99 protein-coding genes and 6 pseudogenes (2 of these 105 only partly in view) are annotated in these 112163 nt (G+C 71.8%); 49 read left to right on the forward strand and 56 right to left on the reverse strand.

Annotated elements, in window-relative coordinates; translation table 11 throughout:
- On the forward strand, positions 1–547 hold the final stretch of the coding sequence (locus ACIQ1J_RS16215; protein WP_403557606.1) for a sensor histidine kinase. It extends 659 nt beyond the left edge of the window; only the last 547 of its 1206 coding nucleotides appear in the window; the start codon falls outside the window, past its left edge; the stop codon is at positions 545–547.
- Between the two features lie 24 nt (positions 548–571).
- On the opposite strand, the gene ACIQ1J_RS16220 is transcribed toward ACIQ1J_RS16215, so the two are convergent.
- The 7 genes from ACIQ1J_RS16220 to ACIQ1J_RS16250 all read right to left on the reverse strand — a co-directional run bounded on the left by ACIQ1J_RS16220 (position 572) and on the right by ACIQ1J_RS16250 (position 5958).
- Positions 572–742, reverse strand: coding sequence for a hypothetical protein (locus ACIQ1J_RS16220; RefSeq protein ID WP_107291848.1), 171 nt, complete (start codon positions 740–742; stop codon positions 572–574).
- A complete protein-coding gene (locus tag ACIQ1J_RS16225; RefSeq protein WP_403557337.1) occupies positions 673–1314 on the reverse strand; it encodes a septum formation family protein in 642 nt (213 codons plus the stop codon). The genes ACIQ1J_RS16220 and ACIQ1J_RS16225 overlap by 70 nt, the downstream gene beginning before the upstream one ends.
- Positions 1314–1520: a hypothetical protein gene (locus tag ACIQ1J_RS16230; RefSeq protein WP_403557338.1), complete on the reverse strand. Its 207-nt coding sequence runs from the start codon at positions 1518–1520 to the stop codon at positions 1314–1316. The genes ACIQ1J_RS16225 and ACIQ1J_RS16230 overlap by 1 nt, the downstream gene beginning before the upstream one ends.
- 58 nt (positions 1521–1578) lie before the next feature.
- Positions 1579–2529, reverse strand: a complete 951-nt coding sequence (locus ACIQ1J_RS16235) for a cytochrome c oxidase assembly protein (protein WP_210959622.1) — start codon at positions 2527–2529, stop codon at positions 1579–1581.
- Positions 2530–2728: 199 nt separating this feature from the next.
- Complete coding sequence (locus ACIQ1J_RS16240; protein WP_403557339.1) at positions 2729–3754, reverse strand: 6-phosphofructokinase; 1026 nt, start codon at positions 3752–3754, stop codon at positions 2729–2731.
- Positions 3755–3967: 213 nt separating this feature from the next.
- Positions 3968–4696: a type 1 glutamine amidotransferase gene (locus ACIQ1J_RS16245; RefSeq protein WP_403557340.1), complete on the reverse strand. Its 729-nt coding sequence runs from the start codon at positions 4694–4696 to the stop codon at positions 3968–3970.
- Positions 4697–4719: 23 nt separating this feature from the next.
- Positions 4720–5958: a MurT ligase domain-containing protein gene (locus tag ACIQ1J_RS16250; RefSeq protein ID WP_210959620.1), complete on the reverse strand. Its 1239-nt coding sequence runs from the start codon at positions 5956–5958 to the stop codon at positions 4720–4722.
- A 169-nt stretch (positions 5959–6127) separates the two neighbouring features.
- On the opposite strand from ACIQ1J_RS16250, the gene def reads away from it, so the two are divergent.
- Entirely contained in the window at positions 6128–6667 is a 540-nt protein-coding gene (gene def, locus ACIQ1J_RS16255; RefSeq protein WP_403557341.1) for a peptide deformylase, read from the forward strand.
- A 146-nt stretch (positions 6668–6813) separates the two neighbouring features.
- Here def and ACIQ1J_RS16260 read toward each other — a convergent pair whose 3' ends face one another.
- Complete coding sequence (locus ACIQ1J_RS16260; protein WP_403557342.1) at positions 6814–7470, reverse strand: TetR family transcriptional regulator; 657 nt, start codon at positions 7468–7470, stop codon at positions 6814–6816.
- A 169-nt stretch (positions 7471–7639) separates the two neighbouring features.
- Here ACIQ1J_RS16260 and ACIQ1J_RS16265 point away from each other — a divergent pair, with 169 nt between their 5' ends.
- Positions 7640–8866: an acyl-CoA dehydrogenase family protein gene (locus tag ACIQ1J_RS16265; RefSeq protein WP_403557343.1), complete on the forward strand. Its 1227-nt coding sequence runs from the start codon at positions 7640–7642 to the stop codon at positions 8864–8866.
- Here the strand turns inward: ACIQ1J_RS16265 and ACIQ1J_RS16270 are convergent.
- The 7 genes and pseudogenes from ACIQ1J_RS16270 to ACIQ1J_RS16300 all read right to left on the reverse strand — a co-directional run bounded on the left by ACIQ1J_RS16270 (position 8863) and on the right by ACIQ1J_RS16300 (position 14837).
- Positions 8863–9446 (reverse strand): annotated as a pseudogene (locus ACIQ1J_RS16270) (cupin domain-containing protein). The gene ACIQ1J_RS16265 and the pseudogene ACIQ1J_RS16270 sit on opposite strands and share 4 nt — an antisense overlap.
- Positions 9443–10013, reverse strand: a pseudogene (locus tag ACIQ1J_RS16275) (cytochrome P450); the annotation flags it as partial. The pseudogenes ACIQ1J_RS16275 and ACIQ1J_RS16270, both read right to left, overlap by 4 nt.
- 13 nt (positions 10014–10026) lie before the next feature.
- Positions 10027–10263 carry a DUF6213 family protein gene (locus tag ACIQ1J_RS16280; RefSeq protein WP_193776641.1) on the reverse strand — a complete coding sequence of 79 codons (237 nt, stop codon included), beginning with the start codon at positions 10261–10263 and terminating at the stop codon, positions 10027–10029.
- A 25-nt stretch (positions 10264–10288) separates the two neighbouring features.
- A complete protein-coding gene (locus ACIQ1J_RS16285) occupies positions 10289–11674 on the reverse strand; it encodes an NADP-dependent succinic semialdehyde dehydrogenase (RefSeq protein ID WP_403557344.1) in 1386 nt (461 codons plus the stop codon).
- A 111-nt stretch (positions 11675–11785) separates the two neighbouring features.
- Positions 11786–12247 (reverse strand): NUDIX domain-containing protein, encoded by a 462-nt coding sequence (locus ACIQ1J_RS16290; RefSeq protein WP_403557345.1) that lies wholly within the window; start codon positions 12245–12247, stop codon positions 11786–11788.
- Positions 12244–13782 (reverse strand): ATP-dependent DNA ligase, encoded by a 1539-nt coding sequence (locus ACIQ1J_RS16295; RefSeq protein WP_403557346.1) that lies wholly within the window; start codon positions 13780–13782, stop codon positions 12244–12246. The genes ACIQ1J_RS16290 and ACIQ1J_RS16295 overlap by 4 nt, the downstream gene beginning before the upstream one ends.
- 95 nt (positions 13783–13877) lie before the next feature.
- A complete protein-coding gene (locus tag ACIQ1J_RS16300; RefSeq protein WP_403557347.1) occupies positions 13878–14837 on the reverse strand; it encodes an NAD(P)/FAD-dependent oxidoreductase in 960 nt (319 codons plus the stop codon).
- A gap of 77 nt (positions 14838–14914) precedes the next feature.
- Between ACIQ1J_RS16300 and ACIQ1J_RS16305 the strand changes: the two genes are divergently transcribed.
- The 6 genes from ACIQ1J_RS16305 to ACIQ1J_RS16330 all read left to right on the forward strand — a co-directional run bounded on the left by ACIQ1J_RS16305 (position 14915) and on the right by ACIQ1J_RS16330 (position 20177).
- Positions 14915–15487, forward strand: a complete 573-nt coding sequence (locus tag ACIQ1J_RS16305) for a helix-turn-helix domain-containing protein (protein ID WP_403557348.1) — start codon at positions 14915–14917, stop codon at positions 15485–15487.
- Positions 15488–15573: 86 nt separating this feature from the next.
- Complete coding sequence (locus tag ACIQ1J_RS16310; protein ID WP_403557349.1) at positions 15574–16554, forward strand: NADPH:quinone oxidoreductase family protein; 981 nt, start codon at positions 15574–15576, stop codon at positions 16552–16554.
- The gene (locus ACIQ1J_RS16315) at positions 16551–17732 is read left to right on the forward strand and encodes an acyl-CoA dehydrogenase family protein (RefSeq protein ID WP_403557350.1); all 1182 of its coding nucleotides are present in this window, start codon (positions 16551–16553) and stop codon (positions 17730–17732) included. The genes ACIQ1J_RS16310 and ACIQ1J_RS16315 overlap by 4 nt, the downstream gene beginning before the upstream one ends.
- Positions 17729–18817 (forward strand): acyl-CoA dehydrogenase family protein, encoded by a 1089-nt coding sequence (locus ACIQ1J_RS16320; RefSeq protein WP_403557351.1) that lies wholly within the window; start codon positions 17729–17731, stop codon positions 18815–18817. Before ACIQ1J_RS16315 ends, ACIQ1J_RS16320 begins: the two co-directional genes overlap by 4 nt.
- 184 nt (positions 18818–19001) lie before the next feature.
- Complete coding sequence (locus tag ACIQ1J_RS16325) at positions 19002–19865, forward strand: phosphatidylinositol-specific phospholipase C/glycerophosphodiester phosphodiesterase family protein (protein ID WP_403557352.1); 864 nt, start codon at positions 19002–19004, stop codon at positions 19863–19865.
- A 117-nt stretch (positions 19866–19982) separates the two neighbouring features.
- The gene (locus tag ACIQ1J_RS16330; protein WP_121750342.1) at positions 19983–20177 is read left to right on the forward strand and encodes a hypothetical protein; all 195 of its coding nucleotides are present in this window, start codon (positions 19983–19985) and stop codon (positions 20175–20177) included.
- A gap of 69 nt (positions 20178–20246) precedes the next feature.
- Here the strand turns inward: ACIQ1J_RS16330 and ACIQ1J_RS16335 are convergent, their stop codons facing one another.
- Positions 20247–20615, reverse strand: coding sequence for a DUF779 domain-containing protein (locus ACIQ1J_RS16335; protein WP_403557353.1), 369 nt, complete (start codon positions 20613–20615; stop codon positions 20247–20249).
- 127 nt (positions 20616–20742) lie between these two features.
- Between ACIQ1J_RS16335 and ACIQ1J_RS16340 the strand changes: the two genes are divergently transcribed.
- Positions 20743–21216 (forward strand): MarR family winged helix-turn-helix transcriptional regulator, encoded by a 474-nt coding sequence (locus ACIQ1J_RS16340; RefSeq protein ID WP_403557354.1) that lies wholly within the window; start codon positions 20743–20745, stop codon positions 21214–21216.
- Between the two features lie 123 nt (positions 21217–21339).
- Complete coding sequence (locus ACIQ1J_RS16345) at positions 21340–22941, forward strand: MFS transporter (protein WP_403557355.1); 1602 nt, start codon at positions 21340–21342, stop codon at positions 22939–22941.
- A gap of 51 nt (positions 22942–22992) precedes the next feature.
- Here the strand turns inward: ACIQ1J_RS16345 and ACIQ1J_RS16350 are convergent, their stop codons facing one another.
- From ACIQ1J_RS16350 to ACIQ1J_RS16380, 7 genes and pseudogenes are all read right to left on the reverse strand, one after another.
- Positions 22993–23382, reverse strand: a complete 390-nt coding sequence (locus ACIQ1J_RS16350; RefSeq protein WP_403557356.1) for a luciferase family protein — start codon at positions 23380–23382, stop codon at positions 22993–22995.
- 135 nt (positions 23383–23517) lie between these two features.
- On the reverse strand, positions 23518–24615 hold the full coding sequence (locus ACIQ1J_RS16355) for a lytic polysaccharide monooxygenase (RefSeq protein WP_403557357.1): 1098 nt from the start codon (positions 24613–24615) through the stop codon (positions 23518–23520).
- A 152-nt stretch (positions 24616–24767) separates the two neighbouring features.
- Positions 24768–25904 (reverse strand): cellulose binding domain-containing protein, encoded by a 1137-nt coding sequence (locus tag ACIQ1J_RS16360; protein ID WP_403557358.1) that lies wholly within the window; start codon positions 25902–25904, stop codon positions 24768–24770.
- A 224-nt stretch (positions 25905–26128) separates the two neighbouring features.
- Positions 26129–27166, reverse strand: a complete 1038-nt coding sequence (locus ACIQ1J_RS16365; protein ID WP_403557359.1) for a LacI family DNA-binding transcriptional regulator — start codon at positions 27164–27166, stop codon at positions 26129–26131.
- A 110-nt stretch (positions 27167–27276) separates the two neighbouring features.
- Positions 27277–28464, reverse strand: a pseudogene (locus tag ACIQ1J_RS16370) (AAA family ATPase); the annotation flags it as partial.
- Between the two features lie 186 nt (positions 28465–28650).
- Positions 28651–29751, reverse strand: coding sequence for a MerR family transcriptional regulator (locus ACIQ1J_RS16375; protein ID WP_403557360.1), 1101 nt, complete (start codon positions 29749–29751; stop codon positions 28651–28653).
- Positions 29752–30191: 440 nt separating this feature from the next.
- The gene (locus tag ACIQ1J_RS16380) at positions 30192–31184 is read right to left on the reverse strand and encodes a LacI family DNA-binding transcriptional regulator (RefSeq protein WP_403557361.1); all 993 of its coding nucleotides are present in this window, start codon (positions 31182–31184) and stop codon (positions 30192–30194) included.
- A gap of 262 nt (positions 31185–31446) precedes the next feature.
- Between ACIQ1J_RS16380 and ACIQ1J_RS16385 the strand changes: the two genes are divergently transcribed.
- The 12 genes and pseudogenes from ACIQ1J_RS16385 to ACIQ1J_RS16440 all read left to right on the forward strand — a co-directional run bounded on the left by ACIQ1J_RS16385 (position 31447) and on the right by ACIQ1J_RS16440 (position 46415).
- A complete protein-coding gene (locus ACIQ1J_RS16385; RefSeq protein WP_403557362.1) occupies positions 31447–32373 on the forward strand; it encodes a carbohydrate ABC transporter permease in 927 nt (308 codons plus the stop codon).
- A gap of 5 nt (positions 32374–32378) precedes the next feature.
- Positions 32379–33323, forward strand: coding sequence for a carbohydrate ABC transporter permease (locus ACIQ1J_RS16390; protein WP_403557363.1), 945 nt, complete (start codon positions 32379–32381; stop codon positions 33321–33323).
- 88 nt (positions 33324–33411) lie between these two features.
- Positions 33412–34746 (forward strand): ABC transporter substrate-binding protein, encoded by a 1335-nt coding sequence (locus tag ACIQ1J_RS16395; RefSeq protein ID WP_403557364.1) that lies wholly within the window; start codon positions 33412–33414, stop codon positions 34744–34746.
- 53 nt (positions 34747–34799) lie between these two features.
- Positions 34800–36851 carry a beta-galactosidase gene (locus ACIQ1J_RS16400; RefSeq protein WP_403557365.1) on the forward strand — a complete coding sequence of 684 codons (2052 nt, stop codon included), beginning with the start codon at positions 34800–34802 and terminating at the stop codon, positions 36849–36851.
- 248 nt (positions 36852–37099) lie between these two features.
- Positions 37100–37177, forward strand: a pseudogene (locus ACIQ1J_RS16405) (DNA-binding response regulator); the annotation flags it as partial.
- Between the two features lie 1078 nt (positions 37178–38255).
- Positions 38256–39590, forward strand: coding sequence for an ABC transporter substrate-binding protein (locus tag ACIQ1J_RS16410; RefSeq protein WP_403557366.1), 1335 nt, complete (start codon positions 38256–38258; stop codon positions 39588–39590).
- A gap of 79 nt (positions 39591–39669) precedes the next feature.
- On the forward strand, positions 39670–40614 hold the full coding sequence (locus tag ACIQ1J_RS16415; protein WP_403557367.1) for a carbohydrate ABC transporter permease: 945 nt from the start codon (positions 39670–39672) through the stop codon (positions 40612–40614).
- Positions 40615–40636: 22 nt separating this feature from the next.
- Entirely contained in the window at positions 40637–41617 is a 981-nt protein-coding gene (locus ACIQ1J_RS16420; protein WP_403557368.1) for a carbohydrate ABC transporter permease, read from the forward strand.
- A 123-nt stretch (positions 41618–41740) separates the two neighbouring features.
- Complete coding sequence (locus tag ACIQ1J_RS16425) at positions 41741–43345, forward strand: glycoside hydrolase family 13 protein (RefSeq protein WP_403557369.1); 1605 nt, start codon at positions 41741–41743, stop codon at positions 43343–43345.
- A 924-nt stretch (positions 43346–44269) separates the two neighbouring features.
- Complete coding sequence (locus ACIQ1J_RS16430; protein ID WP_403557370.1) at positions 44270–44968, forward strand: nitroreductase family protein; 699 nt, start codon at positions 44270–44272, stop codon at positions 44966–44968.
- 30 nt (positions 44969–44998) lie between these two features.
- Positions 44999–45607, forward strand: coding sequence for a 6-phospho-3-hexuloisomerase (gene hxlB / locus ACIQ1J_RS16435; protein ID WP_403557371.1), 609 nt, complete (start codon positions 44999–45001; stop codon positions 45605–45607).
- A 64-nt stretch (positions 45608–45671) separates the two neighbouring features.
- Positions 45672–46415 (forward strand): triose-phosphate isomerase, encoded by a 744-nt coding sequence (locus ACIQ1J_RS16440; RefSeq protein ID WP_403557372.1) that lies wholly within the window; start codon positions 45672–45674, stop codon positions 46413–46415.
- A 308-nt stretch (positions 46416–46723) separates the two neighbouring features.
- Here the strand turns inward: ACIQ1J_RS16440 and ACIQ1J_RS16445 are convergent, their stop codons facing one another.
- The 5 genes from ACIQ1J_RS16445 to xylB all read right to left on the reverse strand — a co-directional run bounded on the left by ACIQ1J_RS16445 (position 46724) and on the right by xylB (position 53627).
- Positions 46724–48247, reverse strand: coding sequence for an aldehyde dehydrogenase family protein (locus tag ACIQ1J_RS16445; protein WP_403557373.1), 1524 nt, complete (start codon positions 48245–48247; stop codon positions 46724–46726).
- 136 nt (positions 48248–48383) lie between these two features.
- A complete protein-coding gene (locus ACIQ1J_RS16450; protein ID WP_403557374.1) occupies positions 48384–49643 on the reverse strand; it encodes a GAF domain-containing protein in 1260 nt (419 codons plus the stop codon).
- 121 nt (positions 49644–49764) lie between these two features.
- Positions 49765–50370 (reverse strand): N-acetylmuramoyl-L-alanine amidase, encoded by a 606-nt coding sequence (locus ACIQ1J_RS16455; RefSeq protein ID WP_403557375.1) that lies wholly within the window; start codon positions 50368–50370, stop codon positions 49765–49767.
- Between the two features lie 384 nt (positions 50371–50754).
- Entirely contained in the window at positions 50755–51963 is a 1209-nt protein-coding gene (locus ACIQ1J_RS16460; protein ID WP_403557376.1) for an ROK family protein, read from the reverse strand.
- A 218-nt stretch (positions 51964–52181) separates the two neighbouring features.
- Positions 52182–53627 carry a xylulokinase gene (gene xylB, locus ACIQ1J_RS16465; protein WP_403557377.1) on the reverse strand — a complete coding sequence of 482 codons (1446 nt, stop codon included), beginning with the start codon at positions 53625–53627 and terminating at the stop codon, positions 52182–52184.
- Positions 53628–53814: 187 nt separating this feature from the next.
- Between xylB and xylA the strand changes: the two genes are divergently transcribed.
- On the forward strand, positions 53815–54978 hold the full coding sequence (xylA, locus tag ACIQ1J_RS16470) for a xylose isomerase (RefSeq protein WP_403557378.1): 1164 nt from the start codon (positions 53815–53817) through the stop codon (positions 54976–54978).
- 322 nt (positions 54979–55300) lie between these two features.
- Here xylA and ACIQ1J_RS16475 read toward each other — a convergent pair whose 3' ends face one another.
- Positions 55301–56569, reverse strand: coding sequence for an SWF or SNF family helicase (locus ACIQ1J_RS16475; RefSeq protein WP_403557379.1), 1269 nt, complete (start codon positions 56567–56569; stop codon positions 55301–55303).
- Entirely contained in the window at positions 56566–59433 is a 2868-nt protein-coding gene (locus tag ACIQ1J_RS16480) for a DEAD/DEAH box helicase (protein WP_403557608.1), read from the reverse strand. Before ACIQ1J_RS16480 ends, ACIQ1J_RS16475 begins: the two co-directional genes overlap by 4 nt.
- Before the next feature lie 261 nt (positions 59434–59694).
- On the opposite strand from ACIQ1J_RS16480, the gene ACIQ1J_RS16485 reads away from it, so the two are divergent.
- Entirely contained in the window at positions 59695–59877 is a 183-nt protein-coding gene (locus ACIQ1J_RS16485; protein ID WP_210959562.1) for a hypothetical protein, read from the forward strand.
- A 4-nt stretch (positions 59878–59881) separates the two neighbouring features.
- Here ACIQ1J_RS16485 and ACIQ1J_RS16490 read toward each other — a convergent pair whose 3' ends face one another.
- The 3 genes from ACIQ1J_RS16490 to ACIQ1J_RS16500 all read right to left on the reverse strand — a co-directional run bounded on the left by ACIQ1J_RS16490 (position 59882) and on the right by ACIQ1J_RS16500 (position 62888).
- Positions 59882–61321 carry a tannase/feruloyl esterase family alpha/beta hydrolase gene (locus ACIQ1J_RS16490; RefSeq protein ID WP_403557380.1) on the reverse strand — a complete coding sequence of 480 codons (1440 nt, stop codon included), beginning with the start codon at positions 61319–61321 and terminating at the stop codon, positions 59882–59884.
- Positions 61322–61489: 168 nt separating this feature from the next.
- Positions 61490–62422, reverse strand: a complete 933-nt coding sequence (locus ACIQ1J_RS16495) for a hypothetical protein (RefSeq protein WP_403557381.1) — start codon at positions 62420–62422, stop codon at positions 61490–61492.
- 139 nt (positions 62423–62561) lie between these two features.
- Positions 62562–62888 (reverse strand): hypothetical protein, encoded by a 327-nt coding sequence (locus tag ACIQ1J_RS16500; protein ID WP_403557382.1) that lies wholly within the window; start codon positions 62886–62888, stop codon positions 62562–62564.
- 104 nt (positions 62889–62992) lie between these two features.
- Here ACIQ1J_RS16500 and ACIQ1J_RS16505 point away from each other — a divergent pair, with 104 nt between their 5' ends.
- On the forward strand, positions 62993–63853 hold the full coding sequence (locus ACIQ1J_RS16505) for an oxygenase MpaB family protein (RefSeq protein ID WP_403557383.1): 861 nt from the start codon (positions 62993–62995) through the stop codon (positions 63851–63853).
- A gap of 83 nt (positions 63854–63936) precedes the next feature.
- Here ACIQ1J_RS16505 and ACIQ1J_RS16510 read toward each other — a convergent pair whose 3' ends face one another.
- Positions 63937–64536 carry a class I SAM-dependent methyltransferase gene (locus ACIQ1J_RS16510; protein WP_403557384.1) on the reverse strand — a complete coding sequence of 200 codons (600 nt, stop codon included), beginning with the start codon at positions 64534–64536 and terminating at the stop codon, positions 63937–63939.
- A 166-nt stretch (positions 64537–64702) separates the two neighbouring features.
- On the opposite strand from ACIQ1J_RS16510, the gene ACIQ1J_RS16515 reads away from it, so the two are divergent.
- From ACIQ1J_RS16515 to ACIQ1J_RS16535, 5 genes are all read left to right on the forward strand, one after another.
- The gene (locus ACIQ1J_RS16515; protein WP_403557385.1) at positions 64703–65476 is read left to right on the forward strand and encodes an MHYT domain-containing protein; all 774 of its coding nucleotides are present in this window, start codon (positions 64703–64705) and stop codon (positions 65474–65476) included.
- A 63-nt stretch (positions 65477–65539) separates the two neighbouring features.
- A complete protein-coding gene (locus ACIQ1J_RS16520) occupies positions 65540–68245 on the forward strand; it encodes a nitrate- and nitrite sensing domain-containing protein (RefSeq protein ID WP_403557386.1) in 2706 nt (901 codons plus the stop codon).
- A complete protein-coding gene (locus ACIQ1J_RS16525; RefSeq protein ID WP_403557387.1) occupies positions 68242–68679 on the forward strand; it encodes a roadblock/LC7 domain-containing protein in 438 nt (145 codons plus the stop codon). The genes ACIQ1J_RS16520 and ACIQ1J_RS16525 overlap by 4 nt, the downstream gene beginning before the upstream one ends.
- An 18-nt stretch (positions 68680–68697) precedes the next feature.
- Positions 68698–69111, forward strand: coding sequence for a DUF742 domain-containing protein (locus ACIQ1J_RS16530; protein ID WP_403557388.1), 414 nt, complete (start codon positions 68698–68700; stop codon positions 69109–69111).
- Between the two features lie 64 nt (positions 69112–69175).
- Positions 69176–69781 (forward strand): GTP-binding protein, encoded by a 606-nt coding sequence (locus ACIQ1J_RS16535; protein WP_403557389.1) that lies wholly within the window; start codon positions 69176–69178, stop codon positions 69779–69781.
- Positions 69782–69909: 128 nt separating this feature from the next.
- Here ACIQ1J_RS16535 and ACIQ1J_RS16540 read toward each other — a convergent pair whose 3' ends face one another.
- A complete protein-coding gene (locus ACIQ1J_RS16540) occupies positions 69910–70338 on the reverse strand; it encodes a PPOX class F420-dependent oxidoreductase (RefSeq protein WP_210959546.1) in 429 nt (142 codons plus the stop codon).
- 106 nt (positions 70339–70444) lie between these two features.
- On the opposite strand from ACIQ1J_RS16540, the gene ACIQ1J_RS16545 reads away from it, so the two are divergent.
- Positions 70445–70858 carry a roadblock/LC7 domain-containing protein gene (locus ACIQ1J_RS16545; RefSeq protein WP_403557390.1) on the forward strand — a complete coding sequence of 138 codons (414 nt, stop codon included), beginning with the start codon at positions 70445–70447 and terminating at the stop codon, positions 70856–70858.
- 137 nt (positions 70859–70995) lie between these two features.
- Positions 70996–71943, forward strand: coding sequence for a DUF6397 family protein (locus ACIQ1J_RS16550; protein WP_403557391.1), 948 nt, complete (start codon positions 70996–70998; stop codon positions 71941–71943).
- A 1-nt stretch (position 71944) separates the two neighbouring features.
- Here ACIQ1J_RS16550 and ACIQ1J_RS16555 read toward each other — a convergent pair whose 3' ends face one another.
- Positions 71945–72811, reverse strand: coding sequence for an acyl-CoA thioesterase II (locus tag ACIQ1J_RS16555; RefSeq protein ID WP_210959541.1), 867 nt, complete (start codon positions 72809–72811; stop codon positions 71945–71947).
- A 19-nt stretch (positions 72812–72830) separates the two neighbouring features.
- Positions 72831–75344 carry a DEAD/DEAH box helicase gene (locus ACIQ1J_RS16560; RefSeq protein ID WP_403557392.1) on the reverse strand — a complete coding sequence of 838 codons (2514 nt, stop codon included), beginning with the start codon at positions 75342–75344 and terminating at the stop codon, positions 72831–72833.
- A gap of 145 nt (positions 75345–75489) precedes the next feature.
- Here ACIQ1J_RS16560 and ACIQ1J_RS16565 point away from each other — a divergent pair, with 145 nt between their 5' ends.
- On the forward strand, positions 75490–76284 hold the full coding sequence (locus ACIQ1J_RS16565) for a metal-dependent hydrolase (protein WP_403557393.1): 795 nt from the start codon (positions 75490–75492) through the stop codon (positions 76282–76284).
- A 23-nt stretch (positions 76285–76307) separates the two neighbouring features.
- Here the strand turns inward: ACIQ1J_RS16565 and ACIQ1J_RS16570 are convergent, their stop codons facing one another.
- The 4 genes from ACIQ1J_RS16570 to ACIQ1J_RS16585 form a co-directional block, all read right to left on the reverse strand.
- A complete protein-coding gene (locus tag ACIQ1J_RS16570) occupies positions 76308–76580 on the reverse strand; it encodes a type B 50S ribosomal protein L31 (protein WP_210959535.1) in 273 nt (90 codons plus the stop codon).
- A 63-nt stretch (positions 76581–76643) separates the two neighbouring features.
- The gene (locus tag ACIQ1J_RS16575) at positions 76644–77114 is read right to left on the reverse strand and encodes a DUF5709 domain-containing protein (RefSeq protein WP_403557394.1); all 471 of its coding nucleotides are present in this window, start codon (positions 77112–77114) and stop codon (positions 76644–76646) included.
- A 396-nt stretch (positions 77115–77510) separates the two neighbouring features.
- Positions 77511–79292, reverse strand: coding sequence for an ABC transporter ATP-binding protein (locus ACIQ1J_RS16580; RefSeq protein ID WP_403557395.1), 1782 nt, complete (start codon positions 79290–79292; stop codon positions 77511–77513).
- Entirely contained in the window at positions 79289–81289 is a 2001-nt protein-coding gene (locus tag ACIQ1J_RS16585) for an ABC transporter ATP-binding protein (RefSeq protein WP_403557396.1), read from the reverse strand. The genes ACIQ1J_RS16580 and ACIQ1J_RS16585 overlap by 4 nt, the downstream gene beginning before the upstream one ends.
- Positions 81290–81472: 183 nt before the next feature.
- Here ACIQ1J_RS16585 and ACIQ1J_RS16590 point away from each other — a divergent pair, with 183 nt between their 5' ends.
- Positions 81473–82231, forward strand: coding sequence for a L,D-transpeptidase family protein (locus ACIQ1J_RS16590; protein WP_403557397.1), 759 nt, complete (start codon positions 81473–81475; stop codon positions 82229–82231).
- Between the two features lie 17 nt (positions 82232–82248).
- Here the strand turns inward: ACIQ1J_RS16590 and ACIQ1J_RS16595 are convergent, their stop codons facing one another.
- Positions 82249–82710: a MarR family winged helix-turn-helix transcriptional regulator gene (locus tag ACIQ1J_RS16595; RefSeq protein ID WP_403557398.1), complete on the reverse strand. Its 462-nt coding sequence runs from the start codon at positions 82708–82710 to the stop codon at positions 82249–82251.
- A 139-nt stretch (positions 82711–82849) separates the two neighbouring features.
- Here ACIQ1J_RS16595 and ACIQ1J_RS16600 point away from each other — a divergent pair, with 139 nt between their 5' ends.
- Positions 82850–84652, forward strand: coding sequence for an ABC transporter ATP-binding protein (locus ACIQ1J_RS16600; RefSeq protein WP_403557399.1), 1803 nt, complete (start codon positions 82850–82852; stop codon positions 84650–84652).
- 43 nt (positions 84653–84695) lie between these two features.
- The gene (gene mltG, locus ACIQ1J_RS16605) at positions 84696–85562 is read left to right on the forward strand and encodes an endolytic transglycosylase MltG (protein ID WP_403557400.1); all 867 of its coding nucleotides are present in this window, start codon (positions 84696–84698) and stop codon (positions 85560–85562) included.
- 12 nt (positions 85563–85574) lie between these two features.
- Here the strand turns inward: mltG and ACIQ1J_RS16610 are convergent, their stop codons facing one another.
- On the reverse strand, positions 85575–86654 hold the full coding sequence (locus tag ACIQ1J_RS16610) for an NAD(P)-binding domain-containing protein (RefSeq protein WP_403557401.1): 1080 nt from the start codon (positions 86652–86654) through the stop codon (positions 85575–85577).
- A 172-nt stretch (positions 86655–86826) separates the two neighbouring features.
- Here ACIQ1J_RS16610 and ACIQ1J_RS16615 point away from each other — a divergent pair, with 172 nt between their 5' ends.
- Together ACIQ1J_RS16615 and ACIQ1J_RS16620 are read left to right on the forward strand one after the other, a co-directional pair.
- The gene (locus ACIQ1J_RS16615; RefSeq protein WP_210959524.1) at positions 86827–87249 is read left to right on the forward strand and encodes a YjbQ family protein; all 423 of its coding nucleotides are present in this window, start codon (positions 86827–86829) and stop codon (positions 87247–87249) included.
- A gap of 206 nt (positions 87250–87455) precedes the next feature.
- Positions 87456–87866, forward strand: coding sequence for a four-helix bundle copper-binding protein (locus ACIQ1J_RS16620; protein WP_403557402.1), 411 nt, complete (start codon positions 87456–87458; stop codon positions 87864–87866).
- A gap of 158 nt (positions 87867–88024) precedes the next feature.
- On the opposite strand, the pseudogene ACIQ1J_RS16625 reads toward ACIQ1J_RS16620, so the two are convergent.
- The 6 genes and pseudogenes from ACIQ1J_RS16625 to ACIQ1J_RS16650 form a co-directional block, all read right to left on the reverse strand.
- Positions 88025–88577: pseudogene (locus tag ACIQ1J_RS16625) on the reverse strand (methyltransferase domain-containing protein); the annotation flags it as partial.
- A gap of 31 nt (positions 88578–88608) precedes the next feature.
- Positions 88609–88683: pseudogene (locus ACIQ1J_RS16630) on the reverse strand (hypothetical protein); the annotation flags it as partial.
- A 54-nt stretch (positions 88684–88737) separates the two neighbouring features.
- On the reverse strand, positions 88738–89958 hold the full coding sequence (locus ACIQ1J_RS16635; protein ID WP_403557403.1) for a metallophosphoesterase: 1221 nt from the start codon (positions 89956–89958) through the stop codon (positions 88738–88740).
- 285 nt (positions 89959–90243) lie between these two features.
- Complete coding sequence (locus ACIQ1J_RS16640) at positions 90244–91743, reverse strand: tripartite tricarboxylate transporter permease (RefSeq protein WP_210959521.1); 1500 nt, start codon at positions 91741–91743, stop codon at positions 90244–90246.
- A 1-nt stretch (position 91744) separates the two neighbouring features.
- A complete protein-coding gene (locus ACIQ1J_RS16645) occupies positions 91745–92293 on the reverse strand; it encodes a tripartite tricarboxylate transporter TctB family protein (RefSeq protein WP_403557404.1) in 549 nt (182 codons plus the stop codon).
- On the reverse strand, positions 92290–93276 hold the full coding sequence (locus ACIQ1J_RS16650; protein WP_210959519.1) for a tripartite tricarboxylate transporter substrate binding protein: 987 nt from the start codon (positions 93274–93276) through the stop codon (positions 92290–92292). The genes ACIQ1J_RS16645 and ACIQ1J_RS16650 overlap by 4 nt, the downstream gene beginning before the upstream one ends.
- A gap of 298 nt (positions 93277–93574) precedes the next feature.
- Here ACIQ1J_RS16650 and ACIQ1J_RS16655 point away from each other — a divergent pair, with 298 nt between their 5' ends.
- Together ACIQ1J_RS16655 and ACIQ1J_RS16660 are read left to right on the forward strand one after the other, a co-directional pair.
- Entirely contained in the window at positions 93575–95221 is a 1647-nt protein-coding gene (locus tag ACIQ1J_RS16655) for an ATP-binding protein (RefSeq protein WP_403557405.1), read from the forward strand.
- The gene (locus ACIQ1J_RS16660; protein ID WP_403557406.1) at positions 95218–96000 is read left to right on the forward strand and encodes a response regulator; all 783 of its coding nucleotides are present in this window, start codon (positions 95218–95220) and stop codon (positions 95998–96000) included. The genes ACIQ1J_RS16655 and ACIQ1J_RS16660 overlap by 4 nt, the downstream gene beginning before the upstream one ends.
- Here ACIQ1J_RS16660 and ACIQ1J_RS16665 read toward each other — a convergent pair.
- Positions 95963–96553 (reverse strand): TetR/AcrR family transcriptional regulator, encoded by a 591-nt coding sequence (locus ACIQ1J_RS16665; protein WP_403557407.1) that lies wholly within the window; start codon positions 96551–96553, stop codon positions 95963–95965. The two genes, ACIQ1J_RS16660 and ACIQ1J_RS16665, sit on opposite strands and share 38 nt — an antisense overlap.
- Before the next feature lie 297 nt (positions 96554–96850).
- Between ACIQ1J_RS16665 and ACIQ1J_RS16670 the strand changes: the two genes are divergently transcribed.
- From ACIQ1J_RS16670 to ACIQ1J_RS16685, 4 genes are read left to right on the forward strand one after another with little or no spacing between them, the layout of a single operon-like run.
- Positions 96851–97450 (forward strand): 2Fe-2S iron-sulfur cluster-binding protein, encoded by a 600-nt coding sequence (locus ACIQ1J_RS16670; RefSeq protein WP_403557408.1) that lies wholly within the window; start codon positions 96851–96853, stop codon positions 97448–97450.
- Complete coding sequence (locus tag ACIQ1J_RS16675; protein WP_403557409.1) at positions 97447–98439, forward strand: FAD binding domain-containing protein; 993 nt, start codon at positions 97447–97449, stop codon at positions 98437–98439. The genes ACIQ1J_RS16670 and ACIQ1J_RS16675 overlap by 4 nt, the downstream gene beginning before the upstream one ends.
- On the forward strand, positions 98436–100586 hold the full coding sequence (locus ACIQ1J_RS16680) for a xanthine dehydrogenase family protein molybdopterin-binding subunit (RefSeq protein WP_403557410.1): 2151 nt from the start codon (positions 98436–98438) through the stop codon (positions 100584–100586). The genes ACIQ1J_RS16675 and ACIQ1J_RS16680 overlap by 4 nt, the downstream gene beginning before the upstream one ends.
- Positions 100579–101709, forward strand: coding sequence for an XdhC family protein (locus ACIQ1J_RS16685; RefSeq protein ID WP_403557411.1), 1131 nt, complete (start codon positions 100579–100581; stop codon positions 101707–101709). Before ACIQ1J_RS16680 ends, ACIQ1J_RS16685 begins: the two co-directional genes overlap by 8 nt.
- Positions 101710–102050: 341 nt before the next feature.
- Here ACIQ1J_RS16685 and ACIQ1J_RS16690 read toward each other — a convergent pair whose 3' ends face one another.
- The 3 genes from ACIQ1J_RS16690 to ACIQ1J_RS16700 form a co-directional block, all read right to left on the reverse strand.
- Positions 102051–102881 carry a polysaccharide deacetylase family protein gene (locus ACIQ1J_RS16690; RefSeq protein WP_403557412.1) on the reverse strand — a complete coding sequence of 277 codons (831 nt, stop codon included), beginning with the start codon at positions 102879–102881 and terminating at the stop codon, positions 102051–102053.
- A 72-nt stretch (positions 102882–102953) separates the two neighbouring features.
- Positions 102954–103859: a DMT family transporter gene (locus ACIQ1J_RS16695; protein ID WP_403557413.1), complete on the reverse strand. Its 906-nt coding sequence runs from the start codon at positions 103857–103859 to the stop codon at positions 102954–102956.
- 27 nt (positions 103860–103886) lie between these two features.
- Positions 103887–104741, reverse strand: coding sequence for an SDR family NAD(P)-dependent oxidoreductase (locus tag ACIQ1J_RS16700; protein WP_403557414.1), 855 nt, complete (start codon positions 104739–104741; stop codon positions 103887–103889).
- A gap of 253 nt (positions 104742–104994) precedes the next feature.
- Here ACIQ1J_RS16700 and ACIQ1J_RS16705 point away from each other — a divergent pair, with 253 nt between their 5' ends.
- From ACIQ1J_RS16705 to ACIQ1J_RS16715, 3 genes are all read left to right on the forward strand, one after another.
- Positions 104995–106263 (forward strand): galactosyldiacylglycerol synthase, encoded by a 1269-nt coding sequence (locus tag ACIQ1J_RS16705; protein WP_403557610.1) that lies wholly within the window; start codon positions 104995–104997, stop codon positions 106261–106263.
- Between the two features lie 113 nt (positions 106264–106376).
- On the forward strand, positions 106377–106763 hold the full coding sequence (locus ACIQ1J_RS16710; protein WP_403557415.1) for a DUF2267 domain-containing protein: 387 nt from the start codon (positions 106377–106379) through the stop codon (positions 106761–106763).
- 86 nt (positions 106764–106849) lie between these two features.
- Positions 106850–107389, forward strand: coding sequence for a DUF1360 domain-containing protein (locus ACIQ1J_RS16715; protein ID WP_403557416.1), 540 nt, complete (start codon positions 106850–106852; stop codon positions 107387–107389).
- A gap of 99 nt (positions 107390–107488) precedes the next feature.
- Here ACIQ1J_RS16715 and ACIQ1J_RS16720 read toward each other — a convergent pair whose 3' ends face one another.
- Positions 107489–107896 carry a DUF5997 family protein gene (locus tag ACIQ1J_RS16720; RefSeq protein ID WP_210959494.1) on the reverse strand — a complete coding sequence of 136 codons (408 nt, stop codon included), beginning with the start codon at positions 107894–107896 and terminating at the stop codon, positions 107489–107491.
- An 83-nt stretch (positions 107897–107979) separates the two neighbouring features.
- Here ACIQ1J_RS16720 and ACIQ1J_RS16725 point away from each other — a divergent pair, with 83 nt between their 5' ends.
- Complete coding sequence (locus ACIQ1J_RS16725; RefSeq protein WP_403557417.1) at positions 107980–108786, forward strand: LysR family substrate-binding domain-containing protein; 807 nt, start codon at positions 107980–107982, stop codon at positions 108784–108786.
- Positions 108787–108820: 34 nt separating this feature from the next.
- Here the strand turns inward: ACIQ1J_RS16725 and ACIQ1J_RS16730 are convergent, their stop codons facing one another.
- Together ACIQ1J_RS16730 and ACIQ1J_RS16735 are read right to left on the reverse strand one after the other, a co-directional pair.
- Positions 108821–109561 carry a DUF4142 domain-containing protein gene (locus ACIQ1J_RS16730; protein ID WP_210959490.1) on the reverse strand — a complete coding sequence of 247 codons (741 nt, stop codon included), beginning with the start codon at positions 109559–109561 and terminating at the stop codon, positions 108821–108823.
- Between the two features lie 174 nt (positions 109562–109735).
- On the reverse strand, positions 109736–112163 hold the 3' portion of the coding sequence (locus ACIQ1J_RS16735) for a beta-L-arabinofuranosidase domain-containing protein (RefSeq protein ID WP_403557418.1). It continues 401 nt past the right edge of the window; the window shows 2428 of its 2829 coding nt (coding positions 402–2829); its start codon lies off the right edge, out of view; the stop codon is at positions 109736–109738.

The following is a 112163-nucleotide window of genomic DNA, read 5'->3' on the forward strand; positions in this document are numbered from 1 at the left end:
GCGCGCCCGTGAGCTGCTCCTGGAGTTCGCCGACTTCACCCGCTACTCGTTCCGGCGGCACGGCGACTTCACCACCCTCGCCGACGAACTGCACGCCATCGACCACTACCTGGCACTGGTGCGGGCCCGCTTCGGCGACCGCCTCGCCGTCACCCTCCAGGTGGCCCCCGAGGTGCTGCCGGTCGCGCTGCCCTTCCTGTGCCTCCAGCCGCTCGTCGAGAACGCCGTCAAGCACGGCCTGGAGGGCAAGTCCGACCGGTGCCGCATCCAGATCACCGCGCAGGACGCGGGCGCCGAGGCCCTGGTCGTCATCGAGGACGACGGCGCCGGAATGGACCCCGGTCTGCTGCGCCGCATCCTCGCGCGCGAGGTCAGCCCGTCGGGCGGAATCGGGTTGTCCAACGTCGACGACCGGCTCCGCCAGGTCTACGGAGACGACCACGGCCTGGTCATCGAGACGGCCGTCGGCGCGGGCATGAGGATCACGGTCCGGCTGCCGAAGTACCAGCCGGGCGTGCACTCGGCGGGCCGGCTCGGCCGCGAGTGAGTCGTGGTGCGCCCCGCGTGGGGCTCAGGCGCTGCGCGTGGCCACCATCCCCAGGGTGATCAGGCCCAGCACGACCCAGCCGAACCACAGCCAGCCGTTGCTCCCTAGCGCCACCGTGTAGGCCGTCACCGCGACCAGGCCGCCGATGGTGAGCGCCCCCATCGTCTTCGTGGAACTGTCCGTGGAACCGGGCATCGCAACACCCTCCTCATGGTCCGTTCCCCTCCATGGTGCCCCCGGTTCTGCCTCCCTACGGTGCGGACGGCGAGATGTGCGCCGGATTTCCAGGTCCCCGCCGACGTCCGGGAGCCGGCCCTGTACACGGAGGGGTCGAAGCCGTAGTCCCGCGGCGGCACCTTCCGCGCACACGCGCGGTCCGCCGCCGCGGGCGCCTCGGCGAGAGAGACGTCGGAGGCCAATCGGGTGAACCCGAGCACCTGGGCGTCGTACCGGCCCGCGCAGGACACCAGCCGGACCTCCCGCCCGGAGCGCACGTCCAGGCAGTCCCGGCGCTGCATGGTCGCGGTGTCCGCGAACACCGAACCCGGCTCGCGATGCCGCGCGAGCGGCCCGTACACCGGCCCGTGCGCCCCCAGCACCAGGCAGGCGGTGCGCCTCCGGGCGGTCTCGAATCCGCCGTCGGCCGGCACCACCGCCACACCGCGCACCCCGGCCAGCCGGCCCCGGACCTCCCTGGTCCGCTCCTCGCACCGCGCCGGCCCCAGCTCGCGGGCCACCTCGGCGGAGGAGGCGGGCACGGACGCCATCACCCGGCCGTCGGGCGCCCCGCCCCGGCACCCCGGGATGGTCGCGGCCGTGGCAGGTCCCGGGTCCCGGGGCGTACGGCCTTCAGCGCCACCTCGCGGCCCAGCCGCTGATCGTGCGCGAGCCACACCCGGTCCGACCCGCCGTCGCCGAGCGGGCACAGCAGCAGATGGCGGCCGGCGACGACCCGGCCCACGTGACGTGTCATACCGCTCCCCCCGGGCGGTTCCCCCGACGCGCCACATGCAACTGAACGGAGCCGCCGATCAGCCGCCGCGTGTGTTCAGTGAGGCCAGATAGGCGTTGTACGCCTGAAGTTCCTTGTCACCGTCGCGGTCGGCGGCCCGGTCGCTGCGCCGGGCCTGCCGCTCCTCCGAGGCGTACCACTGGAACAGCAGCGCGAGCAGCACCAGCACGGACGGGACCTCACTGAAGGCCCAGGCGATGCCGCCCGCCGCGTTCTGGTCGGAGAGCGCGTCGATGCCGAGCGACGCGGACGGGTTCTTGAACGTCTCGACCATGGGCGAGGACGCCATCATCAGCGCGATGCCGAAGAACGCGTGGAACGGCATGCCCGCGAACAGCTCCAGCATCCGCATCAGATAGCCCGGCCGGTGCGGGCCCGGGTCGACGCCCATGATCGGCCAGAAGAACACCAGCCCGACGGCGAGGAAGTGCACCATCATTCCGATGTGTCCGACCTTGGACCCCATCAGGAAGTCGAAGAGGGGAGTGAAGTACAGCCCGTACAGGCTCGCGATGAACAGCGGGATGGTGAACGCGGGGTGCGTGACGATCCGCATGTAGCGGCTGTGCAGCAGCATCAGCAGCAGCTCGCGGGGCCCCTTGCTGCCACGGGCCGCCGGGGGCAGCGCGCGCAGGGTCAGCGTGATCGGCGCGCCGAGCAGCAGCAGGATGGGCGACACCATGCTGATCATCATGTGCTGCACCATGTGCACGCTGAACATGACCATGCCGTAGTCGTTGAGCTTGGTGCACATCATCAGCCCGATGCTCAGCACACCGACGACGAAGGACACGGTCCGGCCCACCGGCCACTTGTCACCGCGCCGGGTCAGCCTGACGACGCCCCACCCGTACAGCGCCAGTCCCAGGAGACAGGCGATCAGGAAGAAGGGATCCGCCGACCACGCGAGACCTCGCCCCAGCGTGAACGGCGGCAGATCCATCGTCATGCCGTGCCCGCTGTGATCCATCCGCCGGCTCCTGTTTCGTGGGGGTTGAGCGCGATTGAGCGCCGTCTGTCCGAAGCAAGACTAGAACCGCCCCCGGCCACTGTTGTGACCGGGGGCGGCGAAGCGCCCCGTAGGGGGCGCGAGGAACTGCGCGATGAACCAGGCACGGCCCGCAGCCCGCGACGAAGGGTGGCCCCGAGCGCTCAGCGGCCCCGGGAAATCACAGCACGCACTCCGCTTCCGCGTACCGCGAGTCCGGCACCGTCTTCAACGACTCCACCGCCTCGGCGAGCGCCACCATCCGGATGTCCGTCCCCCGCAGCGCCGTCATCATCCCGAACTCACCCCGGTGCACGGCCTCCACCGCATGCCACCCGAACCGCGTCGCCAGCACCCGGTCGTACGCCGTCGGCGTACCGCCGCGCTGGACGTGGCCGAGGATCACCGGCCGGGCCTCCTTGCCGAGCCGCTCCTCCAGCTCGATCGAGAGCTGGCGGGCGATTCCGGCGAAGCGCTCGTGACCGTAGACGTCCTTGCCGCCCTCGTCGAAGGCCATGGTGCCGGCCTTCGGCTTGGCACCCTCCGCGGCGACCACGATCGCGAACCGCTTGCCCGCCGAGAACCGCTCGCCGACCTTCGCGGTCAGCTCGTCGATGTCGAAGGGCCGCTCCGGCACGACCACGGCGTGCGCGCCGGCCGCCATGCCCGAGTGCAGCGCGATCCAGCCGGTGTGCCGCCCCATGACCTCGACGATCAGCACCCGCTGGTGGGACTCGGCGGTGGTCTTCAGCCGGTCCAGGGCCTCGGTGGCGACGGTCACGGCCGTGTCGAAGCCGAAGGTGACGTCGGTGACCGCTATGTCGTTGTCGATGGTCTTCGGCACGCCCACGATCGGCAGGCCGTTGTCGGACAGCAGCCGGGCGGCCTTCAGCGTGCCCTCGCCGCCGATCGGGATGATCGCGTCCAGGCCGAGTTCCTCGACGTGGCCGCGGGCGCGCTCGACGCCGTCCCGCAGATGCTCGGGACGGACCCGGGAGGAGCCGAGGATGGTGCCGCCGCGGGCCAGGATGCCGCCGACCGCGTCCAGGTCGAGCTTGAGGTAGTCGCACTCCAGGAGGCCCTTCCAGCCGTCCCGGAAGCCGATGACCTCGTCGCCGTGGTCGACGACGGCACGATGCACGACGGACCGGATGACGGCGTTCAGGCCGGGGCAGTCGCCGCCGGACGTGAGGACACCAATGCGCATAGCCCGAAATACCTTCTCAAGTGGCACGGGTCCGGACCGCGCTGTCCGGCTCGATCCCCGCCACCCTAGCGGCACCGGGCGGCGGGACCGAACCGTGCGTCCGCCTACTGGACGTGCCCGCTCACCTGTGCGGATGAGCCATCAGACGGGCCCGCCCCGGGAAGGCCAGGCAGGCCCGCGGCGGTGCCTGCGCAGGCTGCTGCGCAGCTGTGCCTACGCAGGCTGCTCCGCAGCCGCGATGCGCTCGTTGCGCAGCGCCTCGTACCAGCGGTCGTCGGTCGGCGGCAGCGCGTTCACGTCGAGGGCCAGCTTCAGCAGCAGGTCCGCGATCTGCGGGTTGCGCGCCAGCACCGGGCCGTGCATGTACGTGCCGAAGACCGTGTCGTTGTACGCGCCCTCCGTACCGTCGCCCGTGCCGTTGCCGTTGCCGAAGCGGACCTGGGCGAGCGGGCGGGCGCCGGGGCCGATGTGGGTGATGCCCTGGTGGTTCTCGAAGCCGGTCAGCGGCGGCAGGCCCAGGCGCGGGTCGATGTCGCCGAGGACGTCGCCGACGCACCGGGCGCCCTCGCCGCGGGTGGAGACCACGTCGAGCAGGCCGAGGCCCGGCTCGCGCTGGCCCAGGTCGTTGATGAACTCCTGGCCCAGGATCTGGTAGCCGGCGCAGACGGAGAAGACGATGGCGCCGTTCTCCACCGCCCGGTACAGACCGCCGTCCCGGCGCAGCCGCTCGGCCGCGAGCCGCTGCGGGCGGTCCTCACCGCCGCCGATCAGGTAGATGTCGCCGGAGGTCGGGATCGGCTGGTCGCTGCGCACGTCGAGCCGGGCCACGTCGAGGCCGCGCTGGCGGGCCCGGCGCTCCACGACGAGGGCGTTGCCCTGGTCGCCGTACGTGCTGAGGAGGTCCGGGTAGATCCAGACGATCCGCAGTTGGTTGTCGCTCACGAAAGTCCCCTGAAGTCTCGCGGTCAGTTGCCGACGCGGCGGCGCAGATCCTGGAAGGCGGTGTAGTTCGCGATGACCTCGATGCGTCCCGGCGGGCACAGCTGCACCGCCTGGTCAAGGTCCTCGCACACCTGGAACTGCTGGTTCGCGACCTCCAGGCGCACCGCGAGGTCCAGCTTCCGGTCCCCGATCACGCAGATCGGGTGGCCGGTCAGCCGGGTGTAGTCCACGTCCCACAGCCAGGAGGTGTCGGTGCCGTCGGCGCCGCGCGCGTTCACCGAGAGGATCACCGGGGTCGGCGGCGGGTCGATCAGGGAGAAGGTCTCCAGCCAGCCCGCCGGGTTCTTGGCGAGCAGCAGACGCAGGTCACGGCCCTGGAACTGGACGACGTCGTAGCGTCCGGCGACCGCCTGCACCTGGTACATGCGCTCCAGGGCGACCTGCGGCGGCACCCCGAAGACGGCGGCGACGGCGGCCGAGGAGGCGGCGTTGGCCTTGTTGGCGCGGCCCGGCAGCTGGAGGTGGATCGGCCAGGCGGAGCCGTGCGGGTCGAGGACGTGGTCGCCGGAGAGCGCCCAGCTCGGCGTGGGACGCCGGAAGCCGCACTCGCCGCAGAACCAGTCGTCACCGGGGCGCTGCATCACGCCGCCGCACGCCGGGCAGGACCAGGCGTCGTCCTTCCACATCTGCCCGGCGGCGACCCAGATCACGTTGGGGGAGGAGGACGCGGCCCACACCACCAGCGGGTCGTCGGCGTTGGCGACGATCACGGACTTGGAACCGGTCAGGCCCTCGCGCCAGTTCTCGGCGAGCATCCGGGTCTCGGCGGCGCGGTCCAGCTGGTCCCGGGAGAGGTTGAGCAGGGCGATGCACTTCGGCTCGGTGGCCTGAGCGACGCCGACGAGGTACTTCTCGTCGACCTCGATGACGCCGTACCGGGCTTCGGAGCCGGCCGCGAGGGCCGAGGTGATGCCGGCCGGCATATTGGCGCCGAGCGCGTTGGAGACGACCGGTCCGGCCGCCTTGAGCGCCTCGGCGATGAGCCGGGTGGTGGTGGTCTTGCCGTTGGTCGCCGAGACCAGGATCACGTCCAGGTGCTGGGCGAGCCTGGCGAGGAGGTCGGGATCGAGTCGCAGCGCGACCTTGCCGCCGATCACCGAACCGCTGCCGCGCCCCGCGGCACGAGATGCCGCCGCGACCGCCTTGCCCGCGGTCACGGCGATCTTGGCCCGGGGCGAGAGCGGGTCCGAGTTGCCTGCCATCAGTTCTCGATCCTCCTTGCGTACGCGCCGCGCCTGAAGCCTGACGGCCACGTGGTGTGGACCTCAGCCTATCGAGATCCGTTCGCACTCCCGAATCGCGGCACCGGCCACGGGGTTCCGGCGGTGGGCGCGGGCCGCCGGGGGACACAGGGACCTTACTCTTGCCGCCATGCGACACGGCTCCATCCCGGGCGCCCACGGGCGCGTCCGCCCCCTCGGCCTCCTCGGCGACCCCGTCCTGCACGCACCCTGCGACGAGGTGACGGACTTCGGTCCGGAACTCGCGGCGCTCGTGGAGGACTTGTTCGCGACCATGTACGCCGCCCACGGCGTGGGCCTGGCCGCGAACCAGATCGGCGAGCCGGTACGCGTCTTCGTGTACGACTGCCCGGACGACGAGGACGAGCGCCACCTCGGCCACGTGGTGAACCCGCGGCTCGTCGAGACGGACGGGGTGGTGGTGCGCGGCCCGGAGGGCTGCCTGTCGCTGCCGGGACTGGAGGCCGGGACCGAGCGTCACGACCACGCGGTCGTGGAGGGCTTCACGGTGACGGGGGAGCCGGTCACCGTGCACGGGACGGGGTTCTTCGCCCGGTGCCTCCAGCACGAGTGCGATCACCTGGAGGGCCGGTTGTACGCCGACCGCCTGACCGGCCGACGGCACCGGAAGCTGATGCGGCAGGTGGCGCGGGCGTCCTGGCACCGCTGAGCGGTCCGGCCGGGGGCTGCGGCCGGGCGGTTCCGGCGGCGAGGCTGGAGCAGTGGGCCGTATCGGCGTGGTGGCGCAGACGGGGGCGTGCCGGCAGGTGGCTCCGGCGTGCGGCCACGCCGGTCCGCGGACACCGCCCGCGGCCGTCAGAACCCCGGGCCGCCCGCCTTGTCCCCGGCCGCGGCGAGGCGGCCCCACAGCAGGTCGGCCAGGGTGCGGACCAACTCCGCCCGGGAGCAGGGGCGTTCGCCAAGCCACCAGTCCCCGGCGGCGTGCATCATGCCGACGATTCCGTGCCCCCACACCCGGGCCAGCTGCTGGGTGCTCGGTCCGGCGTCGAGGCGCTCCTCGATGACCTGGGCCAGTTCCTCGCCCATGCGGCGCAGCAGCGGTGCCGAGTGCTTGCCGACGTCGAAGCCCTGGTCGGCCTGGTCGCCCGGTGTGGTGGTGCCCTCCGCCGGATGCATCAGGAAGCGGTACACCTGCGGGCGTGCCTCTATGGCCGCCAGATAGGTGTCCAGGGTGGCCTCGACGCGTTGCCGCCGCTCCGCCGGAGCGTCCAGAGCGGCCCGCAGCGAGGCGAGGAGGGCGTCCGTGTGCCGCACGGCCAGGGCGGCGTACAGTCCGCTCTTGTCGCCGAAGTGGCGGTAGAGGATCGGCTTGGTGATGCCGGCCTCGGCGGCGATGGCGTTCATCGAGGCCTGTGGGCCGTCGCGCAGCACCACCCGGTCGGCGGCCTCCAGCAGCTCGCGCCGTCTGCGGTCGGCGGACCGCTGCTGATCGGTCCGCTGCGTGGTGTCCATGTGCTCTCCCCACCCGTGCTGGTTCGGTGACGCCTGCGCAAACTAACACCCGGTGGGCACCGGGCATCGAACGGGAAGGCGACGGGGGCTCGGGAGTTGACTTTTCCTACCCGCCGGTAACAGACTCGGGTTACCGCAAGTAACACGCACGTGCGTCACTGGAGGGGACATGGCCGAGTTCACCATGGAGCTGAGCGACGAACAGAAGGAGGTCCGGGACTGGCTGCACGGCTTCGCCGCCGACGTCATCCGCCCCGCGGCCGCCGAATGGGACGAGCGTGAGGAGACTCCCTGGCCGGTCATCCAGGAGGCCGCCAAGGTCGGCATCTACTCCCTCGACTTCTACGCCCAGCAGTACTTCGACCCCACCGGTCTCGGCATCCCCATGGCGATGGAGGAGCTGTTCTGGGGGGACGCCGGCATCGCGCTGTCCATCGTCGGCACCGGCCTCGCCGCCGTCGGCGTCCTCGCCAACGGCACCGAGGAGCAGATCGGCACCTGGATCCCGCAGATGTACGGCGACGCGAACGACGTGAAGGTCGCCGCCTTCTGCTCCTCCGAGCCGGACGCGGGCTCCGACGTGGCCGCCATGCGCACCCGTGCCGTGTACGACGAGGCCAAGGACGAGTGGGTGCTCAACGGCACCAAGACCTGGGCGACCAACGGCGGCATCGCGGGCGTCCACGTCGTCGTCGCGGTCGTGGACGCGGAGCTGGGCTCCAAGGGGCATGCCTCCTTCATCATCCCGCCGGCCACCCCGGGACTGTCCCAGGGCCAGAAGTTCAAGAAGCACGGCATCCGCGCCTCGCACACCGCCGAGGTGATCCTGGACAACGTGCGCGTCCCCGGCTCCTGCCTGCTCGGCGGCAAGGAGAAGCTGGACGCGCGCCTGGCCCGAGCCCGGGAGAAGGTCAGGAAGGGCGGGGAGCGCGTCAAGAACGCGGCGATGGCCACCTTCGAGGCGTCCCGCCCGGCGGTCGGCGCCATGGCGGTCGGCACCGCCCGGGCCGCGTACGAGGTCGCGCTGGAGTACGCGCAGACGCGGGAGCAGTTCGGGCGGCCGATCATCGACAACCAGGGCGTCGCCTTCCAGCTCGCGGACATGCGGACGTCCATCGACGCGGCGCGGCTGCTGGTGTGGCGGGCCTCCTGGATGGCGATCAACGGCAAGCCGTTCACGGCGGCCGAGGGATCGATGTCCAAGCTGTTCGCGAGTGAGACGGCGAAGAAGGTGACCGCCCAGGCGATCCAGATCCTGGGCGGCAACGGCTACACGCGTGAGTACCCGGTGGAGCGGATGCACCGCGACTCCGCCATCTACACCATCTTCGAGGGCACCAGCGAGATCCAGCGGCTGGTGATCGCGCGGACCCTGGCGGGGATGCCGATCCGCTAGGACGGACCGGATGGCTGGGGCGGGCCCGGTCGGTGCCTGAGCGGCGTCAGCCGCTCGACGTCGTACTCGGCCCGCAGCGCCTCGATGGCCTCGTGGTCCGGGGGCCACCCTCGCCGAGGATCTCCAGGGAGTTCCTCGAAGTAGCGTTCGTGGTCCGGGGGCGGGCTTGCCTGGAAGAACATCTCGGCGGGCTCGCCCGTCGGGTTGGCGAAGGCGTGGCAGCCGGGAGGTACCACGACGACCGTGCCCGGAGTCGCGCGCACCACCCGGTTGCCCGAAGACGACTCCCGCTTCTGCCAGTTGTCGGGAGTACGGATCTGCCAGTTGTCGGGGGTATGGATCCTCGGCTCGAAGGCGGGCACGTCCGGCTCGCCCTCCAGCACTGGGAACAGCTCCTCGCTGCGAGTGTGCACGTGGGCGCCGACATCGAGACCCGGCGGCACGATCACCTCGAAGGTGGAGGCCACGCGCGAGTGCGAACCGGTCACCTCGAAGGTCACGTGCTGGGCGGGCGCCCGCACGCCCTCCCGTGCCCCGGCGGCACCAGCAGTCCCTCCGACACCGCCGCGAGGCCGCTCACCACGTCACCGGCAGTGCCTCGGGCCCGCGGATGAGCGCCCCCTTCTTGAAGGGCACGTCCTCGGGCGGCACCGCGAGCTCCAGCCCCGGCATCCGGTCCAGGACCGTGTCGACGAGCAACTCGGACTCCGGCCGGGTCAGCATGCCGCCGGGGCAGTAGTGCGGGCCGAAGCCGAAGGACACGTGCGGGTTGGGGCTGCCGGTGAAGTCGATCGTGTCCGGGTCGGGAAAGACCCCCGGGTCTCGGTCGGCGGCCAGGTACGACGCGTAGACCGCGTCCCCCGCCCGCATCCGCGCCCCTCTGACCGCCACGTCCTCCAGGACGATCCGGGACAGCCCGGCCGCGTTGCGATGGGGAATCCAGCGCAGCAGCTCGTCGATGGCCCGGAGGCGGATCTCCGGTTCGGAGCGCAGGCGTTCGGCGAGTTTGGGGACGGGTCAGCAGCAGGTGGAACACCTGCCCGCTGTTGTTCGTGACCGCCTCACCGCCGGTCTGGAGCAGGACGGCGAGCCCGACGGCCTCCTCCAGGGTGATCTCGTCCCGGCCCACCGCGGCGCCCAGCAGCGAGGCGCGAGGGGCGTCAGGAGGACTGGCCGCTGCTGTGGGCGATGCACGCCACGTCGATCCGGTCGGCCAGCTTGGCGAGCTCGATGGTGAGGGCCGCGACCGTGTCCTCGTCCAGACTCACCTCGCCGGCCTCCACCAGCCGCAGCCATCGCCCGCCCACCGTACGCAGCAGTTTGCTCACGTCGGACGCGGCGACCTGTAAAGTACCGCGGTCGTCGACGATCAGAGGCAGGGTCACTTCGCGGTTCACAAAGGGGATCGTAGTCGCGGAAGGCTCACGCTCCGTGCCATACGGTGGTGATGTTGCAGAACTCCCGGATTCCGTGCCCGGACAGCTCACGTCCGTAGCCCGACCGCTTGACCCCGCCGAACGGGAACGCGGGGTGGGACGCGGTCATCCCGTTGACGTACACGCCGCCCGCCTCCAGATCCCGTACGAAGCGGTCCACGTCGGCGTCGTCGCGGGTCCAGACGTTGGAACTGAGGCCGAAGTCCGTGTCGTTGGCGATGAGCACCGCCTCGTCCAGGTCGGCCGCGCGGTACAGCGTGGCTACCGGGCCGAAGGCCTCCTCGCGGTGGATCCGCATGTCGCGGGTGACGCCGGCCAGCACGGTCGGCGGGTAGTACCAGCCGGGCCCGTCCGGGCGTTCGCCTCCGCACAGCACCTTCGCGCCGCCGCGCCGCGCGTCGTCGACCAGTTCGACGAGGTCGTTCACGCCCTGCTCGCTGGAGAGCGGACCCACCTCGGTCTCCTCGTCCATCGGGTCGCCGACCGTCAGCGCCTTCATGCCCTCGGTGAAGCGTTCGGCGAAGGCGTCGTACACGTCCGAGTGCACGATGAACCGCTTGGCGGCGATGCAGGACTGCCCGGCGTTCTGCGTGCGCGCGGTCACCGCCACCTGGGCGGCCCGCTCGACGTCGGCGGACGGCATCACGACGAACGGGTCGCTGCCGCCCAGCTCCAGCACCGTCTTCTTGATCATCTCCCCGGCGGTGGAGGCGACCGCGCGGCCGGCGGGCTCGCTGCCGGTGAGGGTGGCGGCCCGCACCCGCTCGTCGCGCAGGATGTCGTCGACCGCGGCGGAGCCGATCAGGAGGGTCTGGAAGCAGCCCTCGGGGAAGCCCGCCCGGTGGAACAGGTCCTCCAGGTACAGGGCGGTCTGCGGCACGTTCGACGCGTGCTTGAGCAGCCCGACGTTGCCCGCCATCAGCGCCGGCGCCGCGAACCGGATCACCTGCCAGAGCGGGAAGTTCCACGGCATCACCGCGAGCACCGGACCGAGCGGCCGGTAGCGGACCAGGGCCCGGGTCGCGCCGGAGTCCTTCACGTCCGACTCGGCGGGCTCCTCGTCGGCGAGCAGCTCCGCCGCGTGGTCGGCGTACCAGCGCATCGCCTTGGCGCACTTGGCGGCCTCCGCGCGGGCCTGCTTGACCGGCTTGCCCATCTCGGTGGTGATGACCTTGCCGATCTCCTCCTGGTCCTCCTCCAGGAGGTCGGCGGCACGGTGCATGAGCCGGGCCCGCTCGTCGAACGCCGTCGTCCGGTACGTGCGGAAGGTGGCCTCCGCGAGCTGGAGTCGGCGCTCGGTCTCCTCCTCGCCCATGGCCTCGTACGTCCTGAGCGTCTCGCCGTTCGCCGGGTTCACCGTCGCGATGGGCATGGCCGACCTCCCTGGGTGCGGACTCGTGCTTCGACCTTGGCGCGCGGCGTGGGGTACCGCAACGCGGACGGTTCCCGCGGGTTGCCGTCCCGGGGTCCTCGTCCCTTCTCGTCAGTGCGAGTGCTCAGCCAGCCGGTCGAGAAACGCGGCCTGCGCCGTCACGATCACCTCACGGGCCCGGTCCACCGTGAACCACGCCACCCGGTCCAGCTCGGGGAACTCCTCGATCCGTCCCGACCTCGGCGGCCACTCCATGCGGAAGGTGCCGGGAACGACCGCCGACGGGTCGAGATCGGCCTCTACGGCCCACACCGTGACGACCTTCCCGCCCGCCTGCCGGACCTCGCCGAGCAGAACGGCGTCGCCGTCGGGCGGCGGCACCCCCAGCTCCTCCTCGAACTCCCGCCGGGCTGCCTCCCAGGCCGGCTCGGCGGGGTCGTACTCGCCCTTCGGGACGGTCCACGCGCCGGCCTCGCGCCGGGCGTGGAAGGGGCCGCCCATGTGTCCGAGGAGTACCTGGCGGTCCTGGTCGGGGCCACGCCGGTGCAGCAGGAGGCCCGCACTGCGCCTCACGGGGCCGCCTCGGGGTGCGCGGCGAGCAGGGTGTCCACCGTGTCCGCCTCCTCGGGGCGCTTGTCCTCGCGGTAGCGGACCACGCGGGCGAAGCGGAGGGTGACGCCGGCCGGGTAGCGGGTGGAACGCTGGAGGCCGTCGTAGGCGATCTCCACGACGAGTTCGGGGCGTACGGTCACTCCCCAGCCGTGCTCCTCGACGGCCAGCTCGCTCAGACGCTCCGTCTGCCAGGTCAGCAGCGCGTCGGTCATGCCCTTGAAGGTCTTGCCCAGCATGGCGAAGGAGCCGTCGGCGGTGCGGGCGCCGAGGTGGAGGTTGGAGAGCTTGCCGGTGCGGCGGCCATGGCCCCACTCGGCCGCCAGTACCACCAGGTCGAGGGTGTGGACGGGCTTGACCTTCAGCCAGGAAGCGCCGCGCCGGCCCGCGCTGTAGGCGGCGTCGAGCCCCTTGGCCACGACGCCCTCGTGGCCGCGTCGCAGGGTCTCGGCGAGGAACTCCTCGGCGGCCTCCGTCTCCTCGGGTCCGGGCACCAGCATGCGCCGCACGCGGGCCGGCTCGGGTACCAGCCGGGCCAGCCTCGCGTGCCGCTCGGTCAGTGGCAGGTCGAGCAGGTCGTGGCCGTCGACGGACAGCGCGTCGAAGAACACGACGGAGACGGGCACCGCCCGCGCGGCCGTGGCCACGTCCGTGCGGGAGCCGACCCGCCCGGCGGTCTCCTGGAAGGAGCGGGGGCGCCCGCCCTCGTCGAAGGAGATCACCTCGCCGTCCAGGATGAACCGCTCGCCGGGCAGTGCCAGGGCAGCGGCGCTGACCTCGGGGAGCCGGTCGGTGATGTCGTCCAGGGTGCGGGTGTAGAGGCGTACGGCGTCGCCGTCCCGGTGCACCTGGACGCGGATGCCGTCCAGCTTCTCCTCGACGGCCGCCGCGCCGAGCTTGCCGACCGCCTCGGCGACCGAGGAGGCGCTGTGGGCGAGCATCGGCAGCACCGGTCGGCCGACGGTGAGCCGGAACCGTTCCAGGGCGCCTGGCCCGTCGGCGAGCAGGCCCTCGGCCACCGTCTGCAGCGAGCCCGCGAGCATCACCGCCCGCCGTACGTCCGCGGTCGGTGCGCCGGTCGCCGCCGCCAGGCCCTCGACGGCGGCCGCGTCCAGGGCGCCCTGCCGGACCTCTCCGGTGAGCAGCCCGATCAGGAAACGCTGCTCGTCCTCGGTGGCCGCGCCCATCAGCTCGCCGACCTGGCGCGTCCGCTCGGCCTGCGAACCGGCGCCGGACACCGCACCGAGCCGCGTGAGCCGGGCGTCCACCTCGCGCACGGTCAGGGTCGGCCCGGCGGCCGGCGTGACCGGGCGGCTCAGCACCTTCCAGCCGACGCCGATCCGGCCCTGGGGGAGCCGTCCCGCCAGATACGGGATGACGATCGGCACGTCCGCCGCCTCCGCCTCCCGGAACAGTTCCGCGAGCAGGGCGGTCTTCCGGGACCGCGCCGAGGTGGCGGCGACCTCCCGGGACACCTGGGCCAACCGGGCAAGCAGCATGCAGCCATGGTGCACCGGCAAGGGCGGGACCACACACCGGTCGGCCCGCTGCCCGCGCGGCGGCATCCCCCGGCAGGACCCGGGACAGCACACCCCTACTGGGTGTGCCGTCCCGGGATGGCCGCGTCCAGGTCCGACATGACCAGGTCGCCGACGACGGCCGCCGCCGCGCGGTAGCCGCCGCTCGCCGCGTGGACGACCTGCTCGGCGAACCCCATCGCGTTGCCGGCCGTCCACACACCGGGCACGCTGGTCCGGCCCGTCGGGTCCACTACGGGGTACGCGCCGAACGGGGTCTCCCGGAGTTCGGCGCCCAGCCGCTCCATGAGGCCGGTCCGCGGTGCGGCCCTCGGGCCGACGAACACCACCGAGCGGTCGTGCGCCGTGCCGTCCGCCAGCTTGACCCCGGTGAGCCGGTCGTCCTCGACCCGCAGGCCCGCGACCGCGCCGGGCACCACCTTCACCCCGGCCGCGGCGAGCCGGCGCAGGTCGTCGTCGGACAGTTCCTCCTCGGCGACCGTGTGCAGGAAGAGGGTCACGTCGTCCGACCACTGGGACACCATCAGCGCCTGGTGCACGCTGAGCGGGCCGGTGGCGAGGACGCCGAAGCGCTCGTCGCGCACCTCCCAGCCGTGGCAGAACGGGCAGTGCAGCACATCCCGCCCGAACCTCTCGGCGACACCGGGCACCGCCGGCAGTTCGTCCTTGAGCCCGGTCGCGACGATCAGCCGGCGGGCGTGCGCGGTCCGCCCGCCGGCCAGCTCCACGGCGAAGTCCGCGCCCCGCGTCACGTCCACCGCCCGGTCGCGGACGAGTTCCACGCCGTACCGCGCGATCTCCTCCCGGCCGAGCGCCAGGAACTCGGCCGGCGACATGCCGTCCCGCGTCAGGTAGCCCTGCATGTGGTCCGAGGGCGCGTTGCGCGGCTCACCGGCGTCGACGACCAGGGTGCGCAGCCGCGCGCGGCCCAGGACGAGCGCGGCGGACAGTCCGGCCGCACCGCCGCCGACCACCACCACGTCGTACTTCTCGGTCAGGTCCTGGTTCTGGGTCATGGTGACCACCTCCACGTAGAAGGTCGCGCGGACCCTACGGGATTGACAAATACATTTGCCGGTTCTGCAATAAGGGCATGACTGCAGACGATGTTCTCGCCGGTGTCGGACCGAGGCTCCGCCAGGTGCGCAAGGAGCGAGAGGTGACCCTGGCGGCGCTGTCCGAGACGACCGGCATCTCGGTGAGCACCCTGTCGCGCCTGGAGTCGGGCCTGCGCAGGCCGAGCCTCGAACTGCTGCTCCCCATCGCCCAGGCCCACCAGGTCCCGCTGGACGAACTGGTCGGCGCCCCGCCGGTCGGCGACCCCCGGGTGCGCGCCAAGCCGATCGTGCGCCACGGCCGCACCCACTGGCCCCTCACCCGCCAGCCGGGCGGGCTCCAGGCGTTCAAGGTGCTGGAGCCCCAGCGCGACGAGGAGCCGGACCCGCGGACCCACGAGGGGTACGAGTGGCTGTACGTCCTCTCCGGCCGGCTGCGACTCGTGCTCGGCGACCACGACGTGGTGCTGTCGGCGGGGGAGGCCGCCGAGTTCGACACCCGGGTGCCGCACTGGTTCGGGTCGACGGGAGAGGGGCCGGCGGAGTTCCTCAGCCTGTTCGGCCCGCAGGGGGAGCGCATGCACGTACGGGCGCGGCCCACCCGGGCGTGACTCCGCGCAACTTGTTCCCTGATCGGCAAGCGACCGCTTAGTATGCGAGAGACCCGGTCGGACGACGCAGTCGGTGGAGGCCCCGCATGCAGGCATGGCAGGTGCACGAGAACGGCGAGCCGGGCGAGGTGATGCGCCTCGCGGACGTGGCGCCGCCGACGCCCGGCGACGGCCAGGTCCTGCTGAGGGTCCGCGCCGCGAACATCAACTTCCCGGACGCGCTGATGTGCCGGGGCCAGTACCAGGTCAAGCCGCCACTGCCCTTCACGCCGGGCGTGGAGATCTGCGGCGAGACCGAGGACGGGCGCCGCGTCCTCGCCAACCCCGCGCTGCCGCACGGCGGCTTCGCCGAGTACGCCGTCGCCGACGCCCGAGCCCTGCTGCCCGCGCCGGTCGCCCTGGACGACGCCGAGGCCGCCGCCCTGCACATCGGCTACCAGACCGGCTGGTTCGGCCTGCACCGCCGGGCCCGGCTGGGGGCCGGCGAGACGCTGCTCGTCCACGCTGCCGCAGGAGGGGTCGGCAGCGCGGCCGTGCAGCTCGGCAAGGCCGCCGGCGCCACCGTCATCGGTGTCGTCGGCGGCCCCGAGAAGGCGGCGGTCGCCCGTGACCTGGGCTGCGACGTGGTCGTCGACCGGCACGGCGAGGACGTCGTCGCCGCCGTCAAGGCAGCCACCGGCGGCCGGGGTGCCGACGTGATCTACGACCCGGTGGGCGGCCAGGCCTACGCCCAGTCCACCAAGGTCGTCGCCTTCGAGGGCCGGATCGTCGTCGTCGGCTTCGCGAGCGGCACCATCCCCAGCCCCGCGCTGAACCACGCCCTCGTGAAGAACTACGCGGTCCTCGGCCTGCACTGGGGCCTGTACAACACCAAGAACCCCGAGCTGGTCCAGCACTGCCACGAACAGCTCACCGAGCTGGCCGCACGGGGCGCCATCAAGCCGCTGGTGAGCGAGCGGGTACCGCTCGGCGGGGCCGCCGACGCCGTGCAGCGCGTCGCCGACGGCAGGACGACCGGCCGGGTGGCCGTCGTACCGGAACAGCTGGAGAAGGGAGCCGCCGCATGACCGACGCAGCGGAACTGCGCCGTCGTACGAAGGAACTGCTGGCCGCGCATCCACCGGCCACCACCGAACGCCTGGACTTCCTCCGGGCCCGGTTCGACGCCGGACTGGCCTGGGTGCACTACCCGCAGGGCCTCGGCGGACTCGCCGCGCCCCGCTCCCTCCAGGCCGTCGTGGACGCCGAACTGACGGCCGCGGGCGCCCCCGACAACGACCCCCGGCGCATCGGCATCGGCCTCGGGATGGCCGCCCCGACCATCCTCCAGTACGGCACGGAGGAGCAGAAGCAGCGACTTCTGCGCCCGCTGTGGACCGGCGAGGAGGTCTGGTGCCAGCTGTTCAGCGAGCCGGGCGCCGGATCCGACCTCGCCGCTCTCGGCACGCGGGCGGTCCGTTCGGGCGAGGACTGGGTCGTCAACGGACAGAAGGTGTGGACGTCCAGCGCGCACGTCGCCCGCTGGGCCATCCTCATCGCCCGCACCGACCCGGACCTGCCCAAGCACCGGGGCATCACGTACTTCGTGTGCGACATGACCGACCCCGGGGTCGAGGTCCGGCCGCTGCGCCAGATCACCGGTGAGGCCGAGTTCAACGAGGTGTTCCTCAGCGACGTCCGCATCCCCGACTCCCGCCGCCTGGGCGAGACCGGCGACGGCTGGCGGGTCGCCCAGACCACGCTGAACAACGAACGCGTCGCCATCGGCGGGACCGCGATCCCCCGCGAGGGCGGCATGATCGGCAAGATCGCCGCGACCTGGCGGGAACGCCCCGACCTGCGCACCCACGACCTGCACCAGCGGCTACTGGGCCTGTGGGTCGAGGCCGAGGTCGCGCGCCTCACCGGCGTACGCCTGCGCCAGCAGCTCGTGGCCGGCCAGCCGGGTCCCGAGGGCGCCGGCATGAAGCTGAACTTCGCCCGCCTCAACCAGGAGATCAGCGGCCTGGAGGTGGAACTCCTCGCCGAGGAGGGCCTGCTGTACGACGACTGGACCATGCGCCGCCCCGAGCACGTGGACTTCACCGGCCGCGACGCCGGGTACCGCTACCTGCGTTCCAAGGGCAACAGCATCGAGGGCGGGACCAGCGAGGTCCTGCTGAACATCGTCGCCGAGCGCGTCCTGGGCCTGCCCGCCGAACCGCGCACCGACAAGGACGTCGCATGGAAGGACCTCGCCCGATGAGCGCACAGTCGGAACCCGGTCTGCTCTACTCGGAGGAGGAAGAGGCGCTGCGCGCCGCCGTCCGGGACCTGCTCACCGACCACTGCGACCCGGCGGGCGTCATCACCCGCACCGAGTCGGCCACCCCGCACGACGTGTCGCTGTGGAAGTCCCTCGCCGACTCGATGGGCCTCGCGGGCCTCCTGATCCCCGAAGAACTGGGTGGTCAGGGCGCCACGCACCGGGAAGCCGCGGTCGTCCTCGAGGAGCTGGGCCGCGCGGTCGCACCGGTGCCGTACCTGACGAGCGCCGTCGTCGCCACCGAGGCGCTGCTGGCCTGCGGAGCCGACGAACTGCTCACCGAGCTGGCGTCCGCGACCACCATCGCCGCCCTCGCCGTCGGCCTGCATGTCGCGCCGGGCGGCGCCGTCCCGCACGTACGGCTCGAAGCGGGGCGTCTGCACGGTGAGTTGACCGGCATCGCCGACGCGGCCGTCGCCGACGTGCTGCTGGTGCCGGCGGACGACGGCGGCCTGTACGCGGTACGTGCCGCCGACGCGACCGTCACTCCGCAGGTGTCGCTGGACCTGACCCGGCCGGTCGCGCGAGTGACCCTCGACGGCGCCTCCGGGCACCGGCTGGGTGACGCCGAAGCCGCCGTACGACGCGCCCTGCGGGCCGGCGCCGGGCTGCTCGCCTCCGAGCAACTGGGCCTCGCGGACTGGCTGCTGACCGAGACGGTCCGCTATCTCAAGGAGCGCAAGCAGTTCAACCGCCAGGTCGGCGGATTCCAGGCGCTCAAGCACCGGCTCGCCGGGCTGTGGCTGGAGGTCGCGGGCCTGCGCGCCGCCGCCCGCAACGCGGCCGACGCGCTGGCGACCGGCGAGGACACCGAGGTGGCCGTCGCCGTGGCCCAGGCGTACGCCGGCCAGGTCGCCGTCCACGCCGCCGAGGAGGCGCTGCAACTGCACGGTGGCATCGGCATGACGTGGGAGCACCCGGTCCACCTGTACCTGAAGCGGGCCAAGGCCGACTCGGTCGCCTACGGCGCGGCGGGCACCCACCGGGAGACGCTGGCCGAACTGGTCGACCTCCGAGCACCCTGACGTCCGTCCACCCTGTCCGGGTGATGCCCGTCCCATCGGGGCGGGCATCACCCGTGCCCGCCACCGGGACGAAAATGAACCACCGGCGGCGCGTCGGCCAACTCCGCGCACGGCTCTGCTTCCTGGCGGCCTCCGGACCGCATACTCACAGGCGTCCCGTACGGCACTTCCAGGGAGGCAGAGCATGGCCCTCACCACCCGGCGCAGAGCCCTCACCACATTCGGCGCAGCCCTCGCGGGCGCGGTGGCCCTGCCCGCCGGCGCCGCGCTGGCGAGCGAAGGCAGGCACGGGCCGCGCCCGTTGTGGCGCGCCCACGCGCACAACGACTACGAGCACCCCCGCCCCCTCCTCGACGCCCTCGACCACCGCTTCGGCAGCGTCGAGGCCGACGTCCACCTGGTCGGCGGCCAACTCCTCGTCGCCCACGACCCCGAGGACCTCGATCCGTCCCGCACCCTGGAATCCCTCTACCTCGACCCCCTCGCCGCCCGCGTCCGCGCCCACCACGGCCGGGTGTACCGGCGGGACCGCAGCGCCCTGCAACTCCTGATCGACATCAAGACCGAGGGATCGTCGACGTACCTCGAACTCGACCGCCGTCTGCGCCGCTACAAGCACCTGTTCACCACCTACGCCCACGGACGGGTGTTCCCCGGCGCGGTCACCGCGGTGATCTCCGGCGACCGGGCGGCCCGTGTGCCCATGGAGGCCCAGCGCACCCGCCGCGCCTTCTACGACGGCCGTCTCACCGACCTCGGCAGCTCCGCACCGGCCTCCTTCGTCCCGCTGATCAGCGACAACTGGACGCTCAACTTCACCTGGCGGGGTGTCGGCGCGTTCCCGGCGGCCGAGCGGCGCAGACTGCGGGGCATCGTCGAGGCGGCGCACTCCCGCGGACAGCGGGTGCGGTTCTGGGCCACGCCCGACATCGCGGGCCCCGCACGGGACGCCGTATGGGCCGAACTGCTCGCCGCCGGCGTCGACCACCTCAACACCGACGACCTCGCCGGTCTCGAGGCGTTCCTCGACGCCCACCGGGACGCGTAGGGCCTCGCCGGGAAACACCACTCGTTCGGAGGACAGGTCAGCCGCCCGGACGAACCCTCCGCTACGCCACACTTACGGCCGAACGCCGCGAAGTGGACGTGGCGGAGGAGGTTGACGATGGCCATTTCCATCTCTGTGGTGCTGTTGCTGTCCGTCCTGGCGGTGATCTTCCTGCGCAACGGCGGGCTGAAGGTGTCGCACGCACTGGTGTGCCTGCTGCTCGGCTTCTATCTGGCGAGCACGAGCATCGCCCCGACCATCAGCAGCGGACTGACCGCGACGGCGGACATCGTGGGCAGCCTCAGGCCGTAGACGCAGACGCAGACGCAGACGTGGACCGTGCCGCGGGGCGTGCCGCGGGGCGTGTCGCGGGGCGTACGGCTAGGCGCCCACGATCCGTGAGCGGATGAGGAAACGCACCCCCTCGGGCGCCTCCAGCGAGAAACCGCTGCCCCGGCCCGCGACGACGTCCACGATCAACCGGGTGTGGCGCCACAGCTCGTACTGGCTGCGCGACATCCAGAACTCCACCGGCTCCTCGACGCCGTCGACGACCAGTTCGCCGAGCAGGACGTCCGCGCCGCCGGTGCGGAACTCGCCGGCCGGGTAACACATGGGCGCGCTGCCGTCGCAGCAGCCGCCGGACTGGTGGAACATCAGCGGGCCGTGCGCCTCGCGGAGCCGCCGCAGCAGTACGGCGGCCTCGGAGGTCAGCTCGACGCGGGGGATCTCCTCGTATGTGTCGCCCATGGGGCGCATCCCAGCACGGGGAAGGTTGCGAGTGCGTTGCGGGGGGTGCGGGGGTCTGCTGATCCGGGTGCCGGTGCCGGCTTTTACTCTTTTGACATACCTATTTACAAGTACCTATTATCTTCGGATGACCGACTCCAGCGCCCCTCGCCGGGACATCGACCGTCTGGCCTCCGGCCTCGCGGCGTGCCTTCCCGCGCTGCACCGGGCGCTGGACCGGCAGGTCGCCGCCCAGTACCCGCACCCCAAGCCCCCGGAGGGCCGGCTCGCGCTGCTGCGGTTCGTCGCCCAGCGCGAGGGTGCCACGGTGCGCGAGGCCGCCGAGGCCCTGCTGATGAAGCCGAACAACGTCAGCGCCCTGGTCTCCCAGCTCACCGAGCAGGGCGACCTGGAGCGCAGGCGGGACAGCGCCGACAAGCGGGTCGCCCACCTCCACCTCACGGCCATGGCCCGTGAGCGGCTGTCCGAGGTGCGGGAACTGGAGACCGCGTTCGTCCGCCAGGCCCTGACCTCCCTCACCGAGGGCCAGCAGGGCGCGCTCGGCTCCGCCCTGGACGCCCTCGACGCGCTGACGCGGCACCTCCGCCCCGCCACCCCCTGACCGGGCGGACAGCAGGCATTTCCGCCGGCCCCGGGCACGTCGTGCCCGAGGCCGGCCCGCCGTGCGCCCGTGGGCCGCCCCGCCCCCGCACCTCCCCCTGAATCTGGAAGAAAAGGCTCATCCATGCCGTCCACGTCCGTGGATCACTCCACCATGCCCGCGGCCGAGACCGCGCCACCGGCGGCCGGCCGCCGCCGGGCCAAGCGGTCCAATCCGTGGCTGACCCTCCTCGCCGTCGCGTTCGGACTGTTCATGGTCCAGCTCGACGGCTCCGTCGTCGCCATAGCCAACCCCGCGATCGGCAGCGACCTGCACGCGTCGACCGCCGAGCTGCAGTGGGTGACCAACTCCTACCTGCTCGCGCTCGCCGCCACCCTCATCCTGGGCGGCAAGCTCGGTGACCGGTTCGGCCGGCGCACCTACTACCTCGTGGGAGTCGCCGGCTTCACCCTCGCCTCGGTCGCCATCGGCCTGTCCTCCTCGATCGAGGGCGTGGTCGCCTTCCGCGCCCTCCAGGGCGTCTTCGGCGGGCTGCTGATGCCCAACACCCTCGGCCTGCTCCGCTCCGTGTTCCCGCCGAAGAAGTTCGGCATGGCGGTGGGCATCTGGGCCATGGTCTCCGCGGTCGCGACCGCCCTCGGGCCCATCGTCGGCGGCCTCCTCGTGGAGCACGTCGACTGGGAGTCCGTCTTCTACATCAACGCCCCCATCGGCGTCCTCGCCATCGCCTTCGGCATCCTCGTCCTCCCGGAGAGCCGCAACGCCGGCGGCCGGGAACGCTTCGACATCCCCGGCCTCGTCCTGCTCGCCCTCGGCCTGCTGGCCGTGGTCTTCGGCGTCGTCAAGGGCGAGACCTGGGGCTGGACCTCCGCCGGCACCCTGGGCGCCATGGCCGCCGGGCTGGTGCTGCTGCTCGTGTTCGGCTGGTACGAGACCCGCGTCGAGCACCCGCTGCTGCCGATGCGCCTGTTCCGCAGCCGAGCGCTGACCATCGGCGCGATCATCACCGCGCTGAACTTCTTCGTCATGCTCGGCGTGATCTTCTTCGTCATGCTCTACCTGCAGAACGTGCGCGGCTTCACGCCGGTCGAGGCGGGCGTGCGGACGCTTCCGCTCAGCCTCGCCTCGCTGGTCGCCTCCCCGCTGGGCGCGGCCCTGACCCAGCGCTACGGGCCCCGGCTGACGATGCCGCTGGGCATGCTGCTCCAGGCGGCCTCCTGCTTCGGCATGCTCACCTGGCAGACCGACTCCTCCTACGCCACGATGTGGCCGCCGTTCATCGCGCTCGGCCTCGGCGTCGGCATGGTGATGTCCGCCTCCTCCGACGCGATCGTCGGCAACGCCCCCGTCCGGGACGGCGGTGTGGCCGGTGGTCTGCAGGCGACGACCCTGCAGATCGGCGGCGCGCTCGGTACGTCCGTGCTGGTCTCCCTGATCAGCGGCAAGGTCGGCGCCACCCTCGTCGGGGAGTTGACCGGCGCGGGCGTGCCCTCGGCCATGGCCCACGGTCTGCAGGAGGCCAAGGACGCCGTGGCGATGGGCGTGGCGCCCGTCACCGGCGACATGCCGGCCGGCCTGCGGGCCGCCGTGGTGGAGGGCAGCGGACAGGCCTTCATGAACGGCGTCCACGTGGCCGCGATCGTCACCGGTGTCCTCTGCGTGCTCGGCGCGATCCTCGCCTCGACCGGTATCAGGCGCGGCGCGGAGCAGCCGGCGGACCACTGAGGCCGTGAGCAGCGGTGCCCATCCGGCGCGGGGCACCGCCGCCGGCGTCGCTCAGAGGTCGCCGACCGCGGAGCGGGGGAGCACCGTCACACGGTGGAAGTTGCACTTCGAGGGCAGGTCCGACGGAGGCCGCGTCTGATGCGCTTTCAGCGCGATGCTCACCAGGCTCAGCAGCAGGTCGACGTCCGCGTCGCAGTCCAGGTGCACGGTCACCCACCGGGAGCCCGGGACCATGCGGATGGCACTGGAGCCGCCGAGGTCGTAACGGAAACGCTGGATGGCCCGGTGGGTGAGGTGGAGGTCCACGTCCCGGTCCGAGTGGAAGTGGACGATCTCGTCGCGGACGGAGTACAGCGCCCGTCCGGTTCCGCAACTGGTCGGACCTGCTGTGAGGTCGCGCCAGGCTTGCAGTCGTTCAAAGGCGCGCTGGGCCAGAGTCATGGCCCCATCGTCGCCCGATCACCGCGCCGCAACCAGAGGTTGAGCGATTTGTAACCGGCACGTGAGGTCGGAGCACGCCCCGGGAGACCCGGGGGAGGCACCGCGCCCGGTCGCGCGGCGCCTCCCCCGGTCGCGCTACGGCGCTACGCAGCCGATCGACCCCACGGGGAAGTCGTTGCCCGTGGACGTGGCCGTGAAGCCGAAGGACACGCTGCCGTCCGGCGGAATGACGCGGTTGTGGTCCACGTTCCGGACCGTGACCGTGCCATCCGTGCCGCTGGACAGCGAGCCGTTCCACACACTGCTGAGCGTGGTCCCGTTGCCCGGCCGCCACTTCACGGCCCAGCCGTTCAGCGGCTCGGTCCCGTGGTTCATCACCTCGACGGAGCCCTGGAAGCCGCCGCCCCAGGAGTTCTGCACGTTGTAGACGGCCATGCAGGAACCGGAGTGCGTGGGCGGCGGGGTGGTGGGCGGCTCGGTCGTCGGAGGCTGGCTCGGCGTCGGGGTGCCGCCCGAGTCACCGATCCCGGTCACCTCGCCGTTGCCTCCGTCGAAGACGACGTCCGAGCAGGAGAAGAAGTTCTCCTGGCTGTCCGAACGCACCCACTGCATGAAGATCAGCGCGTCACCGGAGCGACCCGACGGCAGTGCCAGATCCCAGTAGTAGTGGCCTCCGTCGGCACCCGCCGAGCCCCGCTGGGGAGGGTCGGTCACCGTCTCGATCAGCTCCAGGTCGTCCCAGCCCAGCTCGGACGTGGGCGACCAGCCCGGCTTGGTCAAGTAGACCCGGAAGTCACCCGGGTGGGCCGCCCAGTTGCTGTAGTTCACCTGGATCGTCGAGCCGGACGTCAGATGCGTCCGGGGCCAGTCGGCCCGGGCGGCGTTGTAGGCGGAGAAGTCGTACGGTGACCGGTCGCCGGCGCTGCACAGCGTGCCGTCCGGCACATAACCGGCGCCGCGCCCGCCCGCGTTGGAGTCGAGTACGGCGAACCAGTTGTACATAGCCGTCGCGCCGCTCTGGTCGAGGGCGTTCTGACAGGCCGGGTTCGTCGGGTCCAGGGCGCCGGTGCCGGTCTTGGCGTCCAACTGGCACAGATAGGTGCGTGAGCCCGGCATCATCGCCACGCCGTGCGCGTCGGCCCGCCCCTGCCCGAGCAGGAAGGTCACGCCGAGCGCGCCGAGCAGGGTGGCCAGTACCGCCGCGAGAGAGATGTATCTGCTGCGTCGAGCCATAGGGGGTCTCCTGTTTCCGGGTGCTGGGTCTTCCGGTCGTCCGGGTCTACGGGACAGTCATGATCAGCTCATGACAATCATGGAACCCTCGCCCGTCCGGGGAGTGCGGGTCGACCGGACGGGCGAGGGGGGTCGTGGACCGTGCGCGGCGGCTAAGCCGTCGTGCAGGGCGAGTCGTTCAGGCGGAAGCCGTCCGGCTCGGTGAACGAGCCGCTGTACGCGCCCTGGAAGCCGAACGTCAGGCTGCCGCCCGGAGCGATCCGGGCGTTGTGCACCATGCCGGTCGCCGTGACCGTGCCGGTGGACGGGGTGACGGAGGCGTTCCAGGCGTTGGTGATCCGCTGGCCGGAGGGCAGGGCGAAGGCGAGCTGCCAGCCGTCGACGGGGGCTGTGCCGGTGTTGGTGACGGTGACGTCCGCGGTGAAGCCGTTCTGCCAGACGTTCGTGCCGTACGCCACCTCGCACGCGGTCGGGTCGCCGGGGCCGGGGTCGGGGTTGCCCGGCGTGTCGCCGGTCTCGACGGTGGACGAGAAGGAGTTGACGGTCAGTCCGGCGCCCCTCTGCCACGGCTCGAAGCCCGCCTGAACGCTCGTCAGGTACCAATCGTTCTCGGCGAGTCCGCGTGCGACAGTCGCCCGGACGAAGTCCATGACGTCGAAGCTCCAGTCGGTGACGGCCGAGGGGGCGACGAAGGACAGCACGTCATTGGAACCGTTGCTGCCGGTCCACACCTCCCAGTTCCGTCCGCCCACCGCGGCCGTGCCGACCTGGGAACCGATGGGCTGGATCGGGCCCACCCTGTTGAACCAGATCATGATCTCGGTCTGGTTCACCCCGTCCGTCCGGGGAGTCGGGTCCAGCCATATGTCGTACGAGGCGTTGTAGACGGCGTCGCCGACAAAGCCGTACGAGATGCTCGAGGGCGCCTGGGCGATGGTGTCGAGCCGGGCGGGCAGATTGGTGCCCGGCGAACAGTTCGTGTAGTGACAGCCGTTGAAGACCGACGGGTACGACTTCGGGGCCCCGTTGGTGGGTACCGAGCCGTCGGCCTGGGTGACCCGGAAGCCGGTGTCGGTGGCGGTGACGCACTGGGTGGCGCTGGAGCCCCAGCGGTTGTTCTGGACGACGTACCGACCCTGGATCGTCGTCGTCCCGAACGGTTCGCAGATCGTGGTGTCCGCCTGGGCCGGCGCCGCCGCGGTCATGAGTGACGCGACGACCGCGAAGGTCGCGAGCAACGCGCCTAAGAGGCCGCGCGGGGTGCGGACTTGGGGCCGTAACGGTCTCATGGGGGCCTCTCCGGGTGGGTGCGGGGGCAGGGAGGGGCCGGTGCGGGAGCGCTCCCAACTCCCCACTGTTGGGAGCGCTCCCACTTACCGGTTGCGGGTGACTGTAGAAGCGGTTCATGTTCCTGACAAGGCTGTGCGCGCGGGAGTTGTCGAAGGAATCTCGAACTCCCAGGTGGGAGACGTCAGGCCGGGAGCGCTCCCGGCGGTCACCTCGGCCGGGTCGATCAGGCGGAGTCCCGGAGTACCAGTTCCGTGCGGAGGATGACGTGCCGCCAGGCGACGGGGGAGTCCTCCGGCGAGTCCTCCATCTCCGCCAGCAGCAGCCGCACCATCGTCCGGCCGATCTCCTCCAGCGGCTGCCGGACCGTCGTCAGCGGCGGATCCGTGGGCCGGGCCGGCTGGAAGTCGTCGAAACCGATCACCGCGACGTCCTGCGGCACCCGCCGGCCCGCGGCGCGCAGTGCGTGCAGCGCCCCGGCGGCCATGGTGTCCGAGGCGGCGAAGACCGCGTCGAGCTTTGGGTGACGGTCGAGCAGCTCGGTCGCCGCCCGGAGCCCGCTCTCCTCCGTGAAGTCGGCACACTCGACGACCAGCGAGGACCTGACCTCGACGCCCGCCAGTTCCAGGGCCTCGCGGTATCCGCGCAACCGGCACTGGGCGACGTACATGTCGAGCGGACCGCTGATGGCCCCGATCGTGCTCCGACCGCTGTTCAGCAGGTGCGTGACCGCGCCGCGCGCGCCGCCGGCGTTGTCGGCGTCGACGTAGGTGACGCCCTCGTCGCCGGATCGCCGCCCCAGCATGACGGTGGGCAGCCCCGCCTTGGCGAGCATGTCCGGCAGCGGGTCCTCGGCGTGCACGGACATCAGCAGCACGCCGTCGACCCGGCCGCCGCGCGCGTACTCGACGAAGCGCTGCCGCTCGGTATCGGTGCGGACGAGGGTGAGCAGCAACTGCACCGGGGTGTCGGTGAGGGCGTCGCCGACCGCATGGACGACCTCGGTGAAGAACGGCTCCCCGAACAGCCGCCAGTCCGGCTCCGTCATGACCAGCGCGATGGCGTCCGCGCGGTGCCCGGCCAGGGAGCGTGCCGCGAGGTTCGGGACGTACCCCAGTTCCGCGATGGCCTGTTGCACGGCACGTCGCGTCGAGTCCCGTACGCCGACCGCGTTGTTGATGACCCTGGAGACGGTGCCCCGCCCGACACCGGCGCGGGCGGCCACCTCCTCCAGCGTCGGCGTACCGGGACGCTGCCTGCTCATGTCCGCCTCCCCCCGACGAGATCATCCGATACTACGGCGGTCTGCTCGGCTCGGCGGGCGGATCGCGAGGGCGTCGCGCGATCGACGGCGTTCGGCGGGGGGCAAGAGGGGCCCGCCAGGACCGTGCGCAGGTCCCACAGGGGCCGCCAGGTGGCCGAAACCTGCTCCGCGCGGCGCCGGACCGGGCCGTCCCAGTAACCGCGCAGCCGCGCCGCGTCGGTGGAGTCGTCCTTGCGAACCACGCCGAGGAGATACCCCAGGAGCAGCCCCAGCACGTCGCGGTCGCCAGGGAAGCAGGCCGCGGCCGATCCGAGCGCGCCCGCGACGGACACGGCTTCCGCGGTGCTCACCACGGTGGACGGCCGCCCGACCTCGCAGCCCTCCCCCGTACGGACCTCGCGCAGGTCGCGATACGCGATGACGAGGGCGTCCAGGACCGCCTCGTCGACCTGGAACGGCACGCCGGCCCGTTCGACGGAGGCCCGCGCCTGGCTGCGGACCAGCGCCGTCTCGGCGTCGAGATCCGGGATGGGACCGACCGTCTCGAAGTCGAAGCGCCGCTTGAGGGCGGCGGACATCTCGGAGACGCCCTTGTCGCGCAGGTTCGCGGTGGCGATGAGGTCGAATCCGGGTGCGGCGTGGGCCAGGGCGTCGTCGGAGCCCGAGAGTGCGGCGATGGCGATGCGTCGCTCGGAGAGCAGGGAGACCAGGGCGTCCTGCACCTCCGGCAGACAGCGGGTCACCTTCTCGACGCGGGCGATGCCGCCCCGGGGCGTCGCCGTCAGGTCCGAGGGCACGGCGCCTTCCGGCCGGGCTCCCGGGCCAGCAGCAGGGCGTGGTTCCAGCCGTACTTGAGCGGGTCCCCGGTCGTGCCCGCCGTGCCCTGCACGACCAGCCGCCGGTGCCGCACACGGCCGCCGACAACAGCTCGGACAGCATGGACTCGGCAGTACCGGGCCCGCCGACGAGCGGCAGGCCGCGTTCGCCCGCCAGGGTGACGACGCATCGCTCGACCAGTGCGCGGTCGCCGACGAACTCGCCCTTCACCACCACACGGCGCGGCACGCCCGAGGGTGCCGCGGGGCCCTCGGGCGTGCCGCGGGGCCCTCGGGCAGCCGCGGGGCCCGGTCGTCGCTGCCCATGACGAACGCGACGACGGCGACGGCCCGGGGCGTGAGCCGCCAGGCGGGCGGGCGTGGTCCGTCGTCGTACGCGGCGAGGAAGGCCGGTTCGGTGGCGCACCGATCATCGGGCGGCACGATCTGGCGGGCGGTGCCGGGAGAGCGGGCGGTGGTCATCGACGGGTCTGCCACCCTCCCGTCGTGCGGGACGACTTGGTGGTCCCCGGCTGTCGCCCGCCCCATGAGAGCCTCCCCCGCACCGCAGTGATCAAGTGCTGAAGACTCTGGGCCGGCCCGCTGACGACGCCGCGCGTGCCACCGGCCGCCCGGGGAAACCGGCGGCCGGGGGCACGCGTCCCGCCGTCAGCCGTCCAGGCGGACCGGCATCAGCAGTGAGAACGTCGTCTCGTCGTCCGTCCGGCGGATAGCGAGCGGGGCCGTGGGGGCGCCGAACTCCAGGACCAGCCGGTCCCGGCCCCCGGCGGCGAGCGCCTCCAGCAGGAAGCCGCGGTTGACGGCGACGTTGTCCGGGTCGTCGTCACCGTCCTCGCAGACGGTCACCGTACCGTCGTCGACCACCCGGAGCACGCTGAGGTCGTGCGCCGCGCCGCCCGCTTCGTGCCCCGCGCCCTCCTGCGTCCGGCCCGCGCGGACGGGACCGGACTCCAACGCCTTCCGGAAGGCGGGCACGTCGATGAGGGCACGTCGTCCGGAGGGCAGGTGGACGAGGCGGCGGTAGTCGGGGAAGTCGTGGGCTAGGCACTGCCCGGCCGCCTGACGGTCCCCGGTCTCCAGCGTCACCCGGTCACCGTCCACGGCGAAGCCGACGGGTTCGCCGCCGCTCAGCAGCGCGCGCATCGCGTCGGCGAGCGGGGCGGGCACGAGGGCCTGTGCCCCCGGCCCGCCGGGTCCGGCGGCACCCGCGCGCGAGACGGCCATCCGGTACCGGTCGGTGGCCACGAGGTGGAGCGCGTCGCCCTCCACGTCGAACAGGACCCCACCGAGCATCGGCAGTTCGGGGTCGGCGCCGACCGCGAAACGGACCGCGTCCAGTGCGGCGGCCAGCTCCGACGCGGGGACGGACAGGCGGAAGGCGGCAGCGGACGGCGAAGCGGTCATGGGGTTCTCCCTGTGGTCGAGTGTTGCTCGGAGCGTGGAGAACTCGCTGCGGGCATCGGCCAGCCCCAGTTCGAGACGGCGCAGGTGCGCCTGGAGAAGCCCGCGCACCAGATCCGTGTCCGCACCGGACCAGCCGGCCAGCACCAGCCGGATGTCCGCCAGCGGCATGCCGGCCCGCCGCAGCCGGGCCAGCAGCCGGGCCTCGTCGAGTTGTGCGGGGGCGTACCAGCGGTAGCCGCTCACCGGATCCACCCATGCGGGGACCAGCACACCGGCACGGTCGTAGAACCGCAGGGCGCTCACGCCCAGGCCGCTGTCGCGGGCCATCTCCCCAATGCTGCGCATCTCGCTCTCCACGTCCGCAACCCTGGGCCCTTGACCAGGTCGAGGGTCAATCCCGGCCTCGGCCGCGGCGGCCGCCCTGTGCCGGTGTCCGCACCGCAGCACGCCACCGTCACACGCCAACGCACGCCGTCACACGCCAACGCACGCCAACGCCGAGAACACCGCCGTACACCACCGCCGTACGCCGACCGTTCCGCAACCCTGCCCGTGAGACTCTCGTACCGAACCGCACAGTCCCTCTGCCGTTCTTGCGCCGTGCAGAAGCCCACCGCCGTCACCCTCGACTGCACCGCCGTCACCCGTCTCCACAGCCGTCACCCCCGACGCCCCCGCGGCGATACGGATGCCGCTCCTCGCCCAGGAGCGGCTCGATCTCCCGAAGACCCCGCCGACCAGGGGAAGCCGCCGGTCGTCCACGGGTCGCCGGGACCGGCGCGCCGTCATCCCTGGCGAGGCGGGGGCGCGGTGCTCTCGCGCACGACGAGCTGGGTGGGGACAAGCCGTGTGCCGTGTTCCGGCTCGCTCTGCCGCACTTGGTGCAGGACACCTTCCACGCAGCGGCGGCCGACCTCGGCGAAGTCCTGGTGCACCGTGGTGAGTGGGGGCAGGAACGAACCGGCCTCGGGAATGTCGTCGAACCCCACGACGGACACGTCCTCGGGGACCCTGCGGCCGCGCTCGTGGAGTGCGCGCAGGAGGCCGAGAGCCATCTGGTCGTTGGCGGCGAACACGGCGGTGCAGTCCTGCTGTTCTGCCAGGTGGAGTCCCGCGCGGTAACCCGACTCGGCCGACCAGTCACCGCGCACGGGGGGCGGCGGCGTACGGCCGGCGGACTCCAGCTCGGTGCGCCAGGCGTCCGTCCGGCGCTGGGCGGCGAACGATTTCTCGGGACCGGCGAGGTGCCAGACCGTGCGGTGCCCCAGTTCGAGCAGGTGGCGCACGGCGTCCCGCGTCCCGCCCGCCTGGTCGGTGTCGACCACCGTGAAGCGGTCCCCGGCATCCGAGTCCGCGACCACGACCTTCACGTGCGGCGGCAGAGACAGCCGGGCGGCGTCGAGGAGGTGGACCTCCATGATGACGATGACCGCGTCGACCGCCAGTTCACCCAGCCGGGAAAAGGCACCGCGCACCTCGTCCTGGGTGGGTACCGCGACCGGCAGGAGCGTGACCGCGTACCCCTCCTGTGCGGCCGATGTGGCGATGGCCTCCAGCGTGCGCACGTTGCCCGTCGTCGCGAGCGTGAACGTGATCACGCCGATCGTGCGGAACTCTCCGCGCTTGAGGGCGCGCGCCGCGCTGTTGGGGCGGTAGCCGAGCTCCTTCATGGCCGTGAGGACCTGTCGGCGCGTCTGTTCGTTCACGCCGGGGAAACCGTTGGAGACGCGGGAGACCGTCTGCGAGGAGACGCCCGCGAGCTGGGCGACGTCCGCCATCGACACGGTCCGCCGACGGCGCGGGGACCGGGTCGCAGGCAGCGGTGTGCCTGGTGCCGGGGAGTTCCTGCCTGTTCCGTCCACCGGTTCCTCTCCTGCTTACGCGAGCGACTCTTGACCGCCCCTACGGACGCAGTGTAGACATGCCGCCATCGAATGTTTACGTAAACATAACACCTGGTCGGAAGGTCGGCTGACCCGCCTTCGAGGTCCGGCGTTTGCGTAAACCTCGGGTTCGCCAAGGACGAACGAGGGGCGCGAGATGACGACGCTGCAATCGCCGGCGGCCACAGGGGCCCGCCCGGCCGGGCCACCGGTGCGGCGGACGCGCCGTTCCTGGACGGGATGGGGCTTCATCGGCCCGTTCGCGCTCGTGTTCGCGCTGGTCTTCCTGGCGCCACTCGCGTACTCGATCTACCTGAGCCTCTTCCGGACACAGCTCATCGGCGGGACCTCCTTCGTAGGCCTCGACAACTACGAGCAGGCTCTGCGGGACGGGCGGTTCTGGGACGGCGTGCTGCGGGTCGGCCTGTTCCTGCTGGTCCAAGTGCCGATCATGCTGGGCCTCGCCCTGCTCGTGGCGCTGGCGATCGACAGCGGCCGTCTGTTCGGCAAGGACTTCTTCCGCATCTCCGTCTTCCTGCCGTACGCGGTGCCGGCCGTCGTCGCAACCCTTATGTGGGGCTTCATGTACGGCCCGCGCTTCGGCCTGGTCGGCGACATCAACGAAGCCTTCGGCGTGCGGCTGCCCGACCCGCTGTCCTCCGACCTGATCCTGGCCTCGATCGGCAACATCGTGACCTGGGAATTCGTCGGCTACAACATGCTGATCTTCTACTCCGCGCTGCGCGTCGTCCCGCACTCGCTCTACGAGGCAGCCGAGATCGACGGCGCCGGACAGTGGCGCGTCATCACCGCGATCAAGCTCCCCGCGATCCGCGGCGCCCTCGTCATCGCCACGATCTTCTCGATCATCGGCAGCTTCCAGCTCTTCAACGAGCCCGCCATCCTCCAGAAGCTCGCGCCGAACGCGATCACCACCGACTACACCCCGAACTACTACACCTACTCGCTGTCCTTCTCCGGCCAGCAGCACAACTACTCCGCGACGGTCGCCATCGTCATGGGCGTGGTCACCATGATCGTCGCCTACGTCGTCCAGCTGCGCGGCATGCGCAAGGGAGCGTGAGCGCGATGACGATGAGCGGGACCACCGACGCACCGCGGCCCACAGCCGCACCGAAGCCGACCGCAGCCCCCCGGCTGCGCGCGCCACGCCGCCCACACAGCCCCGGCCGCCCCCGCCGCAGCATCCTGCTCACCGTGCTCACCGGTGTCATGCTGCTCTACAGCCTCGTACCGCTGCTGTGGCTGGTGATCAGCGCCACCAAGACGCAACAGGGCCTCGCCCGGTCGTTCGGTCTCTGGTTCGACGGGGACTTCGCCCTCTGGGACAACGTCACCGAGACCTTCACCTATCAGGACGGCGTCTTCGGCCGCTGGTTGCTCAACACCCTCCTGTACGTGGTCGTCGGAGCAGGCGGGGCCACCCTCCTGGCCGTCCTCGGCGGCTACGCGCTCGCCAAGTTCGACTTCCCCGGCAAACGCGCCGTGTTCGCCGTTGTCATCGGGGCCGTCGCCGTACCCACCACGGCGCTCGCCGTACCGACCTTCCTGATGTTCAGCAAGCTCGGTCTGACCGACACCCCCTGGGCCATCATCCTCCCGTCCCTGATCTCGCCGTTCGGCCTGTACCTGATGTGGGTGTTCGCCGCCGAGGCGGTCCCCACCGAGCTCATGGAGGCCGCCCGGATCGACGGGGCGAGCGAGCTGCGGGCCTTCTTCCAGGTCGCGCTGCCGCTGCTGGCGCCCGGAACCGTCACGGTGCTGCTCTTCACCACAGTCGCGACGTGGAACAACTACTTCCTGCCCCTGATCATGCTGAAGGACCCCGACTGGTACCCCCTGACTCTCGGTCTCGACGCCTGGAACAAGCAGGCCGCCACAGCCGGCGGCGAGGCCGTCTTCAATCTCGTCGTCACCGGCTCGCTGCTCACCATCGCGCCGCTCATCGCTGCCTTCCTCCTGCTTCAGAAGTACTGGCAGTCCGGTCTCGCCGCCGGAAGCGTCAAGGAGTAGTCGCCGCAAGCGTCAAGGAGAGTCACCGCAGGGCCGCTTCTGGGCCCGCACGTCCCTGCCGAACCAAACGGAACTGGAAGAAGCCACCATGCCCAAGCACTCCCGCCGCCTGCTGCGCGGCCTCGGTCTCCTCTGCGTCCTGGCGCTCGGAGCGACCGCCTGCGGCTCCGACGACGACTCCGACCAGAAGGCGGTGGGCGCCGCCGACATCCAGGCCGCCCTGAAGAAGGGTGGCAGCGTCACCGTTTGGGCGTGGGAGCCCACCCTGAAGCAGGTCGCCGCCGACTTCGAGAAGAAGTACCCGAAGGTCGACATCAACCTCGTCAACGCCGGTACCAACAACGACCAGTACAAGGCCCTGCAGAACGCGATCTCCGCCAAGAAGGGCGTCCCCGACGTCGCACAGATCGAGTACTACGCGCTCGGCCAGTACGCCCTGACCAAGGACGTCACGGACCTCAAGGCGTACGGCGCCGACAAACTGGCCGGCTCCTACTCGCCGGGACCGTGGAACGCCGTGAAGTCCGGCGACGGCATCCACGGCCTGCCGATGGACTCGGGACCGATGGCGCTCTTCTACAACAAGAAGGTCTTCGACAAGCACAAGATCGCGGTGCCGACCACCTGGGACGAGTACGTCGAGGCGGCCCGCAAGCTGCACAAGGCGGACCCGAAGGCGTACATCACGAGCGACGTCGGTGACGCCGGCCTGGCCACCAGCCTTCTGTGGCAGGCGGGATCACACCCCTACAAGGTCGACGGGACCAAGGTCGGCATCGACTTCACCGACGCCGGCGCCAAGAAGTACACCGACACCTGGCAGCAGCTCATCGACGAGAAGCTCCTCATGCCCGTCGTGGGCTGGAGCGACGACTGGTACAAGGGCCTGGGCGACGGAACCATCGCGACCCTGCCCATCGGCGCGTGGATGCCCGCGAACTTCGTGTCCGGGGTCAAGGACGGATCGGGCGACTGGCGCGTGGCCCCGCTGCCCCAGTGGACCAAGGGAGCCGGCACCAGCTCCGAGAACGGCGGCAGCTCGCTCGCGCTGCCCGGACTCGGCAAGAACAAGGAACTCGCCTACGCCTTCGTCGAGTACGCCAACGCCGGTGAGGGCGTACGGACCCGCATCGAGAACGGCGCCTTCCCGGCGACCACCAAGGACCTGAACTCCGAGGCGTTCCAGAACACCGAATTCCCCTACTTCGGCGGTCAGAAGGCCAACAAGGTCTTCGCCGAGTCCGCCAAGAACGTACCCACGGACTGGAAGTACCTGCCCTACCAGGTGTACGCCAACTCGATCTTCAACGACACCGTCGGCAAGGCCTACGTATCCGGCACGAAGCTGTCGCAGGGGCTGGCGGACTGGCAGGAAGCCTCCCTCCAGTACGGCAGCGAGCAGGGCTTCACCATCGACAAGTAGTGCGGGAGCGCCGGCAGCCTCCACTGACCAAACAGGCCCGTGAAAGGACCTCCATGACCTCCCCCCTCGCCTCCCGTTTCCCCCATCCCAAGGGCAGCGACGGCACCCGACGGCTCGGCTACGGCGCCGACTACAACCCCGAGCAGTGGCCTCGGGAGGTGTGGGCGCAGGACATACGGCTGATGCAAGAGGCCGGCGTGAACATCGTCTCTCTGGCGATCTTCTCCTGGGCCAGGATCCAGCCCACGGCCGACACCTGGGACTTCACCTGGCTCGACGAGGCGATGGACCTGCTGCACACGGCAGGCATCGGTGTCGACCTGGCCACCGCCACAGCCTCCCCGCCGCCGTGGCTCACCACCGCGCACCCCGAGATCCTGCCGGTCACCGCCACCGGTGAGACCCTGTGGCCAGGCGCGCGCCAGCACTGGCGTCCCACCTCACCGGTGTTCCGCACGCACGCACTCCGGCTCGTACGGAAACTGGCGTCGCGCTATGCCGGTCACCCCGCTCTCGTCGCCTGGCACGTCAACAACGAACTCGGGTGCCACAACGTCTACGACTACTCCGACGACGCGGCCCGCGCCTTCCGGGACTGGCTGCGCGACCGGTACACCACCCTCGAATCGCTCAACCACGCATGGGGCACCGCCTTCTGGTCCCAGCGCTACAGCGACTGGGACCAGATCCTGCCGCCACGCCTCGCGGCCTCGCACCCCAACCCCACGCAGCAACTCGACTTCAAGCGCTTCTCCTCCGACGCGCTCAAGGAGCATCTGCTGGCCGAGCGCGACGTGCTGCGGGAACTGACCCCCGACGTGCCCGTCACGACGAACTTCATGGTGATGCGCGGCACCAAGGGGATGGACTACGCGGACTGGACGGACGCAGGCGCGGTCGACTTCGTCGCGAACGACCATTACGTCATCCCCGGGCCCCAGGACCGCGACGAGCTGTCCTTCTCCGCCAACCTGACCAGCGGCATCGCGAGCCACCAGCCGTGGTTCCTGATGGAGCACTCCACGAGCGCCGTGAACTGGCAGCCGGTCAACACGCCCAAGCTGCCGGGGGAACTGGCGAGGGACTCGCTGCTGCACGTCGCGCACGGCGCCGACGCCGTCTGCTTCTTCCAGTGGCGTCAGTCCGCCGCCGGCGCCGAGAAGTACCACTCGGCCATGGTGCCGCACGCCGGCGCCGACAGCGATCTCTTCCGCTCCGTCGTGGACCTGGGCCGGGTGCTGCGGACGCTGGCGCCGCTCGCCGGGACGGAGCGCGAACCGGCACGGGTCGCCGTACTGTTCGACTGGGACTCGCGGTGGGCGAGCGAGCAGGACTCACACCCCACTACACACCTCGACTACCACCAAGAGGCCCTCGACTGGTACTCGGCGCTGCTACGACTCGGAATCCGCGCCGACGTCGTACCCGTGAACCACAGCGACCTCCCCTCCTACGACGTCGTGATCGCACCCGTCCTGCACATGGTGCCCCAGGAACTCGCCAAGGAGCTCACCCGATACGTGGAGGGCGGCGGCCACCTCGTCACCACCTACTTCTCCGGCATCGTCGACGCGAACGACCACATCTGGCTCGGTGGCTATCCCGGTGCCCTGCGCGAACTCCTCGGCCTGCGGATCGAGGAGTTCGGGCCACTGCCCGACGGCGCCACGGTGGACCTCGACAATGCCACGGCCGGCAGCCTGTGGACCGACCGGATCACCGTCACCGGCCACGACGTCGAGGTTCTCGCCCGCTACCGCACCGGCCCGTACGCGGCACTCCCCGCGGTGACGCGCCGGACGACGAGCCAGGGTTCCGCCACGTATGTCTCGACCCGCCTCGGTGTTCCGGGCCTCCTCGGGCTGCTCCCGGACCTGCTCGCCCCGGCCGGGCTCACCAGTGAGCTTCCCGAGGAAGCCCGGGGCCAGGTGGAACAGGTCGTCCGGCGTGACGCGGACAACCGCTACGTCTTCCTGGTCAACCGGAGCGACACACCGGTGACGCTGTCCGGCTTCACCGGAGACGTACTCGTCGGCGCGAAGGCCGGCGAGTCCATCGTCCTGCCGCCACGCGGAGTCGTGGTCGTCCGCCAGGCGGCACACTGACAGAGGCGGTCGCACTTGTGGGCCGTGCCGAGGCGCGTACACGGCGCCGCAAGCCGGCGCGGCCCACAGGCGGGCAGCCGTGCTCGGTGACCGTCCGCGGCCTGGCCCCGGCCCGGCCCGCCCGGCCCGACCGTGCGTCCAGGAGGCGCCCAGCTTCCTCGGCGCGTACGACACCAGCAGGTGCTTCGGCTGCTCGTGGTACGCGCTTGCCATCGCCCCGCACGTCCCTCGCGGGGAGCCGAGCCGACATGATCCGTGTCCTGTTGGCAGACGACCAGGCACTCGTGCGTGGCGCTCTCGCCACCGTGCTCCGACGTGAGCCCGACCGTTCGGATGGGTGTGACGAGTCGGCCGTGGATCGTGGATGACGCCTTGCGGGCAGCACTCGAACCACTGCTGCCGCCCAGGCCTGAGCGGTTTCCAGGGCCGAGCCGGCCGGTGACCGGTTGCGCCCGCAGGGCAGTCTGCACGTCCTGCATCAGGACATCGCGTGGCGACTGCTGCCCCCGGAAGCGGGGTTCGGTTCCGGGCCGACGTGCCGACGGCGCCTGGGCCGCCGGCGATAGTCAGGTTCTTTCGAGCGGTTGCACTGCATCTTCATCGCTCTGACGGATCCCAGCGTGTTGTGCGGCGACGAGCACCGTCGGCCGAACATCCCTCGCATAGCCGACCGGGCCGCCGACGCAGCCGCCCAGCAGCCGTGACCGCTCCCGGGCACTCGCAGGAGACCCGCACGCCGCTCCCTCCCATGGCGCGACCCGCCACCGGCCTGCCCGCCCGGTACGTGGGCGGGGGCACGGTGGTGCGCGTGCGTGCGCGCCGGCGACCACCTGTTCCGCGCCGCGATCCGGCTGTCGACACGCCCCGCCCAGTCGCATGAGACGGTGTGGCCGTGGCCCACTCCCGCAGGTCGTCGTCACCCGCACCACGACCGGGGGAACAGGGACTTGAGCCGTCGATGCTGAGGGTGAGTCCCCGATCGCGGCCATCTCGGTCGCCATGGCCGCGCAGTCGATGTCCGGGGTGAGTCCGCCCCGCTCGACCGCGCCGTGCAGGGCGCCCGTGACCTTCCCCGTGGTCACGCGCAGTGGCGGATCAGGAGCCCGTGAGCAGGGCGGCCGTCGTACCGAAACGGTGCAGGCGGCAGCGCCGGCTGATCCCGACCTGTTTGAGGTGACCGCCCACGGCGTATCCGCCCTGCCGTCCTTCGGAGCGATCTGAAGCACGCGACCGACGTCGCCTCTCCCGTGGGGCGCAGTCGCCCGGAGCTCATCAGTCCATGACGCTCGGGGTGTAGTCGTTGTCTTGCAAAATTGGGTCGGAATCTTGCGCTGCTCTGTTATGCGTCCTAATGTGACGCTCCGATCAGGGCAGTGTCCTGGGTGCCACCTCGGAGGAGCCGTAATGAAGCCCCGCAACCTCGCGATCTTTCTGATCTCTTCAGGTCTTGTCCTGTCCGCCACGGCTTGCGGTGGTGACTCGGACGCCGGAGCCGACGGGGATGTCACGATCACCGTGGCGTGCCAGCCGGCGAAGACCGCATCCAAGCAGCGCAAGGCATGGGACGACGACGTCAAGGCCTTCGAGAAGGCGCACCCGGGCGTCAAGGTCAAGAGCACGGACCAGCAGCCGTGCTTCGACCCGAAGACCTTCGCCGCGAAGCTGGCCGGCGGCCAGATGGAGACGGTCTTCATGGCACCTGTCACCAACTACACCGATGTCATAGCCAAGAGACAGGCGAAGGACATCACCGCGTCCACGGATCTGGTGAAGAACTTCGGAGACATCCGGCAGGACGTCCGGGACATGCTCACCAAGGAGGGCAAGGTCTACGGCATCCCCAACGTCAGCTACACCGTCGGGCTGGTCTACAACCGCAAGCTCTTCGAGCAGGCCGGCGTCGACCCGGATACCCCGCCGAAGACCTGGGCCGAGATCCGAGACGCGGCCAAGAAGATCGCGGACCTGGGTGACGGCTACGTCGGATTCGGCGAGTACGGCGGCGGCAACGTCGGCGGCTGGCACTTCGCGCAGTCCGTCTTCAGCCGCGGCGGCGAGATGGTCGTGGACGGCAAGGCGGCCTTCAACAGCGCCGAGGGCAAGGCGGTTCTGCAGACGCTGCACGACATGCGCTGGGAGGACGACAGCGTCGGCAAGAAGCTGCTGATCGGCTGGGAGGCGCTGATGCAGCAGATGGCGGCCGGCAAGACGGGCATGATGCTCGGCGCCCCGGATGTCGTCACCGACTTGGTGCAGAAGTTCCAGGGCGGCAAGGAGGACTACGGCATCGCCCATATCCCCGAGGGCAAGGCGTCGCTCACCGGTGGCGAGGCCTACATGATCAACCCGAAGGCGAGCGCCGCCGAGACCAAGGCCGGCCTGCAGTGGATCGACTTCCAGTTCAACACCCCGGGCAAGGGCCGTCACGACTACGCGCGCGGCAAGGCCAACGGTGAGGCCGTGGGCGTTCCGAACAACGACTACATGGGTGACTCGCCGACGGGCCGGAAGCTCGCCGAACTCCGCGAGAAGAACGCGGTCCTGCCGGTCGAGTACTACCAGCCCTACATCGACGGGTCGAAGAACGTCGAGTTGAAGCTGGAGCCGCCGAACGCGCAGGAGCTCTACGCGGTGCTGGACGTGGCCATGTCCGCGGTCCTGACCCGTGAGGACGCCGACATCGACAAGCTGCTCGCCGACGCCGAGGGCAAGGCGAACTCGATTCTGGCGAAGAGCTGACCGTCGCGGACCACGGGCGCCGCATCCGATTCCGACGGAGTGCGGCACCCCGGCCCGCGGCGCGGAACGGGAGATCACCATGGACACATCCACCGTGCAGGCGAAACGGCCCCCGAGGCCGCGGCGCCGGCCTCCCGCACGTCCCTCGCGTCATGGAAGGACTCTTCGCACCAACATCACCGCTTACGGATTCCTGTGTGCGGCCCTGTTCTGCTTCGCGCTGTTCGCCTGGTGGCCGATCATCCGGCAGCTCGTGCTCAGCTTCCAGGAGACCAACCTGGTCGACGAACCCGAGTGGGTGGGCCTGGACAACTTCCGTACGGTGGTGGAGGACCCGGCGTTCGGCCAGGCATGGAAGAACACCTTCGCCTTCACCTTCCTCGCCCTGCTGTGCGGCTTCGTGATCCCGTTCGCGGTGGCGATCGTGCTCAACGAACTGCGGCACGCACGCGGGTACCTGCGCTTCGTCGTGTACCTGCCGGTGATGCTGCCGCCGATCGTGTCGGTGCTGCTCTTCCGCTGGTTCTACGATCCCGGGCCCGGCCTGTTCAACCAGATACTCGACTTCGTCGGCCTGCCCGGCCTGTCCTGGCTGGACTCCACGGACACCGCGCTGATCTCCCTGGTGATCGTCTCCACCTGGATGAACATGGGCTCCGGGGTTCTGATCTATCTCGCCGCACTGCAGAACATCCCCGGTGACCTCTACGAAGCGGCCGAACTCGACGGAGCCGGCATCTTCAAACGGATCTGGAACGTCACCATCCCGCAGACCCGGCTGATCCTGCTGCTCATGCTGATGCTCCAGATCGTCGCCACCATGCAGGTGTTCATCGAGCCCTACATGCTCACCGGCGGCGGACCGGAGAACGCGACGGTCACCGTCGCCTTCCTGATGTACCAGTACGCCTTCGTCTACGGCGGCAACTACGGCGCCGGAAGCGCGCTCGGCGTGATGCTCATGATCGTTCTCCTTGCGATCGCCGCAGTCCAGCTCCGGCTGACCCGCGACGAGAAGAGGTAGCCCCGTGGCCAATACAGTCGACATGACAGCCCACCCGGAAACCGCCGGGCACACCCGCAAGGCAACGCCGCCGGACGCGCACCAGCGGTCCCAGCGGTCCCAGCGGCGCCGCGCCGCCTGGGCCGACGGCCACTCCCGCACCATCGTCTCGCCCCTCGAGCTCAAGTCCCGCTGGGGGAAGCGGATCTACTGGACGGTGCTCGCCGCCGTCCTGTCCGTGTTCACCTTCGTGTTCGTCTTCCCGCTGTACTGGATGGTCACGGGCGCGATGAAGTCGGGCGAGGAGATCGCCCGGATGCCGCCGACGCCGTGGCCGAAGGACCCGGACTTCTCGGTGTTCGCGGACGCGTGGGAGCTCTTCGACGTCGGGCTGCTCCTGAAGAACACCCTCTTCTACGCGGTCGGCGCCTGGCTGTTCGCCCTCGCGGTGGACGTGACGGCCGCGTACGCGCTGTCCAAGCTGCGCCCGATGTTCGGCAACGTGATCCTCGGGGCGATGCTCGCGACCCTGATGATCCCGCCGATCGTCGTCATGATCCCGGCGTACATCACCGTCACGGACGTGCCGGTCTTCGGGTGGCACCTGCTCAACACACCCTGGGCGATCTGGTTCCCGGTGGCGGCCAACGGGTTCAACATCTTCCTTCTCAAACGGTTCTTCGACTCGATTCCCGACGAGATCCTCGAAGCGGCGGAGATCGACGGGGTGCCGCCGTGGCGCGTGCTCGTCTCGATCATCCTGCCGATCTCACGGCCCATCCTCGGTGTGGTGTCCATCTTCACCATCGTGCTGGTGTTCAAGGACTTCGTCTGGCCGCTGCTCGTGCTGCCGGACAGCGGGAAGATGACGATCAGCGTGGGCCTCTCCCAGACCGCGGGACAGGTGACGCAGAACCAGGTCATGGCGGGTCTGGTGATGGCGAGCATTCCGATGATCATCGTGTTCTTCCTCTTCCAGCGGAGCATCATGGCGGGCCTCACCGCCGGCAGCCTCAAGGGGTGACCCACGCCCCGCCCCCCTCGCCTCCCCTTCGCTTCACCAACCAGAAGCACTCCGCCGCCGGCCGGCACCTTCATGCCCCGTTCCGACCGGCGGCGGAGTCCCACCTGCCCGAAAGGACCCCCCGTGGCAGCCGTGCACCCCTCCCGCACCCATGACTGGTGGCGTGACGCCGTCATCTACCAGGTCTATCCCCGCAGCTTCGCGGACGGCGACGGGGACGGCACCGGGGACCTCGCGGGTGTCCGCGCGAACCTGCCATATCTCGCCCAGCTGGGCGTGGACGCCGTGTGGTTCACCCCCTGGTACCTCTCGCCGCTGGTCGACGGCGGCTATGACGTGGCCGACTACCGCACCATCGACCCGGCCTTCGGCACCCTCGGCGACGCCGAGAAGCTTATCTCCGAGGCCGCCGAGCACGGCATCAAGGTCATCGTCGACATCGTGCCCAACCACCTCTCCGACCAGCACGCCTGGTTCCAGGCCGCCCTCGCCGCCGGGCCCGGCAGCCCCGAGCGGGAGCTGTTCCACTTCCGCCCCGGCCGCGGCGAGAACGGCGAACTGCCACCGAACAGCTGGCCCTCGCAGTTCGCCGGTGACACCTGGACCCGGGTGCCCGACGGAGAGTGGTACCTGCACCTGTTCACCCCCGAACAGCCCGACCTCAACTGGAACCACCCCGACGTCCGGCGCGAACACGAGGACGTACTGCGCTTCTGGTTCGAGCGCGGCGTCGCCGGCGTCCGTATCGACTCCGCCGCCCTGCTCACCAAGCACCCGGACCTGCCCGACTTCACCGAGGGCGTCGACCCGCACCCCTACCTCGACCGGGACGGGATCCACGACATCTACCGCTCCTGGCGCGCGATCGCCGACGAGTACGACGGCATCTTCGTCGGCGAAGTCTGGCTCCCCGACTCCGAACGCTTCGCCCGCTACCTGCGCCCCGACGAACTGCACACCGCCTTCAACTTCAACCTCCTCGCCTGCCCCTGGGACCCCGAGCGTCTGCGCCGCACCATCGACGACACCCTCGCCGAGCACGCCCCGGTGAAGGCCCCCGCGACCTGGGTGCTCTGCAACCACGACGTGACGCGCACGGTCACGCGCTACGGCCGCGCGGACACCGCGTTCAACTTCGGCACGAAGACCTTCGGCACACCCACCGACCTGGCGCTCGGCACCCGCCGCGCTCGCGCCGCCGCACTGCTCACGCTCGCGCTGCCCGGCTCGGTCTACCTCTACCAGGGCGAGGAACTGGGCCTGCCCGAGGCGGACATCCCCCTCGACCGCATCCAGGACCCGATGCACTTCCGCTCCGGCGGCACCGACCCGGGCCGCGACGGCTGCCGGGTCCCACTGCCGTGGACGGCCGGCGAACCGCACAGTGGTTTCGGCGGTGCCGCGGAGCCCTGGCTGCCGCAGCCCGCGTACTGGCCGCAGTACGCGGTGGACCGCCAGCTCGGCGACCCCGACTCGATGCTCGCGCTGTACCGCACGGCGCTCGGACTCCGCCGCGACACCCCCGGGTTCGGTGACGGTCCGATGACCTGGCTTCCCTCCGACGACGGTGTCCTCGCCTTCGCCCGCACCGACGGACTGGTCTGCGTGGTGAACCTTCGGGACCACGCTGTCGAACTGCCCGTACACACCGAACTGTTGCTGGCGAGTGAACAACTCGACGCGGACGGACGGCTGCCGGGGGACACGGCGGTCTGGCTGCGCGGCTGACTCGCGGATCCGGGCGGTGACCTGCCCCGTGCCCGGATCCGTCGCCACGCGCGGCCTGCTCCGCGCAGGACCTGACCTCCGCGGACGAACCCGGCCCGCCTTCGCTCGACGAAGGCGGGCCGGGCTGCTCGACGCACCACCCTGGAGGCCGTGTATCGCACCACCCACCCCTCGACTCCAGGCGGACCTCCGTGAGCAGAGCCATCGAGCTGCGAGAAGCGAGCAAGAGATACGGGGACGCGTACGCCGTGCGCAAGCTGTCCCTCTCTCCGTGGCGCGAGGGGAGTTCCTGGGGCTCGTCGGGCAGTTACAGCCCGCCGCTGAGCAGCACGCCGCAGGCCTCCCAGTCCACAGCCTCCTACCAACTGGGGCCCTGCGTTTCGCTGTCGTGGCCGGGCGTCACGTCCGGGTCGTCCGTCGTCGTCAATCCGCAAAAGCAGTCAGTCTCGCTCGGCAGCGGTCATAGAGCGATCGTGAGCGAACAGAGACGAGCAGGCCAAGGGTCCTTTCGGGCCGTAGTTCTCCTGCGCATGAGCACCACGTGCAGCAGCGACCGCACGTCCTGCGAAGAACAGCGTGTGACGGGCGCGTCGATCCGGTCATCGGAGGGGGCGGGGGCATGGCCGGTTCGCTGCACCTGACGGTTGATCCGGACACACAACAGGCGGACTCTGGGTAAGCGGTCGAATACGTGGGGAAGTGACCCTTCCCGTGGAGGCAGCCCGTCCGATCCGCGCCCCGCCCTGCGCTGCCCCAGCCGTGAACGCGTGACCACCGCCCGATGCCGCTGTACGGACGGCGGAACTTCCGCACGGAAGGCCGCCCGTTCCCGCAAGACACTCAGAACCGCCGAGGACGAGGTCCGGCGGACTTCTCGGACCGACGACGACCAAGCCCCTCGGCCAGACGCGTGAGGAACCGCGCATGACCGACTTCACCGCCCCCTGTGACGTTCCGACCACTGACCGGGACGCCGTCCTGCGGATCCTGCGGACCACCCGCTCCGTGCGCCGCCGCCTCGACACCGAGCGTCCCGTCGACCTCCGTCTCGTGCACGCGGCACTCGAAGCGGCTCTGCAGGCTCCCAACGGTTCGAACGAGCAGCCGTGGCACTGGATCGTCGTGACCGACCCCCGCCGCCGTACCGCGCTGGCCCGTTGCTACCGCGAGGCGGCCCGGCCCTATCTCGCGGCGATGACACAACGGGTGGAGGACGGCACCGTCGGCCGCGGCGTTCTGAACGCCTCCCTGCGGCTGACCGAAGTACTCGACCGGGTACCGGTGATGATCGTTCCCTGCCTCGCATCCACGCCTGCCGACCACGTCGCCCTCTTCCGGCGGCTCGGATACGCCCCGTCCGCCGAACACGCCGCCCTCTCCGTCTACTACGGGTCCGTCTGGCCCGCCGTCTGGAGCCTCATGCTCGCCCTGCGAGCCCACTCCCTGGCGAGCGCGGTCACCGCCCTGCACCTCACCCGGCCGGACGACGCCAACGTGATCCTCAACCTGCCCGAAGGCGTCACCCAGGCCGCGCTGCTCGCCGTCGCACACCCCACCGGAGAATCGTTTCGCCCCGCTCCTCGCCGCGCCCTCGACACCGTCCTCCACCACGACACCTGGTAACCCCGGCACGGCACAGGAAAGGACCACGGGATGGTCGACCAGCACAACCAGCCCCAGCTTCCCGCTCAGCTGACAGTCGGCGTGGACGGACCGCTCGCCGCCGCGCGCCGCACGATCCTGCGGGAGATCGAAGCGCTGCTCACCCGCGCGCGCGAGGACCAAGCCCGAGAACTCATGCAGGCGGTGTATGACGCTCCGAGGATCATGGTGCTGGGGGCGGGCCGTTCCAAACTCGCCGTCGACGCCTTCGCCATGCGCCTGATGCACCTCGGGCTGACCGCCCACGTGTCCACCGACGTCACCTGCCCGGCCATCACCGAGGGCGATCTGCTGGTGGCATGCAGCGGGTCAGGGCACACTCCGACCGTGGTGCAGCGCACCGAGTCGGCCAAGCAGGCCGGCGCCCGGATAGCCGTCGTGACCGCGAACCTCGAGTCGCCGCTGGCCGCACTGGCGGACATCCCCGTCCATCTCGCCGAGTACAGCCAGGACTTCGAACCTGACGCCTCTACCCAGTTCGTCGGCACCCTGTTCGAACAAGGCGCTCTGGTCTTCTTCGACTGCCTGATCCTCGCCCTCCAGCGCGCCCACCACGTCGACCCGGCCGAGATGTACGCCCGGCACACCAACCTTGAGTGACGACCGCACCAGAGCCGATCCCGCACCGGACATCCGCTCCCGTAACGCAGGAAGGCAACCCGCGATGTCAGAACGTTCCGCGCCCATCAGCTTCACCAGTACCAAGGCCCAGCTCGGCCTGACCCGTACGCGAGCCTGGATCGAGAGCCTGCTCCTGCCGAACGCCGAGCGCCTGACCGGTGTCTCCTTCTTCGCCTGCCTGCCCCACCCCCTGCTGCTTCCGGCCGGGCAGTGGCTGCGAGGCAGCGGCATCGGCGTCGCCGCCCAGGACGTAGCGGCGGCCACCGACGAGGTGACGGGCGCGGTGAGCGCCTCCCTGCTGGCCGAGGTCGGCTGTTCCCACGTCATGGTCGGGCACGCCGAACGTCGCGGCGTCTTCGGCGAGACGGACCAACTCGTCGCCCGCAAGGCCGCCGCCGCGAGCGGGGCCGGTCTCGTCCCGGTGGTGTGCGTCGGTGAGACCGACACGCTTTCCGCATCCGACGCGGCGGCACTGGCCTCCGCCCAGGCACGGGCGGTCGTGGCCGCCGTCCCGCCGGAGCGGCCCCTGCTCTTCCTCTACGAGCCGGGGTGGGCCATCGGCGGTACGGAGGCCGCCGACCCGGTGCACGCCGGTCACGTACTGCGCGCGCTGCAAGACGTCACCGCCGGCCACCACGCCCGCTTCGTATACGGAGGGGCGGTCGTGCCCGGCGTCTACACCCGGCTACGCGGCGAAGGGGACTGGGACGGCGTGGCCCTGGGCCGCGCCGCCCAGGACCCGCTGCTCCTGCCCGCAGCCCTGGACGAACTCACCACCCCCAGGTGAAGTCGCCCCACCGAGCCGTAAGCTGCAGGTGTTCGATGCGCTCGGCGAGCATGCGCAGCGTCATGTGGGTGGCCTGGAGAGGGGCGTCAGTGGTTCTTCTTCGAACGGCGGGCGCTGGGCAGCGAGTGATTCAGGGAACAGGTCACGCTTGCTGAGCGTCTGGCCGAGGAGCGGTACACACCCGAGCATCATGTGGCGTTGCCCCTTACGCGCGTGGCGGACGCGTGCGCCCTGCCACAGAAGTTTCTGAGGCAGGGCTCCAGCGATCCCGGGCGCTGCAGGCCGGTCAGGAGCCCCTTTCTGGGTTCCTAGAAGAAGCCCAGCTTCTTCGGCGAGTAGCTCACCAGCAGATTCTTCGTCTGCTGGTAGTGCTCCAGCATCATCTTGTGGTTCTCCCGGCCGATCCCCGACTGCTTGTAGCCGCCGAAGGCGGCGTGTGCCGGGTACGCGTGGTAGCAGTTCGTCCAGACCCGCCCCGCCTGGATCGCGCGGCCCGCGCGGTAGGCGGTGTTCATGTCGCGGGTCCACACCCCGGCGCCGAGGCCGTACAGGGTGTCGTTGGCGGTCCTGATCGCGTCGTCGAAGTCGTTGAAGGGCGTGACCGACACGACCGGGCCGAAGATCTCCTCCTGGAAGATCCGCATACGGTTGTGGCCCTCGAAGATGGTCGGCTGGACGTAGTAGCCGCCCTTCAACTCGCCCTCGTATTCCACGCGTTCACCACCGGTGAGCACCTTGGCGCCCTCCTGCCGGCCGATGTCCAGGTAGGAGAGGATCTTCTCCAGCTGGTCGTTGGACGCCTGCGCGCCGATCATCGTGTCGGTGTCCAGGGGGTGGCCCGGATTGATCAGCTCGGTGCGGGCGACGGCGGCCTCCATGAACTCGGCGTAGATGCCGCGCTGGACCAGCGCCCGGGACGGGCAGGTGCACACCTCACCCTGGTTGAGCGCGAACATCGTGAAGCCTTCGAGCGCCTTGTCGCGGAAGTCGTCGTCCTGGGACCAGACGTCGTCGAAGAAGATGTTCGGTGACTTGCCGCCCAGCTCCAGCGTGACCGGCTTGATGTTCTCCGAGGCGTACTGCATGATCAGCCGCCCCGTGGTGGTCTCTCCGGTGAACGCCACCTTCGCCACCCGCGGGCTGGACGCGAGCGGCTTGCCCGCCTCCGCGCCGAAGCCGTTGACGACGTTCAGGACACCGGGCGGCAACAGGTCCGCGACCAGGCTCAGCCAGTAGTGGATGGACGCCGGGGTCTGCTCGGCGGGTTTCAGGACCACGGCGTTGCCGGCGGCCAGTGCCGGGGCCAGCTTCCAGGTCGCCATCAAAATCGGGAAGTTCCACGGGATGATCTGTGCGACGACACCCAGAGGCTCGTGGAAGTGGTACGCCACGGTGTCGTCGTCGACCTCGCCCAGCGAACCCTCCTGGGCGCGGATCGCGCCCGCGAAGTAGCGGAAGTGGTCGATGGCGAGCGGGATGTCGGCCGCCAGCGTCTCGCGCACCGGCTTACCGTTCTCCCAGCTCTCGGCTACCGCCAGCCGCTCCAGGTTCGCCTCCATGCGATCGGCGATCTTCAGCAGGATGTCGGAACGCTCGGTCACCGAGGTGCGGCCCCAGCCCGGGGCGGCCTCGTGCGCGGCGTCGAGCGCCCGCTCCACGTCCTCCGCCGTACCGCGCGCGACCTCCGTGAAGGGCTGACCGTTCACCGGTGACGGATTCTCGAAGTACTGCCCGCGCATCGGCGGCACGTACTCGCCGCCGATGAAGTGGTCGTAGCGCGACTGATAGGAGACGATCGCGCCCTCGGTGCCGGGCGCCGCGTAACGGGTCATGCTGTCTGCCCCCTCATCGAGCGCTGCCCGCCGTTGGACAGCTCCGCACGCGAGGCTAGGGAGCGGGACGTTGCAGGGACGTTGCACGTGCGGGCGGCCGAAGCCCGGTCCGGTGCCGCCGCTCACGGGCGGGCGGTCACCACGCGTTCGGCGCCGCCAGCTCGGACTCCAGCGCGGCGAGCCGGGACCGGGCCGCCGCCGTGGGCCGGACCGCGACCAGTGCGCGCCACACGTCCACGTCGTCCTCGCCCCACGGCGCGTGCGCCCAGTCGGCCAGCAGGTCGGGATCGCCACCGGAGATCAGTGCCGCGCGCACACCGTCGGCGATCCGGCGCCTGAGCCGTACCACCGCCGGCGCCTGGGAGCCGGGCAGCAGCGGACCGGCGTACGCCGCCGCGGCCGCCGCGACCGCACCGGCCCGCAGACGACGCTCGACGACGGTGGCGTCGGACTCCACGGGCATGGCGAGCCGGTACGGCCGGGACGCGAGCCGACCGGGTCCCAGCAGCCCGCGCAGCCGGGTCAGTTCGGCACGCAGGGTCACCGGCGGCACCGTCTCGTCCTCGTACAGCGCGCACAGCAGCTCGTCGCCGGTCAGGCCTTCGGGGTGGTGGGCCAGCAGTACGACGATCTCGCTGTGCCGCCGGCTCAGCCGGACTCTGCGGCCGTCCGCGCTCAGCAGCGCCTCGTCGCGGCCCAACGCGGTCAGCTCGGCCGAATCGGCCGGCGGCCGCTCCGGGGCGAGCAGCGCCAGCTGCGACTCGGCGGCACGCGCTACCGCCTGGACGAAGCCCAGACTGTGCGGATGCGCCAGTCCGTCCCCACCGGTGATGTCCACGGCGCCGAGTACGCGCCCGGTGCGGGGGTCGTGCACCGGAGCCGCCGCACAGGTCCACGGCTGGACCCGCCGTATGAAGTGTTCGGCGGCGAAGACCTGGACCGGCCGTCCGACGGCCACCGCCGTGCCCGGAGCGTTCGTCCCCACCGCGGACTCCGCCCACCTGGCACCGGGCACGAAGTTCATCCGTTCGGCCCGGCGACGGGTGGCCGGATGTCCCTCGACCCACAGCAGCCTGCCGTGCGCGTCGCACACGGCGAGCAGATGCTCGCCGTCGGCGGCGAAGGTGCCCAGGAGTTCCCGGACCAGCGGCATCACCCGCGCCAGCGGGTGCTCGGCCCGGTAGGCGCCGAGGTCGCCGTCCATGAGTTCCACACTCGCCGTGCCGTCGGGGCCGACGCCTGCCCGGACCGATCGCCGCCACGACTCCGCCACCACGTCACGCACGGGCCGCGGCACCGTCCCTGCCTCGGTGAACGTCTCGTGCGCGCGACGCAGCGTCCGGGCACGCTCGACGGGGTCGGCCCCCGGTTCCAGAGCCAGCCATGCATCAGACAACTCGGCCTCCCCGGACAGTGCTGCTGACGACGATGGGCTTGGGGACATCGTCACTCCGCCCATACGCGTGGACAACCACTTCGACCAGCCGGATCACCGGGACCCGGCGGTCTGTCGGGAGTCAGGCGAAGTTGACCAGTCTGATGTAGCGGGTCCAGTCCCACAGGGGCCCCGGGTCCGTGTGGTCGCTGCCCGGCACCTCGTGGTGCGCGATGATGTGCTCGCGGTCCTTGGGGATGCCGTACGTGGTGCAGATCGCCGAGGTGAGCCGGGCCGACTCTTCGTACATGGCGTTGGTGAAGTACTCGGGGCGGTCCACCCAGCCCTCGTGTTCGATGCCGATGCTGCGGGTGTTGTAGTCCCAGTTCCCCGCGTGCCAGGCGATGTCCGCCTCGCGGACGCACTGCGCCACATGCCCGTCCAAGGACCGGACGACGTAGTGCGCGGACACCTGCTTCTCGGGGTCGCGGAAGATGGAGAGGGTGTCGGCGTACGTCTCCTGCGTGACGTGGATGACCACGTAGTCGACGGGATAGGCCGTGGGGCGGCTCGACCGGGTGTAGTTGGACGTGCTCGCCGGCTGCCATTCGGCGGAGGGGCGGTCGACGTCCCGGGGCTGTGCGGCGGCCCGTGTGCCGGACAGCAGCGCATACGGGACGGTGGCGAGCGCGGCGCCCATCAGGAGCCGCCGCCTGGTCGGAACCGGTGCTGTCCTTTCCCTTTCCATGGGACTGCCCTTTCGTCGGTGGGGCCCTCGGGCCCGCGTGTGTGGGGGCTCAGCTGTGCGACGTGGCTGAGAAGAGAACGCTGACGAACGCTGACGCGGACCTCTGATGCCGTCCGTGCGAGGTGCGTCCGCGTGAATCACCGTACGGTCAGCGGGGGTTGCGCAGAAGGGCGCCGCGCCGTTCCGTGGACAGCCCCCGCCTTTGTGGACAGCCCGGTCACTCGAACGAGTGACGGGGGAGTGGAGCAAGGGCATCGGGAGGACCCCGGCCCGGGTCGGTGCTGCCTCGCCTGCCGCTGTCCCTGCCGCTGCGGAGGCGGCTGTCCCTGTCCCTGTCCTGCCGGTACCACCGCTGTCCGCGCCGCGTCCGTCACCGAATCGGGTTCAGGCCCGCTCCGCCACCACCGTCGGGTCGTCCAGGACGGCTCGCATCACCGAGTGTGCGGCGCCGAGAAGGGGACCCTGCGGTCCCAGATCCGACACGGAGACCGGGCAGACCGGACCTGCCGTGCGCCGGGCGAGTTCGTCCCGCAGTGACGGCAGCAGCCAGGGTGCGAGTCCGGCCAGCGCGCCGCCCAGCACCACGCTCTGGGGGTCGAGCAGGTTGACCGCCCCGGTCAGCGCGATGCCGAGCGCCGTACCCGCCTCGTGCAGGGCACGCCGTACCGCCTCGTCGCCCTCCGCGGCACGCCCCGCGAGCAGTCCGACGCGATCCTCGCCCGGCTCCACGCCGGCCGCGCGCAGTACCGCCTTCTCGCCGGCGTACTGCTCCAGGCAGCCTCGCCCGCCACACGCGCACTCCGGCCCGTCGGGACGGACCGGCACATGACCCAGCTCACCGGCGAATCCACGGGTACCGCGCAGCAGCCGCCCGTCGACGACCACGGCCGCGCCGATGCCGATCTCGGCCGAGACGTGCAGGAAGTCCCGTGGGGTGCCGTCACCCAGCCAGAGCTCGGCGAGCGCGCCGAAGTTCGCCTCGTTGGCCACGGTCAGCGGCAGGTCGCCGGGCAACAGCGCGCCGAGGTCCGCGTCCTGCCAGTCCAGGTTCGGAGCGCGTACGACGGTCCTGGCGTCTCGCGCCACGAGACCGGGCACGGCCACCGCGAGCCCGGCCGGCCACAGCCCCTCGGCCTCCACCTCCGCAACGACCTGCCGCACCAGGCCGGTGAGCTGTTCGAGTACCGGCTCCGGCGATCGGCCCCTGTTGCTCCCGTACCGCACGACACGCGACCGCACCCGGCCGCGCAGGTCGACCGCGCAGACCGCGAGGTGGTCGACGCCGACCTCCGCTCCGATGCCGGCCGGGCCGTGCGCGCTCACGGCCAGCGCCGACCCGGGCCGCCCCACCCGACCGGGGCGCTCGGGGCCCAGCTCCTCCAGCAGGCCGGAGCGGATGAGCTCGTCCACGAGGGTCGACACCGCCGCACGAGTCAGCCCGATCCGTGAGGCGACGGCGGCCCGGGACAGCGGACCCTCGGCGCTGACGGTGTGCATCACCCGGGCGAGGTTGCGGCGGCGCATCCCCTGCTGGGTGTCCGGCAGCGCGCGCCCGGGGCGGGCCGGATGCGTTTCGTGCGGGGGTGCGGTCATGCCTCCTCCGTCAGTCCTTGGTCGGTCTTCGGTCGATCAGCCCTTGCTCGGTCCTGGGCCGATCCGGTCTTCGCTCACGTGCCCGGCGACGCGACCCCGGCGGACGGCGTCCAGCGGCATCCCAGGGCAGAGCCGGGGATGCCCCGGGGGACGACCCCGGAGGCCGGTTGTCCCGGGGCCCCCTCCGGCAGGGTGGTCGAGTCCGCGTGAACGCCTCCTCAGCGTGAGTCCGCGTTCCGCTCCAGCAGCGGTGCCGCGTCGGAGAGTACCCCGGTGATCCGGGTCATCGTCGCCTCGTCCCGTTCCACGGCGTCGAGCACCGGTCCGGCGGCCGTGTTCCAGCGCCGGGCGACCGCCGCCGCGTCCTCGCCGGTCAGCAGGCCGGCGGCCTGCGCCGCGGCGCCGAGTGCGACCAGTTCCTTGGCGTCGGGGATCTGGACAGGACGCCCCGACAACCGTCGTACCGTCTGCTGCCAGGCAGTCCCGCGCGCGCCTCCGCCGATCAGCAGCAGCGGCGCGGACGGGTCCGCGTCGGCCTCGAGGACCAGGTCGAGCGCGCCGAGCAGCGAGTGCACGGCGCCGTCGTACGCGGCCTGGAGCAGCTGACCGGCGGTCGTGTCGTGGCGCAGCCCGTACAGCAGGCCCGAGGAGTGCGGCAGGTTCGGTGTGCGCTCGCCGTCCAGGTAGGGCAGGAGCGTGACGTCGGTGCCGGGTTCGACGGCTTCCCGGTCCAGGCCCAGCAGCGCCGCGACCCGGTCGACGGCGAGCGTGCAGTTCAGGGTGCAGGCCAGCGGCAACCAGTCGCCGCGTGCGTCGGCGAAGCCCGCCACCGTGCCGGTCGGGTCGGCGGGCCGCCGGCGCGACACGGCGTACGCGGTGCCGGACGTGCCGAGGCTCATCACCGGCACGCCGGGACGCAGCCCGAGGCCCAGCGCCGCGGCCGCGTTGTCGCCGGTGCCGGCGGCGACCAGGGTGCCCTTGGAGAACGGAAGGCCGTGGCCGTCGCGCACGGTGCCGGCCACCTCACCGGGCCGGACCACCCGGGGCAGCAGCGCCGCATCGAGCCCCACGCGCGCGAGGATCTCGTCGTCGTACGCCTCGGTGCCGGACGCCCACCAGCCGGTGCCGGACGCGTCGCCGCGGTCGGTGGTGCCCTCGCCGGTGAGCCGCTCGGTGAGGTAGTCGTGCGGAAGGCGTACGGCCTTCGCCGCGCGGGCCGCCTCCGGCTCATGCTCTGCCAGCCAGGCCCACTTGGTGACCGTGAACGAGGCGCTGGGCACGCTGCCCGTGCGCTCCGCCCAGGCCTTGGGGCCGCCCAGCTCCTCGATCAGACGGCGGGCCTGCGGGGCCGAGCGCACGTCGTTCCACAGCAGGGCCGGGCGCACCGGCTCGCCCTGGGCGTCCAGTGTGACGAGTCCGTGCTGCTGCCCGCCGATGGACACCGCGGCGGCCTCCCGCGCGGCGTCACCGCACTGGTGCAGGGCGTCTCGGAGCGCGTCCCACCACTGGCGCGGATCGCTCTCGCGGCCGGTCCCGGAGGACACGGTGTGGGGCGCCTGACCGCTCGCGACGACCCGGCCGGTGGCCGCGTCGACGACCAGCGCCTTGGTGGACTGGGTGGACGTGTCCACGCCGACGACGAGCGGACCCTCGGCTGCTGACATCGGGCTTCTCCCTCTTCCGCGGCTCTGCGGGATCTGACTGGACTGCTGGACTGACTGCCTGGAACCGGACGTCACTCCTTCGGGGACACCTTGTCCCTTCCCAGGACCGTGTGTGCATACTAATTTGTAAAGCGCCATGACGAAATAGTCGGCAGCGATTGATCGGCAGCGAGTGAGGAGCCGCGGAATGAAGTACCAGCCCACTCCCGAGGACAGGTTCACGTTCGGTTTGTGGACGGTCGGCTGGCAGGGCCGAGATCCCTTCGGTGACGCCACCCGGCGCGCGTTGGACCCGACGGAGTCGGTGCGCCGTCTGGCCGAGCTGGGGGCGTACGGGGTCACGTTCCACGACGACGACCTGATCCCGTTCGGGTCGAGCGACACCGAGCGCGAGGCACACGTCAAGCGGTTCCGGCAGGCGTTGGACGCGACGGGCATGAAGGTGCCGATGGCGACGACCAACCTGTTCACGCATCCGGTGTTCAAGGACGGCGCGTTCACCGCGAACGACCGGGACGTGCGCCGGTACGCGCTGCGCAAGACGATCCGCAACATCGATCTCGCGGTGGAGCTGGGCGCGAGTGTGTATGTCGCCTGGGGCGGCCGGGAGGGCGCGGAGTCGGGTGCGGCCAAGGACGTACGGGACGCGCTGGACCGGATGAAGGAGGCCTTCGACCTGCTGGGCGAGTACGTCACCGAGCAGGGCTACGACCTGAGGTTCGCGATCGAGCCCAAGCCGAACGAGCCGCGCGGTGACATCCTGCTGCCGACGGTGGGGCACGCGCTGGCGTTCATCGAGCGGCTGGAGCGGCCGGAGCTGTACGGCGTGAACCCGGAGGTCGGCCACGAGCAGATGGCGGGGCTCAACTTCCCGCACGGGATCGCGCAGGCGCTGTGGGCCGGCAAGCTGTTCCACATCGACCTCAACGGCCAGTCGGGTATCAAGTACGACCAGGACCTGCGCTTCGGGGCGGGCGACCTGCGGGCCGCGTTCTGGCTCGTCGACCTGCTGGAGAGGGCCGGGTACGCCGGTCCGCGGCACTTCGACTTCAAGCCGCCGCGGACCGAGGACCTCGACGGCGTGTGGGCGTCGGCGGCCGGCTGCATGCGCAACTACCTGATCCTCAAGGACCGGGCGGCCGCCTTCCGTGCCGACCCGCAGGTGCAGGAGGCCCTGGCCGCGGCCCGGCTGGACGAACTGGCCCTGCCGACCGCCGAGGACGGCCTCGCGGCCCTGCTGGCCGACCCGGCCGCCTACGACACCTTCGACGTGGACGCGGCCGCCGCTCGCGGCATGGCCTTCGAGCACCTCGACCAGCTCGCCATGGACCACCTTCTCGGCGCCCGCTGAGCGGTCCACCTCCGTGCGACGGCTCCGGTTCCTTCCGATTCACGGACGGAGCCGGAGCCCGTCGGGCTGTCGGATCCCGCGGGGCAGCCGCACGAGTGTCACGCCGCGCTCGTACCGGGCGGCCGCCACCGTGGGTCGTGCACGGAAGCAGCCCGGGCGTCGCTCGGACCTCGCCCCCGTCCGGGCTTGGCATCCGCGCGGGCCGCAGGCACCGCTCCTTGCCGCGTCCCGGCACCGGCGCCCGTCCCAGGCATTGGACCGCGCCTCGTCCGGCCGCCCCGGCACCCGTGTCGTCAGTGCCCAGCTGGCGCAAGGGCAGACGTCAGCACTCGTCACCGGCCGCGAGTACCGCCGTGGCCAGCGCCGTCGCCGGGTCCTGGGCAGCGCCGCCCACGGGGACCCAGCGGCCGCGCTCCTTGCGGTACGGCCACCAACGGCCGTCGCGGTCCAGGCGGAGCTGGTGGGGAGCGTCGACGACGGTCCACCGGTTGGCCCGCGCCCGCAGTGACGGCCGTTCGTCCTCGTCCCAGGCCGATTCCAGCGCCGCACGCGCGCGTGCGAGGGGGTCGCCCTCCACCGTCCACTCCTCCTCGAGCACCGACAGTGCGGCTCCGCCCCCGAGCCGCCACGCGCGTACGGCGACGGCCAGCGCCTCCCGGGTGCGCCCCGAGCCGTCGCCGAGGCGCTCCAGCACGTCCGCTCCGGGGTCGCCGGCGGCCAGGCGCACCGCATCCTGCGAGGCGGTCGGTTCCGCGCCCACCGTCTGCCGGCCGTGTCCGCTCCGCAGCGCCTCGGCGAGCAGGCGGTGTGCCTCCGCCGCGGCCCGGGAGGCCAGGAAGGCCAGGGCTGCCGGGTCGACGCCCGGAGGTGGCGCGCTCTCGGTGTCCAGCGACGGCGGTACGCCCGGACCCTCCATGAGGCCGGGCAGGGCGGGCAGCGGAGGCAGCAGGTGCCCCGCCGCGTACGCCTCGGCGGCGTCCACACCCACCGGGAGGGAGGCGGCGTCCTCCGTGGCTGTGTCGCCGCGCGTCTGAAGGGCGTCGAGTACGGCGCCCTCCGGCCGTCCGCGCATCAGCAGCAGGACGAAGGGATCCTGGTCCAGCAGCCTGGCGACCTGGTAGCAGAGCGCCGCGGTGTGGCCGCAGTGGTCCCAGGCGCCGCAGTCGCACTCCGGTTCCAAGTCGCCCAGGCCCGGCAGCAGGTCGATGCCGGCGCTCGCGGCGTCCTCCACGAGGTGCGGCGGCATGTCGCGGTCCAGTAGCGCCGCCACATGCCCGGACCGCTCGACGGCCATGTCGGCGAAGCGGTCCCACTGCGCGTCGGACAGCTGCTCCAGGAGGACATCGGCCCGATGCGCCGTGCGGTCCCGGTCGTGCACCACCGCGGTGATGCGTCCCGGACGTACGGACACCGCGCCGACCGCTCCCGCGCGCGCGAGCCGACGGCCCGTCTTCACCTGCGTCGCGTCCATGGCCGCGTCCTCCAGCGCCTTCAGCCAGGCCTGCCCCCACCAGGTCTGCGCGAAGCCCCGTCCGTGCGCGGGCGGCAGCGCGGGGAACGTCCGTTCCGTGTCTTCGTCGTACCGGGTCATCGCGTACCCCCTCGCAGCTCGACCAGCTCGGCCAGCTCCGCGTCCGTCAGCTCCGTGAGCGCCGACTCGCCCGTTCCCAGCACCGCGTCGGCCAGATCCTGCTTGCGGTTCAGCAGTGCCGCGATGCGGTCCTCGATGGTCCCCTCGGCGATCAGCCGGTGCACCTGCACGGGGCGGGTCTGCCCGATGCGGTAGGCGCGGTCGGAGGCCTGTGCCTCGACAGCCGGGTTCCACCACCGGTCGTAGTGCACGACGTGCTCCGCGCGCGTGAGGTTCAGTCCGGTGCCCGCCGCCTTCAACGACAGCAGGAAGACCGGGACCTCACCGTCCTGGAACCGCCGCACCATGGCCTCCCGCGCCGTGACGGACGTGCCGCCGTGCAGGAACAGCGAGGCGACGCCGCGGGCGGCCAGGTGCTGTTCGAGGAGGCGTGCCATCTGCACGTACTGCGTGAAGACCAGCACACTCGCCTCCTCGGCGAGGATGGCGTCGAGCAGCTCGTCCAGCAGCTCCAGCTTTCCCGAGCGGCGCGTGATCCTCGGCCGGTCCTCCTTGAGGAACTGCGCCGGATGGTTGCAGATCTGCTTGAGGTTCGTCAGCAGTTTCACGATCATGCCGCGTCGCGCCATGCTGCCGGCCTCGGCGATCTCCGTGAGCGCCTCGCGCACCACCGCTTCGTACAGCCCCGTCTGCTCCGCGGTCAGGGACACCGGATGGTCGGTCTCGGTCTTCGGCGGCAGCTCCGGCGCGATCCCGGGGTCCGACTTGCGGCGTCGCAGCAGGAACGGCCGTACCAGCCGCGCCAGCCGCTCCGCCGCCGCCGGGTCCTGGCCGCCCTCGACGGCCTGTGCGTAGTGCCTGCGGAAGGTACCGAGCCGGCCCAGCAGCCCCGGCGTGGCCCAGTCGAGGATCGCCCACAGTTCGGAGAGGTTGTTCTCCACCGGGGTGCCGGTGAGCGCCACACGCGCGCGTGCGCCGATGGAACGCAGCCGCCGCGCGGTTTCCGAGTACGGGTTCTTCACGTGCTGGGCCTCGTCCGCCACGACCATGCCCCACGGCACGGCGGAGAGCCGGTCGGTGTCCAGGCGCATGGTGCCGTAGGTGGTGAGCACGAACTCGCCGTCGGCGAGACCCTCCAGGTCGCGCCGGGTGCCGTGGAAGCGGCGTACGGGGGCGCCGGGTGCGAACCGCTCGATCTCGCGCTGCCAGTTGCCCATGAGTGAGGTCGGGCAGACCACCAGGGTGGGTCCGGCGGCGGACTCGTCGCTCTGCCGGTGCAGATGCAGGGCGATAAGCGTGATGGTCTTGCCGAGCCCCATGTCGTCGGCGAGACAGCAGCCCAGGCCCAACGACGTCATGCGGGACAGCCAGTTGAGTCCCCGTCGCTGGTAGTCGCGCAGGGTGGCGTCGAGCGCGGCGGGCTGCGCGACGGCATCCTGTGCCTCGGGGTCGGCGAGCCGTTCCCGCAGGGCCGCGAGCCATCCCGTGGGGCGCACCTCGACGCGGTGCCCGTCGACCTCCGTCGAGCCCGTCAGGGCCGCGGCGAGCGCGTCGACGGGTGTGACCTTGTGGTCCTGACGGGCGCGGACGCGGTGGGCCTCCTCGGGGTCCACGAGGACCCACTGGTCGCGCAGGCGCACCACGGGGCGGTTGGCCTCGGCGAGCGTATCCAGCTCCTCGCGCGTGAGCCGCTGCTCGCCCAGGGCGAACGACCAGTTGAAGGCGAGCAGCGCGTCGGCGGACAGGAACGACGGGCCGGTGTCCGACGAGGCCGTGGGCGGCGACGGCTCGTCGTCGGGCGGTCCGACCTCCGCGCGGGCGGTCAGGTCACGGGCCAGCTCCCGCGGCCAGTGCACGTCGACTCCCGCGCCGGCGAGTGCTCGGGAGCCCGCTCCGAGGAGCTCGGTCACCTCTTCGTCGGCGAGTTCGACGGCGTCCGGCACGGCGGCCGACAGCAGCGGCGTGAGCGCGGGCCAGGCACGTGCCGCACGGCGGAGCGCGAGCAGGGTGTCCATGCGCACGCGTGTGCCGAACACGTCGCCCACAGTGCCGGCCCACACCTCGGCGGTGTCCGCGACGAGCGCGGGATCGCTCACGCCGTGCACCTGGAGCACGGCCCGGAGCGCGGGTCGGGCCTCCTGGGAAGCCGTGGCCGACAGGCCCCGTACCTCGACCCGCAGCGACAGCCGTACTCCCGCGTCGTGCCCGGCGGCGACATCGGCCGCCCACTCGCGCAGTTCGGGCATCCGCTGCGGCTCCCGCGAGGCGTAGGCGGGGCCGGCGGCCACGAGTTCGGCGGCGGGGGAGCGGGGCAACGTGTCGGCGACCGCATCCAGGAAGGCACGCACCAGCCGCTCAGGGTCGGGCAGCCGCAGGGGGCCGGTGTCGTCGACCGGGACAGCGTGCGCCTCGGGCGGCATGGCGGCGGCGAGATGGCGGATCCGTTCGGTCTCCTCCGGGCCGAGCGGGCCCGTGCGCCAGGCGTCCTGGTCGGCCTCGGACAGGCCGGGCAGCAGCAGGCCGCGTGCCACCAGGTGCAGTGCCTCGACGGCGACCGTGCCCCAGAACACGGTTGCCCGGTGGCCGTCCGCGCTCTCACGCGCGCGCGTGAGAAGCGGCAGGGCCGTCCGCACCGGCAGCAGCACCGCGGGCACGCCGACCGGCCCCACGCCATCACCGTGGGGGAGTGCGACCGTCAGGTTCTCCGTGGTCCCCGACGCCACGGCCGCAGGGGCCTCGCCGTCGGGCCGCCAGAACACCACTCTGCCGGTCCTGGCGGGTTCCCCGGGCACGAAAACAGCACAGCAGTGGGCGAGTTCGGCGATGTCGGAGGGTGGGGCCGGGAAACCGGTCTGCGCAACGATGACGTATTCCTCAAACTTGACTAGTGGGGTCGCGGTCGCTGACTTTACATGATTCCCGAGGCTGGGGGGTGCGGCCGGGCTGTGGTGTGGGTCACCATGCAGATGAAGAGGTGCTCTCTTCGAAGGGAGTCGCCGGCGCGTTCTCAGGGGTGCCTAAGGGTCCGGTCTCAGGGACGTTTCAGGGTCGCGCTACGGAACTGCCGGGAGCGTGGGCCCGTTTTCAGGAGAGAGAGCGGCAGTGGCCGCGAAGGAGGCGACACGATGTCGAAGAACGCCAAAGTCGCAGCGGGGGGCGTGGCGGTCGGGCTCATCCTGCTGATCTGGCTGCCCTGGTGGGCCGCCCTGCTCATAGTGCTGGGAGTCCCGACCGCCGCGTACCTCACCCTGGACCCCGGGCAGCGGCGCAGGCTGCGCCGCGCCACGCGCAAGGAGATCGGCCGTTGAGGCGCTAACGTCGAGTCTCAGGTGACTCGGCGGTCTCGAGAGTCTCGGACGTCTCGGCGGACCCGGCCGTTTCGGTAAATGCGCAGGAGTTGATCACGTCGCCGTTCGCGGGCCTGTCGATCGTGTGGTCCGCGGGTGGCGTGGCGCCCTGCTCCACCCAGGCGGTCAGCGCGTCGAAGGCCGATCGGAAGCAGGGCAGGATCGGCCGCAGCCTGTCGGGATGCGTGTCGTACAGCCCGTCGACGTGCGTGCCGCCCCCGACCGTGTAATAGCGGTGCAGCCCGCCTCGCCCCCTCCTTTCGATCATGCGCGTGTACACGTCGGAGTCGGCGGCCTTGGGCAGCAGCGCGTCAAGATCGCCGTGCAGGGTGATCAGCGGCTTGCCGATGCGCCCCGTAAGTGCGACCCGGGCCATCGCGCGGTGGACGGACGCGGGGCGTTCCGCGTAGTCGTACGTGGCGTCGGAGCGGCACGGCGCCAGGATCTCCTCCAGGGTGGATCCGGCGGTCGCTCCCGGGCAGGCGGGGTCGTAGGCCGGGTCGAACTCGGCCCGGTAGATCTTCTGCGTCAAGCCCCAGTAGGCCTTCTCGTGATACGGCCACAGAAACTCGGAGCCGCGCGCGAAGCCCGCCGCGTACAGTTCCTCGTCCCGTGCCGCGCCGAACATCCGAGCCACCGTCACTGGCAGGGATGTGAGGAGGCTGGGGCCGTTCGCGGTCCACAGCGCCCCCTCCCAGTCCACGCCGCCGTCGTACAGCTCCGGGTGGTTCTCCAGCTGCCAGCGGGTGAGATAGCCGCCGTTGGAGAGGCCGGCGATGTAGGTGCGACGCGGCGCGTGCCCGTAGCGCTGGGCGGCCACTCGGCGGGCGGCCCGGGTGAGCTGGGTGGTGCGTGCGTTCCACTCGGCGACCGCGTCTCCGGGCCGGACGCCGTCCCGGTAGAAGTCCGCTCCGCTGTTGCCCTTGTCGGTCGCGGCGTACGCGTACCCCTGCGCGAGGGCCCGGTCGGAGATCGCCTTGTCCATGGCGTACTGCTTGCGGGTGCCCGGCGCTCCCGTCACGACGAGGCCGCCGTTCCAGTGGTCCGGCAGCCGGATCACGAACTGCGCATCGTGCCGCCAGCCGTGCGTGTTGTTGAAGCGGGAGGAGTCCGGAAAGTACCCGTCGACCTGTATGCCGGGCACTCCGGACGGCGTCCTGGTGCCGCCGGCCGTCAGCCCGGCCTGGTCGGCCATGTCGGTGTAGGGGGAGCCCGCCAACCCGGTGGTGGTCAGATCGTCCAGGCAGGCGCTGCGCTGCAGGGCCGCCCCCGGCACTCGCACGCGCTCCTGGCGGGCGCAGTGCCCCCCTCCGTCGCTCGCTGCCGCGGCGACGGGCGACGGCCCGATGAGCGAGGCCACCGTCACGACGGCGGCGAGGAACGGAACACCACGGGGCAGACGCATCAGGGACTCCAGGCGCGATGGGGAATGGAGCTGAGAGCTGCCCCATCGTGCAGGTCCGCTACGACCTCTTCCATGGGCGGGAGCCACATGGAAAGAGAGCCGGTCATAGAGGTTGAAGACATCTGAGGGCGCCCGATTCCAGCGGAAACGGGTCTCGGTGTCCTCGGGTCAGTTCGGCCTTACGGCCATCTTGTCGAGCGCCTCCAGGAGCCCGGGCAACGACGGTCCCCGCCCCACGGGCAGGACCTCACCGGGTTCCTCGTCGAGCAGGATGAAAGCGATGTCGTCGGTTCTGGCGACCAGCGACCAACCGGGGCCGTCGGCACGCAGTGTCCGGGCGTCCCCCGGCGCGAAAGAGGACCGGACCCGGCCGAGCGGCGGGGGCGTGTCGACATAGGCGCGGGCCTCCGCGAGCACCCGCCGGACACCGCCGTGTCCGGAGGACCCGTCGCTGGCGTCCGTAGCACCGGCTCCGGCGTCCGCTGTACCGGCCTCGTTCGTGGCGTCGGTCCCCGCGCCCTCCCCGGCGCCCGAGTCCTCTTCCGCGACGTCTCCCGGCGCGTCGTCCACGGACCCGGCGTCGCCCCCCGCCACCGGGAAGTCCGCGTCGTCGATCTGCTCCCGCCACTGCGCCCACTGCGCGGCGATCTCGTCGGCTCCCAGACGCCGCTGCGCGGGCCCCCACACCGTAGTGTCCGGTGGCGACAGCGCCGGCTGGTCGGCGGACTCAACGTCGGGATCGTGCGGCGCGGGCACGCCGGGGGCCGCCACGGCGACCGCCAGGGGCCAGCCGGGCAGCGCGGCGACGACCGTACGCTCGTCCGGCGACAGGTCGTACTCCATGCCGCAGTCCCAGGAGGCCACGGCGACGGCCACCAGCGAGACGTCGTCCACGACGACGGTCCACCGGGCGCCGTCACCGTCCTGGCCGAGTACCAGGCCGTAGCCGTCCGCCAGCGGTGGCAGACCGAGCGCCCGGCACGCCTCCGGATAGTCGTCGCCCAGCACACTCGGAAACTTCGCCGGCGTCAGCAGCACCGCCGTGAGCACATAGAGCGCATCGTCCTCGGCGGCGACGGCGCCCTCGTCCGTCCCGGCCATCCCAGCCTCCCCATCGGTTCGTCCAATGGCGCGCACCCTAGTGCGCCGGGGAAGCCCTTGTCACGACTCCCAGACGCACCCGAGCTGCAGTTTTCCGGCTGGACGGGGCGAATCGCCCGCTTGTGACGGACGGGCGGGGTCAGACCGCGGGCAGCCCAAGGAGGGCACGCGCCACGTCCCGCGGCGACTCGTCGCGCTCCCGCGCGAGCGCGATCACCGCCCGGCACGCCAACTCGTTCACCCCGAACGAAAGGGCCTCCGGCGACACCCAGCCCGCCGCCTCGTCGATCCGCTCCTGGTCGTCGTCCGCGCACGCCGAGACGTACTCGGCGGCGGCCTCGAACAGATTGTGCGAGCGCTGCTCCCCTCCCGTTCTCCCCTCCGTGCGCCGAGCGGCGCGAGATCTGTCCCAGGCCTCGTGGATCCTGCCGAACAAGCGGATCACCCCTCCCCTGCCGGTAGCCATGGCCGATCGTGCATCTCACGACACTCAACGTAGAGTTGAAGCTTCGACGGCAGAAGGGGACGGCCACGGTGAAGCGCTTCGAACGGCTGACACAGATCCGGCGGATGGACCCTCACAGGGACGCGTCGGAGATTTATCGGCTGGCCTCGGCCTACGAGTTCCCGTGGGACTTCAGCCGCGCTCTCGAGCTGGCGCTCTACCGCACGTATGCCGTTCCGAGCATCGGCCGGCTACTGGCCGAGACGGCGGAGTTCACGGACCGGGCGCAGAAGCGGTACGACGACACGGCGCTGCTTCTGGACGCCGTCGTCGAGCACGGCTTCGGCAGCGAGCAGGGCCGCACGGCCATCCGGCGCGTCAACCAGATGCACCGCAGTTACGACATCAGCAACGACGACATGCGGTACGTCCTGTGCACGTTCGTCGTGACCCCCAAACGCTGGATCGACGCCTACGGATGGCGCAGGATGTCGCGCCACGAGACCATCGCGTCCGCCGTCCACTACCGCACGCTGGGACGGCACATGGGCATCAAGGGCATCCCCGAGTCCTACGAGGAGTTCGAAGCCTGCCTCGACGCCTATGAGGAGGCCCACTTCGCCTGGGACGAAAGTGCGCGCCGGGTCTCCGACGCGACACTCGACCTCATGGCCTCCTGGTATCCGAGCCCCCTCGCTCCGGTTCTGCGCACCGGGATCCTCGCCCTGCTCGACGAGCCCCTCCTGCGGGCTTTCCGGTACACGCCGCCGAGCCCCGCCACCCGCACGCTGGTACGCCGCGCGGTGCGACTGCGCGGCCGCGCGGTCCGCTTGATGCCGCCGAGGCGCGCTCCGCACCACGCCCGGCAGAACTGGGAGATCAAGGGCTACCCGAACGGCTACCGGCTGGCCGAGCTGGGCACCCGCCCAGTCCCCGGCCTGCGGGGCTGTCCGGTCCGCCACATCGACACGTCAGCCGTCGAGTGAACCGATCGTCCCGCGCGGCGAGTTGAGTCCAGCCCTCGAGGCGGCTCGCGCGATGGTCGGATGGCCGCACCGGACGCGAGCGGTCAGTCCTCGCGCACGGCCAGAGCCAGGAAGCGGTCCTCCTCGTCGACGTACGACGTCATGCGCCATCCGGAACCGGCGAGCAACGGCCGGAGGTTGGGCTCGGCGCGCAGGTCGGTCGGCGTGATCCGCCGCCCCTGCCGTGCCGCGAGCGCCGTTCTGCCGATCGGATGGAACAGCGCCAGCACACCGCCGGGGCGCACGACGCGCGCCAACTCCCGGAGGCTACCGGCGGGATCGGGCAGGTGAGCCACGAGGCCCGCCGCGAGCACGGCGTCCAGCGTCCGCGACCGCAGCGGCAGCGCGGCGACGTCGGTCAGCAGCAAGCGTCCGTCACGGCCCCTCCCGGCCCGTACGGCGGCCTGGAGCATGGCGGGCGTCAGATCGGCCCCGACAACCAGGCCCGACGGTCCCACGGCCGCCCGCAAGGCAGGCAGGGCCCGCCCCGTGCCGCAGCCCGCGTCGAGCACATGATCCCCCTCCCGCAGCCCCAGCGCGGCGACCGCGGCCGCGTATGCGGGGCCGTCGTCGGGGAACCGGCTGTCCCAGTCGGCGGCACGGGCGCCGAAGAACTCCTGGACGTGCGTGTGGTCGTCGCTCATGCTCCGCATGATCCCTCAATGACACACCCTCAATGCCACAGAGGATGCCGCAGCGCACACGTTCGAGCATGACGCGGTCGTCCCAGCGCTTACCTGCGTCAGATAGCAACATCTTTCGAAATGCGCCCCCGCTGTGCGCCCTTGCCGGGACTAGCGTCCCGGGGCCATGGGACACCTGGACCACGCCGCCCTTGGCTGGCTGACCCCCGCGCTGTCGTACGCGATGGCCTGTACCGGCGCAGCCCTCGGGCTGCGCTGCACCGTGCGGGCCCTCGCCGCCACCGGGAGCGCGCGCCGCAACTGGCTTCTCACCGCGGCATCGGCGATCGGCACCGGCATCTGGACGATGCACTTCGTCGCCATGCTCGGCTTCCGGGTCAGCGGCACCGACATCCGCTACGACGTGCCGCTCACCCTCACGAGTCTGCTCGTCGCCATGATCGTCGTATGCGCCGGCGTCTTCGCGGTCGGCTACGGCCGCGAGCGCGGCCGAGCACTCCTGCTCGGCGGACTCACCACCGGGCTCGGTGTCGCGAGCATGCACTACCTCGGCATGGCGGCCGTGCGCCTGCACGGTGACGTGAGCTACGACCCGATGCGCGTCGGGCTCTCCGTGCTCATCGCCGTCGCCGCCGCCACGGCGGCCCTGTGGGCTGGGCTCAACATCGAATCGCCCCTCGCGGTGGCGCTCGCCTCGCTGATCATGGGAGCGGCGGTGAGCAGCATGCACTACACCGGAATGTGCGCGGTGAGCGTGCGTGTCACGCCCTCCGGCGAGGCGCTGCCCGGGGCCACGGCGATGCAGTTCATCTTCCCCCTCGCCGTCGGCCTCGGGTCCTACCTCTTCCTGACCTCGGCCTTCGTCGCGCTGTCGCCGACGGCGGGGGAGCGCGAGGCGTCCGCCTCGGCCCAGCAGCCCGTAGGAAGCACCGCCCGGTGACGGCGGGCCCGGCCGTCAGCGGCCCGGCGACAACGCACCGACCCCGTACCGAGCGAGGAGGCCATGCGCACACCCCGTACGACCCCCGCAGCCGGCGCCGAGACGCCGCACCAGCCACCCGTGCGCGGCCGCCGCGCGCACGCCGGACCACCGGCCGACGAGGGCCCGGCGAAGCCCACGGGCGAGGCACCGCACGCGTCCGCCGCGCGCGCGTGGCGCAGGCGAATACGGCCCCGCACCGTGCGCGCCAGGATCGTCAGCCTGCTGATGGTGCCCGTCGTCTCCCTGCTGGCCCTGTGGGCGTACGCCACCGTCACGACCGCCCAGGACATCTCCCGGCTGCGGCAGGTGCAGCGCGTGGACGTCCAGGTCCGCGCTCCGGTGAGCGCCGCCGTCGCCGCCCTGCAGGCCGAGCGGGTCGCGGCCGTCCGCCACGCCACCGACCGGTCGGCGGTGCCGGGCGGCGATTACCGGGAGCTGTCCGCACGCACCGACCGCGCCGTCGGGAAGCTGCGGTTGGGCGACCGCCACACCGTCGCCGACAGCGAGGAACTGCCCGCCGGTGTGGCCCGGCGCCTGGAAGCTTTCGTCACCGGCGCCGAACGGCTGGCAACGCTGCGGTCCGCCGTCATCGACCGCCGCGCGGACTGGGAGGAGGCCTACCGCCAGTACACGACGACCATCTCGGCGGCCTTCCGGGTGGGCGGCGCGCTGAGCGGTATCCAGGACGCCGATCTGGGTTCCGACGCGCGCGTGCTGGTCGAGTTCGCCCGCGCGGGTGAGGCACTGGCCCAGGAGGATGCCCTGCTCGCCGGGGCCCGCCTCGCCGACGGACTCGGCGGTGAGCGGCTGCGGCTGTTCACCGGCGCCGTCGACAGACGCAGGACCCTCACCGAGTCCGCCGTCGCCGACCTGCGCGGCTACGAACGCGCAGCCTGGCGGGACCTCGCCGGCAGCGGCGCCTACGTCACCGTGGCGGCGGCCGAGGACAGGCTGCTGGCCCACACACCCGGGGGCCGGGCGGTCGAGGCAGCGGCACCGCGGCCCACGTGGGACGACGCCCACGCGCGCGTGCGGGACGGCATGCGGGCGATCGAAGAGGAAGCCGGGCGCCAAGTCGCCGACCGGGCCGACCCGTTCACGCGCGGCGTGATCACTCCGGCCGGGGCCGCGGTCCTCTTCGGCCTCCTGGCCGTCGCCGCGTCGCTCGTCATCTCCGTCCGCATCGGCCGCGGCCTCGTGGTCGAGCTGGTGAGCCTGCGCAACAGCGCCCTGGAGATCGCCCGCCGCAAACTCCCCGAGGCCATGCGCGGACTGCGCACGGGGGAGGAGATCGACGTCCGGTCCGAGGCTCCACCGGGGCCGCCCGCCGAGGACGAGGCCGGCCAGGTCGCCGAGGCACTGGACACCGTGCACCGGGCCGCCCTGCGGGCCGCGGTGGAGCGCGCCGAACTCGCCAGCGGCATCTCCGGGGTCTTCGTGAACCTGGCGCGCCGCAGCCAGGTCCTCGTCCACCGTCAGCTGAATCTGCTGGACAGTATGGAACGCCGCTCCGACGACCCGAACGAACTGAGCGACCTCTTCCGCCTCGACCACCTCACCACCCGTATGCGGCGCCACGCCGAAAGCCTGATCATCCTCTCCGGCGCGGCACCCGGGCGGGCCTGGCGCATGCCGGTCTCCCTGACGAACGTGATTCGAGCGGCGGTCTCCGAGGTCGAGGACTACGCGCGCGTGGAGGTACGGCAGCTTCCCGAGGCGTCCGTGATCGGCGCCGCCGTCGCCGACCTCACCCACCTCGTGGCCGAGATCATCGAGAACGCGGCCCAGTTCTCGCCACCCCACACGCGTGTGCGTGTCACCGGAGAACCCGTCGGCAAGGGCTACGCGATCGAGGTCGAGGACCGAGGGCTCGGCATGGGCAAGGACACGCTCGCCGAGGCCAACCACCGCATCGCGCGGTCCGAAACACTCGACCTGTTCGACAGCGACCGGCTCGGCCTGTTCGTGGTCAGCCGGCTCGCCGCCCGGCACGACATCAAGGTGCACCTCAAGACCTCGCCCTACGGGGGCACCACTGCCGTCGTCCTCCTGCCCACCGCACTCCTGCACAACGGGACGGCGGACCATTCCCCCGGGACGTCAGGCGAGGCACCACGGCCCGAAGAGCGCCGGTACGCGCGTGTGCCAGGCGCCGCCCCGCACCAGGAGCCAGTCCCCGCGTCGGCCGACCGGCCGGCGCTGACGGCCTCCGTACCGGCGGCGGCACAGACCACGGCGCCCGGTCGGCCGCCAGGAGCCCCAGCCTTGCGCCTGCACCGACTCCCTGACGCCGCCACGAAGGCCGCCGGCCGCGACCTGCCGCACGCCGCCGGGAGGTCTGACGGCCCCGTTCTGCCGCACGCGACCGAGGTGTTCGACGGCCCCGGTCTGCCGCACGTGGCGGGTGGGTCTGACGGCCGCGACCTGCCGCACGCGACCGAGGGGTTCGAAGGCCCCGGTCTGGCGCACGCGGCCGGGGAGTCCGACGACCTTCCTCGTCGCGTGCGGCAGGCCAGTCTCGCTCCCCAACTGCGCGACGGGCGCCCCGCCGACCCCGCGCGGCCGCCCCCACCGCCCGGAGACGACAAGCGCACTCCCGAAGTCGTACGGGACCGCATGGCCGCATACCGCGCCGGCTGGTCGCGCGGTGGTGGCCGGCGACCCGGCCGCGGAGCACCGCCGGATGCGCCGGCCGGCGGCAACAGCAATGAAGGAGACCCAGCATGATCCACACCCCCGGCACCGGGAGCGCCCGTCGGACCCGCGAACTCGACTGGCTGCTGGACGACCTCGTCGTATGCGTGAGCGAAGTACGGCACGCCGTGGTGCTGTCGAACGACGGACTCGCCGTGGGCGCGTCGACCGGGCTCGGCCGTGATGACGCCGAACACCTGGCAGCGGTAGCCTCCGGCTTTCACGGCCTGGCCAAGGGCGCGGGCCGGCACTTCGGTGCCGGGGGCGTGCGCCAGACCATGGTGGAGATGGACGACGGCTTCCTGTTCGTGGCCGCCGCGGGCGACGGCTCCTGCCTCGCCGTCCTCACCGCCGTGACCGCCGACGTCGGCCTGGTGGCCTACGAGATGGCACGGCTGGTCAGACGCGTGGGCGAGCACCTCCACACCGCGCCGCGCAGCACCGCGCGGCCGCCCGCCGACGGATGACCCGGGAGGGCCGCGCGGATGACCGAGGACACCACGGGCGGCGGCCGGGAGCGGCCGGGCAGCCAGTGGTACGACAACGAGGCCGGGCCCCTCGTCCGGCCCTACGCGATGACAGGCGGACGCACCCGGCCCGGTCCCACGGGGGTCCGGTTCGACCTGATCGCCCTCGTCGCACGAGCCCCTGACGCGCCGGGAACCGACGACACCGCGCTCGGACCGGAGCACCGGACCCTGATCGATCTCTGCCGCACGGAGACCCAGTCGGTCGCCGAACTCGCCGCGGACGCGGATCTGCCCGTGGGCGTGGTGAGGGTGCTCCTCGGCGACCTGGTGGAACTCGGCTCCGTGACCGTCAGTCGTCCCGTACCGCCCGCCCAACTGCCCGACGAACGGGTTCTGCGCGAAGTGATCGACGGACTCCGCGCACTGTAAAGGAGGCCGAAAGGCCATGACCGGCAGTCACGTTCACGACCACCCGGACCGAGAGGAGTGATCGATGGTCTTCGAGCACTCCGACGCCACGGACGGTGACACGACCGCGCTGGCGTTGAAGATCCTGGTCGCCGGAGGATTCGGCGTGGGCAAAACCACCTTGGTGGGCGCGGTCAGCGAGATCAGGCCGCTGCGCACGGAGAAAATGCTCAGCGAGGCCGGGCGGCTGGTGGACGACACCGACGGCATCGACCGCAAGGTCACCACGACCGTCGCCATGGACTTCGGGCGCATCACCATCAGGTCCGGCCTCTCCCTGTACCTCTTCGGCACACCGGGCCAGGACCGCTTCTGGTTTCTGTGGGACGAACTCTCGCAGGGCGCACTCGGTGCCGTCGTCCTCGCGGACACCCGGCGCCTGGCGGACTGTTTCCCGGCGGTCGACTACTTCGAGCACCGGCGCATCCCGTTCGTGGTGGCCGTCAACTGCTTCAAGGGAGCGCGCCGCTACGACGCCCAGAACGTTCTGCGGGCCCTCGACCTCGACCCGGGAACGCCCGTAGTGCTGTGCGACGTCCGGGACCGCGACTCGGGGAAGGAGGTGCTGATCCGGCTCGTCGAGTACGCCGGACGGATGCACACCGTGCGGCTGCTCGACTCCGTACGCTGACTGGTCCGGTCCCGGTCCCGGTCCGGTCCGACCTGGTCCGGTCCGACCTGGTCCGGTCCGACCCGGTCCGAGCCGACCCGGTCCGAGCCGACCCGGTCCGAACCGCGGGCCTCCGGCCGGAGGACGCCTCAGTCCGCGACGGACTTCTGAGCCAGGGCCTTGTCCACGGTGACGCGGACGAGGAGCTCGCCCGGAACGCCGTTGCGGGCCCCGAACTCCTCGGCGCGCTCCTCGCCCATGTACCGGGCCCCGATCCTGGCGGCCCAGTGCCGGAGTTCGTCCAGGTCCTCCGAGATCCGTGCGCGCCCCTGCAGCACGACGAAGTCGAAGGGCGGCCGGTCGTCGTCCACGCACAGGGCGACCCGGCCGTCGCGGGCCAGATTGCGCCCCTTCACGGTCTCCTTGCCGGTGTTGAACACCACGTCGTCCCCGTCCAGCAGGAACCAGATCGGTGCCACATGCGGGCTGCCGTCCGCGCGAACGGTCGAGAGCTTGCCGGTGCGGGTGCCGTCCGAGACGAACGCCCGCCATTCCTCGTCGGTCATCTTCTGTGCCATGCCCCCATCCTCCTTGCCCGGAGCACAAGCGTGGTGAAGGCTGGCGGGCAGATCCTCCGGCCAGGAGGAGAGCATGCACACGGGGACAACACGGGGAGACCGGACCATGGTGCAGAACCAGGGACTTGGCTGGCTGCTGGACGACCTGACCGAGCGCGTCGAACACGTCCGGCACGCGCTGGTCCTTTCCAACGACGGGCTGGTGACCGGGGCGAGTACGGGTCTGCGACGCGAGGACGCCGAGCACCTCGCCGCCGTCTCGTCCGGTCTGCACAGCCTGGCCAAGGGCTCGGGCCGCCACTTCGGCGCGGGTCAGGTACGACAGACGATGATCGAGTTCGACGACGCCGTACTGTTCGTCACCGCGGCGGGCTCGGGTAGTTGCCTGTGCGTGCTCAGCGGCGCGGAGACCGACATCGGGCAGATCGCGTACGAGATGACCCTGCTCGTGAACCGGGTCGGTGAGCACCTCGACGTCGACGCGCGACAGCCGGGCCGGATATCACCCAAAGACCTCTGACCTGGGCTTTCCACACTTTCGTGGAGGCGGCTGCGGAGTTTTCCACAGGCCTGCCACGGATCTCGCGGCAGCGGCTACGGTCTTGTGTCAGGCGGGCGCGGACAGCACCGGCCGCACACTCCACGGGGGAGAAGACCATGTCCGGGAACACCATCACGCACAAGATCACGACCACTGCCGAGCAGATCGGCACCACCCGCGGCACCACCCGCGGCGCCAACCACGACCCCTCGCTCGCCCCGAACCGCGCGGCACGAGAACTGGGTCTCAGGCGCAGTGAGTTCGACCTCGCCGTACACCTCGGGCGCATCCGCACCGTACCCGACGAGGGAGGAGTTGGCCGACGCGTCGCGCGCGACGAGATCGAACGGATCCGGGCGGGGGAGGGCTTCCCCGAGGCGCTGAGGGACAGCGTCCGCGCCGTCGGGACCATGGAAGGCGCCGCCGTCATGGAAGTGCCCAGGGCCCGGTTCACCCGCCTGGCGCGACTGGGGCTCCTGGTGCCCGTGAAATTTTACGTCAACCGCTATCGCGCCGTCGTCTGGCTGTATCCGGCCGACGAGCTACGGCAGTTCGCGACCGACGAGAGGAATGCCGCGCTGCTGAAGGGCCGTACGCCCCAGGGCCTGCGGGACCAGCTGACGGAGGGCCTGGACCTGCGTCCCCGTAACTGGAGGGGACGACACCTGGGGTTCCTGCTCCGCCAGGCCGACGAGCCGTGGGCCCGGGCCGCGGCCGTCGCGTCAGTGCTCGACCCGGTCGAGGTCTCCGCAGTCGTCCGGGACCCCTACGAGCGCTCCTACCTGAACCGGTTGCGCCCGGTGCCGCCCGCGCACGGTTCGCCCGGCTCTCCGGCCGCGCAGCTCGCCGAGGAGATCATGACGGCGGCAGACCCGGATGAGATCGACTGGCTCCGCACGGACCTGGCGGGCGCGGTGGAAGCCGCACGCGGGCAGCGTCCGGCGCCACGCCCGGCCCTTCGCCCCCTGCCGCCCCCACCGGTCCGGGAACCCATGCCGCACGAGGCCGACGAACCCGGACGGTTCCGCGGCCTGCTGGGCCGGCTGTGGCGCAGAGACTCCTGACCTACAGGGTTCGGAACAGCCCTTCCTGGACGACGGACACCAGCATGCGCCCCTCCGCGTCATAGATCCGGCCCCGCGCCAGGCCCCGTCCACCGGTCGCGATCGGCGACTCCTGGTCGTACAGGAACCACTCGTCCGCGCGGAACGGCCGGTGGAACCACATGGCGTGGTCCAGCGATGCCATGTCGAAGCCCCGCGGGCCCCACAGCGGCTCGACCGGAATGCGCACGGCGTCCAGGAGGGTCATGTCACTGGCGTAGGTCAGGGCGCAGGTGTGCACGAGCGGGTCGTCGCCGAGCGGGCCCACCGCGCGCATCCACACCGCGCTGCGGGGCTCGGCACCCTGGACCTCCTCGGCGCTCCAGCGCAGCCGGTCCACGTAGCGGATGTCGAAGGGCTGGCGGCGGGCCATCCGCTCGAACTGCTCCGGCAGTGCGCCCAGGTGCTCCCGCACCTCGTCGGTGACCGTCGGCAGGGACTCGGGATCCGGGACCTTGCGCGCCGGAGGCAACTGGTGCTCGAAACTTCCCTGCTCAGGCTTGTGAAAGGAGGCGGTGAGCGTGAAGATCGTGCGGCCCTGCTGCACCGCGGTGACCCGGCGGGTCGTGAACGACCGCCCGTCCCGGTCCCGTTCGACCTGGTACACGATCGGCACTCCCGGGCGTCCCGGGCGCAGGAAGTACGCGTGCAGCGAGTGCACCGGGCGGTCGCCCTCAGTGGTGCGGCCCGCGGCGACCAGCGCCTGGCCGGCCACCTGGCCGCCGAAGACCCGCTGCAGCGACTCCTCGGGGCTGCGGCCACGGAAGATGTTGACCTCGATCTGCTCCAGGTCGAGCAGGGCGACGAGGCTCTCGGCCGGATTCGTCATGGGTGGGATTCTCCTGTGTTCACAGCTGGCCGACATCGGTGACGCGGACGACCGCCCGGCCCTCCGCGTCGGAGGCCGTGAGGTCGACCTCCGCGCTGATGCCCCAGTCGTGGTCGTCGTTCGGGGCGTCGAAGATCTGGCGTACGCGCCACAGGCCGTTCTGCGGCTCCTCCTCGATCACCAGCAGCTTGGGGCCGCGGGCGTCCGGACCGGTGCCGAGGTCCTCGTACTCGTCCCAGTACTTGTCCATGGCCTCGCCCCACGCGTCGGCGTCCCAGCCGGCGTCGGCGTCCATCTCGCCCAGCGCGTCGACCTGGTCGAGGGCGGCGAGCTCGACCCGGCGGAACATGGCGTTGCGCACCAGGACACGGAACGCGCGCGCGTTGGCGGTGACCGGCCGCACCTGGTCGGCCTTCTCCTGCGCCTCCTCGGCGGTCATCTCCGCCGGGTTGGCGAGCTGCTCCCACTCGTCCAGCAGGCTGGAGTCGACCTGGCGCACCATCTCACCGAGCCACTCGATCAGGTCCTGCAGGTCGTCGGACTTCAGGTCGTCCGGAACGGTGTGGTCGAGGGCCTTGTAGGCGCTCGCCAGGTAGCGCAGCACGATGCCCTCGGTGCGGGCCAGTTCGTAGTGGGAGACCAGCTCCGTGAAGGTCAGCGCCCGCTCGTACATGTCCCGGATGACCGACTTCGGGGACAGCGGATGGTCACCGACCCACGGGTGGCTCATGCGGTAGGTGTCGTAGGCGTGGAAGAGCAGCTCCTCCAGGGGCTTCGGGTACGTGATGTCCTGGAGGCGCTCCATGCGCTCCTCGTACTCGACGCCGTCCGCCTTCATCGCGGCCACGGCCTCACCGCGCGCCTTGTTCTGCTGGGCGGCGAGGATCTGCCGCGGGTCGTCCAGGGTGGACTCCACGACCGACACCATGTCCAGCGCGTACGACGGCGACTCCGGGTCCAGCAGCTCGAAGGCGGCCAGGGCGAACGTGGACAGCGGCTGGTTCAGCGCGAAGTCCTGCTGCAGGTCCACCGTGAGACGTACGATGCGGCCCTCGGCGTCGGGCTGGTCGAGCTTTTCGACGATGCCGCCGCCCAGCAGCGAGCGGTAGATGGCGATCGCCCGCCGGATGTGCCGGAGCTGTTGCTTGCGCGGCTCGTGGTTGTCCTCCAGCAGGTGCCGCATCGCCTTGAAGGCGTCGCCGGGCCGGGCGATCACCGACAGCAGCATGGTGTGCGTGACCCGGAAACGGGACGACAGCGGCTCCGGCTCGGAGGTGATGAGCTTGTCGAACGTGCTCTCCGACCAGGCCACGAAGCCCTCGGGCGCCTTCTTGCGGACGACCTTGCGCCGCTTCTTCGGGTCGTCGCCCGCCTTGGCGAGCGCCTTCTCGTTCTCGACGACGTGCTCGGGCGCCTGGGCGACGACGAATCCCTCCGTGTCGAACCCCGCACGCCCGGCCCGGCCGGCGATCTGGTGGAACTCCCGGGCCCGCAGCGTGCGCACCCGCGTGCCGTCGTACTTGGTCAGCGCCGTGAACAGCACGGTCCGGATGGGGACGTTGACGCCCACGCCGAGTGTGTCCGTTCCGCAGATCACCTTCAGCAGGCCGGCCTGCGCGAGCTTCTCCACCAGCCGCCGGTACTTGGGCAGCATGCCGGCGTGGTGGACACCGATGCCGTGCCGGACGTAGCGGGAGAGATTGCGGCCGAACTTCGTGGTGAAGCGGAAGTTGCCGATCAGCTCGGCGATCCGCTCCTTCTCCTCCCGCGTGCACATGTTGATGCTCATCAGCGCCTGCGCCCGCTCCACGGCCTGCGCCTGCGTGAAGTGCACGATGTAGACGGGAGCCTGCCGGGCCGCCAGCAGATCGGTGAGCGTCTCCGTGAGCGGGGTGTAGCGGAACTCGTAGGAGAGGGGGACGGGCCGGGTCGCCGAGCGGACCACCGCTGTGGGGCGGCCGGTGCGGCGCGCGAGGTCCTTCTCGAAGAAGGAGACGTCACCGAGCGTTGCCGACATCAGGACGAACTGGGCCTGCGGCAGTTCCAGCAGGGGGATCTGCCACGCCCAGCCGCGGTCCGGCTCCGCGTAGAAGTGGAACTCGTCCATGACGACCTGGCCGATGTCCGCGTGTTTGCCGTCACGCAGCGCGATCGACGCCAGGACCTCGGCGGTGCAGCAGATGACGGGGGCGTCGGAGTTCACCGAGGCATCGCCGGTCAGCATGCCGACGTTCTCGGTACCGAAGATCTTGCACAGCTCGAAGAACTTCTCCGACACCAGCGCCTTGATCGGAGCCGTGTAGAAGGTGACCTCGTCCCGGGCGAGAGCGGCGAAGTGGGCGCCCGCCGCGATCATGCTCTTGCCGGAGCCGGTGGGCGTCGACACGATCACGTTCGCGCCGGAGACCGCCTCGATCAGCGCCTCCTCCTGATGAGGGTAGAGCGTGAGACCGCGCTCCTGGGCCCATGCCTCGAAGGCTTCGTACAGGGCATCGGGGTCGGCGGTCCGCGGCAGCTGATCGATGAGGGTCACGCACCCATCTTGCCTGGCCTCGGCCGTGATGGGGGAATCGGCTGTTCGCGTGAAGATCACGAACGCTACGCTGGGTCGCCGATGAGGCATCAGCGGACCCGGACAACTGCACAGCGGCACACTAGGAATGGGGCGGGCAACGGCGATGATGGGACCAGCGCACTCACTGTCGGGCGCCGCGGCGTGGCTCGGCGTAGGGGCGGCGACCGCCGCCGCAGGGCATTCGATGCCCTGGCCGGTGCTGCTCGCCGGAGCCCTGATCTGTGCCGGAGCGGCGCTCGCCCCGGATCTCGACCACAAGGCGGCCACCATCTCCCGGGCCTTCGGACCGGTCTCGCGGGGGCTGTGCGAAATCGTCGACAAGTTGTCGTACGCCGTCTACAAGGCCACCAAGAAGCAGGGCGACCCGCGCCGCTCCGGCGGGCACCGCACGCTGACGCACACCTGGCTGTGGGCGGTCCTGATCGGCGGTGGCACTTCGGCCCTGGCCATCACGGGTGGCCGCTGGGCGGTCCTGGCGATCCTCTTCGTGCACATGGTGCTCGCGATCGAGGGTCTGCTCTGGCGGGCTACCCGCGGCTCCAGCAGCGACGTACTGGTGTGGCTTCTGGCCGGCACCAGCGCGTGGATCCTCGCCGGGATACTGGACAGGCCGGACGGGGGCGCGGACTGGCTGTTCACCGCACCGGGCCAGGAGTACCTGTGGCTTGGGCTGCCGATCGTGCTGGGCGCGCTGGTGCACGACATCGGGGACGCGCTGACCGTCTCGGGCTGCCCCGTACTCTGGCCGATACCCGTGGGCCGCAAGCGCTGGTATCCCATCGGCCCGCCGAAGGCCATGCGGTTCCGGGCGGGCAGCTGGGTGGAGCTGAAGGTACTGATGCCGGCGTTCATGCTCCTCGGGGGAGTGGGCGGCGCGGCGGCACTCAACTTCATCTGAGGGCCGAAAGAGGTCCGGCCCCCTCAGCCGGTCCCGTCGGCACCCTGCCCCTCGCCTTGGCCGTAGCGCCGCTCGAAGCGGGCGACACGCCCTTCCGAGTCCACCGTCCGAGCCTTGCCCGTGTAGAAGGGGTGGCTCTCCGAGGAGATCTCCACGTCCACCACCGGGTAGGTCTCACCGTCGTCCCACGCGATGGTCTGGTCGCTGGTCGCGGTGGACCGGGTGAGGAAGGCGTACCCGGCGCCGCGGTCGCGGAAGACCATGGGCCGGTAGTCGGGATGCTTGTCCTGCTGCATGGTTGCTCCTCATACGGCGCGGATCATCGGGATGACGGCACGCGAAGGCCGTCATGGGGGGCGTCAGCCGGGCAGGGAGTCCTCGTCGACGACGTGCATCGCCGCCTCCTCCGCGGAGGAGGCGGCGCCGTCGATGCCCACGTCCATGGCGACCAGCGCCGGCTCCTCGTCCTCGTGCGCCCCCTCGTCGGGTGCCACGAGCCGGCCGGAACGGTCCGCGCCGACCTCGTTGTCCAGCAGTTCCCCGTCGGTGCCCTCGGAGTCGCCCAGTCCGTCGCCGTCGGGTGCGAGCACATCCGCTCGTTCCTCGGCGAGCCGCTGCTCCAGCGTCTCGCCACGGTGCCGTTCGGCGGCCGTCACACCCGTGTGCTCCACTGCCCAGGGGCGCTCGGGCGGGGACCAGCCCCGGTCAAGAGGATCGGTGACGCCGTCGTACTCGAGTGTGTCCTCGCCGTCGAGCAGACCGGTGTCCTCCCGCTGCTCGGATCCGTCGGGCTGGTAGACGTCGTCTCCCCATCCGTCGGCGCTGTTCACGGGTACCTCCAGGGGGTGGGGACGGGCCCCTTCTCGCCGTGGACCGCGGCGGGCCGCCGCTGCACGGGGCACAGGCGTCACCCCTCTCGGAACCGCACGGTTCGTGGGCCTACCCCGAGCCGGTGCCTCCTCCCAGACTTCCACTCCCGTTCGGGACCGCGCAACGGCACGGCCGTCGACAGGCGCCCCAGGGCACCCTCGACCCACCGGGCCCACCGGAGGCCCGCCCCGGCCTGCCGGCGGGAGGAACCGTGCCGAGCCCCGGCCGGACCCGGCCGAGCCCCGGCCGGACCCGGCCGAGCCCCGGCCGGACCCGACCGAGCCCCGGCCGGACCCGTCCGGCCCCCGGTCTGCTCCCTCCGACCCCCGGTCGGGTGCCACCGGGGGTCTGCGGGGTCACCCGTGCCACGACCGCCACAGCGCCGCGTAGGCGCCGTCCGCCGCGACGAGCTCGTCGTGGCTTCCCAGCTCGCTGATCCGGCCCTGCTCGACGACGGCGATGACGTCCGCGTCGTGAGCGGTGTGCAGGCGGTGGGCGATCGCGACCACCGTGCGGCCGTCCAGGACCCTGGCCAGGGACCGTTCGAGGTGGCGAGCGGCCCGTGGGTCGAGCAGGGACGTCGCCTCGTCCAGTACCAGGGTGTGCGGGTCGGCCAGCACCAGACGGGCCAGCGCGATCTGCTGGGCCTGGGCGGGGGTGAGCGCGAAGCCGCCCGAGCCGACCTCGGTGTCCAGGCCCCCGCCGAGAGCGCGGGACCAGTCGTCCGCGTCGACCGCGCCCAGCGCCGCCCACAGCTCGGCGTCGGTGGCGCCGGTCCGGGCGAGGCGGAGGTTGTCGCGCAGGGAGCCCACGAAGACGTGGTGCTCCTGGTTGACGAGGGCGACGTGCGAGCGGACCCGTTCGGCGGACATCCGGGACAGCTCCGCCCCGCCCAGGGTGATCCGGCCTTCGCGGGGACCGTAGATGCCGGCCAGCAGCCTGCCCAGGGTGGACTTGCCGGCACCGGAGGGGCCGACCAGGGCGAGCCTCGTGCCGGGCGGGACCTCCAGCGACACCTTGCGCAGGACGTCCACTCCCTGGACGTACCCGAAGTGCACGTGGTCGGCGTGCACGTGCCGTCCGTCGGGAGCCAGCGAAGGGTCACCGGCGTCCGGCTCGATGTCCCGCACACCCACCAGCCGGGCCAGGGACACCTGCGCCACCTGGAGCTCGTCGTACCAGCGCAGGATGATGCCGACCGGGTCGACGAGCATCTGCGCGATCAGCGCCGCGGTGGTCAGCTGACCGACCCCGATCCAGCCCTGCAGGACGAACACACCGCCGATCAGCAGAACGGAGGCGAGCACGGTCACATGGGTGACGTTGACGACCGGGAAGAGCACCGACCGCAGCCAGAGTGTGTAGCGCTCCCAGGCCGTCCACTCCTTGACCCGGCGCTCCGACAACTCGATGCGACGGGCGTCCAGGCGGTGCGACTCGACGGTGCGCCCGGCGTCCACGGTCTCGGCGAGCGCCGCGGCCACGGCGGCGTACCCGGCGGCCTCCGAGCGGTAGGCGGAGGGTGCCCGCCGGAAGTACCAGCGGCAGCCGATCACCAGCAGCGGTACCGCGATGAGCACCGCGGGCGCCAGCGGCGGAGCCGTGATCACGAGCCCGCCGAGCAGCAGCACCACCCATACCACGCCGATCGCCAGCTGGGGCACCGCCTCGCGCATGGCGTTGGCGAGCCGGTCGATGTCGGTCGTGATCCGGGAGAGCAGGTCGCCCGTGCCGGCCCGTTCCAGCACGCCGGGCGGCAGTCCCACCGACCGCACGAGGAAGTCCTCGCGCAGATCGGCCAGCATCCGCTCGCCGAGCATGGCCCCGCGCAGCCGAACCTCCCGCACGAACACGGCCTGGACGGCGAGCGCGAGCACGAAAATTGTGGCCGTGAGGCCGAGGTGCAGCTCGCGCTCGTCGTCCGAGACCCGTTCCACGAGCCCGCCCAGCAGGTAGGGACCCGCCATCGAGGCGATCACGGCGACGGTGTTGACGCTGACGAGGAAGAGGAACGCACGGCGGTGCCGGCGCAGCAGTTCTCCCGCGTACGCGCGTACGGTCGCGGGCGCGCCGACGGGCAGGGTGCTCGCCGTCGTGGGGGCCGCCGGGTCGTACGACGGTGGCGCGACGCCGATCATGCCGTCTCCTCGATCTCTTCCAGTCGGTGCAGTACGTCGTCGTTGCCGAGGACGTCGTCGTCCAGGGTCATGCCCACGGCCTTGGCCGGCCGGCCCCCGGCCGGTGTCCCGGCCCCGTGCGTCCCGGCCCCGTGCGTCGTGTCCCCGTGCGTCGTGTCCCCGTGCGTCCCGGCCCCGTGCGTCGTGTCCCCGTGCGTCCCGGCCCCGTGCGTCGTGTCCCCGTGCGTCCCGGCCCCGTGCGTCGTGTCCCCGGGTGTCGCGGTCTCCTCGTCGGTCTCGCGGGTCACCACCGCCCGGTACCGGGGCTCGGTGTGCAGCAGTTCCCGGTGCGCGCCCACCGCCGCCACCTCGCCGTCGTGCAGGAACACGATCCGGTCCGCGCGGTCCAGCAGCAGCGGAGACGAGGTGAACACCACCGTGGTGCGTCCGGCGCGCAGGGTACGCACCCCCTGTGCGATCCGTGCCTCGGTGTGCGAGTCCACGGCGGAGGTAGGTTCGTCGAGGACGAGTGCTTCCGGGTCGGTGATCAGGGACCGGGCCAGCGCCAGTCGTTGGCGCTGGCCGCCCGACAGCGAGCGGCCCCGCTCGGTGATGCGGGCGTCCATCGGATCGTCGGCGCCGAGTGATCCCTGTGCGAGTGCCGCCAGTACGTCGTCGCACTGGGCGGCGGCCAGCGCGTCCTGGGCGCCGACCGCACCGGAAGCGGGCACGTCGAGCAGCTCACGCAGTGTGCCGGAGAGCAGTACCGGGTCCTTGTCCTGGACCAGGACGGCGGTGCGCGCGGATTTCAGCGGCAGTTCGTCGAGCGGCACCCCGCCCAGCAGGGCCGACGTGCCCTCCTCCGACGGGTGCCCCCCGAGCCGTTCCGCCAGTAGCCCGGCCTCGTCGGGGTCGCCGCACACCACGGCGGTGAACCGGCCCGCCGGGGCGAGGAGACCGGTGGTGGGGTCGTACAGGTCCCCGGTCGGGACCTCGGCGGCGCGCGACCCCGCGGTGTCGGTGGCCCGTTCCAGCGCCAGCACCCGTGCGGCCCGCTTGGCCGATGGCCGGGAGAAGGAGTACGCCATGGCGATCTCCTCGAAGTGCCTGAGCGGGTAGGTGAGGATCATTACGGAGCTGTAGACCGTGACGAGTTCACCGACGCCGATGCGGCCCTCGCGGGCCAGGTGGACGCCGTGCCACACCACCGCGATCAGCAGCAGACCCGGCAGCATCACCTGGATCGCGGAGATCAGGGACCACATGCGGGCGCTGCGCACGGCAGCGTGGCGCACCTCCTGGGAGGCGCTGCGGTAGCGGTCGAGAAAGAGTTCCTCACCACCGATACCGCGAAGCACGCGCAGCCCAGCGACGGTGTCCGAGGCCAGTTCGGTGGCGCGGCCCGCCTTCTCGCGCTGGACGTCGGCCCGCCGGGTGGCCCGGGGCAGCAGGGGCAGTACCGCGAGGGCAAGCACCGGCAGGCCCAGGATCACGACGACGCCGAGCGCCGGCTCGTAGACGACCAGGGCCACGCAGACCAGCACGATGGTCAGTGCCGCCGCGGTGAAGCGGGAGACGGCCTCCACGAACCAGCCGATCTTCTCGACGTCGCCGGTGGATACGGCCACGACCTCGCCGGCCGCGACGCGCCGGGTCAGCGCCGAGCCCAGCAGCGCGGTCTTGCGGGCCAGTAACTGCTGGACGCGGGCCGCGGCGGTGATCCAGTTGGTGACGGCGGCGCGGTGCAGGAAGGTGTCGCCGATCGCGTTCCCGGCGCAGCAAAGCACCATGATGCCGCCCGCGAGGGCCAGCCGGGTGCCGGAACGGTCGACGACGGCCTGGATGGCGAGACCGACGCAGAACGGCAGGGCGGAGACGGAGGCGAAGTGCAGCAGGCCCCAGGCCAGCGACTTGAGTTGTCCACCCAGCTGGTTGCGGAACAGCCACCACAGAAAACGGGGCCCCGAGCGCGCGTCCGGCACGCCCGGGTCGGGAAACGGAAGGTCTTGGATCTGCATGGCGTCCCAGTGGCTCGTGTCAGGGGGTGCCGTTGCAACACGGCATCGAGAGGCTGCAAACCGTGAAAGGTTCGCGTCGCGGAGTGCCCAAAATCAAGCGGTTTTCCGCGGTGGGGTGTGAATCCGGCTGCCGCCCGTCGCACCGCTCCGGTGCTGGACCGGTGTGAGTGCGACCCTGGACGGATGCGGAGCGGTGGTGCACGGCGTACGGCGGTCGCGACAGTGGCCCTTGGATCCCTGCTGACGGCGCTGTCAGCGTGCGGTGGCCCGTCCGGGCCCGGCGCGGACGCCTCGGCGAGCGCTCCCACCGGCGACGGCGCGGGCCGAAACAGTGCCGGCACGGCCGACTCGGCACGGATCCCCGGCGTCGGCGACCGGTTCCAGCGCCGTATCCCGGCGGATTCCCGGCAGGTCGTCGCGGTGTACGGCGACGGCAGCGACTCCGCCGATTCGACGGTGGTGTTGTACACGAGGCAGGGGTCCGCCTGGCACCGCGCCCGCAGTTGGGCGGCGCACAACGGCACGAAGGGGTGGACGACCGACCACCACGAGAACGACAAGCGCAGCCCCGTAGGCGTGTTCACGCTCAGCGACGCGGGCGGTGTCCTTCCGGACCCGGATCCGGCCCCCGGCACCGGCCTGCCGTACACCCGGTCGGCCGCCTTCGCCGCACCGAGGTGGTGGGACAAGTCGTACTGGCACGACTTCGACTACGTCATCGCCATCGACTACAACCGGGTCAAAGGCACCCCGCCGAACGATCCGACGCGACCCGAGGGTGCGTCCGCGGGTGGCGGGATCTGGCTGCATATGGACCACGGCAGCGGGACTTCGGCCTGTGTCAGCCTGCCCGAGCCGGCTATGGAGTACCTGCTGCGCACACTGGACCCGGACCGGCATCCGGTGGTGGTCATGGGGGACAGGGCGCGCCTGAAGGCCTGAGAGGGCGCGACTCCCGGTCACTCCGTCCGACGGCCGGACCCGGGACGGGGCCCGTCGACCAGCGTGTCCAACAGCCCGCCGAGCACCGCGCGCTGCTCGTCCGTCAGCGGGGCGAGGATCTCCTTCGCCGCGGACCGGCGGGCGCCGTGCAGTTCCCCCAGAGCCGTACGCCCGTTTGGGGTGAGCTCGATCCGGATCACCCGGCGATTGGCCGGGTCCGGGACCCGGCGCACCTTCCCGGCCGCCTCCAGCCCGTCGACCAGCGTCGTCACCGCCCGGGGCACGACCTCCAGGCGCTCGGCCAGATCGGCCATGCGGGGCGGCGAGCCGTAATGCGCCAGGGTGCGAAGCAGCCGGGACTGGGCCGGTGTGATGCCGAGGTCGCGGTGCTCGAGATGGCGCTTCTGGATGCGGTGCACCCGGCGGGTGAGCCGCAGCAACTGCTCGGCGAGCAGGCCGTCGGAATCGGGGGCGGTCATACGGGAACAATATCAGGACAGTGTTCATTGTGAGTATAGGTAACAATGAGCTATGATCCGAAAGGTCGTCGGCGCCCTGCGAAGATTGCCATCCGCAGTCGTCGTCGGCCTCCCCCTCGGCCCATCCCCGTAGGAGCCCATGCATCCCGACCACCGAACCGCCTGGACCGCACCCGCCGACGCGGAGGGACAACCGCGGCAGGTGCGCCGCATCCTGAGACTCTTCCGGCCCTACCGCGGCCGCCTCGCGATCGTCGGACTGCTCGTCGGTGCCGCGTCGCTCGTCTCGGTCGCCACCCCCTTCCTGCTGAAGGAGATCCTCGACGTCGCGATCCCCGAGGGGCGCACGGGCCTGCTGAGCCTGCTCGCCCTCGGCATGATCCTCGGCGCCGTGCTCACCAGCGTCTTCGGCGTGCTGCAGACGCTGATCTCCACGACCGTCGGCCAGCGCGTCATGCACGACCTGCGCACCGCCGTCTACGGCCGCCTCCAGCGGATGTCCCTCGCCTTCTTCACCCGCACCCGCACCGGCGAGGTCCAGTCCCGCATCGCCAACGACATCGGCGGCATGCAGGCCACCGTCACCTCCACGGCGACCTCCCTGGTCTCCAACCTCACCAGCGTGGTCGCCACGATCGTCGCGATGCTCGTCCTCGACTGGCGCCTGACCGTCGTCTCACTGCTCCTGCTCCCCGTCTTCGTGTGGATCAGCCGCCGCGTCGGCAGGGAACGCAGGAAGATCACCACTCAACGGCAGAAGCAGATGGCCGCGATGGCCGCCACGGTCACCGAGTCGCTCTCCGTCAGCGGCATCCTGCTCGGCCGCACCATGGGCCGCTCCGACTCGCTGACCCGCGCCTTCTCCGACGAGTCCGAGAGCCTGGTCGACCTCGAAGTGAGGTCGAACATGGCGGGCCGCTGGCGGATGGCCGTCATCACGATCGTCATGGCGGCCATGCCGGCCGTCATCTACTGGACCGCGGGCGTCGCAGTGCAACTCGGCGGACCGGACGTCTCCCTCGGCACGATCGTCGCCTTCGTCTCGCTCCAGCAGGGGCTGTTCCGCCCGGCCGTGAGCCTGTTGTCGACCGGCGTCCAGATCCAGGCATCGCTCGCGCTCTTCCAGCGCATCTTCGAGTACCTCGACCTGCCGATCGACATCACCGAGCGGGACGGCGCCGTCCATCTCGACCATGTCGAGGGCGAGGTCCGCTTCGAGAACGTCGAGTTCCGCTACGACGGCAAGAGCGGACCGATCCTCGACGGCATCGACATCACCGTCCCTGCCGGCAGCTCTCTCGCCGTCGTCGGCCCGACCGGCGCCGGCAAGTCCACGCTGGGGCACCTGGTGCCGCGGCTGTACGACGTGACGGACGGCCGGGTCACCCTCGACGGTGTCGACGTGCGCGACCTCGACTTCGACACCCTCGCCCGTGCCGTCGGAGTCGTCTCCCAGGAGACGTACCTCTTCCACGCCTCGGTCGCCGAGAACCTGCGCTTCGCCAAGCCGGACGCCACCGACGCGGAACTGGAGGCGGCGGCGCGGGCGGCCCAGATCCACGAGCACATCAACGCCCTGCCCGCCGGCTACGACACGGTGGTCGGCGAGCGCGGACACCGTTTCTCCGGCGGCGAGAAGCAGCGCCTGGCCATCGCCCGCACCATTCTGCGCGACCCGCCCGTCCTCGTCCTGGACGAGGCGACCAGCGCGCTGGACACCCACACCGAGGCCGCCGTGCAGGACGCCATCGACGCCCTGTCCGCCAACCGCACCACGATCACCATCGCGCACCGCCTGTCCACCGTCCGGGACGCCGACCGGATCGTGGTGCTGGACTCCGGGCGCCTGGCGGAACAGGGCAGGCACGAGGAGCTGCTGGAGCGGGGCGGGCGCTATGCGGCCCTGGTCCGCCGGGACGCCCGACTGGAACCGACAAGATGACGATATGCCAGGTTTGCGTGCGAATGGGGGTTACCGTGCCCGCATGCAGACGAACACTCCGCGACGGAGCACGAGAGGCACCAGGAGAACGATCCGACTGACGCGCCGGGGCCGCATCGCCCTGATCGTGACCGGCGCCGTCGTGGCCGGTACCGCCGTGGCGGTGCCGCTGCTGACGACGGACGACGAGGGCGAGTCCCGCCCCACGTCCCTGGTGATCCCGGAGGGCTGGCGCGCGACCCAGGTCTACGAGGCCGTCGACAAGACCCTGGCCCTGCCCCCCGGCACCACCAGGAAGTCCCTCGCCAAGGCCAATCTCAAGCTGCCGAACGACGCCGAGGGCAACCCCGAGGGCTATCTCTTCCCGGCGACCTATCCGCTCGGCGAGAACCCGACCCCGGAGAAACTGCTGACGGCCATGGTCGACACGGCGAACATGAAGTTCACCGGCGCGCCGGTCGCCGCCGGAGCCCAGCGCAACGCGCTGAACGTCTACCAGGCGGTCACCATCGCCAGCATCGTGCAGGCGGAGGCCGCCGCAAAGGAGGACATGGGCAAGGTGGCCCGGGTGGTCTTCAACCGGCTGGAACGCGGCATGCCGCTGCAGATGGACTCCACCATCAACTACGCCCTGGGCCGTTCCACCCTGGAGACCACCACCAACGACACCAAGATCGACAGCCCCTACAACTCGTACCAGCGCATGGGACTGCCGCCCACCCCCATCGACAACCCCGGCGACGAGGCGATGAGTGCCGCGATCGATCCGACACCCGGCGACTGGTTGTTCTTCGTCACGGTCAAGCCGGGCGACACCCGCTTCACCGCCGACTACGCCGAGCACCAGCGCAACGTCGCCGAGTTCAACCGCATCCAGGAGAGCGCTTCGAAGGAAGCCCAGGCCAAGTGACCGGGCGGGGTGTCACGCGGCGACCGGCGCCTGGTCGGACAGCAGCCGCCTGATGTCCCGAACGGCCGCGCGTCCGGCCCGGTTGGCGCCGATGGTGCTGGCCGAGGGACCGTAGCCGACGAGATGGATCCGCGGGTCCGCGACCGCGCGCGTCCCCTCGACGCGGATACCGCCGCCGGCCTCCCGCAGCCGCAGCGGCCTCAGATGCGCGATGGCGGCCCGGAAACCGGTCGCCCACAGAATGGCGTCCGCGGCCACCCGCCGTCCGTCGCCCCACTCGACCCCTTCGGGCGTGATCCGGTCGAACATGGGCTGCCGGTCCAGCACACCCGACTCCAGCCCCGCCCGGGTCGCGTCGTTGAGCGGCAGCCCGGTCACCGACACCACGCTCTTCGGTGGCAGCCCCTGCCGCACCCGCCCCTCCACCAGCGCCACCGCGGCCCGGCCCGCCTCCTCGTCGAAGGGCCCCTCGCGGAAGACGGGGGGCCGCCTGGTCACCCACGTGGTGGCCGCCGCGTGCGGCGCGATCTCCAGAAGGTGCTGCGTCCCCGAGGCGCCCCCGCCCACGACGACCACGCGCTGTCCGGCGAACTCCTCGGGACCGGCGTACTGCGCCGTGTGCAGTTGCCGCCCCCGGAAGATCTCCTGGCCCGGACAGCGTGGCCAGAAGGGCCGGTCCCAGGTGCCGGTCGCGTTGATCAGGGCCCGCGTCGGCCAGGTCCCCGCCGACGTCTCGACGAGCAGCCGCCCACCCGCCCCCTCGCGCACCGCACGGACGGCTACGGGCCGCCGTACCCGCAGGTCGAAGACCCGCTCGTACGCCGCGAAGTACTCACCGACCACCTCGGCGGACGGCCGCGCCGGGTCCGCGCCGGTCAGCTCCATGCCCGGCAGCGAGTGCATGCCGTGCACCTTGCCGTACGTCAGCGACGGCCAGCGGAACTGCCAGGCTCCGCCCGGCGCGGGGGAGTGGTCGACCACCACGAAGTCGCGCTCCGGCTCGAACCCGGTGCGCCGCAGGTGGTAGGCCGCGGCGAGCCCCGCCTGACCGGCACCGATGACGACGACCTCGACCTCGCGTGTGTTGTTCACGCTTCTACCAACGGAGCGGGGGGCCTCGCTCTTCCCCTCCAGCCCGTCCAGCCCTCCAGCCCGTCCAGCCCTCAGCCCGTCCAGCCCTCAGCCGGCCCGGTCCGCCCAGGGCGATCACGGGCGGGCCCGACGTTCCCACGCCCGGCCCGCCGCGTACGTCAGGATGGGAGACATGCCAGATGCCTTCACCACCCGAGTCCTGAACCTCGCCACCGGCTCGGCGGAGCGCGTCGCCGACATCACCGGCGACTGCGAGTCCTTCCTGCGCGAGGCGGCGGCCGGCCGCGACGGCCTCCTCAACGTCTTCGTCCCGCACGCCACGGCCGGGATCGCGGTCATCGAGACGGGTGCGGGCAGCGACGACGACCTGCTCGCCGCCCTGCACTCCCTGCTCCCCGCCGACGACCGCTGGCAGCACCGCCACGGCAGCCCCGGCCACGGCCGCGACCACGTCCTGCCCGCCTTCGTACCTCCGCACGCGACCCTGCCGGTGATCGGAGGACGCCTGGAACTCGGAACCTGGCAGTCGGTGTGCCTGGTGGACACCAACAAGGACAACCCCGACCGCCACGTCCGGCTGAGCTTCCTGGGCTGATCCGGGGCGACCAGGACCGCCCTGGGCGCCCCGCCGGCTCTCCTTGCGCTCTGGCGGAAGGTGCCTGCTACGGAGTGCGCCGGCACTCGCGGGTGAAGGCGGCAACGACTTCGCCGTTTGCGACATGCGGCGCGGTGACACCCGGCGGGCGTCGACCCGGAAGGCGCTGCCCGGTGCCTTCTGCCAGAAGGTCAAGGAGAGTCGCTATGGCCACAACCGTCAATGACGTGCTCCGCACCTACCCCGCCGACCTGGGCGGGGTGGACAGGGAAGCCATGGCCAGGTGTATCGAGGAATGCATTGCCTGCGCACAGGCGTGTACCGCGTGCGCGGACGCCTGCCTGTCGGAGGGCATGGTCGGTGACCTGACCAAGTGCATCCGCACGGACATGGACTGCGCCGACGTCTGCAACGCCACCGCGTCGGCCCTGTCACGGCATACCGGTTACGACGCCAACGTCACGCGAGCCGTCCTGCAGGCGTGCGCCACTGTCTGCAAAGCGTGCGCCGACGAGTGCGCCGGCCATGCCGACATGCACGAACACTGCCGGGTCTGCGCCGAAGCGTGCCGACGCTGTGAGCAGGCGTGCAACGAACTGCTCGCGAGCCTGGGCTGAGACAACGGCAGCACGGTGTGCCGCGCGGCCCCCGGACCTCCCTCGACCTCCGCAACCGCCGCGCCTCCCGCCGGGGGCGCGAGCAGCCGGCCGGGTTGTGGCGATGACGGGACGGAGGCCTGGCGGGCGCCGGGTCAAGGACCGCGGCCGGCGTCAAGTCAGGATGTGAGCAGGCGGAGGCCGAGATCTGCCGCGTCGAGGGCGGCGAGGGCGCTGTTGCGCTCGGCCCACCGGCCGGAGTCGAGGTCGTCGCCGAGGCTTCGTACCGCCCGCTGCTCGGCCTCCGGCCCGACCCTCGTCCACACCGACGACGCACGGCGTACGTGATCCTCCGGATACGCCCCCGGTCGGCGCCAGCACGCCTCGAACAGGCCGTCAGCGCAGTCCCACGGGATGGGCACCGGCTCGGCGCGCCCGCCGATCGCGTCGGCCATCCCGGCAAGCGACGTAAAACCCGCGAGGACGGTGGCGAACTCCGGCAGGTAGTCGCGGGTGAGCCAGAACCGGTCCTGCCATCCGGGCTCGTCGGTGTCGAACGTGAGCACCACCACGCGGCGGGCCACGCGCCGCATCTCACGCAGCCCCGCTGTCGGGCCCCCCATGGTGAACGGTGGAGACGGCCATCGCGGCGTCGAAGGAGCGGTTCTCGAACGGCAGGTTCTCCGCAGCGGCGGCCACGCACGGCGCTGAGCCGGCAGGCCGCTGCCCGCGCCGAGGGACGCACGAGCCCGACTTCGTCATAGTGATGCAGCGTGCGGACGCTCACGTCGGCCAGTTCGGCCAGTTCGGCCAAGCGGGCGGCGGTGAACTCGAACACGGTGCTCAAGGCGTACCGGGAGATGGAGCACGACGCCCTGGTGGCCGCCCGTCCCTACGGCGAGGTGGACTGCCGCTGGGAGCGGAGCACGAGCAGCGTGATCTCGCTGGGGGCGAAGACGCGGAAGGGCGGGCCCCAGAAGCCGGTGCCGCGGCTGGTGTAGAGGAGGGTGCGGGCGCCGTGGTGACTGAGGCCGGCGAGGGCCGGTTGGTCGAGGCGGACCAAGTGGTGGAAGGGCCAGATCTGACCGCCGTGGGTATGGCCCGAGAGCTGGAGGTCGATGCCCTGGGCTGCCGCGCGGTCGATGAACTTGGGCTGGTGGGCGAGGAGCAGAACGGGGAATGCGGAGTCGGCGCCGCGGAGGGCTCCGTCGAGGTGGGCGCGGTGTCCCGCCAGTCCGGAGGACTCGGCGGTGACGTCGTCGACACCGGCGACGACGAGCGTGTCACCACCGCGTTCGAGCAGCAGATGGCGGTTGCGCAGCGGCACCCAGCCCAGCTCGTCCATCAGGTCGACCCAGCCCTGGGCCTCGCTGTAGTACTCGTGGTTGCCGGTGACGTAGACCCGGGCCCGGGTCGCCTGCACGGTGCCCAGTGGGGCTGCCTGGGCGCGACGGCGTTCGGCCGTGCCGTCCGCGATGTCGCCGGTGTGGCAGACCAGGTCGGCTTCCAGGGTGTTCACCGTCTCGCAGACCCGTGCCGACCAGCGGGCGCGGTCGAGCGGACCGTAGTGGGTGTCGGTGATCAGTACGACTCGGGTGCCGTCCAACCCCTCTCCCAGACGCGGGAGTCGCACGTCCAGTCGGCGCACGCGCGGCACGCGTCGCGCCTCGGCGTACCCCCAGGCGAGCAGTACGGCGGTTACGGCGAGGACGGCCCAGGTGACGATGCGCGCCCGGTCCTGTCCGTCACCGACGCCGGCCACGGACAGGGTGGACCGGAGCAGGGCGCCGAGCAGAACGGACCAGGTGAACAGGACCCAGATGCTGCCCAGCAGCGTGTCACCTACGATCGCAGCCCGGTCCTGCTGCCGCCGACCGTGGCCGCGCACCATCGCGAGCGGCATACCGATCAGGCCGAGGGCGAACAGTGCGGTGCCGATCAGTTCGGCGGGGAGTGGCCAGTGCTGACCGGTATGCAGGAGAACCCAGCACGGCACGGCCCACAGGAGGACGGGGGCGATCAGGGGTATGCAGCGCATCACGCGCTGCAGCCGGCTCTGTGGTGCCTCTCGCGCTTCACCGGTGGCGGATCGGGTGTTGCTCGTTTCGGTCACGCTTTCCCCTCCTGGGTGTTCCTTCGACCCTATGCTCCCGGAGGAAAGCCGCCCGTGGTCACTCCGGAAGGGGATGACCACGCCACCAGGCTGGTGCGGGTCGCGGTCCGGACAGGCTGGGGTTGTCCTGACGGAGGTTGGTGGACACCGACAAGGACAACTCGACAAGGACAACCTCGACAAGGACAACCTCGACAAGGGCACCCGACAAGGACACCCGACAAGGGCGACCCCGACAAGGACAACCCCGACCGCCAGGTTCGGCTGAGTCTCCTGGGCTGAGGATCAGGCGTCGGCCCGGGTCCGCCCCCGGATCACCAGCCGCTTCAGCAGCGGCCACGCCAGCAGCAGCACGATCACCGCGTACACCGTCACCGCGAACGGCGTGTTGACCAGGCCCGTCACGCTGCCGTCGCTGATCTGCAGGGCGCGGCGCAACTGCTGCTCGGCGTTCGGGCCGAGGATGACGCCGATGACGGCCGGCAGGATCGGCAGGCCGTAGCGCCGCATGCCGAAGCCGACCAGGCCGATGATCAGCAGGATCACCAGGTCGACGACCTCGCCGCCGACCGCGTACGCGCCGACCGCCGCGAAGAACATGATCCCCGCGTAGAGGTAGGGCCGCGGGATGCGCAGCAGCTTGGCCCACACCGGTGCCAGCGGCAGGTTGAGCGCGAGCAGCAGCACCATGCCGACGAAGAGGGACGCGATCAGGCCCCACACCAGCTCGGGTTCGCGTTCGAAGAGCAGCGGGCCGGGCTGGATGCCGTACTGCTGGAAGGCGGCCAGCATGACCGCCGCGACCGCCGTCGTCGGCAGGCCCAGGGTCAGCATGGACACCAGCGTGCCCGCCGCCGAGGCCGACGCCGCCGACTCGGGGCCCGCCACGCCCTCGATGGCGCCCTTGCCCCACTCGTCCTTGTTCTTGGACAGGCGCTTCTCCGTGACGTACGACAGGAACGTGGGAATCTCCGCGCCGCCCGCCGGGATGGCGCCGAACGGGAAGCCGATGAACGGGCCGCGCAGCCAGGACTTCCAGGTCCGCTTCACATCACTACGGCCGAGCCAGGGAAGGCCCACCGGGATCGGCTCGGCCGCCGCGCGCCGCAGGTGGGCCGCCACCCACAGTGCCTCGCCGATCGCGAACAGGCCGACCGCGACGATCACCACGTCGACGCCGTCCGCGAGTTGCAGCGAACCGAAGGTCAGCCGCTGCTGCCCCGTCATCTGGTCCAGGCCCACCAGTCCGATCGTCAGGCCGATCAGCAGGGAGGCCAGACCTCTGATGCGCGACGAACCGAGTACCGAGGTCACGGCGATGAACGCCAGCACCATGATGGCGAAGTAGTCCGGCGCGCCGATGTCCACCGCCAGGTCCGCGACCGTCGGCGCCAGCGCCACCAGCAGGATCGTGCCGATCATGCCGCCCGCGAAGTGACCGATGGCGGCGGCCGCCAGCGCCTGGGCGCCGCGCCCCGACTTGGCCATGGGGTTGCCCTCCATGGCCGCGACCACGGCGGCACTCTCGCCGGGGGTGTTGAGCAGGATCGAGGTGGTCGAACCACCGAACATCGCGCCGTAGTAGATGCCGGCGAACATGATGAAGGCGGCGACGGGATCGAGTCCGTACGTCACCGGCAACAGCAGCGCCACCGCCATCGCCGGGCCGATGCCGGGCAGCACGCCGATGGCCGTGCCGAGCAGCACACCGAGGGCGGCCCACAGCAGGTTGAGCGGCGTGAGGGCCGTACCGAAGCCGTCCATGAGGGAGTTCAGGGCGTTCATGTCAGAGCACTCCCATCAGCGGACCGCCGGGCAGTGGCACTCCGAGCAACTTGTCGAAGACGATGTAGGTGATCAGGGACAGCACCGCGGCGATCAGCGGATCGCGGTCCAGGCGGCGGCTGCCGAGGGCGAAGGCGGCACCCCAGAAGAGCAGCGCCCCGGCGACCGGGAAGCCGGCCGGCTCGATGAGTACGGCCGCGCCGAGGAAGATCCCGGAGAGCAGCAGCACCGTGCGCCAGTCGGCCGGTTCGGACAGGTCGACGTCCTCGCCGCCCTCCGCCTCGCCCCGGCCGCCGCGCAGGACGTCGACGGCGAGCAGCGCGGCGATCACCAGCAGCCCGATGCCGACCACGACCGGCACGGTCCTGGGGCCCACCGGCCCGCGCTGGGTGATGTCGACGTCCATGGTGAACGCGTCGGTCAGGACGAGTACACCGAGCGCCAGCAGCAGGACGCACACGCCCAGCTCGGAGTGGTCGCGCAGCCACGAGCGCCGCTCGGCCGCCGGGGCCGGGTCGGGCGCCGGGGAGGAGCCGGTCCGCGTCGTCACAGTCCCAGCTCCTTCAGTACCGACACCACACGCTTGTCCTGGGCTTCCAGGAACGCGCCGAACTTGTCACCGGTGAGGAAGGCGTCGTCCCAGCCGTTCTGGTCCAGGGACTTCTTCCATTCCGGAGAGTCGTGCAGCTCCTCGAACAGGCGGGTCAGCTTGTTCCGCTCCGCCTCCGACAGGCCGGGAGGGGCGACGATGCCGCGCCAGTTGGTGAAGTCCACGTCGTAGCCGGACTCCTTCAGCGTCGGCGCGTCCTTCAGGTCGTCGACCCGCTCGGGGCCGGTCACCGCGAGCACTCGCAGCTCGCCGGCCTTGATCTGGTCCAGGTACTCGCCGACGCCGGAGACCCCGAAGCCGACCTTGTTGCCGAGAATCGAGGCGAGCAGCTCGCCACCGCCGTCGAAGGGGATGTAGTTGACCGACTTGGGAGAGATTCCGGCGGCCTGCGCCATCAGCATCGGCGCGAGGTGGTCGGGCCCGCCCGGCGACGAACCGCCGCCGACGGGAATCCTGCCCGGGTCCTTCTTCCAGGCGGTGATCAGCTCGTCGATCGTCTTGTACGGCGAGTCCTTGCCGACCACGACGACGTCCTGCTCCTCGGTGAGCCGCGCGATCGGCGTGGTGTCGGCGAGGGTCTTGGGCGCGTGGTTGGAACGGGCGGCGCCCACCACGCCGAGGCCCATGGACATGGCGAGCTTGCCGTTGCCGTGTTCGCTCACCAGCCGGCTCAGGCCCACGGTGCCGCCCGCGCCGGGCAGGTTGAACACCTCGATGTTGTGCGTGAGTCCGGCGTCCTCGGCGTTCTTCGCGGCTGTGCGGGCCGTGATGTCGTAGCCGCCGCCCGGCGTGTTGGGAACCATGAAGCGCAGGCCGGGGATCTGCGTGCCGGTCTCGGCGTCGCTGCCCGTGGAGAGCAACGGCGGCCCCGCGAGCACGAGCACGGCGGCCCCGAGCAGGGCAAGGGGGGTGCGCAGGCGCACGTATGACACCACCTGTCGGTTGGGTAGAGCGGTAAGCGGGAAGGGGTGAGCCCCTATGGGGGAGGGGTGACGTGGGCCACATGGTGCCTGCGGACCGGCGGCCTGTCTTCCTTGCGGAACCAAGGGAGGTTGTGGTCTTTGCGGTCATCGCCCGGCTGTCCGGTGGATCACCGGTACGTCGCCGACGCATCCCCGGTTCATTGCGAAGACAGCACATCTCTTTCCTTCGCCGCAGGTGGGCGCCATGATGGCGAGCCGGCACACCCGCCCGCCCCCGTCAGCCGAGATCGAGTCAGCCGTGACCCCCACCTTCCGCCGTCAGACCCTCGCGGGCGAGATGCTGGTCCTCCAGCTCGCCATCGTCGTGGTCGTGCTGCTCGCGGTCGCCGCCGTCTCGCTCGCCCAGTCCAGGGCCACCTTCAACCGCGTCGAGGGCCGCCGGGTCACCGCTCTGGCCGAGCAGCTTGCCGCCACGCCCCTGGTCCGCAGCCAGCTGCTGCGCCCCGTGCCGCGGGAGGCCCTCGCCCCGCTGGTGAACTCCACCCAGACCCAGTCCGGGGTCACCTCGGTCACGGTGGCCGACGCCGACGGCCGCGTCGTCAGTTCCACCGACCCCACGCTGATCGGCGGCCGGCTGCCGCGCGGCGAGGGCACCGCCGAGGGGCGCGGCTGGTCGGGCCCGCTGACGGTGCACGGCAGCCGTGAGCTCGTCGCCCGGGTCCCGGTGCTCGGCGCCACCCGGGAGACCCTCGGCCGGCACCTCGGCACGGTGATGGTCGGCGAGGCCGACCCGACGGTGTGGCAGCGCCTCAGCGGCGCCTCGTCCTACCTCCTGGCCTACCTCGGTATCGCCAGCGGCCTCGGCGTGGCAGGCTCCTGGCTCCTCGCCCGGCGCGTCAAACGGCAGACCCTCGGTCTGGAACCGCGTGAGATCGCCGGGCTCGCCGAGCACCGGGAGGCCATGCTGTACGGCATCGCCGAGGGCGTGGTCGCCCTCGATCCGCAGCACCGGCTGACCCTGGTCAACGAGATGGGCCGGCGCCTGCTCGACCTGCCCGCCGACTGCGTGGGCGAGAGCCTGGACGGCCTCGGCATCGACGGACGGCTGCGCGACGTCCTGGCCGGGGCCGCGGCGGACGGGGCCGAGCCACGCGACGAGGTCGTGGTCCGCCACGGCCGGGTCCTGGTGATGAACCGCATGACCGTCACCAAGGACGGCCGCCCGTTCGGCTCGGTCACCACCCTGCGCGACCGCACCGAACTGGCCCGCCTGGAACGGGAGATCGGCTCCTTCCGCAGTACCTCCGAGCTGCTGCGCGCCCAGGCCCACGAGTTCGCCAACCAACTGCACACCATCTCCGGACTCATCCAGATCGGCGAACAGGACGAGGTGGTGCGCTACATCCGCGCGCTCAACCAGCGCCGCCAGTCGCTGGACGTCACCCTCAGCCGCCGGGTCCGCGACATCGCCGTCGCCGCGCTGCTGACGGCGAAGTCCTCCCTGGCGGCCGAGCGCAGGGTCGCCCTGCGGGTGTCCGACCGCACGGCGCTCGACCGGCTCGCACCGGAGGACGCCGCGGACGTGGCGACCGTGGTCGGCAACCTCGTCGACAATGCCCTGGACGCCGCCGCGGCGCCCGGTGACGGCCACGACGCCTGGGTGGAGGTCGAGCTGCGCCAGGACGCCGCCAGCGTCGAGATCGTGGTCCGCGACTCCGGACCCGGAGTGGCGCCGGAACTGGCCCGCGAGGTCTTCTCCCACGGCTTCACCACCAAGGCCGCCCGGCAGGGCGAGCGCGGCATCGGCCTGGCGCTGACCAGGCTGGTCTGCGAGCGCCACGGCGGTGAGATCTCGGTGACCAACACCCCCGAGGGTGCCATGTTCACCGCACGCATGACCGTCAGCCACCTCACCGACGCGGTGGCGGAAGGAGCAGCACCATGACGGGTACGAGCGGCACGGCCGACGCGGCCGCCACGACCGGGGCGGCGGCCCGTGCCGTCGGCGCCGCGATCGGCGTGCTCGTGGTCGACGACGACTTCATGGTGGCCCGGGTGCACCGCGCCTTCGTGGAGCGCGTCGAGCCCTTCCGGGTCGTCGGGGTCGCGGGCACCGGGGAGCAGGCACTCGCCGCCGTCGGGGAACTGCGTCCCGACCTGGTCCTGCTCGACCTGTACCTGCCGGACGTCTTCGGCCTCGACGTCATCCCACGGCTGCGCGCCGCCGGGCACGACTGCGACGTCATGGTCATCAGCGCGGCCCGGGAGGCCGACGCGGTGCGCGGCGCCGTCCGGCACGGGGTGGTCGACTATCTGCTCAAACCGTTCGAGTTCGAGGATTTGCGGGTCCGGCTGGAGCGCTACGCCGTTCAGCGGGGCCGGCTGCTCGGCACAGTGGTGCGCAGCCAGGCCGACGTCGACCGCGTACTGGCGGGAGCGTCGCCGGCAGCGCCGGTCCCGGCGCTGCCCAAGGGCATGAGCGTGGAGACCGCCGAGCTGGTCGAACGCACTCTGCGCGCGGCCGACGGCACCCTGTCCGCCAGCGAGTGCGCGGCCCTGGCCGGCATCTCCCGGGTCAGTGCCCGCCGCTACCTGGAGTACTTCCACACCGTCGGCAGCGCGGAGGTCTCCCTGCGCTACGGGGTGGCGGGCCGCCCCGAACGCCGTTACCGCTTCCGGGGCGCGGTCACCGGCCTGGCGCTCCCGCCCGCAGCGCGTCCATGACGAAGTCCAGGAACCGGGTGGCCCTCGGCTGCCAGTCCTCGCCGGGATCGATCAGCCAGAGACCGCCGATGACGAGGAAGAAGTCGTCCGCGGAGACCCCGGGCCGGATGGTGCCTGCCTCCTCGTTGACGCGGAGCAGGAGCTGGGCCGCGTCCATGACGGGGGTGGGCCGCGGCTTCTCCGGTCCGCCGGGCGCGCTGGTGACCAGACGGATCGCGTCCGCCAGACCGGCCTTGGTCATCGCGAACCCGGCGAGGCGGTCCATCCATTCACGCAGGGCCCGCTCGGGGTCCCGCGTGGCCAGCAACTCGGGAGCGGCGTCCGCCACCTGCTGCATCTCGTAGCGGTAGACCTCCAGGACGAGCGCTTCGCGGTGCGGGAAGTTGCGGTAGAAGGTGCCCTGTCCGACGCCCGCCTTCTTGGCGATGCCGCTCAACGGGGCGTCCGCGCAGCGCGTCAGTTCCTCTGTGGCCACTTTCAGGATCCGCTCGCGGTTTCGCTGGGCGTCCGAACGCAGGGGAGTGTCCGGCCTGTCCCTCTTCGGCTGCGGCACTCGTCCTCCTTCCGGTTTCGTGGCCGAATCCCGTTCTTGCTAAGCGGACAAGTGTCCGTTACGTTTTCCAGCGAGCGGACAGTTGTCCGGTTGCCGGTCCACTCTAGCGGCGGCCACGGCCGACGGCCCCGACCGAGCACGAACCCACTGCCTACAGCCCATTCTCACTGTCACCCGACATGAACTGTCACCCGACATCAACTGTCGTCAGACATCACTTGTCACCGGACATCACTTGTCACCGGACATCGCCTGTCACCAGACACCACTGTCACCAGACAACAAAGAAGGCTGACCATGGCCCCAGCGCCCTCGTCGACGTCCAGTGCCGTCGTCCTGAACATCAACGGCGAGAAGCACCAGCTGACCGTCGACCACCGCACCACCCTCCTCGACGCCCTGCGTGAGCGCCTCGACCTTACCGGTACCAAGAAGGGCTGCGACCAGGGGCAGTGCGGCGCCTGCACCGTCCTGGTCGACGGGCGTCGTGCCGTCTCCTGCCTCAATCTCGCCGTCGCCGCCGAGGGGCGCGAGATCACCACCATCGAGGGCATGGCCGAGGGCGACCGCCTGCATCCGGTGCAGCGGGCCTTCCTCGACCTCGACGGCTACCAGTGCGGGTACTGCACCCCCGGCCAGATCTGCTCGGCCGTCGCCGTCATCGAGGAACACGCGGCCGGCTGGCCCAGCGCCGCCACCGAGGACGTACGGCCCGAAGCCGGACCGCCACCCCTGACACCGGAGGAGATCCGCGAACGGATGAGCGGGAACCTGTGCCGGTGCGGCGCCTACGTCTCCATCGTCCAGGCGGTCGCCCGCGCGGCCGGGGCCGACCAAGCGGCGGTCCCCGAGGACGACGCCGACCAGGGCGAGACCGCGAAGGAGACGGCGGCATGAGGGAGTTCGGATACGAGCGCGCCGACGACGTCTCCGGTGCGGTGGCGCTGCTCGCCGCCGACCCGGACGCCCGCTTCCTCGGCGGCGGCACCAACCTCGTCGACCTGATGAAGACCGGCGTCGAACGCCCGGCCCGGCTCGTCGACGTCCGCGAACTCCCCCTGGACGGCATCGAGCCGACCGTCGACGGCGGCCTGCGCATCGGCGCGACCGTCACCAACAGTGACCTCGCCGCCCACCCCGAAGTGCGCCGTTCCTACCCGGCGTTGACCCAGGCGGTGCTGGCCGGTGCCTCCGGGCAACTGCGCAACATGGCCACCGTCGGCGGCAACCTGCTCCAGCGCACCCGCTGCGGCTACTTCACCGACGTGAGCAAGCCGTGCAACAAGCGTGTCCCGGGCAGCGGTTGTCCCGCGATCACGGGCGAGCACCACAACCACGCCATCCTGGGCGCCTCCGACCACTGCGTGGCCGTGCACCCCTCGGACATGGGCGTCGCCCTCGCGGCCTTCGACGCGGCCGTCACCTACGAAACCGCCGACGGTCCGGGCGAGTCGCCGCTCACCGACTTCTACCTCCCCGTCGGCGACACCCCGGACCGGGAGACCGCCCTGCCGCCCGGCGCGCTGATCACCGGCGTCACCCTGCCGCCCGCCCCGGTCGCAGCCCGCTCCCGCTACCGCAAGGTGCGCGAGCGCGCCTCGTACGCCTTCGCGATCGGCTCGGTCGCCGCCGCGCTCGACGTCGGGGACGGCGTCGTGCGCGACGCGCGGCTGGCCTTCGGCGCGGTCGCCTCACGGCCCTGGCGGGCCCGCGCGGCCGAGGAGGTGCTGATCGGCCGACCGGCCGACGGGGAGACCTTCGCCGCCGCCGCGGACGCCGAACTCGCGGCCGCCAAGCCGCTGCCCGACAACGGATACAAGGTGACCCTCATGCGCAACCTCGTGGTGGCCGTCCTGACCGAACTCGCCGAGGAGGCCGCCCGATGACCACCGCCACGACCGGCCCCACGACGGTGAAGGGCGCCGTCGGTACCGCGCACACGCGCGTGGAGGGCCGCGACAAGGTCACCGGAGCGGCCCGCTACGCCGGCGAGATCCCCTTCGCCGACCTCGCGCACGGCTGGCTGGTGCTGTCCACCGTCGCCCGCGGCCGCATCCGCTCGATAGACGCCGACCCCGTCCTCGGCATGCCCGGCGTGCTCGCCGTCCTCCACCACGGCAACGCCCCGCGCGTCGACACCGACTACGTGGGCATGCTGGGCATTCTGCCGGACCCGACCGCCGCCGTCTTCCAGAACGACCGGGTGCCGCACGCGGGATGGCCGGTCGCCCTCGTCGTCGCCGGGACGCCCGAGCAGGCGAGGGAGGCCGCCGAGGCCCTCGTCGTCACCTGCGACGCGGAACCGCACGACATCACGCTCGCCGCCGACCGCCCCGACGCCTACCCGGCCGACGGGCACATGCCCGCGGAGACCGAGAAGGGGGACCTGGCGGCCGGCCTCGCGGCGTCCGCCGTCGTGGTGGACGAGGAGTACACCACCCCCGAAGAGCACCACAGCATGATGGAGCCGCACGCGGCCACCGCCCTGTGGGACGGTGGCCGGCTGGAGGTCGTCGACTCCAACCAGGGCACCACCTGGGTCCAGGGCGAACTGGCGAAGATGTTCTCCCTCGACGAGTCCTCGGTGCGGGTGCGCTCCGAACACGTCGGCGGCGGCTTCGGCAGCAAGGGCCTGCGCGCCCACCAGGTGTCCGCGGTGATGGCCGCGACCGTGCTGCACCGGCCGGTGCGCGTGGTCATGACCCGGCGTCAGATGTTCTCGCTGGCCGGATACCGCAGCCCCACCACCCAGCGCGTCCGGCTCGGCGCCGGCGCCGACGGCCGGCTGCGCGCACTGGAGCACCGCTCGCTGAACCAGACGTCGACCGTCTACGAGTTCGTCGAGCCCGGCGCGGGTGTCGCCAGGGTGATGTACGACGCCGACGCCCACCGCACGGCCAACCACGTCGTACGGCTCGACGTGCCGTCCCCGACGTTCATGCGCGCGCCGGGTGAGGCGCCGGGTTCCTTCGCGATCGAGTCGGCGTTCGACGAGCTCGCCGACCGCTGCGGCGTCGACCCGATCGACCTGCGCCTGCGCAACGAGCCGGCGGTCGGCCCGGTCTCCGGGCTGCCGTTCAGCGGCCGCAACCTGGCCGCCTGCTTCAACGAGGGAGCGCGCCGCTTCGGCTGGGCGGACCGCGATCCGCGTCCCGGGGTGCGCCGCGACGGGCGCTGGCTGCTGGGCACCGGCACGGCCGCGGCGTCCTTCCAAGCGGGCGCGGGCCCGTCCACCGCCCTCGTGACCGCGGAGGCCGACGGCACCTTCACCGTGCGGATCGCCGCCGCCGACATCGGCACCGGCGCCCGTACCGCGCTCACCCTGGTGGCCGCCGACGCGCTGGACGTCACGCCCGAGCAGGTCCGGGTGCGCATCGGGGACAGCGACTTCGGACCGGCGATGATCGCGGGCGGCTCGATGGGCACCCGTTCCTGGGCGTGGGCGATCACCGAGGCGGCCCGCGAACTGCGGGAACGGCTCGCCATGAGCACGAGCATCCCGCCGGAGGGCGTCACCGTTCGTTCCGACACCACCGCGGCCCTCGGCGCCCTCACGCAGAAGGAACGGCACTCCTTCGGCGCGCAGTTCGCCGAGGTCGCCGTGGACACCGCCACCGGCGAGGTACGGGTGCGCCGCATGCTCGGCATCTTCGCGGCGGGCCGGATCGTCAACCCGCTCACCGCCCGCAACCAGCTCGTCGGTGGCATGGTCTGGGGCATCTCCATGGCCCTGCACGAGGAGGCGGTCCGGGACCGGGCGAGCGGCGGCCTCTACGGCCCCGACCTCGCCGGCTACCACGTCGCCACGCACGCCGACGTCCCGGACGTCGAGGCGGACTGGGTGGACGACCCCGACCCGGACGACCCGGTCGGCATCAAGGGCGTCGGCGAGATCGGCATCGTGGGCGCCGCGGCGGCCGTCGCCAACGCCGTCTGGCACGCGACCGGCGTACGCCACCGGAACCTGCCGATCCGGCCCGACCGCGTGCTGTCGGCCACGGTGCCCGCGGTCGGGGGCGGGACGGATGCTTGACATCGCCGACGAGCTGAACCGCTGGCTCGCCGGGGGCCGGGAGTTCGCCGTCGCCACCGTCGTCTCCGTCGGCGGCAGCGCACCGCGCGGGCCCGGCGCCGCCCTCGCCGTCGACAGCGAGGGCACGGTGATCGGCTCGGTCTCCGGCGGCTGCGTGGAGGGCGCGGTGTACGAGCTGTGCTCCGACGCCCTCCGGAGCGGCGAGACGGTGCGCGAACGGTTCGGCTACAGCGACGAGGACGCCTTCGCGGTAGGGCTGACCTGCGGCGGGACCATCGACATGATGATTACTCCGGTGGGCGCGGACTCACCCTCGCGGGAGGTGTTCCGGCTGGCGCTGTCGACCGCCGCCGAGGGCGGTACCGCGGCCCTCGCCCGGGTCGTCCAGGGCCCGTCGGAACACCTTGGCCGGGCCCTGCTCGTCCACCCCGACGGCTCGTACGAGGGCGGTCTCGGCGGCCACCCGGACCTGGACCGCACGGCGGTGGCCGAGGCCGGGGCCCTGCTGGACGCCGGCCGCACCGGCACGGTCGGCGTCTCGGAGGACGGTTCGCACTGCCCCGGCGGGCTCACGCTGCTCGTCGAATCGAGCGTGCCGCCGCCCCGCATGATCGTCTTCGGTGCGGTCGACTTCGCGGCGGCACTGGTGCGGGCGGGCAAGTTCCTCGGCCATCACGTGACCGTGTGCGACGCCCGGTCCGTCTTCGCCACGCCGGCCCGCTTCCCCGAGGCCGACGAGGTCGTGGTCGACTGGCCGCACCGCTACCTGCGGAGCACGCCGACCGACGGGCGCACGGTGCTGTGCGTACTCACCCACGACGCCAGATTCGACGTACCGCTGCTGACGGAGGCCCTGCGGATGCCGGTCGCGTTCGTCGGCGCGATGGGCTCGCGCCGCACCCACGAGGACCGCGACCGGCGGCTGCGCGAGGCGGGCCTGACCGAGCGCGAGCTCTCCCGGCTCCGGTCGCCGATCGGCCTGGACCTCGGCGCCCGGACGCCGGAGGAGACCGCGCTCTCCATCGCGGCGGAGATCGTCGCCTCCCGACGCGGCGGAACGGGCGTGCCACTGACGGGCGGGGCGGCGCCGATCCACCGGGGTTTGGCGGGGGCGGCTGCCTGACGGTCCCGACGGGGGCGGCGACCTGACGGGCCTGGCTGGGGGCGGTTGCGTGACGCGCCTGGCGGGGGGCGGCGACCTGACGGGCCTGGCTGGGGGCGGTTGCGTGACGGGCCTGGCGGGACGGCTGCGTGACGGGCCTGGCGGGCCTGGCGGGCCCAGGGAGGACACGACGGGTCCGGTGCCGCCGCACGCTGATCGTCGCCGTCCTTCATGACGCTACGGCTGTCCCGGCACCAGTAACCGAAACGGTGACGCTCCCGACGTCACCGCAACGCACGCCGGGCGCCCGTTCACCCGGCCCGTCACCGCACCGCACCGCACCCGGCCCCCGCCCCGCCCGTTCACCGCGCTCGTGCCCGACCTCGCCCCCCGCGCCCGACCCCGCGCCCGATCCCCACCCCGCGCTCGTTTCCCCCACCGACCCGCTCCTCCGCCCCGATCACCCCGTGCTCGCCCAGCGGCCCCACCGCCCACCCCGCCTCGCGGCAGTCGCGCACGATGTCGGGCAGGGCGCCGACGGTGGCCCGCCAGCTGCCCGGGGCGGAGACGTGGTCGGTGTCGTGGAGCAGGATCGTGCCGCCCCCTCGCAGGTCCGCCGCGACGGTCGCCCGTACCGAGGCGGGCGTGGCGTCGCGCCGCCAGTCCTTGCCCCACGCCGTCCACAGCACCGGTCGCGTCCCGGCCCGGCGGGCGGCGGCCCAGCGTCCGGAGGTGAGGATGCCGTAGGGCGGGCGGTACCAGCGTGGGACGTGTCCGGCGACCTCACCCACCGCATGGACGGCACGCGTCAGCCCGAGTGCGTCCCGCGCCGGCGACGGCAGCCAGGGGCGGTCGTGCGACCAGCCGTGGACGGCGAGTTCGTGCCCCCGCCGGGCCAGTTCGAGGGCCGTCTCCGGGTGGCGTACGACGTTCTCGCCCAGGACGAAGAACGTGGCGCGTACGCCGAGCGCGTCCAGTACGTCGAGGAAGTGCGGTGTGGACGCCGGATCCGGGCCGTCGTCGAAGGTGAGGGCGATGTGGCCCGGGCGGCCCTGTCCGGCCAGGCCCGGGAACCGGCGTCGGCGCAGCTCCGGCAGCCAGGTCGCGGCCGGACCGATGTGGGCCAGCGCGGCGGCGACGACGACCGGCGCGACGGCGCGTGCCGCCGGTCCGGCATGGAATCCTTTACGCATCCGTGTGTCTCCCGTGTCTCCGGCTCCGCTCCGGGGTGCCGCGCAGCTCGGTCATGTTCCCCGCTGTTCCTGTTACTGCCTGCCCGGCTCCGGCCCGTCCCGCGCCGCCGGCGCCGTGTCCCACGCGCCGTGGACCGACGGCGCGCGGGCCAGCCCGACACTGCCGAGCCCGATCAGCGCCACGCCGATCAGCTCCGGCAGCACCCTCACCCCGAGGGCGATCTGTTCGCCGAACAGTGCCCAGCCCAGGGCGACGCTGGTCAGCGCGTCGCCGAGGGTCAGCGCCGGCTGCGACGCCGCGAGCGTCCCCGCCCGCAACGCGCTCTGCAACAGCAGGAAGCTGATCACCCCGACCACCGCCATGGCGTACGGCGGCCACTGGGTCAGGACGGCGCCCACCCCCTGGGGGAGCCTCCCTGTGACCTCCTTCAGCAGCCCCGCCGTACCGCCGAACGCCACCGCGGACGCCGACCCGAACAGCGCGGCGCGGGGCGCGCCCCGGACAAGGCTGCCGACCGAGGCGAGGGCGGTCACCACGACGAACAGCGCCAGACCGGCCCAGCCCCACCGGCCGGGAGTCGCGGTGTCGTGGCCGGCCGACGGCGCCGCGGCGTGCAGGAACAGCGCGAGCCCCACCGCCAGGGCCACGAAGGCCAGCCAGGTCCGCAGGTCGGGACGCCGGTGGAAGACCACGCTCCCGACCATCAGGGTGAACAGCAACTCAGTGGCCATCAGCGGCTGGACCACGGCCAGGCTCCCCACCGCCAGCGCGGCCCCCTGCAGCACCGTCGTCAGGGCGAGCAGCGCCGCGCCGCCCACCCAGTACGGGTCGCGCACCAGCCGCCGCAGCGAGCGCAGCACCGTGTGGACGGCGCCCGCCCGCTCCTCGTCCTGCGCCGCGGCCCGGCGCTGCAGTACCGACGCCGCCGCGTTGGACAGCGCCGCGAACAGGGCCAGGACGACGGTGAGGGCGCTCACCGCCGCGTGCTCCCGCTCATCCCGATCTCATCCGAACCGTGCGGCCAGCCGTCGGTACAGTCCCGGAGCCGCGCCCCGCACCCGGCACGGCAGCCGCAGCCAGCCGGGCACGTAGACCTCGTCCCGGCCCCGCATTACCGCCGTCCGTACCGCGTCGGCCACGCGCTCGGCGGGCACCGGACGCGGCCTGGACCGGAGGTAGGGAGTGCCACGGCGCTCGAAGAACGGTGTGTCGACGACACCGGGCACCACGTGCGTGACCCCCACGCCGGTTCCCCGCAACTCGTAGCGCAGGGCGTCCGCGAAGGCGCCGACCGCGGCCTTGGCGGCCGAGTACACGGCCTCGTCGCGCACCGCCACGCTCCCCGCCAGCGATCCGACGAGGACCACCCGCCCCGCTCCGGCCGCCACCATGCCCGGCAGCACCCATCGCACCAGCCGCAGTGTGGCCAGCACGTTGATGTCGAGCACCTCGTCGATGGTGTGCGGGGGCATGTCCAGGAACTCCCCGGCCCAGCCGACCCCGGCACCTGCCACCAGGAGGTCCACCGGACCCACGGTGGCCAGCGTGAAGTCGGCGAGCTGCCGGCCGGCGCCCGGCATGGTGAGGTCCGCGGCGAAGGCGGTGGCCGCGGTGTCCTCGGCGACCTCGCGCAGCCGGGACGGATCGCGTCCGCTGAGCACCAGCCGCCAGCCGCCCTCGTCACTCAGCCGTCGGGCCAGGGCCGCGCCGATGCCCGAGGACGCGCCCGTCACGAGTGCCGTGCGCGTCCGCGTGCTCCGGGCGCCGACGGGCTCACGCCGGGTCCTCGCGTGGTCCGCGTCGGGCGCGACGACCTGCGGTCCGGGGGCGGACCGGGGGCGGGAGAACGCATGGACCATGGAGACCACCTTGGCTCGGGGTGGACACCGGGGAGAGACCGACCGGACGGTCGGGTTCCGGCGTTCGACCGGACGGGCGGTCACGGAGTATCCCTGTCGGAACGCACGAAACGCCCGCTTGTGGTGTGGTTTGGAACATGCCGGAAGGGCAACCTGGTCCGCCGTGCATCCTCGCAGCCCAGCAACGCCCCGCCGAGCCGTGGCCAGGCCCGCCCCCGGGGACGGCAGACGTCTGCTGGTGATCAGCGCGAGCATGGGCGCCGGGCACGACACGGTGGCCGCCGAACTCGTCCGCCGAGCCCGGGAGCGCGGTGACGACGCCCTGGTCGTCGACGTCCTCGCGCTGCTGCCGTACGGGCTGGGCAGTGCGCTGCGGCACTTCTACCGCGGCTCGGTACACCACTTCCCGTGGGCGTACGCCGCCCTGTACCGCCTGTTCCTGCGTCCCGGCGCCGGTCGCCGCCCCGGCGGCACGCCCCTGGCCCGGCTCGCCGGGGGCCGGCTGCGCGAGCTGGCCGAGAGCACGGGCGCGGACGTGGTCGTCCCCGTCTTCCATCTCGGCGCACAGCTGACCGGCCATCTCCGCGCACGGGGGTTGCTGACGGTGCCCAGCGTCGTCCTCGTGATCGACTTCGCCCTCCACCGGCAGTGGCTCCACTCCGGCAACGACCACCACCTGTGCCTCACGGAGCAAGCGGCGCGCGAGGTGCGGGAGAGCACCGGCTCGCCCGCGTGGACGTGCGGTCCGGTCGTGGCACCGGAATTCTTCGCCGACGCGCCCGACGCGCCCGACGCGCCCGACGCGCCCGACGCGCCCGACGCGCCCGACGCGCCCGACGCGCCCGACGCGCCCGACGCGCCCGACGCGCCCGGTGTGCCCGGTGTGCCCGGTGTGCCCGGCGTGGCCAGCGTGCCCGGCGTGCCCGGCGTGCCCGGCGGGCCCGATGTGCCCGGCCCGGCCGACGTGCCCGACGCGCCTGGAGCGGTCGGGTGGCGGGGGCTGTTCGACCGTCTCGGGCCCGGGCGGCCCGCCGTGGTGCTGTCCGCGGGTGCCTGGGGAGTGGGCTCGCACCTGGACGTCACCGTCCGGCTCCTGACGGACCACGGCTTCCTGCCGGTCGTGCTCTGCGGCGACAACGATCGGCTGCGCCGTGACCTGTCCGGCACGCCGGGTGTGGTCGCGCTGGGCTGGGTGACGGACATGCCCGGCCTGCTGCACGCCGCCCGCGCCCTGGTCGACAACGCCGCCGGCCAGACCGCCGTACAGGCGCTGGCCGCCGGACTGCCGGTCGTGGGATACCGCCCGATACCGGGACACGGCGCGGACGGTGTCCGGCGGATGGCCGCGCTGGGCGTGTCGGACGTCGCCGAGGACGGGACCGGGCTGCTCGGCGCACTGCGGCGGCTCACCGCCCCGGGGCCGGCCCGGCGGGAGCGGATCGCCGCCGGACGCGCGTTGTTCACGGACGACGCGGTGGCCCGGGCGTGCGCCGTCGCCGACGCGTGGCGCGCATGCCGGTGAGATCGCGCACGCCGGTGGAGACCGCGCCCGTTTCCCCGGCCCGGCCGGTGGGCACTCGGCCCGAATCGTGAGCCGGCCGCCCGAATCGTGAACCGGCCGAAGGAGGCGACGCCATGCGGCTCGACGAATTCCTGACCCTGGTCCGCGACCGCGGCGAGTACCACAGCAAGGAGGAGGCCGAACAGGTCAGCACGGCCGTCCTGTGGGTGATCGCGTCCTGTGTCGACCCGGAGGAGGCGGCGGGTCTGGCCGCCGACCTGCCCGCGCCCCTGGACGACGCGCTGCGCCTGGAGCGCGGGGGTCCCGAGTCCTTCGGCCGGGAGGAGTTCCTGCGGCGCGTGGCGCAGCAGACCGGCGCCCGGCCGCGCACCGCGGAGTGGGACGCGGGCGCGGTGCTCTCCACCCTCACCGAAGCGGTGCCCGGCGATCGCGTCGACCGTCTCCTGGCCCACCTGCCCGCGGACTGCGCCGACCTCTTCGGCGGGCCGGCGCCGTACTGAGAGCGGCCCGCGCGCACGCGTTGCAGACAGCCGGAAGCGGGCACCCGGTCCCGGCCGGAGAGGCGGTACCCGTACAGGAGGCATGCATGACGGACGGCGAGCAGCGACGTGACGGACGCCCCGACGAACAACGCGACGGACGTCCCGACGTTCGTTACGACGACGTAGACGACACGCCCCTCGGGGGGTACGCGGCGCTCGCGACGACCTTCGCGGCCGGTGCCGGGGTGTTCGCCGTGACCGCGTGGCGCCGTGGGGTGCGACTGCCCGAGACCGTCCCGGCCTGGGACGTGGCGCTGCTGGGCGCGGCGACGTTCAAGGCGTCCCGGCTGCTGACCAAGGACAAGGTCACCAGCTTCCTGCGGGCCCCGTTCACCCACCGCGAGCGCGAGAGCAACGCCAGCGAGGTGATGGACGCGCCGCGCGGTACGGGGCTGCGCCGCGCCGTCGGCGACCTGGTGTCCTGCCCGTTCTGCACCTCCGCCTGGGTGGCCGGCGGGCTCGTCGGCACCTACGCCGTCGCGCCCCGGGCCGCCCGGCTGCTGTGCGCGGGCCTGAGCGCCGTCGCCGTGTCGGACTGGCTGCAGTACGCGTGGAGTGTGACGGAACAGAAGGCCGAGGAATGACCGAGGAATGACCGAGGAACGACCGAGGAACGACCGAGGGATGACAGAGGTGGACAGGCAGTGGGGAGCGCGGACGCTCGACCGCGCCCGCCGGGACGGTCAGTCGCGCTCCGCCTGTCCGGCCCGCTCCGCCCGCTCGGCGTGCAGCTTCTTCACGCGGGCCGCCTCCTTGCGGACGTCGGCCTGGACGGTCTGCTCCCGCTCCAGCCACTGAGGGCGCTCCTGCTTCAGCGCCTCGATCTGCTCCGTGGTGAGTGGTTCCGCGACACCGCCCCGGTGCAGACCCGCGATGGAGACACCCAGCTTGGCCGCGACCACCGGCCGCGGGTGCGGACCGTCGCGCCGCAGATCACGCAGCCACTCCGGCGGGTCGGTCTGGAGCGCGTTGAGCTCGGCGCGCGTGACGACGCCCTCTTGGAACTCGGTGGGTGTGGCCTCGAGGTACACACCCAGCTTCTTCGCCGCGGTCGCGGGCTTCATGGTCTGGGTGTTCTGGTGCGACGTCATGGTGTCAAGGGTATCGAGCGTCTGCGCGACCGCCGACCACGCCGGGTGGCCTCGGGCCCGACCACGCCCGGTAACCTGGCCGGGTGACAGGCTCGGAAGAACCCCCCTCGTTCCGGCTCGCGTACGTCCCGGGGGTGACGCCCGACAAGTGGGTGCGCATCTGGAACGAGCGGCTGCCCGACGTCCCGCTGTCCCTGACCCAGGTCGCCCCCGCCGAGGCGGGCGGCGTGCTGCTGGGCGGCGACGCCGACGCCGGGCTGGTGCGGCTGCCCGTCGACCGCTCCGTCCTCAGCGCGATCCCCCTCTACACCGAGACCACGGTGGTGGTGATCCCCAAGGACCACCTCGTCAGCGCGGCCGACGAGGTGGCCGTGGAGGATTTGGCCGACGAGATCGTGCTGCACCCCCTGGACGACGTCCTCGGCTGGGAGCGGCTGCCGGGCCGGCCCGCCCTGGAGCGTCCGGCCACCACGGCGGACGCCGTCGAGCTGGTGGCGGCCGGGATCGGCGTGCTGCTGATGCCCCTGTCGCTGGCCCGCCTGCACCACCGCAAGGACCTCACCTACCGGACGGTCACGGACGCCCCCGAGTCGAGCGTGGCGCTGTCCTGGCCCGAGGACGCGCACACGGACCGGGTGGAGACCTTCATCGGAATCGTCCGGGGCCGGACGGTCAACAGCACCCGGGGCCGGCAGCCGGCCCCGGCGAAGGGCGGGAGCACCGAAACGGCCTCCGCGCGGCGCAAACCACCGGCCGGAAAGCAGACCGGCGGCGCACGGCGCGACGCCGGCGGCAGCACCAGAACCGGTGGCAAGGGCGGTAGCAGGAGCGGCGGCGGCAAGAGCGCCGGTAACAGGAGCGGCAGGCGCGGCAAACCCCGCCGCGGTTGACGCGGCCGGCGCCCCCCGGAGCGTCAGCGAACCGTCAGCGGACCGTCGGGCTGGGCGTCGGCGCCGAGGTGTTGACCTCCAGCCCCGGCGGCGCGGTGAGGGAGAGCACCGGCTCACCCGGCTGCGGCGCCGGCGGCGTGAGCTGCACCTTGGGCAGGCTCGGTGGGGCCGACTGCTGGAAGTTGACCTGGTCGAAGTTGACCAGGCCGGTCTTCTCCAGCACGGTGATGTGGTCCAGCACGGTGTCGTTGGCCTGATCGGCCAGCTGTCTCACCAGGCCGTTCTTGGTGTTGGCGCGGATTTTGGCGATGGCCGGGAAGATCTGGCCGTGCGTGATGCGCATGATGTTGACCGCGGTGGTGTCGAACTGCTTGCCCGTGGTTCCGTCCACGGTCGAAACGAACTGCTGCTGTTGCGGTGAGGCCAGGTTGGGCAGGGTGATGCCCAGCTCGGGCGCGATCTTGCGGCAGGTCGCGTCGAGCCGGGCATGCCCGACGACCAGATGCTCGCCGGCCTCCACCATCTCCGGTGTCGAGCCCCGCTCCATCGCCATCAGCCCCAGGGGGTGCTCCCACAGCCCGGCGGCCCGGACCTTCACCACGAAGTCCCGGTCGGCCTCGGTGAGCGGCCCGTACACCGTGTTGGTGATGACACGGTCCTGAGTACTGGCCGTGTTCCGCACCCCGAGCATGGTCGGGTAGGCGAGGGCGGTGAGGGTGAGGACCAGGGCACCGGCCACGAAGGCGGTCCCTGCCGTGGTGCGCGTGATGCGCATCGTGCCTCCTGGGGCAAGACAGGCTCGGACACCAGGTGGTACGGATGCGGACGCCCGACCGATCACTTCCGCGGGTAAAAACTTGCCCCGCCAGTCCGTTCAGTTCGTCGGCTCCCTCACTCCATGTACGGCTACCCTGCGTACCACCCCGTTCCACGAGTGGCCCGCGCACGACTAGTCCGCGTACGACGCCCTCCGCGCGGTCCGCACCACCCGCTCGCCCTCGTCGGCCCCGAGCAGCCCCGCTTCCACCCACGCGTCCACCGTGGACCGTACGTGCGTCACCAGCGCGCCCTTGTCGCGGAACGGAGCCTGCGCCCAGATCTCGTCCAGCAGTGTGGTGCCGTCGTCCTTCGCCGGGTTGGCGACGCCCGAGTCGATGCCGCCGAGGAGCACCCGGGGTTCCGAGCGGCGGAAGTAGGCGTGCGTCGGGTCCTCGGTCCCCTCGGCGAACGGCGCCCACTCGGTGCCGTCCAGCGTGTAGTGGAGCGGTTCGCCGGACACGGGGGTCAGCGTGGGCAGCAGATCGCCGGAGAGACCCGCGTTGCCGTACAGGCCGCACTCCAGGTGGTCGGTGGCCGGGTTGCGGCCGACCAGGTTGACCGGGCCGTAGAAGAGGGCCTGCAGTGACGGGTCGTCGGGGGCCTCCTCCACCCGCAGCCGGAAGGGCACCCGGATACGCACGGTGTCACCCCGGCTCCAGGTCCGGGACACGGTGAAGTAGCTCCCCGGCGTCGGAGTCCCCGGCGCGGCGCGCCCGTTGACGGTGACGCGGAACCCCGCCGTTGCCCACGACGGCACCCGCAGCCGCAGCGCGAAGGAGGCGCCCCCGCCGCCGATGACGAGGGTGCTGCCCTGCTCCCTGGGGTAGTCCGTGGCCTGGGTGACGGTGACCCCCCGCTCTGCCCAGGTCAGGGTGGAGCGGGTGTAGAGGTTGACGTACAGGGCGCTGCCGTCGGCCGCGGCGAAGTACACCGAGTCCTGGTACTTGGTGGCGCTCTCCATCCCGGTGCCCTCGCAGCAGGTCGTGCCCTGCTTGGGCGTGTAGTCGCGCACATGACCGGGCGTCAGCCCGGTGAAGTAGGTGACGAGCGGCTTCTCCGCGTCCGGCCGGTCCTGCTTGGAGCCGAGGACCTGGTTGTACAGGCCTCGCTCGTAGTAGTCCATGTATGCCGGGTCCTGGTCGTGGAAGAACAGCGTCCGGCTCAGCTTGAGCATGTTGTAGGCGCAGCAGCTCTCGGCCGTGGTGGCCCCGATCGTGCCCGCGATCACGTCCCGGGCCTTCCAGAACTCGCCGGTGCTGGTGCCGCCGATGGCGTACATGCGGTGCGGCACGACCATGCCCCAGAAGTTTCTCGCCGCGGTGAGGTAGCGCTTCTCGCCCGTCTCGTCGTACAGCCGCACCAGGCCGGTGAAGATCGGTATGTGCTGGTTGGCGTGCAGGCCGTCGAGGAGGTCGGTGTTGGCGGCGCAGGCGTCGATCAGCCGGTCGAGGTCGAACAGGCGGGCCAGCGCGAGGTGCTCCGCCTCGCCGGTGACGGCGTGCAGATCGCAGATCGCCTCGACAATGCCACCGAACTCCCCACTGGAGAAAATGCCCCACATCCGCTGCAGCGTGGCCGCGGGCAGCTTGGACAGCCGGGAGTACATCCAGTCGCACATGCCGGACGCGAGGTCCAGTGCCCGTTCGTCGCCGGTGGCCAGGTGGGCGTCCAGCAGCCCACGGAGGATCTTGTGCGCCGTGTAGTACGGCGCCCAGACCTTGGTGTAGTCGCTGCCGGTCATCGACTCCAGGTCGATGAACTGCGTCTCCGGGTAGGCCGCCAGGAACCCCGGGTGGCTGGGCCCGCCCCACGTGCGGCGCAGTGTGGCCGTCAGCCCCCGGCCGGAGGCGTCGGCGAACGTAGCGCCGGCGGTCTCCTCGAAGGCGTACGACGCCAGGTCGCCCCGGCCCGCCGGTGTCTCGGCCGCGCGCCGCTCCCGCAGCGCGCCGATCTCGGCGGCGCTCAGGGCGCGTGACCAGACGTCGAACTCGTCGAGGGCGCCCGCGAAGACGGGATCCGCGGGGTAGTGCGAGCGGCCCAGCCAGTGGTGGGCGAGCGGGCCGAGGGCCGCCGGGGTCAGGGTCATGGCCGCATTGCGGGCCACGGCGGTGCCGTCGACGTAGAGCGTGCCGGTGCCGTCCGCGAGGGTCACGGCGAGGTGGCTCCACTCGTCCAGGGGCAGCGCGGCCGTGCCGTCGAGGCCCTGCTCGCCCGCGGCACCGCTGTCGGTGAGGGCGAAGCGCGGCACGCCGTCGGCGTTGCGGGCGGCGAGGTAGAGGTAGCGGTCGGTGTCGTCGCCGAAGTCGAGGACGCGGGCCCAGGCGCCGTCGTGGGTGGGCTTGACCCGGGCGGCCAGCGTGATCGCCGGGGTGCCGCCGAGGACACCGGCGGGCAGGTCGACGTACCGGTGGGAGCCGCGCACGTTCTCGGCGGCGGTGCCGAAGCGGCCCTGCGTGCTCAGCACGGCGGGGTCGTGGCGCAGGGCCTCGCGCACCTCGGTCAGCGCGCCGACCATGGTGCCGATCCGCTCGGCGAAGATCCGTTCCCCGGTGCCGCGG

Origin of the sequence: Streptomyces sp. NPDC097107 (assembly GCF_044762405.1) — a bacterium.
GTDB lineage: Bacteria > Actinomycetota > Actinomycetes > Streptomycetales > Streptomycetaceae > Streptomyces > Streptomyces thinghirensis.

Bases quoted from the DNA above. Each gene is read 5' to 3' on its own strand.
- ACIQ1J_RS16220 (WP_107291848.1), bottom strand. From the start codon at position 742: ATGCCCGGTTCCACGGACAGTTCCACGAAGACGATGGGGGCGCTCACC.
- ACIQ1J_RS16225 (WP_403557337.1), bottom strand. From the start codon at position 1,314: ATGGCGTCCGTGCCCGCCTCCTCCGCCGAGGTGGCCCGCGAGCTGGGG.
- ACIQ1J_RS16230 (WP_403557338.1), bottom strand. From the start codon at position 1,520: ATGACACGTCACGTGGGCCGGGTCGTCGCCGGCCGCCATCTGCTGCTG.
- ACIQ1J_RS16235 (WP_210959622.1), bottom strand. From the start codon at position 2,529: ATGGATCACAGCGGGCACGGCATGACGATGGATCTGCCGCCGTTCACG.
- ACIQ1J_RS16240 (WP_403557339.1), bottom strand. From the start codon at position 3,754: ATGCGCATTGGTGTCCTCACGTCCGGCGGCGACTGCCCCGGCCTGAAC.
- ACIQ1J_RS16250 (WP_210959620.1), bottom strand. From the start codon at position 5,958: ATGGCAGGCAACTCGGACCCGCTCTCGCCCCGGGCCAAGATCGCCGTG.
- def (WP_403557341.1), top strand. From the start codon at position 6,128: ATGCGACACGGCTCCATCCCGGGCGCCCACGGGCGCGTCCGCCCCCTC.
- ACIQ1J_RS16260 (WP_403557342.1), bottom strand. From the start codon at position 7,470: ATGGACACCACGCAGCGGACCGATCAGCAGCGGTCCGCCGACCGCAGA.
- ACIQ1J_RS16265 (WP_403557343.1), top strand. From the start codon at position 7,640: ATGGCCGAGTTCACCATGGAGCTGAGCGACGAACAGAAGGAGGTCCGG.
- ACIQ1J_RS16285 (WP_403557344.1), bottom strand. From the start codon at position 11,674: ATGCCCATCGCGACGGTGAACCCGGCGAACGGCGAGACGCTCAGGACG.
- ACIQ1J_RS16295 (WP_403557346.1), bottom strand. From the start codon at position 13,782: ATGCTGCTTGCCCGGTTGGCCCAGGTGTCCCGGGAGGTCGCCGCCACC.
- ACIQ1J_RS16300 (WP_403557347.1), bottom strand. From the start codon at position 14,837: ATGACCCAGAACCAGGACCTGACCGAGAAGTACGACGTGGTGGTGGTC.
- ACIQ1J_RS16305 (WP_403557348.1), top strand. From the start codon at position 14,915: ATGACTGCAGACGATGTTCTCGCCGGTGTCGGACCGAGGCTCCGCCAG.
- ACIQ1J_RS16310 (WP_403557349.1), top strand. From the start codon at position 15,574: ATGCAGGCATGGCAGGTGCACGAGAACGGCGAGCCGGGCGAGGTGATG.
- ACIQ1J_RS16315 (WP_403557350.1), top strand. From the start codon at position 16,551: ATGACCGACGCAGCGGAACTGCGCCGTCGTACGAAGGAACTGCTGGCC.
- ACIQ1J_RS16320 (WP_403557351.1), top strand. From the start codon at position 17,729: ATGAGCGCACAGTCGGAACCCGGTCTGCTCTACTCGGAGGAGGAAGAG.
- ACIQ1J_RS16325 (WP_403557352.1), top strand. From the start codon at position 19,002: ATGGCCCTCACCACCCGGCGCAGAGCCCTCACCACATTCGGCGCAGCC.
- ACIQ1J_RS16330 (WP_121750342.1), top strand. From the start codon at position 19,983: ATGGCCATTTCCATCTCTGTGGTGCTGTTGCTGTCCGTCCTGGCGGTG.
- ACIQ1J_RS16335 (WP_403557353.1), bottom strand. From the start codon at position 20,615: ATGGGCGACACATACGAGGAGATCCCCCGCGTCGAGCTGACCTCCGAG.
- ACIQ1J_RS16340 (WP_403557354.1), top strand. From the start codon at position 20,743: ATGACCGACTCCAGCGCCCCTCGCCGGGACATCGACCGTCTGGCCTCC.
- ACIQ1J_RS16345 (WP_403557355.1), top strand. From the start codon at position 21,340: ATGCCGTCCACGTCCGTGGATCACTCCACCATGCCCGCGGCCGAGACC.
- ACIQ1J_RS16350 (WP_403557356.1), bottom strand. From the start codon at position 23,382: ATGACTCTGGCCCAGCGCGCCTTTGAACGACTGCAAGCCTGGCGCGAC.
- ACIQ1J_RS16355 (WP_403557357.1), bottom strand. From the start codon at position 24,615: ATGGCTCGACGCAGCAGATACATCTCTCTCGCGGCGGTACTGGCCACC.
- ACIQ1J_RS16360 (WP_403557358.1), bottom strand. From the start codon at position 25,904: ATGAGACCGTTACGGCCCCAAGTCCGCACCCCGCGCGGCCTCTTAGGC.
- ACIQ1J_RS16365 (WP_403557359.1), bottom strand. From the start codon at position 27,166: ATGAGCAGGCAGCGTCCCGGTACGCCGACGCTGGAGGAGGTGGCCGCC.
- ACIQ1J_RS16375 (WP_403557360.1), bottom strand. From the start codon at position 29,751: ATGCGCAGCATTGGGGAGATGGCCCGCGACAGCGGCCTGGGCGTGAGC.
- ACIQ1J_RS16380 (WP_403557361.1), bottom strand. From the start codon at position 31,184: ATGGCGGACGTCGCCCAGCTCGCGGGCGTCTCCTCGCAGACGGTCTCC.
- ACIQ1J_RS16385 (WP_403557362.1), top strand. From the start codon at position 31,447: ATGACGACGCTGCAATCGCCGGCGGCCACAGGGGCCCGCCCGGCCGGG.
- ACIQ1J_RS16390 (WP_403557363.1), top strand. From the start codon at position 32,379: ATGACGATGAGCGGGACCACCGACGCACCGCGGCCCACAGCCGCACCG.
- ACIQ1J_RS16395 (WP_403557364.1), top strand. From the start codon at position 33,412: ATGCCCAAGCACTCCCGCCGCCTGCTGCGCGGCCTCGGTCTCCTCTGC.
- ACIQ1J_RS16400 (WP_403557365.1), top strand. From the start codon at position 34,800: ATGACCTCCCCCCTCGCCTCCCGTTTCCCCCATCCCAAGGGCAGCGAC.
- ACIQ1J_RS16410 (WP_403557366.1), top strand. From the start codon at position 38,256: ATGAAGCCCCGCAACCTCGCGATCTTTCTGATCTCTTCAGGTCTTGTC.
- ACIQ1J_RS16415 (WP_403557367.1), top strand. From the start codon at position 39,670: ATGGACACATCCACCGTGCAGGCGAAACGGCCCCCGAGGCCGCGGCGC.
- ACIQ1J_RS16420 (WP_403557368.1), top strand. From the start codon at position 40,637: ATGACAGCCCACCCGGAAACCGCCGGGCACACCCGCAAGGCAACGCCG.
- ACIQ1J_RS16430 (WP_403557370.1), top strand. From the start codon at position 44,270: ATGACCGACTTCACCGCCCCCTGTGACGTTCCGACCACTGACCGGGAC.
- hxlB (WP_403557371.1), top strand. From the start codon at position 44,999: ATGGTCGACCAGCACAACCAGCCCCAGCTTCCCGCTCAGCTGACAGTC.
- ACIQ1J_RS16440 (WP_403557372.1), top strand. From the start codon at position 45,672: ATGTCAGAACGTTCCGCGCCCATCAGCTTCACCAGTACCAAGGCCCAG.
- ACIQ1J_RS16445 (WP_403557373.1), bottom strand. From the start codon at position 48,247: ATGACCCGTTACGCGGCGCCCGGCACCGAGGGCGCGATCGTCTCCTAT.
- ACIQ1J_RS16455 (WP_403557375.1), bottom strand. From the start codon at position 50,370: ATGGAAAGGGAAAGGACAGCACCGGTTCCGACCAGGCGGCGGCTCCTG.
- ACIQ1J_RS16460 (WP_403557376.1), bottom strand. From the start codon at position 51,963: ATGACCGCACCCCCGCACGAAACGCATCCGGCCCGCCCCGGGCGCGCG.
- xylB (WP_403557377.1), bottom strand. From the start codon at position 53,627: ATGTCAGCAGCCGAGGGTCCGCTCGTCGTCGGCGTGGACACGTCCACC.
- xylA (WP_403557378.1), top strand. From the start codon at position 53,815: ATGAAGTACCAGCCCACTCCCGAGGACAGGTTCACGTTCGGTTTGTGG.
- ACIQ1J_RS16475 (WP_403557379.1), bottom strand. From the start codon at position 56,569: ATGACCCGGTACGACGAAGACACGGAACGGACGTTCCCCGCGCTGCCG.
- ACIQ1J_RS16485 (WP_210959562.1), top strand. From the start codon at position 59,695: ATGTCGAAGAACGCCAAAGTCGCAGCGGGGGGCGTGGCGGTCGGGCTC.
- ACIQ1J_RS16490 (WP_403557380.1), bottom strand. From the start codon at position 61,321: ATGCGTCTGCCCCGTGGTGTTCCGTTCCTCGCCGCCGTCGTGACGGTG.
- ACIQ1J_RS16495 (WP_403557381.1), bottom strand. From the start codon at position 62,422: ATGGCCGGGACGGACGAGGGCGCCGTCGCCGCCGAGGACGATGCGCTC.
- ACIQ1J_RS16500 (WP_403557382.1), bottom strand. From the start codon at position 62,888: ATGGCTACCGGCAGGGGAGGGGTGATCCGCTTGTTCGGCAGGATCCAC.
- ACIQ1J_RS16505 (WP_403557383.1), top strand. From the start codon at position 62,993: ATGGACCCTCACAGGGACGCGTCGGAGATTTATCGGCTGGCCTCGGCC.
- ACIQ1J_RS16510 (WP_403557384.1), bottom strand. From the start codon at position 64,536: ATGAGCGACGACCACACGCACGTCCAGGAGTTCTTCGGCGCCCGTGCC.
- ACIQ1J_RS16515 (WP_403557385.1), top strand. From the start codon at position 64,703: ATGGGACACCTGGACCACGCCGCCCTTGGCTGGCTGACCCCCGCGCTG.
- ACIQ1J_RS16520 (WP_403557386.1), top strand. From the start codon at position 65,540: ATGCGCACACCCCGTACGACCCCCGCAGCCGGCGCCGAGACGCCGCAC.
- ACIQ1J_RS16525 (WP_403557387.1), top strand. From the start codon at position 68,242: ATGATCCACACCCCCGGCACCGGGAGCGCCCGTCGGACCCGCGAACTC.
- ACIQ1J_RS16530 (WP_403557388.1), top strand. From the start codon at position 68,698: ATGACCGAGGACACCACGGGCGGCGGCCGGGAGCGGCCGGGCAGCCAG.
- ACIQ1J_RS16535 (WP_403557389.1), top strand. From the start codon at position 69,176: ATGGTCTTCGAGCACTCCGACGCCACGGACGGTGACACGACCGCGCTG.
- ACIQ1J_RS16540 (WP_210959546.1), bottom strand. From the start codon at position 70,338: ATGGCACAGAAGATGACCGACGAGGAATGGCGGGCGTTCGTCTCGGAC.
- ACIQ1J_RS16545 (WP_403557390.1), top strand. From the start codon at position 70,445: ATGGTGCAGAACCAGGGACTTGGCTGGCTGCTGGACGACCTGACCGAG.
- ACIQ1J_RS16550 (WP_403557391.1), top strand. From the start codon at position 70,996: ATGTCCGGGAACACCATCACGCACAAGATCACGACCACTGCCGAGCAG.
- ACIQ1J_RS16555 (WP_210959541.1), bottom strand. From the start codon at position 72,811: ATGACGAATCCGGCCGAGAGCCTCGTCGCCCTGCTCGACCTGGAGCAG.
- ACIQ1J_RS16565 (WP_403557393.1), top strand. From the start codon at position 75,490: ATGATGGGACCAGCGCACTCACTGTCGGGCGCCGCGGCGTGGCTCGGC.
- ACIQ1J_RS16570 (WP_210959535.1), bottom strand. From the start codon at position 76,580: ATGCAGCAGGACAAGCATCCCGACTACCGGCCCATGGTCTTCCGCGAC.
- ACIQ1J_RS16580 (WP_403557395.1), bottom strand. From the start codon at position 79,292: ATGATCGGCGTCGCGCCACCGTCGTACGACCCGGCGGCCCCCACGACG.
- ACIQ1J_RS16585 (WP_403557396.1), bottom strand. From the start codon at position 81,289: ATGCAGATCCAAGACCTTCCGTTTCCCGACCCGGGCGTGCCGGACGCG.
- ACIQ1J_RS16590 (WP_403557397.1), top strand. From the start codon at position 81,473: ATGCGGAGCGGTGGTGCACGGCGTACGGCGGTCGCGACAGTGGCCCTT.
- ACIQ1J_RS16595 (WP_403557398.1), bottom strand. From the start codon at position 82,710: ATGACCGCCCCCGATTCCGACGGCCTGCTCGCCGAGCAGTTGCTGCGG.
- ACIQ1J_RS16600 (WP_403557399.1), top strand. From the start codon at position 82,850: ATGCATCCCGACCACCGAACCGCCTGGACCGCACCCGCCGACGCGGAG.
- mltG (WP_403557400.1), top strand. From the start codon at position 84,696: ATGCAGACGAACACTCCGCGACGGAGCACGAGAGGCACCAGGAGAACG.
- ACIQ1J_RS16615 (WP_210959524.1), top strand. From the start codon at position 86,827: ATGCCAGATGCCTTCACCACCCGAGTCCTGAACCTCGCCACCGGCTCG.
- ACIQ1J_RS16620 (WP_403557402.1), top strand. From the start codon at position 87,456: ATGGCCACAACCGTCAATGACGTGCTCCGCACCTACCCCGCCGACCTG.
- ACIQ1J_RS16640 (WP_210959521.1), bottom strand. From the start codon at position 91,743: ATGAACGCCCTGAACTCCCTCATGGACGGCTTCGGTACGGCCCTCACG.
- ACIQ1J_RS16660 (WP_403557406.1), top strand. From the start codon at position 95,218: ATGACGGGTACGAGCGGCACGGCCGACGCGGCCGCCACGACCGGGGCG.
- ACIQ1J_RS16670 (WP_403557408.1), top strand. From the start codon at position 96,851: ATGGCCCCAGCGCCCTCGTCGACGTCCAGTGCCGTCGTCCTGAACATC.
- ACIQ1J_RS16675 (WP_403557409.1), top strand. From the start codon at position 97,447: ATGAGGGAGTTCGGATACGAGCGCGCCGACGACGTCTCCGGTGCGGTG.
- ACIQ1J_RS16680 (WP_403557410.1), top strand. From the start codon at position 98,436: ATGACCACCGCCACGACCGGCCCCACGACGGTGAAGGGCGCCGTCGGT.
- ACIQ1J_RS16685 (WP_403557411.1), top strand. From the start codon at position 100,579: ATGCTTGACATCGCCGACGAGCTGAACCGCTGGCTCGCCGGGGGCCGG.
- ACIQ1J_RS16690 (WP_403557412.1), bottom strand. From the start codon at position 102,881: ATGCGTAAAGGATTCCATGCCGGACCGGCGGCACGCGCCGTCGCGCCG.
- ACIQ1J_RS16700 (WP_403557414.1), bottom strand. From the start codon at position 104,741: ATGGTCCATGCGTTCTCCCGCCCCCGGTCCGCCCCCGGACCGCAGGTC.
- ACIQ1J_RS16705 (WP_403557610.1), top strand. From the start codon at position 104,995: ATGGGCGCCGGGCACGACACGGTGGCCGCCGAACTCGTCCGCCGAGCC.
- ACIQ1J_RS16710 (WP_403557415.1), top strand. From the start codon at position 106,377: ATGCGGCTCGACGAATTCCTGACCCTGGTCCGCGACCGCGGCGAGTAC.
- ACIQ1J_RS16715 (WP_403557416.1), top strand. From the start codon at position 106,850: ATGACGGACGGCGAGCAGCGACGTGACGGACGCCCCGACGAACAACGC.
- ACIQ1J_RS16720 (WP_210959494.1), bottom strand. From the start codon at position 107,896: ATGACGTCGCACCAGAACACCCAGACCATGAAGCCCGCGACCGCGGCG.
- ACIQ1J_RS16730 (WP_210959490.1), bottom strand. From the start codon at position 109,561: ATGCGCATCACGCGCACCACGGCAGGGACCGCCTTCGTGGCCGGTGCC.